Annotated in this window: 134 protein-coding genes, 1 pseudogene, 2 riboswitches and 1 other annotated feature (1 of these 138 cut by a window edge); of the genes and pseudogenes, 115 read left to right on the forward strand and 20 right to left on the reverse strand. The window is 40.3% G+C overall.

The window, feature by feature from the left end; all coding sequences use genetic code 11:
• The first annotated feature begins 313 nt into the window (after positions 1–313).
• The gene (locus DWZ33_RS16075) at positions 314–1,993 is read left to right on the forward strand and encodes an FMN-binding protein (RefSeq protein ID WP_118455885.1); all 1,680 of its coding nucleotides are present in this window, start codon (positions 314–316) and stop codon (positions 1,991–1,993) included.
• Between the two features lie 30 nt (positions 1,994–2,023).
• On the opposite strand, the gene DWZ33_RS16080 is transcribed toward DWZ33_RS16075, so the two are convergent.
• Positions 2,024–3,388 carry an MATE family efflux transporter gene (locus DWZ33_RS16080; protein ID WP_022939503.1) on the reverse strand — a complete coding sequence of 455 codons (1,365 nt, stop codon included), beginning with the start codon at positions 3,386–3,388 and terminating at the stop codon, positions 2,024–2,026.
• A 241-nt stretch (positions 3,389–3,629) separates the two neighbouring features.
• Here DWZ33_RS16080 and DWZ33_RS16085 point away from each other — a divergent pair, with 241 nt between their 5' ends.
• The 23 genes from DWZ33_RS16085 to leuS all read left to right on the forward strand — a co-directional run bounded on the left by DWZ33_RS16085 (position 3,630) and on the right by leuS (position 27,997).
• Positions 3,630–5,138, forward strand: coding sequence for a DUF1538 domain-containing protein (locus DWZ33_RS16085; protein ID WP_118455887.1), 1,509 nt, complete (start codon positions 3,630–3,632; stop codon positions 5,136–5,138).
• A complete protein-coding gene (locus tag DWZ33_RS16090; RefSeq protein ID WP_022939505.1) occupies positions 5,135–5,797 on the forward strand; it encodes a hypothetical protein in 663 nt (220 codons plus the stop codon). The genes DWZ33_RS16085 and DWZ33_RS16090 overlap by 4 nt, the downstream gene beginning before the upstream one ends.
• Positions 5,798–5,830: 33 nt before the next feature.
• Positions 5,831–5,902, forward strand: a riboswitch (Fluoride riboswitch).
• Positions 5,903–5,944: 42 nt separating this feature from the next.
• Positions 5,945–7,123, forward strand: coding sequence for a cation:proton antiporter (locus tag DWZ33_RS16095; protein ID WP_118455889.1), 1,179 nt, complete (start codon positions 5,945–5,947; stop codon positions 7,121–7,123).
• 66 nt (positions 7,124–7,189) lie between these two features.
• A complete protein-coding gene (locus DWZ33_RS16100; protein ID WP_118455891.1) occupies positions 7,190–8,059 on the forward strand; it encodes an HAD family hydrolase in 870 nt (289 codons plus the stop codon).
• A gap of 132 nt (positions 8,060–8,191) precedes the next feature.
• The gene (locus DWZ33_RS16105; RefSeq protein WP_118455893.1) at positions 8,192–8,809 is read left to right on the forward strand and encodes a helix-turn-helix domain-containing protein; all 618 of its coding nucleotides are present in this window, start codon (positions 8,192–8,194) and stop codon (positions 8,807–8,809) included.
• Between the two features lie 225 nt (positions 8,810–9,034).
• Positions 9,035–10,933, forward strand: a complete 1,899-nt coding sequence (locus DWZ33_RS16110) for a BglG family transcription antiterminator (RefSeq protein ID WP_182425795.1) — start codon at positions 9,035–9,037, stop codon at positions 10,931–10,933.
• A 3-nt stretch (positions 10,934–10,936) separates the two neighbouring features.
• Positions 10,937–12,073 carry an amidohydrolase/deacetylase family metallohydrolase gene (locus tag DWZ33_RS16115; protein ID WP_118455897.1) on the forward strand — a complete coding sequence of 379 codons (1,137 nt, stop codon included), beginning with the start codon at positions 10,937–10,939 and terminating at the stop codon, positions 12,071–12,073.
• The gene (locus tag DWZ33_RS16120; protein WP_161650567.1) at positions 12,042–12,419 is read left to right on the forward strand and encodes a PRD domain-containing protein; all 378 of its coding nucleotides are present in this window, start codon (positions 12,042–12,044) and stop codon (positions 12,417–12,419) included. Before DWZ33_RS16115 ends, DWZ33_RS16120 begins: the two co-directional genes overlap by 32 nt.
• The gene (locus DWZ33_RS16125; protein WP_022939512.1) at positions 12,412–12,777 is read left to right on the forward strand and encodes an SFCGS family glycine-rich protein; all 366 of its coding nucleotides are present in this window, start codon (positions 12,412–12,414) and stop codon (positions 12,775–12,777) included. The genes DWZ33_RS16120 and DWZ33_RS16125 overlap by 8 nt, the downstream gene beginning before the upstream one ends.
• A gap of 2 nt (positions 12,778–12,779) precedes the next feature.
• A complete protein-coding gene (locus DWZ33_RS16130) occupies positions 12,780–13,079 on the forward strand; it encodes a DUF4312 family protein (RefSeq protein ID WP_022939513.1) in 300 nt (99 codons plus the stop codon).
• The gene (locus DWZ33_RS16135) at positions 13,080–13,799 is read left to right on the forward strand and encodes a DUF4311 domain-containing protein (protein WP_022939514.1); all 720 of its coding nucleotides are present in this window, start codon (positions 13,080–13,082) and stop codon (positions 13,797–13,799) included.
• Between the two features lie 12 nt (positions 13,800–13,811).
• Positions 13,812–14,459: a DUF4310 family protein gene (locus tag DWZ33_RS16140; RefSeq protein ID WP_022939515.1), complete on the forward strand. Its 648-nt coding sequence runs from the start codon at positions 13,812–13,814 to the stop codon at positions 14,457–14,459.
• An 11-nt stretch (positions 14,460–14,470) separates the two neighbouring features.
• Positions 14,471–15,577: a DgaE family pyridoxal phosphate-dependent ammonia lyase gene (locus tag DWZ33_RS16145; protein WP_118455898.1), complete on the forward strand. Its 1,107-nt coding sequence runs from the start codon at positions 14,471–14,473 to the stop codon at positions 15,575–15,577.
• 1 nt (position 15,578) lies between these two features.
• Positions 15,579–16,313: a 2-dehydro-3-deoxy-phosphogluconate aldolase gene (gene dagF / locus DWZ33_RS16150; RefSeq protein ID WP_118455900.1), complete on the forward strand. Its 735-nt coding sequence runs from the start codon at positions 15,579–15,581 to the stop codon at positions 16,311–16,313.
• Positions 16,314–16,367: 54 nt separating this feature from the next.
• On the forward strand, positions 16,368–17,480 hold the full coding sequence (locus DWZ33_RS16155; protein ID WP_118455902.1) for a DgaE family pyridoxal phosphate-dependent ammonia lyase: 1,113 nt from the start codon (positions 16,368–16,370) through the stop codon (positions 17,478–17,480).
• A gap of 57 nt (positions 17,481–17,537) precedes the next feature.
• A complete protein-coding gene (locus tag DWZ33_RS16160) occupies positions 17,538–18,716 on the forward strand; it encodes an iron-containing alcohol dehydrogenase (RefSeq protein WP_118455904.1) in 1,179 nt (392 codons plus the stop codon).
• A gap of 214 nt (positions 18,717–18,930) precedes the next feature.
• A complete protein-coding gene (locus DWZ33_RS16165; RefSeq protein ID WP_022939520.1) occupies positions 18,931–19,953 on the forward strand; it encodes an aldose epimerase family protein in 1,023 nt (340 codons plus the stop codon).
• Between the two features lies 1 nt (position 19,954).
• Complete coding sequence (locus DWZ33_RS16170) at positions 19,955–21,241, forward strand: galactokinase (RefSeq protein ID WP_118455906.1); 1,287 nt, start codon at positions 19,955–19,957, stop codon at positions 21,239–21,241.
• A gap of 79 nt (positions 21,242–21,320) precedes the next feature.
• Positions 21,321–22,295 (forward strand): substrate-binding domain-containing protein, encoded by a 975-nt coding sequence (locus tag DWZ33_RS16175; RefSeq protein ID WP_118455908.1) that lies wholly within the window; start codon positions 21,321–21,323, stop codon positions 22,293–22,295.
• Positions 22,296–22,393: 98 nt separating this feature from the next.
• Positions 22,394–22,696: a YciI family protein gene (locus DWZ33_RS16180; RefSeq protein ID WP_118455910.1), complete on the forward strand. Its 303-nt coding sequence runs from the start codon at positions 22,394–22,396 to the stop codon at positions 22,694–22,696.
• A gap of 229 nt (positions 22,697–22,925) precedes the next feature.
• Positions 22,926–24,224, forward strand: a complete 1,299-nt coding sequence (locus DWZ33_RS16185; RefSeq protein WP_118455912.1) for an MFS transporter — start codon at positions 22,926–22,928, stop codon at positions 24,222–24,224.
• Between the two features lie 24 nt (positions 24,225–24,248).
• Complete coding sequence (locus tag DWZ33_RS16190; RefSeq protein ID WP_182425797.1) at positions 24,249–25,298, forward strand: GNAT family N-acetyltransferase; 1,050 nt, start codon at positions 24,249–24,251, stop codon at positions 25,296–25,298.
• 83 nt (positions 25,299–25,381) lie between these two features.
• Positions 25,382–25,566 (forward strand) — a binding site (T-box leader).
• A gap of 37 nt (positions 25,567–25,603) precedes the next feature.
• The gene (gene leuS, locus DWZ33_RS16195; RefSeq protein ID WP_118455916.1) at positions 25,604–27,997 is read left to right on the forward strand and encodes a leucine--tRNA ligase; all 2,394 of its coding nucleotides are present in this window, start codon (positions 25,604–25,606) and stop codon (positions 27,995–27,997) included.
• Between the two features lie 52 nt (positions 27,998–28,049).
• On the opposite strand, the gene DWZ33_RS16200 is transcribed toward leuS, so the two are convergent.
• Positions 28,050–28,904, reverse strand: a complete 855-nt coding sequence (locus DWZ33_RS16200; RefSeq protein ID WP_182425799.1) for a metallophosphoesterase — start codon at positions 28,902–28,904, stop codon at positions 28,050–28,052.
• Between the two features lie 108 nt (positions 28,905–29,012).
• Here DWZ33_RS16200 and DWZ33_RS16205 point away from each other — a divergent pair, with 108 nt between their 5' ends.
• Positions 29,013–29,531: a transcription repressor NadR gene (locus DWZ33_RS16205; RefSeq protein WP_118455920.1), complete on the forward strand. Its 519-nt coding sequence runs from the start codon at positions 29,013–29,015 to the stop codon at positions 29,529–29,531.
• A gap of 83 nt (positions 29,532–29,614) precedes the next feature.
• Complete coding sequence (locus DWZ33_RS16210) at positions 29,615–30,619, forward strand: PTS sugar transporter subunit IIC (RefSeq protein ID WP_118455922.1); 1,005 nt, start codon at positions 29,615–29,617, stop codon at positions 30,617–30,619.
• 73 nt (positions 30,620–30,692) lie between these two features.
• On the opposite strand, the gene DWZ33_RS16215 is transcribed toward DWZ33_RS16210, so the two are convergent.
• Entirely contained in the window at positions 30,693–31,523 is an 831-nt protein-coding gene (locus DWZ33_RS16215) for a class I SAM-dependent methyltransferase (protein ID WP_118455924.1), read from the reverse strand.
• Between the two features lie 477 nt (positions 31,524–32,000).
• Here DWZ33_RS16215 and DWZ33_RS16220 point away from each other — a divergent pair, with 477 nt between their 5' ends.
• The gene (locus DWZ33_RS16220; RefSeq protein ID WP_118455925.1) at positions 32,001–35,471 is read left to right on the forward strand and encodes a hypothetical protein; all 3,471 of its coding nucleotides are present in this window, start codon (positions 32,001–32,003) and stop codon (positions 35,469–35,471) included.
• A gap of 66 nt (positions 35,472–35,537) precedes the next feature.
• Here the strand turns inward: DWZ33_RS16220 and rnjA are convergent, their stop codons facing one another.
• Positions 35,538–37,370, reverse strand: coding sequence for a ribonuclease J1 (gene rnjA, locus DWZ33_RS16225; RefSeq protein ID WP_118455927.1), 1,833 nt, complete (start codon positions 37,368–37,370; stop codon positions 35,538–35,540).
• A gap of 126 nt (positions 37,371–37,496) precedes the next feature.
• Complete coding sequence (gene def, locus DWZ33_RS16230) at positions 37,497–38,054, reverse strand: peptide deformylase (protein ID WP_022939534.1); 558 nt, start codon at positions 38,052–38,054, stop codon at positions 37,497–37,499.
• A 196-nt stretch (positions 38,055–38,250) separates the two neighbouring features.
• On the opposite strand from def, the gene DWZ33_RS16235 reads away from it, so the two are divergent.
• The 4 genes from DWZ33_RS16235 (at position 38,251) to DWZ33_RS16250 (ending at position 41,237) form a co-directional block, all read left to right on the forward strand.
• A complete protein-coding gene (locus DWZ33_RS16235; protein ID WP_034457516.1) occupies positions 38,251–39,435 on the forward strand; it encodes an FtsW/RodA/SpoVE family cell cycle protein in 1,185 nt (394 codons plus the stop codon).
• 73 nt (positions 39,436–39,508) lie between these two features.
• The gene (gene rsmD / locus DWZ33_RS16240) at positions 39,509–40,069 is read left to right on the forward strand and encodes a 16S rRNA (guanine(966)-N(2))-methyltransferase RsmD (protein ID WP_118455929.1); all 561 of its coding nucleotides are present in this window, start codon (positions 39,509–39,511) and stop codon (positions 40,067–40,069) included.
• A complete protein-coding gene (coaD, locus tag DWZ33_RS16245) occupies positions 40,066–40,545 on the forward strand; it encodes a pantetheine-phosphate adenylyltransferase (protein WP_022939537.1) in 480 nt (159 codons plus the stop codon). The genes rsmD and coaD overlap by 4 nt, the downstream gene beginning before the upstream one ends.
• 8 nt (positions 40,546–40,553) lie before the next feature.
• Entirely contained in the window at positions 40,554–41,237 is a 684-nt protein-coding gene (locus DWZ33_RS16250; protein ID WP_022939538.1) for a YjjG family noncanonical pyrimidine nucleotidase, read from the forward strand.
• A 71-nt stretch (positions 41,238–41,308) separates the two neighbouring features.
• Here DWZ33_RS16250 and DWZ33_RS16255 read toward each other — a convergent pair whose 3' ends face one another.
• Complete coding sequence (locus DWZ33_RS16255; protein WP_118455933.1) at positions 41,309–41,809, reverse strand: HD domain-containing protein; 501 nt, start codon at positions 41,807–41,809, stop codon at positions 41,309–41,311.
• 130 nt (positions 41,810–41,939) lie between these two features.
• Here DWZ33_RS16255 and yfcE point away from each other — a divergent pair, with 130 nt between their 5' ends.
• From yfcE to DWZ33_RS16285, 6 genes are all read left to right on the forward strand, one after another.
• Entirely contained in the window at positions 41,940–42,485 is a 546-nt protein-coding gene (yfcE, locus tag DWZ33_RS16260; protein WP_022939540.1) for a phosphodiesterase, read from the forward strand.
• 53 nt (positions 42,486–42,538) lie between these two features.
• Complete coding sequence (locus tag DWZ33_RS16265; RefSeq protein WP_022939541.1) at positions 42,539–42,904, forward strand: CvfD/Ygs/GSP13 family RNA-binding post-transcriptional regulator; 366 nt, start codon at positions 42,539–42,541, stop codon at positions 42,902–42,904.
• The gene (locus DWZ33_RS16270; RefSeq protein ID WP_118455935.1) at positions 42,904–44,178 is read left to right on the forward strand and encodes a glucose-6-phosphate isomerase; all 1,275 of its coding nucleotides are present in this window, start codon (positions 42,904–42,906) and stop codon (positions 44,176–44,178) included. The genes DWZ33_RS16265 and DWZ33_RS16270 overlap by 1 nt, the downstream gene beginning before the upstream one ends.
• A gap of 107 nt (positions 44,179–44,285) precedes the next feature.
• Positions 44,286–45,017, forward strand: a complete 732-nt coding sequence (locus tag DWZ33_RS16275) for a hypothetical protein (RefSeq protein ID WP_118455937.1) — start codon at positions 44,286–44,288, stop codon at positions 45,015–45,017.
• Positions 45,018–45,273: 256 nt separating this feature from the next.
• Positions 45,274–45,744, forward strand: a complete 471-nt coding sequence (locus DWZ33_RS16280) for a helix-turn-helix domain-containing protein (protein ID WP_118455938.1) — start codon at positions 45,274–45,276, stop codon at positions 45,742–45,744.
• Positions 45,745–46,231: 487 nt separating this feature from the next.
• Positions 46,232–46,888, forward strand: coding sequence for a hypothetical protein (locus tag DWZ33_RS16285; RefSeq protein ID WP_118455940.1), 657 nt, complete (start codon positions 46,232–46,234; stop codon positions 46,886–46,888).
• 364 nt (positions 46,889–47,252) lie between these two features.
• Here DWZ33_RS16285 and tatC read toward each other — a convergent pair whose 3' ends face one another.
• The gene (tatC, locus tag DWZ33_RS16290; protein ID WP_022939545.1) at positions 47,253–47,993 is read right to left on the reverse strand and encodes a twin-arginine translocase subunit TatC; all 741 of its coding nucleotides are present in this window, start codon (positions 47,991–47,993) and stop codon (positions 47,253–47,255) included.
• A 25-nt stretch (positions 47,994–48,018) separates the two neighbouring features.
• The gene (tatA, locus tag DWZ33_RS16295; RefSeq protein ID WP_022939546.1) at positions 48,019–48,207 is read right to left on the reverse strand and encodes a twin-arginine translocase TatA/TatE family subunit; all 189 of its coding nucleotides are present in this window, start codon (positions 48,205–48,207) and stop codon (positions 48,019–48,021) included.
• 336 nt (positions 48,208–48,543) lie between these two features.
• Between tatA and DWZ33_RS16300 the strand changes: the two genes are divergently transcribed.
• The 12 genes from DWZ33_RS16300 to DWZ33_RS16355 all read left to right on the forward strand — a co-directional run bounded on the left by DWZ33_RS16300 (position 48,544) and on the right by DWZ33_RS16355 (position 59,478).
• Positions 48,544–49,203 (forward strand): ferredoxin-like protein, encoded by a 660-nt coding sequence (locus DWZ33_RS16300; RefSeq protein WP_022939547.1) that lies wholly within the window; start codon positions 48,544–48,546, stop codon positions 49,201–49,203.
• 17 nt (positions 49,204–49,220) lie between these two features.
• Positions 49,221–51,344 carry an aldehyde ferredoxin oxidoreductase gene (locus DWZ33_RS16305; protein ID WP_022939548.1) on the forward strand — a complete coding sequence of 708 codons (2,124 nt, stop codon included), beginning with the start codon at positions 49,221–49,223 and terminating at the stop codon, positions 51,342–51,344.
• 24 nt (positions 51,345–51,368) lie between these two features.
• Positions 51,369–52,109, forward strand: coding sequence for a hypothetical protein (locus tag DWZ33_RS16310; RefSeq protein ID WP_022939549.1), 741 nt, complete (start codon positions 51,369–51,371; stop codon positions 52,107–52,109).
• 9 nt (positions 52,110–52,118) lie between these two features.
• A riboswitch (molybdenum cofactor riboswitch) is annotated at positions 52,119–52,248 on the forward strand.
• A gap of 121 nt (positions 52,249–52,369) precedes the next feature.
• The gene (locus DWZ33_RS16315) at positions 52,370–53,386 is read left to right on the forward strand and encodes a molybdopterin-binding protein (protein ID WP_118456080.1); all 1,017 of its coding nucleotides are present in this window, start codon (positions 52,370–52,372) and stop codon (positions 53,384–53,386) included.
• A 1-nt stretch (position 53,387) separates the two neighbouring features.
• Positions 53,388–54,596, forward strand: a complete 1,209-nt coding sequence (locus tag DWZ33_RS16320) for a molybdopterin molybdotransferase MoeA (RefSeq protein ID WP_118455942.1) — start codon at positions 53,388–53,390, stop codon at positions 54,594–54,596.
• A complete protein-coding gene (moaC, locus tag DWZ33_RS16325) occupies positions 54,589–55,092 on the forward strand; it encodes a cyclic pyranopterin monophosphate synthase MoaC (protein ID WP_022939552.1) in 504 nt (167 codons plus the stop codon). Before DWZ33_RS16320 ends, moaC begins: the two co-directional genes overlap by 8 nt.
• Positions 55,085–56,062 carry a GTP 3',8-cyclase MoaA gene (gene moaA / locus DWZ33_RS16330; RefSeq protein ID WP_118455944.1) on the forward strand — a complete coding sequence of 326 codons (978 nt, stop codon included), beginning with the start codon at positions 55,085–55,087 and terminating at the stop codon, positions 56,060–56,062. Before moaC ends, moaA begins: the two co-directional genes overlap by 8 nt.
• Before the next feature lie 11 nt (positions 56,063–56,073).
• Complete coding sequence (locus tag DWZ33_RS16335; RefSeq protein WP_022939554.1) at positions 56,074–56,511, forward strand: MOSC domain-containing protein; 438 nt, start codon at positions 56,074–56,076, stop codon at positions 56,509–56,511.
• Positions 56,493–56,987 (forward strand): MogA/MoaB family molybdenum cofactor biosynthesis protein, encoded by a 495-nt coding sequence (locus tag DWZ33_RS16340; protein ID WP_022939555.1) that lies wholly within the window; start codon positions 56,493–56,495, stop codon positions 56,985–56,987. Before DWZ33_RS16335 ends, DWZ33_RS16340 begins: the two co-directional genes overlap by 19 nt.
• Before the next feature lie 3 nt (positions 56,988–56,990).
• The gene (gene modA / locus DWZ33_RS16345) at positions 56,991–57,785 is read left to right on the forward strand and encodes a molybdate ABC transporter substrate-binding protein (RefSeq protein WP_118455946.1); all 795 of its coding nucleotides are present in this window, start codon (positions 56,991–56,993) and stop codon (positions 57,783–57,785) included.
• Complete coding sequence (modB, locus tag DWZ33_RS16350; RefSeq protein ID WP_118455948.1) at positions 57,785–58,459, forward strand: molybdate ABC transporter permease subunit; 675 nt, start codon at positions 57,785–57,787, stop codon at positions 58,457–58,459. The genes modA and modB overlap by 1 nt, the downstream gene beginning before the upstream one ends.
• Entirely contained in the window at positions 58,456–59,478 is a 1,023-nt protein-coding gene (locus DWZ33_RS16355) for a sulfate/molybdate ABC transporter ATP-binding protein (protein ID WP_022939558.1), read from the forward strand. The genes modB and DWZ33_RS16355 overlap by 4 nt, the downstream gene beginning before the upstream one ends.
• A gap of 66 nt (positions 59,479–59,544) precedes the next feature.
• On the opposite strand, the gene DWZ33_RS16360 is transcribed toward DWZ33_RS16355, so the two are convergent.
• Positions 59,545–60,666, reverse strand: a complete 1,122-nt coding sequence (locus tag DWZ33_RS16360; RefSeq protein WP_118455950.1) for an FAD:protein FMN transferase — start codon at positions 60,664–60,666, stop codon at positions 59,545–59,547.
• 333 nt (positions 60,667–60,999) lie between these two features.
• Here DWZ33_RS16360 and DWZ33_RS16365 point away from each other — a divergent pair, with 333 nt between their 5' ends.
• The 15 genes and pseudogenes from DWZ33_RS16365 (at position 61,000) to DWZ33_RS16425 (ending at position 72,997) form a co-directional block, all read left to right on the forward strand.
• Positions 61,000–62,298 (forward strand): RnfABCDGE type electron transport complex subunit C, encoded by a 1,299-nt coding sequence (locus DWZ33_RS16365; protein WP_118455952.1) that lies wholly within the window; start codon positions 61,000–61,002, stop codon positions 62,296–62,298.
• A 12-nt stretch (positions 62,299–62,310) separates the two neighbouring features.
• Positions 62,311–64,170 (forward strand): RnfABCDGE type electron transport complex subunit D, encoded by a 1,860-nt coding sequence (locus tag DWZ33_RS16370; RefSeq protein WP_022939561.1) that lies wholly within the window; start codon positions 62,311–62,313, stop codon positions 64,168–64,170.
• An 11-nt stretch (positions 64,171–64,181) separates the two neighbouring features.
• Positions 64,182–64,682 carry an RnfABCDGE type electron transport complex subunit G gene (locus DWZ33_RS16375; protein WP_022939562.1) on the forward strand — a complete coding sequence of 167 codons (501 nt, stop codon included), beginning with the start codon at positions 64,182–64,184 and terminating at the stop codon, positions 64,680–64,682.
• Positions 64,683–64,693: 11 nt separating this feature from the next.
• Positions 64,694–65,323 (forward strand): annotated as a pseudogene (gene rsxE / locus DWZ33_RS18365) (electron transport complex subunit RsxE); the annotation flags it as partial.
• A gap of 84 nt (positions 65,324–65,407) precedes the next feature.
• The gene (locus DWZ33_RS18370; RefSeq protein WP_235696051.1) at positions 65,408–65,794 is read left to right on the forward strand and encodes an FMN-binding protein; all 387 of its coding nucleotides are present in this window, start codon (positions 65,408–65,410) and stop codon (positions 65,792–65,794) included.
• A 13-nt stretch (positions 65,795–65,807) separates the two neighbouring features.
• Positions 65,808–66,383: an electron transport complex protein RnfA gene (locus DWZ33_RS16385; protein ID WP_022939564.1), complete on the forward strand. Its 576-nt coding sequence runs from the start codon at positions 65,808–65,810 to the stop codon at positions 66,381–66,383.
• Position 66,384: 1 nt separating this feature from the next.
• Entirely contained in the window at positions 66,385–66,549 is a 165-nt protein-coding gene (locus tag DWZ33_RS18055; RefSeq protein WP_022939565.1) for a hypothetical protein, read from the forward strand.
• A gap of 15 nt (positions 66,550–66,564) precedes the next feature.
• A complete protein-coding gene (locus tag DWZ33_RS16390) occupies positions 66,565–66,873 on the forward strand; it encodes a (Fe-S)-binding protein (RefSeq protein WP_022939566.1) in 309 nt (102 codons plus the stop codon).
• 122 nt (positions 66,874–66,995) lie between these two features.
• On the forward strand, positions 66,996–67,703 hold the full coding sequence (locus tag DWZ33_RS16395) for an ABC transporter ATP-binding protein (RefSeq protein ID WP_118455954.1): 708 nt from the start codon (positions 66,996–66,998) through the stop codon (positions 67,701–67,703).
• A complete protein-coding gene (locus tag DWZ33_RS16400; RefSeq protein WP_118455956.1) occupies positions 67,687–69,222 on the forward strand; it encodes a putative ABC exporter domain-containing protein in 1,536 nt (511 codons plus the stop codon). The genes DWZ33_RS16395 and DWZ33_RS16400 overlap by 17 nt, the downstream gene beginning before the upstream one ends.
• A 69-nt stretch (positions 69,223–69,291) precedes the next feature.
• Positions 69,292–69,657, forward strand: a complete 366-nt coding sequence (locus tag DWZ33_RS16405) for a hypothetical protein (RefSeq protein WP_118455958.1) — start codon at positions 69,292–69,294, stop codon at positions 69,655–69,657.
• Complete coding sequence (locus DWZ33_RS16410; protein ID WP_022939570.1) at positions 69,654–70,370, forward strand: RcpC/CpaB family pilus assembly protein; 717 nt, start codon at positions 69,654–69,656, stop codon at positions 70,368–70,370. Before DWZ33_RS16405 ends, DWZ33_RS16410 begins: the two co-directional genes overlap by 4 nt.
• On the forward strand, positions 70,363–71,385 hold the full coding sequence (locus DWZ33_RS16415) for a CpaF/VirB11 family protein (RefSeq protein ID WP_118455960.1): 1,023 nt from the start codon (positions 70,363–70,365) through the stop codon (positions 71,383–71,385). The genes DWZ33_RS16410 and DWZ33_RS16415 overlap by 8 nt, the downstream gene beginning before the upstream one ends.
• Positions 71,382–72,257 (forward strand): hypothetical protein, encoded by an 876-nt coding sequence (locus tag DWZ33_RS16420; RefSeq protein WP_118455961.1) that lies wholly within the window; start codon positions 71,382–71,384, stop codon positions 72,255–72,257. Before DWZ33_RS16415 ends, DWZ33_RS16420 begins: the two co-directional genes overlap by 4 nt.
• Positions 72,236–72,997: a hypothetical protein gene (locus DWZ33_RS16425; RefSeq protein ID WP_118455963.1), complete on the forward strand. Its 762-nt coding sequence runs from the start codon at positions 72,236–72,238 to the stop codon at positions 72,995–72,997. The genes DWZ33_RS16420 and DWZ33_RS16425 overlap by 22 nt, the downstream gene beginning before the upstream one ends.
• Here DWZ33_RS16425 and DWZ33_RS16430 read toward each other — a convergent pair.
• A complete protein-coding gene (locus DWZ33_RS16430; protein WP_118455965.1) occupies positions 72,966–74,522 on the reverse strand; it encodes a recombinase family protein in 1,557 nt (518 codons plus the stop codon). The genes DWZ33_RS16425 and DWZ33_RS16430 overlap by 32 nt on opposite strands.
• Before the next feature lie 121 nt (positions 74,523–74,643).
• Between DWZ33_RS16430 and DWZ33_RS18060 the strand changes: the two genes are divergently transcribed.
• Positions 74,644–74,805 carry a hypothetical protein gene (locus DWZ33_RS18060; RefSeq protein ID WP_182425801.1) on the forward strand — a complete coding sequence of 54 codons (162 nt, stop codon included), beginning with the start codon at positions 74,644–74,646 and terminating at the stop codon, positions 74,803–74,805.
• A 14-nt stretch (positions 74,806–74,819) separates the two neighbouring features.
• Here the strand turns inward: DWZ33_RS18060 and DWZ33_RS16435 are convergent, their stop codons facing one another.
• A complete protein-coding gene (locus tag DWZ33_RS16435) occupies positions 74,820–75,455 on the reverse strand; it encodes a LexA family transcriptional regulator (protein ID WP_182425803.1) in 636 nt (211 codons plus the stop codon).
• Between the two features lie 191 nt (positions 75,456–75,646).
• Here DWZ33_RS16435 and DWZ33_RS16440 point away from each other — a divergent pair, with 191 nt between their 5' ends.
• Positions 75,647–75,835, forward strand: coding sequence for a helix-turn-helix domain-containing protein (locus tag DWZ33_RS16440; RefSeq protein WP_118455969.1), 189 nt, complete (start codon positions 75,647–75,649; stop codon positions 75,833–75,835).
• Positions 75,836–75,847: 12 nt separating this feature from the next.
• Positions 75,848–76,015 carry a hypothetical protein gene (locus tag DWZ33_RS18065; RefSeq protein ID WP_182425805.1) on the forward strand — a complete coding sequence of 56 codons (168 nt, stop codon included), beginning with the start codon at positions 75,848–75,850 and terminating at the stop codon, positions 76,013–76,015.
• A 196-nt stretch (positions 76,016–76,211) separates the two neighbouring features.
• Here DWZ33_RS18065 and DWZ33_RS16445 read toward each other — a convergent pair whose 3' ends face one another.
• On the reverse strand, positions 76,212–76,994 hold the full coding sequence (locus tag DWZ33_RS16445; RefSeq protein ID WP_118455971.1) for a DUF4393 domain-containing protein: 783 nt from the start codon (positions 76,992–76,994) through the stop codon (positions 76,212–76,214).
• 250 nt (positions 76,995–77,244) lie between these two features.
• Between DWZ33_RS16445 and DWZ33_RS18070 the strand changes: the two genes are divergently transcribed.
• The 42 genes from DWZ33_RS18070 (at position 77,245) to DWZ33_RS16645 (ending at position 105,146) form a co-directional block, all read left to right on the forward strand.
• The gene (locus DWZ33_RS18070; protein WP_182425807.1) at positions 77,245–77,415 is read left to right on the forward strand and encodes a hypothetical protein; all 171 of its coding nucleotides are present in this window, start codon (positions 77,245–77,247) and stop codon (positions 77,413–77,415) included.
• The gene (locus DWZ33_RS18375; RefSeq protein ID WP_118455973.1) at positions 77,408–77,944 is read left to right on the forward strand and encodes a 3D domain-containing protein; all 537 of its coding nucleotides are present in this window, start codon (positions 77,408–77,410) and stop codon (positions 77,942–77,944) included. Before DWZ33_RS18070 ends, DWZ33_RS18375 begins: the two co-directional genes overlap by 8 nt.
• A complete protein-coding gene (locus DWZ33_RS16455; RefSeq protein WP_118455974.1) occupies positions 77,934–78,293 on the forward strand; it encodes a hypothetical protein in 360 nt (119 codons plus the stop codon). Before DWZ33_RS18375 ends, DWZ33_RS16455 begins: the two co-directional genes overlap by 11 nt.
• Entirely contained in the window at positions 78,286–78,492 is a 207-nt protein-coding gene (locus tag DWZ33_RS18075; protein WP_182425809.1) for a hypothetical protein, read from the forward strand. The genes DWZ33_RS16455 and DWZ33_RS18075 overlap by 8 nt, the downstream gene beginning before the upstream one ends.
• Positions 78,485–79,396 carry a phage replisome organizer N-terminal domain-containing protein gene (locus tag DWZ33_RS16460; RefSeq protein WP_182425811.1) on the forward strand — a complete coding sequence of 304 codons (912 nt, stop codon included), beginning with the start codon at positions 78,485–78,487 and terminating at the stop codon, positions 79,394–79,396. The genes DWZ33_RS18075 and DWZ33_RS16460 overlap by 8 nt, the downstream gene beginning before the upstream one ends.
• Positions 79,397–79,398: 2 nt before the next feature.
• Entirely contained in the window at positions 79,399–79,602 is a 204-nt protein-coding gene (locus DWZ33_RS16465; protein ID WP_118455978.1) for a hypothetical protein, read from the forward strand.
• On the forward strand, positions 79,599–81,206 hold the full coding sequence (locus tag DWZ33_RS16470) for a DNA cytosine methyltransferase (RefSeq protein ID WP_118455980.1): 1,608 nt from the start codon (positions 79,599–79,601) through the stop codon (positions 81,204–81,206). Before DWZ33_RS16465 ends, DWZ33_RS16470 begins: the two co-directional genes overlap by 4 nt.
• 32 nt (positions 81,207–81,238) lie before the next feature.
• Positions 81,239–81,442, forward strand: a complete 204-nt coding sequence (locus DWZ33_RS16475) for a hypothetical protein (protein ID WP_118455982.1) — start codon at positions 81,239–81,241, stop codon at positions 81,440–81,442.
• Positions 81,439–81,882: a single-stranded DNA-binding protein gene (ssb, locus tag DWZ33_RS16480; RefSeq protein ID WP_118455984.1), complete on the forward strand. Its 444-nt coding sequence runs from the start codon at positions 81,439–81,441 to the stop codon at positions 81,880–81,882. Before DWZ33_RS16475 ends, ssb begins: the two co-directional genes overlap by 4 nt.
• An 11-nt stretch (positions 81,883–81,893) precedes the next feature.
• A complete protein-coding gene (locus tag DWZ33_RS16485) occupies positions 81,894–82,274 on the forward strand; it encodes a beta-sandwich lipoprotein (protein WP_118455986.1) in 381 nt (126 codons plus the stop codon).
• 28 nt (positions 82,275–82,302) lie between these two features.
• Positions 82,303–83,142 (forward strand): tyrosine-type recombinase/integrase, encoded by an 840-nt coding sequence (locus DWZ33_RS16490; protein WP_118455988.1) that lies wholly within the window; start codon positions 82,303–82,305, stop codon positions 83,140–83,142.
• 205 nt (positions 83,143–83,347) lie between these two features.
• A complete protein-coding gene (locus tag DWZ33_RS16495) occupies positions 83,348–84,034 on the forward strand; it encodes a hypothetical protein (RefSeq protein WP_118455990.1) in 687 nt (228 codons plus the stop codon).
• Positions 84,031–84,441 (forward strand): DUF3310 domain-containing protein, encoded by a 411-nt coding sequence (locus tag DWZ33_RS16500; RefSeq protein WP_118455992.1) that lies wholly within the window; start codon positions 84,031–84,033, stop codon positions 84,439–84,441. The genes DWZ33_RS16495 and DWZ33_RS16500 overlap by 4 nt, the downstream gene beginning before the upstream one ends.
• Entirely contained in the window at positions 84,434–84,919 is a 486-nt protein-coding gene (locus DWZ33_RS16505; RefSeq protein WP_182425813.1) for a hypothetical protein, read from the forward strand. The genes DWZ33_RS16500 and DWZ33_RS16505 overlap by 8 nt, the downstream gene beginning before the upstream one ends.
• 18 nt (positions 84,920–84,937) lie before the next feature.
• The gene (locus tag DWZ33_RS16510) at positions 84,938–85,180 is read left to right on the forward strand and encodes a hypothetical protein (RefSeq protein WP_220452461.1); all 243 of its coding nucleotides are present in this window, start codon (positions 84,938–84,940) and stop codon (positions 85,178–85,180) included.
• Positions 85,181–85,356: 176 nt separating this feature from the next.
• Entirely contained in the window at positions 85,357–85,773 is a 417-nt protein-coding gene (locus DWZ33_RS16515) for a hypothetical protein (protein ID WP_118455994.1), read from the forward strand.
• A gap of 123 nt (positions 85,774–85,896) precedes the next feature.
• Positions 85,897–86,109, forward strand: coding sequence for a hypothetical protein (locus DWZ33_RS16520; protein WP_118455996.1), 213 nt, complete (start codon positions 85,897–85,899; stop codon positions 86,107–86,109).
• Between the two features lie 180 nt (positions 86,110–86,289).
• Positions 86,290–86,616, forward strand: a complete 327-nt coding sequence (locus tag DWZ33_RS16525) for an HNH endonuclease (protein ID WP_118455998.1) — start codon at positions 86,290–86,292, stop codon at positions 86,614–86,616.
• Between the two features lie 74 nt (positions 86,617–86,690).
• On the forward strand, positions 86,691–87,113 hold the full coding sequence (locus DWZ33_RS16530) for a hypothetical protein (protein ID WP_118456000.1): 423 nt from the start codon (positions 86,691–86,693) through the stop codon (positions 87,111–87,113).
• Positions 87,110–88,756, forward strand: coding sequence for a terminase large subunit (locus DWZ33_RS16535; RefSeq protein ID WP_118456002.1), 1,647 nt, complete (start codon positions 87,110–87,112; stop codon positions 88,754–88,756). Before DWZ33_RS16530 ends, DWZ33_RS16535 begins: the two co-directional genes overlap by 4 nt.
• Before the next feature lie 15 nt (positions 88,757–88,771).
• Positions 88,772–89,956 (forward strand): phage portal protein, encoded by a 1,185-nt coding sequence (locus DWZ33_RS16540; RefSeq protein ID WP_118456011.1) that lies wholly within the window; start codon positions 88,772–88,774, stop codon positions 89,954–89,956.
• Entirely contained in the window at positions 89,940–90,524 is a 585-nt protein-coding gene (locus DWZ33_RS16545) for an HK97 family phage prohead protease (RefSeq protein ID WP_182425815.1), read from the forward strand. Before DWZ33_RS16540 ends, DWZ33_RS16545 begins: the two co-directional genes overlap by 17 nt.
• Before the next feature lie 14 nt (positions 90,525–90,538).
• The gene (locus DWZ33_RS16550) at positions 90,539–91,663 is read left to right on the forward strand and encodes a phage major capsid protein (RefSeq protein WP_118456014.1); all 1,125 of its coding nucleotides are present in this window, start codon (positions 90,539–90,541) and stop codon (positions 91,661–91,663) included.
• Positions 91,664–91,665: 2 nt separating this feature from the next.
• Positions 91,666–91,959 (forward strand): phage head-tail connector protein, encoded by a 294-nt coding sequence (locus tag DWZ33_RS16555; RefSeq protein WP_118456016.1) that lies wholly within the window; start codon positions 91,666–91,668, stop codon positions 91,957–91,959.
• Positions 91,946–92,257, forward strand: a complete 312-nt coding sequence (locus DWZ33_RS16560; protein ID WP_118456018.1) for a phage head-tail adapter protein — start codon at positions 91,946–91,948, stop codon at positions 92,255–92,257. The genes DWZ33_RS16555 and DWZ33_RS16560 overlap by 14 nt, the downstream gene beginning before the upstream one ends.
• On the forward strand, positions 92,241–92,615 hold the full coding sequence (locus tag DWZ33_RS16565) for an HK97 gp10 family phage protein (RefSeq protein WP_118456020.1): 375 nt from the start codon (positions 92,241–92,243) through the stop codon (positions 92,613–92,615). Before DWZ33_RS16560 ends, DWZ33_RS16565 begins: the two co-directional genes overlap by 17 nt.
• Positions 92,612–92,935 (forward strand): hypothetical protein, encoded by a 324-nt coding sequence (locus DWZ33_RS16570; RefSeq protein WP_118456021.1) that lies wholly within the window; start codon positions 92,612–92,614, stop codon positions 92,933–92,935. Before DWZ33_RS16565 ends, DWZ33_RS16570 begins: the two co-directional genes overlap by 4 nt.
• A gap of 11 nt (positions 92,936–92,946) precedes the next feature.
• On the forward strand, positions 92,947–93,501 hold the full coding sequence (locus tag DWZ33_RS16575; RefSeq protein ID WP_118456023.1) for a hypothetical protein: 555 nt from the start codon (positions 92,947–92,949) through the stop codon (positions 93,499–93,501).
• Positions 93,501–93,803 (forward strand): hypothetical protein, encoded by a 303-nt coding sequence (locus tag DWZ33_RS16580; RefSeq protein WP_118456025.1) that lies wholly within the window; start codon positions 93,501–93,503, stop codon positions 93,801–93,803. Before DWZ33_RS16575 ends, DWZ33_RS16580 begins: the two co-directional genes overlap by 1 nt.
• 11 nt (positions 93,804–93,814) lie before the next feature.
• Positions 93,815–94,084, forward strand: coding sequence for a hypothetical protein (locus tag DWZ33_RS16585; protein WP_118456027.1), 270 nt, complete (start codon positions 93,815–93,817; stop codon positions 94,082–94,084).
• Positions 94,077–96,956 carry a phage tail tape measure protein gene (locus DWZ33_RS16590; protein ID WP_118456029.1) on the forward strand — a complete coding sequence of 960 codons (2,880 nt, stop codon included), beginning with the start codon at positions 94,077–94,079 and terminating at the stop codon, positions 96,954–96,956. Before DWZ33_RS16585 ends, DWZ33_RS16590 begins: the two co-directional genes overlap by 8 nt.
• A 3-nt stretch (positions 96,957–96,959) precedes the next feature.
• Positions 96,960–97,796 carry a phage distal tail protein gene (locus DWZ33_RS16595; RefSeq protein ID WP_118456031.1) on the forward strand — a complete coding sequence of 279 codons (837 nt, stop codon included), beginning with the start codon at positions 96,960–96,962 and terminating at the stop codon, positions 97,794–97,796.
• A 26-nt stretch (positions 97,797–97,822) separates the two neighbouring features.
• Positions 97,823–98,776, forward strand: coding sequence for a Gp37-like protein (locus tag DWZ33_RS16600; protein WP_182425817.1), 954 nt, complete (start codon positions 97,823–97,825; stop codon positions 98,774–98,776).
• A gap of 4 nt (positions 98,777–98,780) precedes the next feature.
• Complete coding sequence (locus DWZ33_RS16605; protein WP_118456034.1) at positions 98,781–99,746, forward strand: hypothetical protein; 966 nt, start codon at positions 98,781–98,783, stop codon at positions 99,744–99,746.
• Complete coding sequence (locus DWZ33_RS16610) at positions 99,733–101,079, forward strand: hypothetical protein (protein WP_118456036.1); 1,347 nt, start codon at positions 99,733–99,735, stop codon at positions 101,077–101,079. Before DWZ33_RS16605 ends, DWZ33_RS16610 begins: the two co-directional genes overlap by 14 nt.
• An 8-nt stretch (positions 101,080–101,087) precedes the next feature.
• A complete protein-coding gene (locus DWZ33_RS16615; protein WP_118456038.1) occupies positions 101,088–101,360 on the forward strand; it encodes a hypothetical protein in 273 nt (90 codons plus the stop codon).
• Positions 101,361–101,384: 24 nt separating this feature from the next.
• Positions 101,385–102,953 (forward strand): hypothetical protein, encoded by a 1,569-nt coding sequence (locus DWZ33_RS16620; protein WP_118456040.1) that lies wholly within the window; start codon positions 101,385–101,387, stop codon positions 102,951–102,953.
• Between the two features lie 13 nt (positions 102,954–102,966).
• Positions 102,967–103,341: a hypothetical protein gene (locus DWZ33_RS16625; RefSeq protein ID WP_118456042.1), complete on the forward strand. Its 375-nt coding sequence runs from the start codon at positions 102,967–102,969 to the stop codon at positions 103,339–103,341.
• A 19-nt stretch (positions 103,342–103,360) separates the two neighbouring features.
• Positions 103,361–103,525, forward strand: coding sequence for a hypothetical protein (locus DWZ33_RS18080; protein ID WP_182425819.1), 165 nt, complete (start codon positions 103,361–103,363; stop codon positions 103,523–103,525).
• A gap of 245 nt (positions 103,526–103,770) precedes the next feature.
• Positions 103,771–104,118 (forward strand): phage holin, LLH family, encoded by a 348-nt coding sequence (locus DWZ33_RS16635; RefSeq protein WP_220452462.1) that lies wholly within the window; start codon positions 103,771–103,773, stop codon positions 104,116–104,118.
• Positions 104,119–104,259: 141 nt separating this feature from the next.
• Positions 104,260–104,415 carry a hypothetical protein gene (locus DWZ33_RS18185; RefSeq protein WP_220452463.1) on the forward strand — a complete coding sequence of 52 codons (156 nt, stop codon included), beginning with the start codon at positions 104,260–104,262 and terminating at the stop codon, positions 104,413–104,415.
• 8 nt (positions 104,416–104,423) lie between these two features.
• Entirely contained in the window at positions 104,424–105,146 is a 723-nt protein-coding gene (locus DWZ33_RS16645) for a C40 family peptidase (RefSeq protein WP_118456048.1), read from the forward strand.
• Positions 105,147–105,185: 39 nt separating this feature from the next.
• On the opposite strand, the gene DWZ33_RS16650 is transcribed toward DWZ33_RS16645, so the two are convergent.
• From DWZ33_RS16650 to DWZ33_RS18470, 3 genes are all read right to left on the reverse strand, one after another.
• Entirely contained in the window at positions 105,186–105,413 is a 228-nt protein-coding gene (locus tag DWZ33_RS16650; protein WP_118456050.1) for a hypothetical protein, read from the reverse strand.
• 38 nt (positions 105,414–105,451) lie between these two features.
• Entirely contained in the window at positions 105,452–105,655 is a 204-nt protein-coding gene (locus DWZ33_RS16655; RefSeq protein WP_118456052.1) for a hypothetical protein, read from the reverse strand.
• A 211-nt stretch (positions 105,656–105,866) separates the two neighbouring features.
• Positions 105,867–105,989, reverse strand: a complete 123-nt coding sequence (locus DWZ33_RS18470; protein WP_276330541.1) for a hypothetical protein — start codon at positions 105,987–105,989, stop codon at positions 105,867–105,869.
• 119 nt (positions 105,990–106,108) lie between these two features.
• On the opposite strand from DWZ33_RS18470, the gene DWZ33_RS16660 reads away from it, so the two are divergent.
• On the forward strand, positions 106,109–106,561 hold the full coding sequence (locus DWZ33_RS16660) for an ImmA/IrrE family metallo-endopeptidase (protein WP_118456054.1): 453 nt from the start codon (positions 106,109–106,111) through the stop codon (positions 106,559–106,561).
• 17 nt (positions 106,562–106,578) lie between these two features.
• Here DWZ33_RS16660 and DWZ33_RS16665 read toward each other — a convergent pair whose 3' ends face one another.
• On the reverse strand, positions 106,579–106,824 hold the full coding sequence (locus tag DWZ33_RS16665; RefSeq protein WP_118456056.1) for a helix-turn-helix domain-containing protein: 246 nt from the start codon (positions 106,822–106,824) through the stop codon (positions 106,579–106,581).
• 111 nt (positions 106,825–106,935) lie between these two features.
• On the opposite strand from DWZ33_RS16665, the gene DWZ33_RS16670 reads away from it, so the two are divergent.
• On the forward strand, positions 106,936–107,151 hold the full coding sequence (locus DWZ33_RS16670) for a hypothetical protein (RefSeq protein ID WP_118456058.1): 216 nt from the start codon (positions 106,936–106,938) through the stop codon (positions 107,149–107,151).
• Positions 107,152–107,235: 84 nt separating this feature from the next.
• Here the strand turns inward: DWZ33_RS16670 and DWZ33_RS16675 are convergent, their stop codons facing one another.
• From DWZ33_RS16675 to DWZ33_RS16685, 3 genes are read right to left on the reverse strand one after another with little or no spacing between them, the layout of a single operon-like run.
• Complete coding sequence (locus DWZ33_RS16675; protein ID WP_118456060.1) at positions 107,236–107,517, reverse strand: hypothetical protein; 282 nt, start codon at positions 107,515–107,517, stop codon at positions 107,236–107,238.
• Positions 107,504–107,902, reverse strand: a complete 399-nt coding sequence (locus DWZ33_RS16680; RefSeq protein ID WP_118456061.1) for a helix-turn-helix domain-containing protein — start codon at positions 107,900–107,902, stop codon at positions 107,504–107,506. Before DWZ33_RS16680 ends, DWZ33_RS16675 begins: the two co-directional genes overlap by 14 nt.
• 1 nt (position 107,903) lies before the next feature.
• Positions 107,904–108,116, reverse strand: a complete 213-nt coding sequence (locus DWZ33_RS16685; protein WP_118456063.1) for a hypothetical protein — start codon at positions 108,114–108,116, stop codon at positions 107,904–107,906.
• 343 nt (positions 108,117–108,459) lie between these two features.
• On the opposite strand from DWZ33_RS16685, the gene DWZ33_RS18085 reads away from it, so the two are divergent.
• Positions 108,460–108,624 (forward strand): hypothetical protein, encoded by a 165-nt coding sequence (locus DWZ33_RS18085; protein ID WP_182425821.1) that lies wholly within the window; start codon positions 108,460–108,462, stop codon positions 108,622–108,624.
• A gap of 748 nt (positions 108,625–109,372) precedes the next feature.
• Complete coding sequence (locus tag DWZ33_RS16695; RefSeq protein WP_118456067.1) at positions 109,373–109,702, forward strand: hypothetical protein; 330 nt, start codon at positions 109,373–109,375, stop codon at positions 109,700–109,702.
• A 14-nt stretch (positions 109,703–109,716) separates the two neighbouring features.
• Here the strand turns inward: DWZ33_RS16695 and DWZ33_RS16700 are convergent, their stop codons facing one another.
• On the reverse strand, positions 109,717–111,189 hold the full coding sequence (locus DWZ33_RS16700; protein WP_118456068.1) for a BglG family transcription antiterminator: 1,473 nt from the start codon (positions 111,187–111,189) through the stop codon (positions 109,717–109,719).
• A gap of 132 nt (positions 111,190–111,321) precedes the next feature.
• Here DWZ33_RS16700 and DWZ33_RS16705 point away from each other — a divergent pair, with 132 nt between their 5' ends.
• Entirely contained in the window at positions 111,322–112,782 is a 1,461-nt protein-coding gene (locus DWZ33_RS16705) for a glycoside hydrolase family 1 protein (protein ID WP_022938908.1), read from the forward strand.
• An 18-nt stretch (positions 112,783–112,800) separates the two neighbouring features.
• On the forward strand, positions 112,801–112,855 hold the 5' portion of the coding sequence (locus DWZ33_RS16710; RefSeq protein ID WP_118456070.1) for a PTS transporter subunit EIIC. The gene runs 1,343 nt beyond the window's last position; 55 of the gene's 1,398 nt are visible here — the first part of the coding sequence; the start codon lies at positions 112,801–112,803; the stop codon falls past the right edge of the window.

Raw genomic sequence — 112,855 nt, forward strand, 5'->3', positions numbered from 1 at the left:
CTGTTTACTTGATGGAAATCATTGAACTGATAAAAAGAGCTCCTGTATGGATTTGCTCGAGTGCGACTCCAATACCGATAGATAGAAGGAGAGAGACATTGAAATACAGGAAGGAACAGCGTCGCGAGAAAGGCAGCTGGGTGTCATCTTTAATGGCATGATTTCCTGAAGGATTGAAGGAAATCATTTTCTTGGTAGATTATAGTTTCTGCTTGTTTGTGAAAATTTTCTTGACTGTATATTAGCTATATAGTGGAAAATAAAGACGAGGTTAAACGCTTACATAACACAAAGTGATGAAAAGGAGAAAGTTATGAAAAAAGTGGTAGGATTATTGCTGTGTGGTGTGCTGGCCGTAAGTGCGGCTGCCTGTTCGCCGAAGAAGGAAGTTAAAACGCTGACAGGTACCGGCAAGGGCTTTGGCGGTGAAATTACCGTAACGGTAACAACTGAGGATGGAAAAATCACCAAAGTAGAAGCAGTCGGTGAAAAAGAGACGCAGGGGATTGGATCAAATGCGATTGAACAGCTGCCGGCGAAAATCGTTGAGGCAGGTAATACAGATGTGGATACCATCGCAGGTGCGACCGTTTCCAGTAAGGGAATCCTTTATGCGGTAAATAACGCGTTAGATCCTGAGGCATATCCATGGCCGATTGAAGAGAGTAAGAAGGATGTCAATGAGGTTGTGGCTTCTGATGCCGATATGGGCTTTGGTGTTGCCAGCTCAGGCCGTGTAGGTCCGGGCAAGGATGATCAGGAAGTCCAGGTTTACAGCTTTAATCAGGTCTATGCAAGTGCGATTTTTGACAAAGAAGGAAAAATCTTAGAATTGCATATTGATCAGCTGGAAGTGGCGACACCGAATTATGACGGTGAAACGATGCCGCATTTCAGCGGTTATCCAGGCCAGACCGGCTATAATATCGATGAAAATCACGACGGCAAGGTTGATGGTGTTACTGAGAATACTGAAGACTTGTTTATGTCTGAAATTGATGGCTGGAAGACTAAGCGCGAACGCGGTGACGGTTATGTGATGGGTACCGGTTATTGGTATCAGCAGATGGATAAATATGAATCAATTTTTGTCGGCATGAGCGTTGATGAGGTTGAGGAATGGTTTGCGAAATACTGCTCAGATCTAAACGGACGTCCATTGCAGGCTAATGCTTCCAAGGATGAAGACGTAAAGAAATATGAAGCGTTAAGTCAGGAAGAAAAGGATATGCTTGCCGATGTGACATCTTCTGCGACGATGAGTCTGCAGGATGGTCATGGCGATATCTTAAAAGCAATCAAAAAGGCTTATGAGAACCGCCGTCCTTTAACGATTGAAGGCGCGAAGGGATTAGGCTTTGGTGTCGCTAACTCAGGCCGTGTAGGTCCGGGCAAGGATGATCAGGAAGTACAGGTTTACAGCTTTAATGATGTATTTGTAACTACGTTATTTGATGAGAATGATAAGATTGCCGCGATGATGATTGATCAGCTGGAAGTGGCAACACCAAATTATGATGGTGAAACAATGCCGCATTTCAGCGGTTATCCGGGTCAAAGCTATAATATCGATGAGAACCATGACGGCAAGGTTGATGGTGTTACTGAGAATACTGAAGACTTGTTTATGTCTGAAATTGATGGCTGGAAGACTAAGCGCGAACGCGGTGACGGTTATGTGATGGGTACCGGTTATTGGTATCAGCAGATGGATAAATATGAATCAATTTTTGTCGGCATGAGCGTTGATGAGGTTGAGGAATGGTTTGCGAAATACTGCTCAGATCTAAACGGACGTCCATTGCAGGCTAATGCTTCCAAGGATGAAGACGTAAAGAAATATGAAGCGTTAAGTCAGGAAGAAAAGGATATGCTTGCCGATGTGACATCTTCTGCGACGATGAGTCTGCAGGATGGTCATGGCGATATCTTAAAAGCGATCCGCAAGAGCTTGGAAAATAAACATGCGATTGATTTAAAGATTGGACAATAGTAAAAGAAGGACCCTTGATGGGTCCTTTGCTTATTCAATGATACCAGCTTTTAATTTACGGCGTTTCAGCCAGCCGCCCTGCAGATAATAGAGGATAAAGAAAATAGAAGTCACGATCCAGGTTATAGGATAACATTGCAGAATCTTATCCAGTAATACGTTTTGCGGCATATAATATGCTATCCAAGCAATTCTTAAGCCGCAGATACCCAAGGCAGTCATCACCATCGGTACAAAGGATTCACCGCAGCCGCGCATGGCGCCTGAAAGCAGCTCAATGCATACATAACAGACATAAAAGGGGCCTAAAATCCATAGTATCTGCATACCGATTTCAATGACCTGAGCATCATTGGTAAAGAGGCGATAGATGAATTGACCGGTACTTAAGAAGAGGCATGAAATCGCGATGGCGGTTATCGAGGCCATAAGTATCGATATTTTTACACTCTTATGCACACGATCAAGCTTGCGGGCGCCAAAGTTTTGACCGACAAAGGTAGTGATAGCTACGCCAAAAGCACCCATCACCATCCAGAATAAGCCGTCAATTTTACCATAAGCCGTCCAAGCGGCAATCGAATTTGTACCATAAGCATTAATGCTTGACTGAATGATAACATTAGAAATCGCGTACATGACCGACTGCAGACCTGCCGGCAGACCGATAATGATAATTTCTTTTAAAATGGTTGGGTTTAAGCGGATTTCGCGCGGATGCAGCTGATAAAGCGTATCAGAACGGATCAGCGTATAGGAGACAAGGATTGCGCTCACCAGCTGAGAAAGGATGGTTGCGACGGCAACCCCCATGACTTCCCAGCGAAAGATTACAACGAATAATAAATCCAGAACGATATTGACACCGCAGGCAGCAATCAGATAATACAGCGGCCGTTTGGCATCACCGACAGCCCGTAAAAGCCCGGAACCCATATTATAAATCATCTGCGGAATGACACCGATAAAATATATCCGCAGATAGGTTAAGGAATAAGCCATGATTTCCTCAGGTGTCTGCATCATCCGCATGGCACTTTCCGCCCCGAAGATGCCGATAACCATCAATATAGCACCGCCCAATATTCCCAACGCGATAGAAGTATGAACTGAGCGATGAATGTTTTCACGATCCTGAGCACCGAAGTATTGCGCTAAAACAACACCGGCACCTGAGGAGAGACCAACGAAAAAGCCAACCGTTAGGTTAATCAGTGTACCGGTCGTACCGCCCACAGACGCAAGGGCTTCCTTGCCGACAAAATTACCGACGATAATCGCATCGACCGTATTGTAAAGCTGTTGGAAAAAGGTACCTAAGACGATAGGGAAAAAGAAAATCAGCAGCTGTTTCCAAATGACCCCTTCCGTAATCCCATTAACGGTATTTTTCATAAACATCCCTCCTAAAAATATAAAATGTACCCATAAAACTATGAGTACATGTTCACCCTGAACAAGTAAGATTTATTCAAAAAACCTTCATGCAGATAAGTTTACATGAAGCAGATTTGCCTGTCAATATTTGTTGGTTACTTTATCATTAAGAATGACATTTTTAATCATTATTTACAGAAAGAAATGAAAAATATGTTATAATTAACTTAAACTAACATAGTATGGAAAGAGGTGACGAATGAGAAAGTTAAAACAGAAAATTAATGAAGCATTGGCTTCGGTAATTCCGATTACCTTGATTGTCTTTATATTAAGTATTACCATCGCACCGCTGCCGCTTGGCATGATGCTGATGTTTTTGGCAGGGGCTTTACTGCTGGTTGCCGGCATGGGTTTCTTTGCGCTGGGAGCGGAGCTGTCGATGATGCCGATTGGTGAAGGGGCAGGCAGTGAATTGGTAAAAAGCCGATGCTTGCCGATCATGATTCTTGTGACCTTTGCGATGGGTGTGATTATTACGGCCGCTGAACCGGATTTAACCGTATTAGCACATCAAGTGCCGGCCGTTCCGGATCGTATTTTGATTTGGACTGTGGCCGCAGGTGTAGGCATTTTTCTCGTTTTGGCATTGCTGAGAACCATCTTTAAGCTCAAACTGAAATATATGCTGCTGATTTTATATGCGGCAGTCTTCATTTTGGCTTATTTTACGCCTGACAGCTTTTTAGCTGTTGCTTTTGACAGCGGCGGTGTGACTACCGGCCCAATTACCGTACCCTTTATCATGGCATTGGGTATCGGACTGGCTCGCTTCAATGATGAAGCCCATTCACAGGAAGAAAGCTTTGGTTTAGTCGCGCTGTGTTCCATCGGTCCTATTTTGGCGGTGCTGATATTAGGCATTCTTTATCATCCTGAGGGGGTCAGTTATACGCCCTTTGAGATGGTTCATGTTGAGACGACACAGGATGTCTTTAAAACCTTTATGGCAGAAATACCGCATACAATTTTTGAAGTAGGTAAAGCGCTGGGGCCGATTTTAATCTTCTTCTGCCTGTTTCAGTGCGTGACCCGCTGTTTCTTAAAACGTCAGTTAATCAAAATTATCATTGGTACAATTTATACATTTATTGGTCTTGTTTTATTTCTATGCGGCGTAAATGTCGGTTTTATGCCGGCGGGCAGTTATCTGGGCGCCCAAATTGTCACACTGTCTTATGCGTGGATTTTGATACCGATCGGTATGATCATCGGCTATTTTATCGTAAAGGCTGAACCGGCGGTTCATGTGCTCAAGGAACAGGTGGCTGAAATTTCAGCGGGAACGATCTCTGCACGGGCGATGGAGCTTTCTCTGTCAATTGGTGTAGCTTTATCCTTAGGCATTGCGATGCTGAGAATTTTAAGCGGGATCAATATCATGTTTTTTCTGCTCCCCGGCTATGCGCTGTCTTTGCTTTTGAGTTTTTATGTACCGGAAATTTTTACGGCTATTGCTTTTGACAGCGGCGGGGTTGCCAGCGGTCCGATGACGGCGACATTTCTGCTGCCTTTTGCGATGGGGGCCTGTGAAGCGATTGGCGGTAATGTTTTAACCGATGCGTTTGGTATCGTTGCCCTTGTAGCGATGACACCGCTGCTGACGATTCAGCTTTTGGGATTGATTATGAAGCTGAAACAGCGTGAGCTTAAGCTTGATTTAGAGGGTGATGACCAGATTATTAATTTTGAGGAGGCTGAACTATGAGCAAAGCGACAGTAAAATGTATGGTACTGATCGTTAATCGTGATCAGGGCAATCGAATCGGCAGTATCTGCCATCAGCATCAGCTGTACTTCTCTTATGCGTGTATGGCATCAGGCACCGCCAGCAGTGAGTATTTGAATTATCTCGGTCTGGGAGAAACGGAAAAAGAGCTGGTATTTACTTTTGCGCCTGCCCATGTTCTTGCATCACTTCAAAAGGCAATCGCGGCGGCAATTCATATTGAAAAACCAAACAGCGGGATTATTTTTACCATGCCGCTGAGCAGTATCAGCAGTTTATTTTTAAAAAATATCATGCTTAATCATGGCGAGGAGACAGTGTCTATGGAAGAAGGTAAATATGCTTTAATTTGTGCAGTTGTAAACAAGGGCTGTCAGGAGTTAGTAATGGCAGAAGCTAGAAAGGCCGGGGCTAAGGGCGGCACCTTGCTGCATGCTCGCTCATTAGACAGTGAAGCCAGTCAGTCATTCATGGGACTGACGGTTCAAGCGGAAAAGGATGTGATTTTGATTCTGAGTACGGCGGATAAGAAGCAGGCTATTATGGAAGCAGTCAATCAGACCTGCGGCTTGAAGAGTGAGGCCGGCGGCTGTTTGTTTGCGCTGCCGGTTGATAGTGTGCTGGGCTGTAACTGCTGATAAGGCTTGCTTGATTTAGCTGCTTATGCTATGATAATAACAGGGAATGAAGTTCTCCCTCGGAATAAACCGAAACCGCGTAAAGCTGATGACTTCTGCAACTTTTTTGTTGTGGATCATCAGCTTTTTTTTGAAAGGGGATTAATTATGTTAACAAGCTTAGCCTTACTATTTATTGTGGGATTATTTGCAGGCTCAGCAGCTGAAAAGCTGCATCTGCCTCCGTTATTTGGCATGCTTCTGGCAGGAATATTGTTGGGGCCCTTTGGCCTGCGTCTGCTCAGTGATTCACTGCTGTCCATCTCTGCTGATTTAAGACAGCTCGCATTGGTAATCATTTTGCTGAGAGCGGGTCTGTCATTAGATATTAATGATTTAAAAAGGGTGGGCCGGCCGGCGTTTCTGATGTGTTTTCTGCCTGCCTGCTTTGAAATTGCCGCCATGGTGCTGATCGCGCCGCGCATCTTCAATATTACGGTCATTGAAGCAGCCTTGCTGGGCAGTGTTATCGGCGCTGTTTCACCCGCAGTCATTGTGCCTAAAATGCTGAAGCTTATGGAAAGTGGCTATGGCAGTGAGAAGAGTATTCCGCAGCTGATTTTGGCTGGTGCTTCGGTTGATGATGTGTTTGTGATCGTATTGTTTTCCATTTTCACATCCTTAGCGGCTGGCGGTACCGTGACGCTGCTCAGCTTTGCCGATATTCCCGTCTCTATTCTTTTAGGCGCGCTGATCGGCTGTCTGAGCGGCTGGCTGCTACAACGGCTTTTAAAATGGGTGAAGTCTGAGCCCTATCAAGTCTTGCTTGTCCTGAGCGCGGCATTGCTGCTGTGTGGATTGGAAAATAGCTTAAAGGGCCGGGTGGCGCTTTCGGGCTTATTAGCGGTGATGAGTATGGGAATCACTCTTCAAAAATGCTCGCCGCATCATGCCAAAACACTGCCGCCCATCTTCTCAACATTATGGAAAGGCGGAGAAATCATGCTGTTTGTCTTAGTCGGCGCTGCTGTAAATATCAATTATGCTGCAGCGGCTGGCTTACCTGCCGTCTTCCTGATATTCTGTGTGCTGGCAATTCGCATGCTGGGCGTGGCCTGCTGTCTGTTTAAGAGTGATCTAAGCGGCCGTGAGCGTCTTTTCTGTATGATTGCCTATACGCCAAAAGCTACTGTTCAGGCAGCGATTGGCTCAATTCCGCTGGCGATGGGTTTGCCATGCGGAGAGCTGATTCTGACTATCGCGGTATTATCGATTCTGATTACAGCCCCTTTAGGCGCCTTTATGATTGATTTAACTTATCCTAAATTGCTTCAGCATACTTCCTGATCTGGATAAATTATTTGCATGTCCCTTCACTTTGCTGATACAATAAGGACTGAAAGGCGTGATTAAATGATTAAATGGATCGTAACCGATATGGATGGAACCTTACTGAACAGTCAGGATCAAATCAGCAGCCGCAATAAGGCGGTATTAATGAAATGTCAGCAGCAGGGAATCAAGCTGATTCTGGCCAGCGGCCGCAGTCAGTACCGGCTTTATCCTTATGCGCAAGCTTTGGATATGAAAAAATATGATGGCTATTTTATCGAGGTCAACGGGATGGCATACCGTCATCTGCAAAGCAATGAACGGGTTTTATTTAAGCGATTAAATCATGAACAGATCGTTGCTGTTTTTAATGAACTGAAAAAATATGGCGGTGAGATTCAGTGTTATCTTGATGATACGATCTATATGGCTATGACGCCTTGGGTCTTTGCGCAAAAGCAGAAGGAACGGAAAGAACTGCAGCTGCCGGATGATTATCCATGGACGGGCGGCGCCTGGGGCTGGCTAGGCGATACCCGTAACGGTTATCCGTATATTCATTGGGTTTATTCAGCAGCCCAGCTGCCAAGGGAATTAAATAAAATAACTTTTATGCGTGAGCCAGAATATGTCACTTCCATCATGGCGGAGCTGAGTGAGCGCTTTGCGGATTGTGAATTAGTGCGCCCGGTTCCCAGAGCCATCGAATTTTCACCAAAGGGAATTACGAAAGGCAGCTGTCTTGAAAAACTGATGAAGGATGAAAACATCGGTGTTGATGAAGTGCTGGTAATAGGTGATGGTGAAAATGATATCGATATGTTTTCTAAAGTAAAATATTCAGTAGCCATGGGTAACGCGGAAGCTTATGTTAAAGAGCGGGCGTATGATCTGACCTTAAGCAATGATGAGGATGGTGTAGCGGCCGCTATTGAAAAATACTGCTTTTAAATAGCTGATTTTAACGAAATAAGGCTTTTGGCAGGCATTCGCAACCACTGGTTGACAACTTTCAAGACGCGGTTGGTGTTCATGACAGCAGCATTCTTGATAAGATGAGCTTGTCAGGAAAGGAGTTTTATTATGAATCTATCCGATCGAATTCAGCAGTTAAGAAAGCAGCGGGGCATCTCACAGGAGGGCTTGGCGGATCAGCTCGGCGTTTCAAGGCAGGCAGTATCAAAATGGGAAAGTGAACAGAGCATTCCCGATTTAGATAAGATTATCCTGCTGAGTGAATATTTTGGAGTTACGACAGATTATCTACTCAAGGGCATCGAGGAAGCTGACAATGGCAAGCAGCTGCCCAATGCCAATATCTTTGTGATCACAGCAACGGTACTTAATTTTATCGGCTTGATTATGTCGGCGGCGGTTTGGTATGAAGAACAGCTTGCGACCTCAATTGTCATTGGTTTAGTTATTATGGCAGTTGGCTGCATGGTTTATGGAATTGGCATGTTTACCGCTTCAGAAGCTACAAAAGCTGGTGCCAGCTGCAATTTCTGGATGATTAATATCTGGCTGCTGACGCTGATTCCATTTTCATTTATCTATAATATACTCTTGATTGGCTATGCCGCCCCGTATCCGCAGCTTGTACAGCCATTGATCGCATATCCGCTTTTTTGGTTTGTCTACATCGCGGTAGGGTTATGTGTCACGATGGTTATGGTAAAAAGACGCCGTGCAAGTAAATGAAAGATCATTGAAAAGCTATGCATTAAATCTATAAATTGCACCAATCAATGATGATCCGACATCTCACTGTCGGATTTTTTCTTTCATCAGATTATTTCTGCAATTTTAAACAATTCAAAATTGCAGTTACTTTACATGTTTTTGCAATTTGTTAGAATTAAAACAAAATAAATCCCTGTTAAAATGAAAATGTAACAGGAGCAATTGAAAGAAGGGATGACTGACGTGAAGCTTCAATTAAAAAACCGCCAGATCGAAATATTAAAAAATCTGATTGCTGCTGGCACACCGATGGATATAACGGTATTGATGAATCGCTTTGGCAAAAGTGAGCGAACGATTCGCTATGATTTGAATGAGATTCGTGAAGCGCTTGAAAAGCAGGGGATTGATGTACGGACAAAGGCTAAAAAGGGGTTTTATATCCCCGCTGAACAAAAGCCCAAGGCCAGCCGTGTCATTGCTGAGAATGGTCAGCAGGAGGAGCCGTCATTGCTGGATGATTCCGATGAAACAAGGAATAATTCAATGCTGCTTTATCTGATGCTGCAAAGCAAGCCGATCAGCGCTGATGAGATTGCCGATACCTTCTATATCTCACGTTCAACTGCAATCCGTATTCTGAATAACTTAGAAGCGGCTTTCAGCGGTATCCGCGTCAATTCACAAAAGGCCTATGGCTATCAGTTAGAGGCAGAGGAGTTCATGCTGCGCAAGATTGTGACACAGCTATTGGTAAGCGCATTTAAAGGCAGCTATACACCGGAAGATTGGTATTTGCTGCTGCCGCGTATCCTTAAGGAAGAGATTTCAATGCTGACCATCAGCGATGTCTCACAGGCAATCAAAAAGGTGAACACACATTATAATGTCTGGCTCTCCAATACAGCTTTTATCAATCTGCTGAGCTATTGTCTGATCCGCGATCTGCGGCTGCGCAAGGGTTTTACACAAAATAACCAAAAGGCAGCGGGCAGTGATTATACAATGGCGCTGCTTCAGGAGCTTGGCAACCGCGGTATCAATACGCTGGAAGTTCAATGGATGAATACGATTTTAAATTCTAATGGTATCTTTGTAAATCAAAGCTGTTTGGATCTGAATGAATTGGATCACGCGCTTGATGAGATGCTTGAGCTGCTGAAAGCAGATAAGCATCATCTGCCTTATGTCTTTGATACGATTACCTTATATGATGATCTGTATGAGCATCTTCAGCATACGATCAACAAAGAATATCTGCATCTTGAAAATGATGAGAATCCTTTAATTGATGAATTGAAAGAAAATTACGCAGATTTTTATTTATTAGCTAATGATTTTGCAGACATCTTTGAAAAGCATTTTCTGATGAAGCTCTCTGAGAATGAAATCAGCTATCTGGCAATTTATCTTTATAAGAATCTGATCAATCAGACAGCAAGCAACAAAAAGGTTTTGGTTGTCTGTGCGACCGGCAAGGGGTTAAGCAACCTGCTGACAACGCGTATCCGCAATGTGTTCCAGAATCTGACAATTGTTGGTTCGGTATCGCCTTATCAGCTTGACAACATCAATTTGTGGAAGGATATCGATTTTGTGATATCAACGATTCCAATTGCACATTCGGCTTATCCGGTCATTAAGATTTCCCGAATCTTATCGATGGAGGATATTCAGCGGATACAGGAATTTCTGCATTATGGGAAATTCATTGATTCTATTCCGATGGATCACAGTAATTCAGCTTCCTTTAATGCTAAGAATGATCCTTTTGATTTATACAAGGATGAGCTAGATCCCAGCAAGACTGATTTGGCAGCGGCTTCAACCTTATACAGTAAGCTGCAGCTGACCTTGCTTGAATATATCAGCAAGCTGCCGCCTGAGGTTTCGATGGGTCAGGACGCGGTACTCGGTATGCTGATTCATATGAGTATGGCAGTGCCACGCTGGTTTTCTCAGCAGAATGAAGAAGATGAGGAAGAAATTATTGAGGCTTATTATAAATACCGCGATGAACAGAGTAATGTGTTTGATTTAATGGAAAAATTCTTCGCTCTTGTTGAGGAAAGCTTATTGATTACAATTCCGATTCATGAGCGGTACGCGTTTTTCCTCTATATATTCAACAAGGAGGTTTGACACATGTTGGAACTACTGATTAAGAATGGCAGTCTGCTGAGTCCGGTCAATGGTTATCATCAGGAAGTGATGGATATCCTGCTGAAAAATGGCCGGATTGAAAAAATCGCACCGCACATTGAAGCGGCAAACGCAGAGGTGATTGATGCTTCCGGCTGTTTAGTAACACCAGGTCTGATTGATATTCATGTGCATTGTTTCCCGCAATGTTCACTGGGTATTGAACCGGATGTATTGGGTATCAAACGCGGGGCAACGACGATCTTTGATGCCGGCAGCAGCGGCGCTTTGAATTATGAGACTTTCCGCAGTGAGTATATTGACCGCAGCAAAACAAAGGTCTTCACCTTACTGAATGTCTCTAAGCTGGGGCTGGCTGAACCGCATGAGCTTGATGATCTGAATAAAATTGATCGGCAAGCGCTGAAGGCGGCGGCTGCTAAGTATCCGGATAACATTGTGGGTTTGAAGGCCAGAGCCAGTGCCAGTGTGGTTGGCGCCATGGGGTTTGAACCGATTCGTCTGGCGGCTGAAATCGCTCATGAGGTTAAGCTGCCGCTGATGGTTCATGTCGGCAATTACCCGCCGGCTTTAAAAGATGTGCTGAATGTACTTGAAGCCGGTGATATCGTGACTCATGCTTATCATGGCAAAAAGGGCGGTATCTTAAATGCTGACGGTACAATTATTGAGGAAGCGCTGAACGCGCGCAAACGCGGGGTTCTCTTCGATATTGGACATGGGGTGGCAAGCTTCAGCTTTAAAACCTTTAAACAGGCGATGACGCAGAGCTTTGACTGTGATTTGATTTCAACCGATCTGCATGTGGAGAATTATCAAGGCCCGGTATACAATCTGGCGGCGGTACTTTCAAAACTGCTGAATTGCGGTGAATCGCTTGAAGATGTTATCAGTAAGGCAACCAGTGTTCCGGCTAGACATTATCAGCTGAAGGGACTGGGAGAATTGAAAGAAGGCTTTATCGGTGATCTATCCGTGATGAAGCTGAGTGACTGTGATGAAGCGGTTGTGGATTCGATTGGTGATTCATTAACGCTGAAGCAGCGGCTGACTTTAGTCAATACGATTTATAGCAGGGGGGATGAAATTGAAGTATTTAGACACGATACTGAACAATAGTGATGTCAGTGCGGAAGTAAGCGAAGAAATCGTACGCTGCATGAAGCAGGTCGATGAGAAGCTTAAGCAGTTAAAGATTGAATTCAGTGATGAGAATGCGGAAATGGTGTTTACGAATCATTTAGTAGCACTTACGAAACGTATTTTGAGTAAGGAATTTATTCCGGATCTTGATGATTCACTGATGGAAGGAGTTTCTTTACAGGCGATGCAGCTTTCAGAAGAATTGGTAAAGGATTTGTTTGAAAGCCATGGCTGTGAAGTAAATAAATCAGAGTTATTTTTAGTAGCTACTCATATTCAATTATATCTCGAAAACAGAAAGGATGGGAAAAACAATGAGTAAGGAAATTTTAGTAGTAATCGGTCATCGTATGGGTAAAGGTCAGGCGGTAGCCAGAGGTGTTGAAAAGGCAGGCGGTAAGGCAATCGTTATTCCAGGCATGGCAGCGGATATGAAATTAGGCGATGTGATGCATGAAAATAATGCCGATTTAGGGATCAGCTTCTGCGGCAGCGGCGGTGCCGGCGCATTGACAGCTCAAAATAAATATGGCTATAAGGCTAAATCTGAGCTGCGTTCAATTGAAGCCGCCTGTACAGCTGTTGAAGATGGCTGTAAGGTAGTCGGACTGGGCTTCATGGATGTGGAAGACTTAGGTCAAAGACTTGTGGAAACATACCGTAAAGTACACGGAGAGTAGTCATGAGCGAGCAGCTGCTGAAGGAGATGGATCATACTGTTACGGTGACAATGAGCGGTGACGGTATGGTTGATACGGTGGGGAAGATTTTTAATATGATGCGCAAGCAAGTATTCCAGGATATCAACAAGCCGATCATCCAGATGGATACTCAGGAAGTCTATTTTGACAAGGTGGATGTCACAGAAAAGAAGGAAGCTTTCCTGTTTATCTTCATGCCAAGAGTACGCCGTTATTACACGGTAACTGCCCGCATTGTATTAAAGGTTAAGTATTTAGATGTCCAAGAGGAGGATAAGTAAATGAATGTCGAGGTTATACTTTATTCAGTAATTATTGGTGTTATCGGCGGCGGCTGTATCGCGGCCGGTGCTGCCAGAATGTTCCATGCACCTGAGATTCAGGCGATGGGCGCATTCAGAACATTGGGAGAATTTAACGCATGTAACGGAGACCCGGTTGCCCATTTCTCATTCGGGTTAGGGTTCTTCTTCTCAGCAGCGGCTTCTGCGTTAGGTGCCGGTGCTTTATCAGGGGATGTATTCCATCGTATTGTACCAAACTGGGCGGCTGCGTCATTGCTGGTTAAAAACCGTAATGTTGAAGAAACGATCCAGAATCCGCGCAAAATGATGATGGCTGGTTCAGTAATCGGCGCCTTAATTGTTACCTTCCTTAATACGATGGCGACAATTATTCCAGAAAAGCTTTCTTTGATTGCGAATAACGTATTGACACCAGCTACCGGTTGGATGCTGAATCCGGTCATGCCTGCTATTTTCTGGCTGGCAGCGATTGACGCGGGCCGTTACACAGGTATGTGGGGTACGATTTTAGGCGGTATTTCCGCATTAGTATCAGGCAATGCGGTGCCAGGTATCGTATTAGGTATCCTGATTGGTAAATCAGCTGAAGAAAATGGTTATAAGAGCGGCATCGTTAAGGTTCTGATTGCAATTGTTGTGGTAATGTTCATTGCCATCGCATACTTCAGAGGCTTCTTTGCTAAGCTTGGTCTGTAGGAGGAACAATCAATGGAAAAGAAAACATTTGCACAAAAGGTTGATGCCTTTTTAATGAAAGATGAAACGTTTATTTTATTGATTATGGGAGCTGCGGCGGCAATCTTCGCAGGTACCTTTATGTATATTAAATTCGGCACGGGTGCATTTAATGATATCGCGATTGTACAAATGCTCAGAGATGGTCTTGACGGCGGTGATTTCGCGGCAGCGGCAGGCTTTGCGGCTGGCTTCTTGATTGCCCGTGTACTGGAAGGACCATTAGTAGGTATTCTTGATATCGGCGGTTCTTTGATGACAGGTGTTGGTATCGGTATTCCGGCATTATTATTATCGATGGGTGTTACAATGCCATTTGACAATATTCTGTTCGCATTAGTAACCGGCGCAGTGATCGGTCTTGTCTTAGGTGCGGTAATCATCGGTATTCGTAAGCTGGTTCCGGATGGTGTTGCGGTTGGCGGTACTAGTATCATGATGGGTGCTGGTAATGCGACCGGCCGTTATTTGGGCCCGATGATTATTGTAGCTGCTTGTCAGTATAATGTTTGGGCTGGTATCGGTTCAATTATCGGCGGTGCGATTTTCTACAAATTAGGTAAAGAAATGACCGGCGGCGCGATCCTTGGCGCTATGATTCTCGGCGCATTCTTCCTATAGGATCAATTGCTATGAGCATTTATTCAACGATCGGACTGCCAAGAGTGATTAATGCGGCCGGCCGAATGACAGCACTTGGTGTTTCTACCCTTAGTGATGAGGTTGCCAGGGCAGTTGTCGAAGGCGGTCAGTCTTATGTGGTTATCGATGAATTAATGGATAAAGCCGGCGAAATTATCGCTGCCTATACAAAAGCAGAAGCCAGTCTGGTAACATCCAGTGCTTCAGCGGGAATCTGCATGAGTGTGGCCGGTGTTATTTCTAAAGGCAAGAAATCAATTGTTGAAAGACTTCCTGATTCGAGCGGCTTGGCGAATGAGATTTTGCTGATGAAGGGGCATGTCGTTCAGTTCGGCGCGCCGATTACCTCACTGATCCGCCTGGGCGGCGGTCAGCCTGTTGAGGTTGGCATGGCTAATGATGTCAGTGAAACCGATATGATTGAGGCAATCAGCGATAAAACAGCGGCATTGCTTTATGTCAAAAGTCATCACTGTATTCAGAAGGGAATGCTCAGTCTTGAGAAAATGATTGTAATTGCGCATGCTCATAATCTGCCGCTGATTGTTGACGCGGCAGCCGAAGAGGATATGTGCAAATATGTTGCGATGGGTGCTGATCTTGTTATTTACAGCGGTGCTAAAGCACTTGAAGCGCCGACTTCCGGTTTTGTAACCGGCAAAAAGCAGTATATAAATTATGCCAGAAAGCAGTATAATGGTATTGCCAGACCGATGAAAATCGGTAAGGAAGGCATCATGGGACTGTTAAAGGCAATGGAGCTTTATTTTAATAAAGATCATGCTGCCGAGGTTAAGCTGAATCTTGAAAGTGTTGCTTATCTGAATGAGCAGATCAATCAGATCAAAGGCTTAACGGCAATACAGGTTCAGGATGAGGCCGGCCGTGAGATTTATCGTTCTCAGGTCAGTGTTGATGAATCACTGACTCATAAGTCAGCTTTAACCATCGATGCTGAGCTGCGTTCAGGGAATCCAGCGATTCACTGCCGCAAGCATTTGCTGAGTATGGGAATCTTATCCTTTGATACCCGACCTTTGGGTAAGGGGGATAAGGAAATCATCGCTGCGCGTCTAAAAGAAATTGTGGAGGGTTAATATGTCAAATATCAATTATTATAACGATCGTGTATGTCTGAATGTACTGGCAGGTAATTTGGAAAACGCGAAGGAAATCTATGCGGCTGCCGAAAAGCATGTAGTTGTCGGTGTGCTGTCAGCGAATTATCCTGATGTGCCAAGTGCTGTCGAGGATATGAAGAAATACAATGAAGCTCTGGAAGGCAATCTTTCTGTAGGGCTTGGCGGCGGCAACCCGAATCAGTGGCGGGCCGTTGCTGAAATCGCTAAGGAAATCAAGGCTAATCATTTCAATCAGGTTTTCTCAGCCGTAGGCTGGACACGGGCGAATGTCGGTGACGACTGCTCACATATCAATGCGCTGGTATCACCTACCGGCACACCGGGTTTAGTTAAAATTTCTACCGGGCCGTTAAGCAAGGACGCTGAGCCGGCATTGGTACCGGTTGCTACAGCTATTGCGATGATTAAGGAAATGGGCGGCAATTCCGTGAAATTCTTCCCAATGGGCGGTTTAAAGTGTAAAGATGAGCTGATTGCGGTAGCAAAGGCTTGTGCACAGGCTGACTTCATTCTTGAGCCAACCGGCGGTATCGATTTGGATAACTTTAAGGAAATCCTTCAAATCATTTTAGATGCTGGTGTCAAGCAGACCATTCCGCATGTTTATACATCAATTATTGATAAGGAAAGCGGCTGCACCCGGATCGAAGATGTAAAAACTTTAATGAGCATTGTGAAAGAACTTGCTTAAATAAATCAAAGAGGCAATTCTGCCTCTTTCTTACTTTAGAAATGAGGGAAACGAATGAATATCTATACAGAGAATGGTTTACATGGCGTTATCAATGCTTCTGGCAGAATGACTAAGCTAGGTGTTTCAACTGTCAGTGAAGAGGTCGGCAAAACATTGGTTGAGGCGGCTGGCAATTATGTAGTCATTGATGAATTGCTTGAATGGGCTGGCAAACGTATCGGCGAGCTGATCGGCTGTGAAGATGCCTGTGTTACTTCCAGTGCCTCCAGCGGCATTGCATTGAGTGTGGCCTCGCTGATCTGCGGTGATGATCTGCAGAAGGTGCATCGTTTTAGTGAAACGGTGTTGAATACAAAAAAGCGTGAGGTTATCTTGTTAAAGGGACATAATGTTGATTTTGGCGCGCCGATTGATTCAATGATTGAAATCGGCGGCGGCAAGGTTGTGGAAGTCGGTTATGCCAATGGTTCGAAAATTGAAGATATTACGCATGCCGTTAATGAGAATACGTGTGCGATTTTCTTTGTGAAGAGTCATCACTGTGTTCAAAAGGATATGGTTGATGTGCAGACGGTTATTAAAGCTGCCAATCAGCTTAATATTCCATGTATTGTCGACGCGGCGGCGGAAGAGGATCTGTCTAAGTATGTACAGATGGGCGCTGATTTTGTCTGCTATTCAGGTGCTAAAGCATTATCCGGACCGACCAGCGGCTTTGTCGCCTGCGCGCACAGTAAAGATGCGGCGAATATGCGGCTTCAATACAAGGGTATTGGCCGGGTTATGAAAATCGGCAAGGAAAATACGATGGGCTTGGTGAAGGCGATTGAAATCTATCAGCGCAATCACGGTTATGTGCCAACGGTTACTTATGAAGATTTAAAAGCATTCACGGAAAGCTGCAATACCATTAAGGGAATCACAGCTTCGATTATTCAAGATGAAGCAGGACGCGCTATTTATCGCAGTAAGATCAATGTCAGCGAGGCTGAATACGGCATGAATGCCAAAGCGCTGGTGAAACAGCTGCAGGCTCATGATCCGGCAATCTATACCCGCGATTATCAGGCTAATATCGGTTCAATCGCGATTGATCCGCGGCCTTTGAAAAATAAAGGCGAGCTGGATACGATTTTTGAAGTATTAAAGAAATTAGGTAAATAAGTTTGCCCCGGGATATTTCTCGGGGTATACTGTTTCTGTAAGCAAAGGAGGCAATTTATGGATAATTTTGTATTCTATAACCCAGCTAAAATCATTTTTGGCAAGGATCAGGAAAAAACAGCAGGCGAATGGATCAGAAAATATGATGGACATAAGGTATTGCTGCATTACGGCGGCGGTTCAATTAAGAAAAACGGTGTCTATGATACGATTATCGCTTCTTTGAAAGCGAATGATCTGCCTTTTGTTGAGCTTGGCGGGGTGGTGCCGAATCCGCGTTATTCACTCATTCAGGAAGGCATCGCATTATGTAAGCGTGAAGGTGTCGATTTTATTTTAGCTGTCGGCGGCGGCAGTGTCATCGATTCTGCGAAAGGCATTGCGGCAGGTGTATTGCTAAATGAAGATGAAGATTTATGGGAAGATTATTATATGTTTAAACGCGGCCCTGAAAAAGCGCTGCCGCTAGGTACGGTATTAACAATTCCGGCTACCGGTTCAGAAAGCTCGCGCAGCTCGGTAGTAACTAATGAAGCCACTCATTTTAAGCGTTCCATGGCTGCTGACTGCATGATCCCTAAGTTTTCAATCATCAATCCAAAGACGCATTATTCACTGCCGCCTTATCAGATTGCCTGCGGCTGTGCTGATATTCTGGCTCATCTGATGGAGCGTTATTTCACACCCACTGAAAATGTTGATTTCACTGATCGGATGCTGGAGGCAAGCATGAAAACGGTAATCAACTACGCGCCGCTGGCTATCAAGTATCCAACTGATTATAATATCCGGGCTGAAATAGCGTGGGTGGGAACCATCGCCCATAATGGCTTATTAAATACCGGCCGCCTTGGTGATTGGGCAAGTCATGATCTGGAACATGAATTAGGTGCCATTTATGATATCTATCATGGCGAGGGATTAGCGATTACTTTCCCGGCATGGATGAAATATGTTTATAAACAGAATCCAAAACGCTTTGTGCAATTTGCGCAGCGGGTATGGGATGTAGAATTTTCAGCGGAACAGGAGGAAAGAATCATTCTTGAAGGCATTCATCGTCTTGAGCGCTTCTTTACTGAATTAGGTTTGCCGATCCGCTGTTCACAGCTGCATATCGATCATTCAAGATTTAGAGAAATGGCTCAGAAAATCATGGTTAACCGCGATCATGAGGGTGAATTCATGAAGCTCTATGAAGAGGACTGCTATCAGATTTACTGTTTGTCTGAATAATTGTTTAGTTTTGATATAAAATCTCATCAACATCATAAAATTTAATTAAAAATATGGATAATCTATTCAAAATATAGATTATCTTTATTTATTATATGGAAATTCTATGGTTATCAAAGATTTTTGATAATTGGCTCTCTTTAAAAGCAGGGGCTGTAATGGTATACTTGTACTATATGAAAACGCTTTAATAGTGTTTTAGACGGAGGTGTTTATGAGCGAAATAAAGATTGAAGATTTTAGTTCGCCCCAGCATGAAGCGAAGCTGTTTATTCTGAAAAATGATGAGTTGTGTGTCAAAATCACCAACTACGGCGCCGCTATTACAGCGATCTTAATGAAGGATCGCCAGGGGAAGGTTGATGATATCGTTTTAGGTTTTGATGATTTGGATGGTTATCTGAAGGACAAGGGCAATATTTATTACGGTGCAACCGTTGGCCGCTGTGCAAACCGCATAGCAAAAGGTAAGTTTACAATCAACGGCGTCGATTATCAGACAGCCATTAATAACGGGCCTAATCATCTGCATGGCGGTATTGATAATTTTTCATCGAAGTTTTTTGATGCCGCGATTGAAAATGACAGTCTGTGTTTGACCTATGTTTCCAAAGATATGGAAGAGGGATATCCAGGCAATCTGACGCTGAAGGTAATCTATACATTAAGCGGCAGTCAGCTGAAAATCGTATACCGCGCAATCAGTGACAAGGATACGGTTTGCAACATCACTAATCACACTTATTATAATCTGTGCGGTGAGGGCAGCGGCGATATCGGCGCCCATCTGCTGCAGATTAAGGCAGACCGTTTTGTAGGCTGTGACAGTGATGGCTTGGGCGGTGAAATCCTTGATGTCAGCGGGACACCCTTTGATTTCAGAATGCCGCATCCAATCGGGGAGCGGATCTATGATGAGGATATCCAGCTGAAAAATGGCTGTGGCTATGACCATCACTTCATTTTTAATGATGATCACGATCAGGTCTTACTTCGGGAAGAGCATTCCGGCCGGCAGATCACTTTTTCTTCAACCCAGAACGGCGCGCAGATTTATACAGCTAACTGGTTTAATGAAGAACACGGCAAAGGCGATTCAATTTATAATTACCGCGGCGGTGTGGCAATTGAATGCCAGCAGATGCCGGATGCAATCAATCGTGAGGGTCAGCCTTCATTGTTAAGAGCGAATGAAGAATATTATCAGGAAACAACATGTACATTTGAGGTGAAATAAAATGAAAAAAATCAGCGTATTAAAAAATGAAATTTTAAATGGAATGCATGATGAGCGTTTAAGAGAAATTTATCTTTGTGATGATGCGGGACTGACAAATCAAAAGCAGCGTTATGTGCAGCTGCTCCATCGTTATGAGACTTTATATGGCGATGAAGAAGCGGCAATCTATTCAGCACCGGGCAGAAGTGAGGTCAGCGGCAATCATACGGATCATCAGTTTGGTAAAGTGCTGGCGGCTTCCATTAATCTGGATGCAATCGCAGTTGTGTCAAAGCGCGATGATGATGTGATTCAAGTTTATTCATCAGGCTTCGAGATTGCCCCGGTGGATCTTAAGGTACTGGCGGTACAGCCAAATGAGGCTGGCCGATCAGAAAGCTTGATCCGCGGCGTGGCAGCTCGTTTAAAGGCGTTGAACTATCAAATCGGCGGTTTTAATGCAGTCATGACTTCCAATGTTTTAAGCGGTTCAGGTTTATCCTCCTCAGCGGCATTTGAGGTATTGATGGGAACCATTCTCTCCTATTTATATAATGAGGGAGCTATTGATCCAGTATTGATTGCTCAGACTGCGCAGTATGCGGAGAATAATTATTTTATGAAACCATGTGGTTTAATGGATCAGTGTGCATGTTCAGTCGGTGGTTTTATCGCCATTGATTTCTTTGATAATCAGCATCCGATCGTAGAAAAACTGGATTTTGATTTTTCTAAGACGGGTTATAATTTGTGTATTACGGATACGCGCGGTGATCATGCGAATCTGACCGATGAATATGCGGCTGTGCCGGCGGAAATGAAGGCTGTGGCAAAAGCGATGGGTCATGAAGTGTTAAGTCAGTGCTCTGAGGATGAATTTTATGCGGCCCTGCCTGAATTGCGGAAGCAGCTTGGCGACCGTCCAATTCTGAGAGCGATTCACCTGTTTGCGGAAAATAAACGGGTTGATGAACTGAAAAAGGCACTGCATGCGGGTGATATTAATGCCTTTATTGATTTGATTAAGGCAAGCGGCCGCAGCTCAGCGATGTATCTGCAGAATATTTATGCGAATTTTGAGGCTAATAATCAGCCGGTATCCGTGGCGCTTGCGGTTTCTGATCATCTGCTTGAGGGTAAGGGCGCATGGCGTGTTCACGGCGGCGGTTTTGCCGGTACGATTCAGGCCTTTGTTAAGAATGAAGATGTAGAGACCTATTATAATGCGATGGAGCATCTGTTTGGTGAAGGCAGCTGCTATATCTTAAAGGTAAGAAATATCGGCGGCTGTCAGGTGCTTGATTAAAGACAGACCCTCATGTCCCAATGACTCAAGAAAATGGTATAATAGTCATGCTGATGCGAGTCATTAAGAGGAGGACATCATGAAAAAGTTAGAAAAAGCACTGTTGGCCTTGCTGCTGCTGGCCGGCATGGGCGGCTGTACCAAGAAGGAAGCGCCAAGTCAAGAAACAGTGAAGAATAAAACTAAGGTATGCGCTTCAATCAATCGTGAGGATGCTAAGGCAGAAACTTTGGTCGAGATTGAACTGAAAGCTGCGTTTGCTGAATTGGCTGACACTTTGCCAACGGAATTGAGCTTCTATAATGTCAGCAAGGATCAGGCGGCTCAGAATACGGCGGTTGATACGATGCTGAAAGAGAGCTGTGCTGCGGTTATCATTGAGCTTGTTGATATTGCTGCCGCGCAGCCGATTATGGAAAAGCTTCAGGCGGCTGGCTTGCCGTTAATTTATATTGAAAACGATCCGGGTGATGAAATACTCAACGCCTATGCGGATAAATCAACGTATATCGGCCCGGATATTCAGAAAAACTATGTGCTGCAGGGTGAGATCGTCGCATCGCTGCCTAATACCGGCAACATCAACGGTGATGATCAGGTTTCAGCGGCCATTCTTTCAGTCAGTGAATTAAGCATTGAGAATCAAAATGCCATGCTGAGCGCGGTGGCTGCTAAAGGGGTGCGGGCCGAAATCCTTGAAGCTGCGGTGAGTGAAAACGATCGTGAAAAAGGCAAGGAAGCCGCTGCTCGTTTATTGAAGCGCTATGGTGATGGCTTAGATGTGGTTTTTGCTGAAAGTGAAGCATTGGCTTTAGGTGCTGCTGACGCGATTTCAGCGGCCGGCCGTGAAAATGGCATAAATATTTATTTGATCAGCGGGGAAGACAGTCAGGCTGTCCGCAATTTCATCAATGATACATTGATTGAAGGATCGTTATGGGATGATGTTGAAGCCCGCGCAAAGGCAGCTGCCGAGAGTGTTAAAAAAGCGCTTAAAGGTGAAAGTCTTGGACTTAAAACATTAATAACCAATAAGCTGGCAATGAAAGGGTAAAAGCGCGTTATCGCGCTTTTCTTTTGGGCGCTTTAGTGGCTTGACATATGGTTCTGTGATAAAATAAGAGCATCGTGATAGAAGCCGGAGGAATGAAAATGAAATATTTCTTGGTAGAAGGAATCGTAACGCATCCAGAAAAAATGACGGATTCGCTGATGCAGGCACATCAAGCTTATACGGAAACATTAATGAAAGCAGGGCAAGTTCTTTTTTCTTCTTTAAAGAGTGATATGAGCGCTTCAGTAACCGTAGTGAAAGCTGAAACATTACAAGCGGTTCAGACATTTTACCATCAGGAACCCTTTTATAAAAATGATGTGCTTACTTATTCAATTACTGAATTAGCTGTTCATTATCATGCATCTGATACAGAGCATTGGTTTCAAGCAGCGGACTAAATCAAAAACAAGGTGTGCGTTTCGCATGCTTTTATTTTGTTTACTTACTAACAAGCTGCCTGTATAATAAAGCTATCATACAATTTGAGGAAAGGATCATTTTATGAAACTAACTATTGCAGCTGCTCCGTGCATCGCCTAAATGCGGATATCAATGCATGGAGAGTATAAATTAAGTATCCGCTAGGGGCTTTGCACTTTAATCATTATTAAAAAGGAGCAAAGTCAAATGAAAAACTTTAAACAAATTATAAAACAATTACACATATTTCTTTTATTATGGAGTACGCAGTCATTTTCATCATTAGGCAGTTCAATGACTGGATTTGCGCTTATTTTGTGGTCATATGAACAGCATGGCAGTGCCTTGCTGACTTCTTTCTTATCAGTCTGTACTTACGCGCCCTATGTGCTGCTTAGTATTTTTGCCGGGACATTAAGCGATAAATGGAATAAAAAGGTTACCATGCTTTTATGTGATGGAATGGCAGCATTAACAACAATTGTTGTCTTATACTTATTAAATACCCATCAGTTACAGCTGTGGCATCTGTATGTTGTCAATTCTGTCAATGGCATCATGAATGCGCTGCAGCAGCCAGCCAGTGATGTGACAATTACCTTGCTGACACCGCGTGAATTGTATCAGCAAGTAAGCAGTCTGCGCAGCTTTTCTGATTCGTTGATTACGGTTCTGGTGCCGGTAATTGCTTCTAGTCTTTATGCGTTTTTAGGATTGCGGGCAGTGATTGCTTTCGATCTGATTACCTTTATGACGGCTTGGCTTACCTTGATCTTTTTGATCCAAATACCAGCCTTAGAATCAACAAAGCATGAAGCGGCTGAAACTTTTTGGCAGAGTACGAAGCAGGGTCTGCTTTTTCTGAAAACGCATCGGGGTATCTTAGATTTGATTTTATTTCTGGCAATGATCAATCTGGCTGCATCGATGTATCAAGCGGCGCTGCCTGCTTTGCTGCTGTCAAGAAAGGGCGGCGGTGAAACTGTTTTGGGTTTGGTGAATGCTTGCTGCGGCTTGGCGAATCTGGCTGGCAGTGTATATTTGTTATTTAGTAAACCGCCGAAAAGCCGGATTGCTGTCATCTGCAATACATTGCTGTTTTCAATGATGAGTGAAAATCTGATTTTGGCGCTGGGAACTGAACCGTGGATGTGGTGTTTGGGAGCAATCTTAGGCTGGATCTGCATTCCTATCATGAACACCAATCTCGATGTTGTGCTGCGCTCATCCATTCCCGCCGCGATTCAAGGCCGAGTATATTCAGCCCGCAATACGCTTCAGTTCTTTACGATACCGTTAGGTTATTTTCTGGGTGGTTATCTGGTAGATTGGGTATTTGAACCATTTATGGCCGCACAGTCAGAGGGGCTTTTGGTTCAGCTGTTTGGCAGCGGCAAGGGCAGCGGCGCGGCACTTTTGTTTTTGATAATAGCTATTTTAGGCATTGTTACCTGTTTGATTTTCCGTCATGACCGGTATATCTGGCAGCTGGAAAAAACGGAATAAAGCAATCCGATGGGAGGAATAATTTTGATTACAATCAGAATGATGGCAGGCGATGAAGTAAAGCCAGCTTTAAAGTTAGCAAGAAAAGCGTTTGCCGGTATTGAGTGTTTATTTATCAGCAAGCCCAAAACGGGAATCGTGGCATTGATTGATAATCAGATCGTCGGCGGTGTTTTTGTGAAACAGATTTCGATTCAAAACGGCAGTCTTGGCTATCTTGATACTGTTTTTGTTGATCCGGCCTATCAGGGACAGGGCATTGGCCGGCAGCTTGTAGCCGCCGCCAGCGATTATCTCTTACAGCAGGGCTGTCAAGTGCTCAGCGGTATTGTAAAGGATGATAATGTCGGCTCATGGCAGTCTTTTCTGGACAGCGGTTATAAAAGGGTAAGCTTAAAGAAGGCAGCACATCATTTAGGCATGGATGGAATGCTTAAGCAATATTTTGTCACTCCCTTATTTGCCTGCAACGGCATGGAATTATATCTGAATGTGAAAACAGCCCCGCTTGATGCAAAGAAGGTACATTCTCTGCCGCAGATTATCGCTTATTTAGGTCTTAATGCGGTTTTAATGCTGGCTGCTTATTTCAATCATCAGCCCTTTAATCTGTTCTTATGCATCTATCTGCTTTTACTGGCCGGCGGTGTGCTGTTTGGCTGGCTGGGCAGCTGTCTGACAAAAAGAGAATGGTATTTCCGTCTCAACAGCGGCGGCGCAGTGCTTGTTGCTTTCATTAATTTTGTCGGCGGTTTATATCCGATGATAGGCAGCTGGTACCCAAAACAATATGAAAATACACCGGCTTTCAGAAAAGCTATGGGCATCACAGCGCTGTGTGAATGGTGTTTCTATCTGGCTATTACCCTGCTGGCTTTTCTGATGGCAAACCAAGCTTCAATTTTTAAGCTGACCGCATCTTTAGGAAGTGTTTTCCTGCTATATCGGATAATAGCGGTATATCCCTTTGAATCCTATGGCGGCAAGCGGGTCTATCAGTGGCATAAAGCTGTTTTTCTGCTGATGGCAGGCTTATCGCTTGGCTTAATTCTGATGGTCAACGGGCTGCTTTAAGCATGATTATCAAACATGGATGATTATCCTTAAATTGTCCTTAATCCGTTGACTTAAAGGCTTAAAACTGCTATTATAGTTAAGGAATGGCGATGAATTAGAGTAGTAATGGAAGACAGCATTAAAGAGAGCTGATGGCAGGTGTGAATCAGTATGCGAAATCTGTGAACTCGCTAAGGAGCCTTGGCTGATCCGGCGTTATCGGATAAATGAGGGCATGCCTTTAGGCATGAACTAAGGTGGTACCGCGTAATTTAACGTCCTTAGAACAGGACGTTTTTTTATTGGAAAGGAAGGAAAATAAAATGGGATTTAACCACAAGGAAATTGAAAAGAAGTGGCAGAAGTATTGGCTTGAAAATAAGACTTTTGCCTGTGATACATATGATTTCAGCAAGCCGAAATACTATGTGCTGGATATGTTTCCATATCCAAGCGGCAATGGTCTGCATGTCGGACATCCGGAGGGCTATACAGCTACCGATATCATTGCCCGTATGAAACGGATGCAGGGTTACAATGTTCTGCACCCAATGGGATGGGATGCTTTTGGTCTGCCGGCTGAACAGTTTGCCATCAATACCGGTCATCATCCGGCGGCTTTCACGAAGAAGAATATTGATCATTTCCGTGAACAGATTCAAAGCCTCGGTTTTTCTTATGACTGGGATCGTGAAATTTCAACGACGGATCCTGATTACTACAAATGGACACAGTGGATTTTTACTAAGCTATATGAAAAAGGCTTAGCCTATGTTGATGAAATTCCTGTTAACTGGTGCCCAGAATTAGGAACGGTGCTGGCTAATGAAGAGGTAATCGATGGTAAGAGTGAACGCGGCGGCTTCCCGGTATATCGCCGGCCGATGCGTCAATGGGTATTGAAGATTACGGAATATGCAGAACGTCTGCTTGAGGATTTGGATCTTTGTGATTGGCCGCAGTCAACCAAGGAGATGCAGATCAATTGGATCGGTAAATCAACCGGTGCGAATGTAATCTTTAAAATCAAAGATACTGATAAAGAATTTACTGTCTTTACAACTCGCTGTGATACTTTATTTGGAGCTACTTACTGTGTGCTTTCACCGGAGCATCCTTATGTCGATGAAATTACCAGTGCCAAGCAAAAAGCGGAAATTGACGCTTATAAAAAAGCCTGCGCCACGAAATCAGATTTAGAGCGTACAGAGTTAAATAAAGAAAAAACCGGTGTATTTACCGGTGCTTATGCGATCAATCCGGTTAATGGCAAGGAAGTGCCAATCTGGATTTCGGATTATGTATTGGCAAGCTATGGAACAGGAGCTATCATGGCGGTTCCGGCTCATGATACGCGTGACTATGAATTTGCCAAGAAATTTGGCTTGGATATCATTCCGGTGCTTGAGGGCGGCAATATTGAGGAAGCGGCATGGACAGAAGACGGTCTGCATATCAATTCTGAATTCTTAAATGGCATGAATAAGGAAGATGCGATTAATACAATGCTGAAATGGCTTGAGGAGCATCATTGCGGTAATGCCAAAACAACCTATAAATTACGTGACTGGCTGTTTTCACGTCAGCGTTATTGGGGGGAACCAATTCCTATCGTATTAATGGAAGACGGCACTAAGCGCACGGTTGATATCAGTGAGCTGCCGCTGGAACTGCCGGAAACGACAAACTTTAAACCAAATGAAAGCGGTGAGTCACCATTAAGTCACTGTGAAGATTGGCTGAATGTGGAAATTGACGGTGTAAAAGGCAAACGTGAAACAAATACGATGCCGCAGTGGGCTGGCAGCTGCTGGTACTATCTGCGTTATATCGATCCAAAGAATAATGATGCTTTGGCTGATCCGAAGCTGCTGGAGCATTGGCTGCCGGTAGATTTGTATGTCGGCGGTGCTGAGCATGCGGTTCTGCATCTGCTTTATGCCCGTTTCTGGCACAAGGTGCTTTATGACTGCGGTGTAGTGCCTACTAAGGAACCATTCCAAAAACTGTTCCATCAGGGCATGATTCTTGGTGAAAACAATGAGAAAATGTCTAAATCAAGAGGGAATGTTATCAATCCTGATGAAATTGTCGAAGCATTGGGTGCCGATTCATTGCGTGTTTATGAAATGTTTATGGGACCTTTGGAAGCGGCGCTGCCTTGGAGTACAAAGGGACTTGACGGTGCGCGTAAATGGCTGGATCGTGTTTATCGTCTTTATACTGAATCAAATAAGATTGTGGATACGAATGACGGCAGTCTCGATAAGGTCTATCATGCGACCGTTAAGAAGGTAACGAATGATATTGAAACATTGAATCTGAATACAGCTATCTCTCAGATGATGATCTTTATCAATGAATGTTATAAAGCAGAAACGATTTACCGTGAATATGCTGAAGGCTTTGTGAAAATGCTTGCCTGCTTTGCACCGCATCTTGGTGAAGAATTATGGCAGTATTTAGGACATGAAGGAACCATTGCTTATGTGGCTTGGCCAGTCTATGATGAAAGCAAGCTGATTGAAGATGTGATTGAAATCGTCGTTCAGGTTAATGGTAAAATGCGTGGTAAATTCAGCTGCCCGGCTGATGCTGATGAAGCGTACATCAAAGAGGAAGCATTGAAATTAAAACCGGTGCTTGCTCAGATTGAGGGTAAGGAAGTCAGAAAAATTATTGTAATCAAGGGCAAAGTTGTTAATATTGTAGCTTAAAATAAAAGCGAGAATGCTTTATCATCATGTGATGAAGGTTCTCGCTTTTGCTTTATTTATTTGTCAGTCTGATCATGATACACTGCGGCGGGGCAAATAAACGAATATCAAAATCAGTTGTCCCCAAACCATTGCCGACAATGATGACTGTATTATTCACGGTTGTAGTGCCATGCGTATATTTTCTGGCGCCATCCTTGCGGAACAGCGGCCCAAACATCGGCAAAGCAATCTGACCGCCGTGAGAGTGTCCGGCAACCACCAGATCAATGTTGTTTAACGGCAGACTGCCCGCAAGGTCGGGCGCGTGGGTCAGTACAATCGTAAAGTTATTTGTATCAATGTTTTCCATCGCCTTATTGATGTCGGGTTTGCCGCCGATCTGTGAATCAATGCCAATCAGGTTGATTGAATGTGTGGAATCTTTATGTAACAGCACACTGGCATTGTTTAATAATTCAAAATCCGCATAATAGAAGATATTCTGCATACCTTCCTCTAATTGCCTTGAAGCATGGTCGCTTTCACCAAGCACCGCAAATTTACCATAAGGCGCTTCCAGCGTTTTAAGCAGCTGAATCAATTCTTCACGAACGGAATCATTTACGGGTACCTGATCGGGTTTATCGAATAGATCACCGGCAAATAAAATGATGTCAGGACTGGCTTGATTGATTTTTTCAATCATGGCACTCAGCCGTTCTTTATCCATGAAGGAATTATAATGAATGTCTGAAATCAGCGCGATTTTAAGATTGTTGCATTCATCAGGTATTTTATTGGAAATTACTGTCTGATTGACGATATTCACACGCTTCACGGAAACAAATGTACCGTAGAAGATCATTCCGGCAAAGATACAAGCCGCTATCAGCATAACAGATAAAATTTTTATAATTTTTTTCAAGTTGATCATCCTCATTCCTGTCTATTTTAACATAACCGCATGGATATTAAAAGTTGTAAATCAAGGTGTGAGTATGCTACACTAGAAGATGCGAAAAGAGGTAATTTTATGAATGCGAATGAACGCCGTCAGAAAATAATTGAATGCCTGAAACAAAGCCGTCAGGCTGTCAGTGCGTCTTCTCTTGCCAGTCAGCTTGATGTCAGCCGTCAGATCATTGTTGGTGATATTGCACTGCTTCGAGCTGAGGGAATCAAGATTGAAGCGACACCTAGAGGTTATCGAATGGAAGTTATCGCTGAAAGGCCCCGCCGCTGTTTTGCCTGTGTGCATGAGATTGATGATATGGCAGAGGAGCTGTACTGCATCGTTGATAATGGCGGTTATGTGGTAGATGTGATTGTGGAACATCCGATTTATGGGCAGATAATAGGTTCGCTGAGACTTGCTTCACGTTATGATGTTGATCAATTCATGCAGAAGGTAAGGGAAGCGAATGCAAGTATTCTGTCACAGCTGACAGGCGGAATTCATCTTCATACTGTTGAAGCTGAGGATGCGGCATGCTTTGAAAGAATTGAAGCGGCACTTGCTGAACAGGGATATTTAGTAAGAAAAGAACATTGACTTTCATTTTTGGAAGTGTATAATATTAGTCATGTCATGTGTCAAGACACATTGATGTGACTTTTTTTGAAAAGGGGATCTATATGAAACAAATGAGGAAATATATTGATCGATATCTGATTCAGGCAATGTCTTCAATGGCGCTTGGTTTATTTAGTTCATTGATAATTGGCTTGATCTTGTCACAGCTTGCGAAAATTAACTTCTTAAGCTTTCTGCAGCCGTTCGCGGATGTTGCGAATGCTTCTTCACCAGTCATCGGTTCAGCGATTGGTGTCGCTATTGCCTATGGGCTGAAAGTAAAGCCGCTGGTTTTATTTTCAATGTGTATAGCCGGTGCTTTTGGTTATACGGCAGGCGGACCGGTAGGGGCATATGTAGCGGCGGTCATCGGCAGTGAGATCGGTATGCTTGCGGCGGGCAAAACCAGCGTCGATATTATTGTTACACCGATTGTCAGCATTGTATCCGGTTGTCTGGCTGGTCAGCTGATTGGCCCAGCGGTATCGGCATTAATGGCTTCATTAGGAACGATTATTAATAATGCAACGCTGATGTCACCGATTCCAATGGGAATATTGATTGCGGTCGTGGTTGGGATGGTTTTGACAGCACCGATATCCTCCGCTGCTTTATGTATTATGTTAGGCCTTGATGGCTTGGCGGCCGGGGCGGCTGTGGTTGGCTGCAGCGCGCAAATGATTGGCTTCGCAGTGATGAGCTATAAGGAAAACGGCTTCGGCGGATTTATTTCCGTAGGCATCGGAACCAGTATGCTTCAATTTGCCAATATAATTCGTCATCCGCAAATTTGGATTGCGCCAACCTTGGCATCAGCTATTCTTGGCCCGATATCTACAGCGGTTTTGAAAATGAGTAATACAGCGGTGGGCGCAGGAATGGGTACCAGTGGGTTAGTCGGCCAATTTTCAGCCTTTGCGGCAGTGCCTGATGGCGGTGCAACTTTGTTGATTCAAGTCGTGCTGATGCATTTCATCCTGCCGGCGATTCTGACGCTGATCATTCATGAAATTACGATTAAGCTCGGTTGGGTAAAATCAGAATATTTAAAACTTGAAGACTTATAGCAGCGTCTGTTTAAGCTGTGATTAAAGGTTCAATGAAACTTCGTTTTAGAATTAAGACGAGGTTTTTTTAGTTTTATTTTTTTGCTAATACACAAATTGTATCACAATTATCATTATAACTATCTCCAGCCACACTGCTGAAAAAATGAATGTTTCTAAACCCAATACTTTTTAGATTATCATTTAATTCATTCAGTGTAAAAGTATGTTCCCAGACATTATAATAGGAAAATTCATTCTTGGTAGCAACTATATATTGATTTAAAAATGTATTATCTTCTTCATAACGATAAAAAGCATGTAATAATAAATATAAATCTTGATGCCAGAATCCATCCTCACATATTTCCCAATCTTTTCTTTCTTTTTCTTTGGCATATTTTAATGGAGTAAAAACATCAAATAAAAAGATTCCGCCAGGAAGAAGTGAATTATACACATCAACGGTAAGCTTCGTTCTTGCTTCATTGGATAAAACTCCAAAATCGCAAAATATCATAGTGATTAGGTGATATTTATTATTTATGTTAAGCTTAGTGTAATCGCCTTGAATATAATTGATTTTAAGGTGTTTCATACGAGCAGAGTTTCTAGCATATGTGATTGAAAGCTTAGATAAATCAATACCGGTTACGTTATATCCTTTTTTACAAAACAGTTCTGCATAGATACCCGGCCCGCAGCCTAAGTCTAACAGGGCAGGATATTTATTAGGCGGAGTAATTTCACAAATCCAATTAACTGATTTTTCTACAAAACTTAATTTTCGTGTTGCTGAATCTAGGTTTTCATCTAAATGAGCATTAAGCATATTTTTAGATATATAGGGGGTGTTCCAAATATTTTGTGGACTTGCTTCAAATAATCTAGGTTTATTTTCTAATACTTCAAATATTTTTTTCATGTGTTTTGTCCTTTCATTATAAATGACGGTAACTGCTTAAATTAAAAAAAACTGTGGGATTTCCACAGTTAAAATAAAATATATTAACATGGAAATCTAAAATAATCAGTTAAGCATAACAATAACATCTGTATAAGTGACAGATATTTTAGTTCTATGCAATTTTGATTAAATTATTTTTTCCACGTTTCACTTATGTTACTGATTATGCAACATCAAATGCGCCGGACAAAACCAACTCCTTTAAAGTTACCGCAGATAAATTATATAATAAGTAAAAATATAATGCAATGAATGCTTTATCTTTCCTTCGCTTCATAAAGTAAACGAATCATGATTCCATAAATTAACAATATCTTCATATATTTTACTTAAATCAAATTTAAAACCTATATAGTAATGAATAATTTTCTATGTTACAATAGGTACAGACTTGGGAGCATTTAATTCTAAAACATAATAAGGAGAGTTCAAAAAATGAAAAGAATTAGGAGAATTATATGTTCTTCATTTTTATGCGCGGCACTTGTAGGTTCAACATGCATTGTCAGCGCAGAAAAAGGATTTGAAGAGTCTACGGCAGTAAAAGAAATAATTAGTTTTGTAGGTTATGAAGCAGATGCAGGTCAGCCTTATCAGATTATTAGATTAAAAGAAAAAATCGCAGAAGCTGAAATTGCATTTCCACAGACACTCACAGTAAACCTAGCAGGAAAAACAGAACCTGAAACACTTGCTGTAAGCTGGCAGACTGCCGAAGACTATGCAAACTCAACGTATGATACATACATTTTTACACCTGTGTGGGATACGAGTGAATATGAGTTGGCATTTGAGAATGATATGTCCCCATTTATTGAAGTGCAGATAACACAGGGGATCGAAGAGAATTTGACAAACACAATTAATAATACATATAGTAATGTGATCACTTTAGGGACAGGAGGAACTTATGCTAATTTTAGTGCGCTGTTTGATGAACCCTCTATCCAAGGAGATGTGGTTGTTTCACTGACAAGTGATATTAATGAGACTAAAACTGCTACACCATTAATCATTCCTGAAAGGTTTACCAGTTTGACAATACAATCTAATAGCAGCGGCACACAAAGAGCGTTTAATATTAATGAAAAAAATGAATTTAGTTCGGAGGAAATGAATTCATTGTATGCGAATGGCTGTTCATTGATTATTAGTAAGGATATAGTTTTTGGTTCACCAGTTAATGAATGGAAATATAATAATGCGTCGATTTATGGCGGCGGTTACAAGGAAAATGTAACAGGTAATACTAATATTGAATTTAATGGTGTTCTTAAACAAGGTAATATTTTTGGCGGTGGATTTAACAGTAATGTAGATGGTAATACGAAGGCAACTATCGGTGGGGAAGTTTATGGTATTGTTGCTGGCGGTGGATATGCAGAAGCCGGTGAAAATGATAAAACAGCATTAACTTTGAACGCGAATGTATCTGGTTCAGCAACGATTGATATTACAAATGCCAGTCAGTATGTAAAGTATGTTCGCGGTGGTGGTGTAGCTTATCAGGCTAATGCCCAAAATGTTATGGGCAAGCATGTATTAAATGCTAATGTAGATAAGGGTGTAACAATTACGATAAATGGTGTTATCAGTAATGAAGATTTTGCAATTATTGGTGGTGGTTATGCTGAGTGCGAGCCCTTATATGAATTTCAAGCTGAGTTAAAAGCAAATGTAAGTGGCGTTATAAAACTCAATTTTGAAGACAATGCACAGGGATATAGCTACGATGACTGGGATTTTTATAATTATGGTGTCTATGGTGGTGGCTATGCTGAAAGTGTTGCAGATCAAAGCTCAAAATCAAGAAGCGTAAATGCACAAGCTATGGTAACAGGAAGCATTGAAATAATAGCAGTGAAGGATTCAATTAACCTTGATTATCAAGATGACCACCAGACTTTCCGTTGTCTCTATGGTGGTGGGTATGCATCCGGATTGGGTTCAGATGCAACTGTTACAGGGAATACAAAAATTACTACTGCAAGACCTGTTTGGGAATCAGATAGTGGTGTTTTTGGCGGTGGCTATGCAGTAAAAAGTGGCACTGCTGATGTAATTGGAACGACACATATAACAATACAAAAAATTAACGGACAATATGATTATGAAAATGCAAATGGTGTTTTTGGAGGCGGACATGCAGTTGGAAATTATGATCCAGTCATTTCAAATGAGACATTCAAACCAAGTCAGGCTAATGTAGGGAGTACAGAAATAACTATTAAAAAGGGCGCAACAATGGTTTATGGTAATACAAAACCTGGTGTAAGTATTGCAGGAGGTGGTCTTGTTGACGGCAGCGAACAGAGATTTAATAATGAATGCCCAGCAACAGCAAAAGTATTAGGTGATGTAAAAATTACAATTGAAGACAATGTTGCTCTTGCAAGCGGATTTATTGGCGGTGGCGCAGTCATAATACAGGGAAATGCGAGTGTAAGTGGTGCAGTTAATATTATACTTGGGAATAACTGCAAGATTGTAACATATGAAAACAGAAATTACATTGGTGGCGGTTATGCCTATAATTCAAACAATGGAAATTCAAATGCGATTGCCAATGTTGAAGGTGATTTAATAGCATCATTTGGCAATAATGTAATGTTTATGAAATCATTCTTTGCAGGTGGCTATTTTGAAATTGATTCTGCTAGTGGACAAGCCGATGTTAATGGTAATATTACATACATATTTGGTGGCAGTGCAAGTGTTAGCCAAAATTATACTGGCAATGGCACTATAAAATTAGAAGCCGGTAAATCATTAAGCATCGGCGGTACTGCTGCTGGTACAACTCAATTGGAAATTCAAGGTAGTCCTGCCAAAGATCAAGTATATGTTACCGTCGCAAACGGCGGCAGCGCAGAATTCATATATACTGGCAGTAATTTTAATTTAGAGAAAGAAGTATCAGGGAATACACATACATGGAAGCTTGTTGAAGCAGAAATTCCAGTAAATTCAATCAGCGGCATAACTGAGGGAAAAGAATATTTCAAAGGAGATACTTTAGCTTTTATAGCCTTGGGCAATGGTATGGAAAATAACACACCGTCTTTGAATAATAAACGCTGGCTGCCTTCAAAATGTCTTATCGATACAATAGAAATAAATTTAGATTCTGCTTATTCAGGTACGATTAACACTACCAATTTATCAACCGGCGCACATAAGCTTTCAATTACCTTTACTGAACAGCGCTATGATGGAAGTAATTGGAGCAATACAGGCCGTGATGATATCAAAGAAGTAACTTTTACATTGAAAGAAAAGAGCAGTACCCCTTCATCAGGCGGCGGCAGTTATGCACCATCAACAAAAAAAGAGGGCTTTGTAGAGAACAGCGGTAAAACTTACTATTATATTAATGGCAAACCTGCTGATAATGGTTTTATTCTCTTGGATAAGGATCAGCAGCTGGTGCAGGCGTTAAGTCCTGATCAATTCATCCAAAAGCCAACTACAGCTGATGCCGTTTATTACATTAAAGAGGATCGCACGATAGCTAAAAATGAATGGGTGGTATTAGATCAAAATGGTAATTTTGTCGATACGATGCCGCTTAATGAATTTAAAGATGCATATGGCGAGGAATACAAGCTTTATGCGGCCCGTGAAGATGGGCAGTTAGTACAGTCATGGCTGGAAGTTAACGGTGTATGGTTTTATTTCTTAGAAGATTATTCTGCCCGATATCAATATTGGCAGGCGCATTGGAATGATTGGTATTTATTTGAACATTATACTTATGTAACGAATCGCTGGCAGCCAACTTCGGAAGGCCGTTGGTATTATTTAGACAGCGAGGGAAGAATGGTCAGAAATCATTGGATTGATGGCTGCTGGATTGATGAATATGGTATTTATTGGAGTCCGATATATACACCAGAAAATGATTAATTAAATACTTAATTAAAATAAAACGATGGTCAATGAAAGCCATCGTTTTTCTTAAAAAAAGCCAGCCTATTTCTGCGGCTGACTTTCTGTATGTTTAACTTTTTTAATTGGCTGATGCTGAGCCTTAGCGGTGCGCATCTGGGCCATTTGCGCCATCGCTTCCTTTGAATTCAGGATAACCGGAATAACAATTGGATTGCGGTGCGTCTTGTTATAGAGGAATGGCTCTAACGATGAGCGAATCGTATTTTTAATTTCACCAAAGGTTGTTTTAGTTGCCATGCGTTCACGCAGTGCCGTATATACAACATTCTCCGCTTCTTTTAATAAAGTCTGCGAATCCTTAATGAAGACAAAACCTCTTGATACAATGACAGGACGGCACATAATCTTATTCACTCTTGAATCAATGCAGACAATGACTGAAACCAATCCATTATCCGCTAAGATTTTACGATCCTTCAATACCGCTGTTGATACGCCTGAAATATCATTGCCGTCAACATAGATGTCATCAGCCTGAATACGAATGCTTGATTGATATACCTGCTCATTTCTAAGCAGTAAAACATCACCGTTGGCACAAGTAAAGATATTTTCTTTAGGAATTCCAGTTTCAATCGCTGTATCCATGTGCTGTTTCAGCATTTTATATTCACCATGCACCGGCATGAAGAATTTTGGCTTAATCAGCTGAAGCATCAGCTTCTGCTCCTCCTGTGAGGCATGCCCAGTCGTATGCAGGTTATTTAAAATCGAATTTGTCAGTACATTTGCACCGGCTCTGAAGAGCTTATTAACAACCTGATTTACACTGGCACCATTGCCGGGAATCGGACTTGATGAGAAAACAACAGTATCACCGGGAATCAACTTAATATAACGATGAGTTCCTTGCGCGATGCGGCTCAAGGCGGCCAATGGCTCACCCTGACTGCCGGTACATACGATACATACCTTATCTGCCGGCATCCGATTTAATTGCTCCGGATTTAAAAAGCTGCTCTCTGAAATATTGATCGTACCAAGCTTGCGTCCGATGGTTACAATATTCTCCATAGAACGGCCAAAGATACAGACCTTACGTCCGCAGGCTACAGCGGATTCAAGAATCTGCTGAACACGATGAACGTTGCTCGCAAATGTAGCAACAATCAAACGTCCCTGAGTTTTACGGGTAATTTCTAAAATAGCCTTTGAAACAACCTTTTCTGAAATAGAGAAATCCTCAACGCCAGAGTTGGTTGAATCACTCATCAGCAGGGTAACATTACTTGCTCCCAGATAAGCCATTTTCTGATAATCGGCGTTAGTACCTACCGGCGTTAAGTCAAACTTAAAGTCACCGGTGGTTACGATACGTCCATTTGGCGTATTAATTACAACTCCCAATGAATCAGGAATTGAGTGAGTCGTATTAAAGAAACCGCAGCGGAAATGCTTCGTCACTACTGAGCTGTCCTCATTGATTTCACGAATCTTTACCTGCTTCAGCATTTTTCTTTCTTCAAGTTTACGGTTGATCAATGATACGGCAAAACGGCTTGCATAAATACAATCGATATCTACCGATTTCAGCAAGAACGGAATACCGCCGATATGATCCTCATGTCCGTGTGTAATAATTAACGTTTTTTTCTTTTGCTTATTTCTGACTAAATAATTATAATCAGGGATTACATAATCTACACCCAGAAGATTTTCCTCAGGAAAACGAACACCCGCATCGATAATCACGATGTCATCCTCGTGTTCAATACAATACATATTTTTGCCGACTTCGCCCAAGCCACCTAGCGCATACACTAAGGTGTCATTTTTTTTCGGGGCCAGTTTATTATATGGTGTTGATTGTTTTTCTGGTACTCTTCGAGGTGTCTTTATTTGCTTCTTATCCATTATAGTTAAACTCCTTTCAAAACAAAAAGACACTCTTTGCTTTTATTATTATAACATAGATTCATGAAAATAAAACTCAATTAACCAAAAAAAGACCGCTTAACTTCATAAGCAGTCCTAAATATTCTATTCAATTACTTCTGCGTCTTCAATTTCCTGCCAAGGATTTTCCTGATTGATTCGATCATAGAAGAGAACACCTTCAAAATGATCCATTTCATGCTGAAGCACGATTGCCGCGTAGCCGCTGGCTCTTAATTCAATCTCCTGATCCTGTAAAACATCATAGGCACGAACCTTGATGCGGGCATGACGCGGTACATAGCCTTCATGAACTTCTTCTACTGAAAGACAGCCTTCACCGCCTTTTAAATAAGAATCCTGTACGGAATGAGAAACAATTCTCGGATTGACAAGGCAGAAAACCTCATCCTCATCTTCTTCATAGGGAATGACGATACCTAAGATTCGTTTATGCACACCTACTTGAACAGCGGCAATACCAACAGCCGGCCGCAGTCCTTCTTTTTCACTGATTTCAGGGTCCTGGGACCGTTTTACATATTCAACAAGCGCCAGTGCCAGTTCACGATCTTCATCGCTCAGCGGCAACTGTACTTTTTCACTTTTTTGTCTGACTGAAGGATCTGTATCCTTCACAATGTCTTTTGCTTCTAATCTCATTTTATCCCTGCTTTCTTCCATATTATTTTACGTTATAATTAAAAATGACGCAAGTATTACCGCTTGTATAATCGGATTTATTCAGCCTGATCATGGTTTTTATGCTTCTTATCCTATGATTTATGATGCTTTTTGCTTGGTTGCTTTATAGGCTTAAATTGTGTAAAATGGATACGGAGGCGATTGCGTGAATTTTATGAGAATGCGTCTTACCTTTAAGATGCCTAAAAAATATGATCTTTTCATTCATATCAGTGTTATCGCCTTAATCGTAATAGGCACGCTGATGATTACATCAACCAGTGTCGGTGAAACATATAATAATGATACAGTCGTTATCAAAACCTTTATCAAACAGTTGGGATTTGTGATTTTAAGCTATCTTGCCATGGTTTTTATGGCAAATAATTTTACGATGTCAAGAGCAAAGTGGTGGTCACAGACAATTGGTGTTTTATTGCTTGGGATGCTGCTTGCTTGTTTGATGTTTGATCCCAGCGGCGGTTCAAGAGCGTGGCTGCGTTTGTCATTGCCGATGATCGGTGAGGTTACGCTGCAGCCTTCAGAGTTCTTTAAAGTATTCATGATTGTTTTAATGGCAGTGACCGTGGAAACAACACGGCGTAAGGAAAATTATTCTTGCTGGACAATTATTAAAGTGCCGGTAATTTTTATGCTCTTAGGTGTATTTTTTATCGGCTTGCAGAATGATGCCGGTTCAATCATGGTACTGGCGGTAATCTGCGGCGTCTGTTTCTTGATTCCGACGCACAAAAGTCTGCGCAAGCTTCAGCATATCTTGATGGTGCTGATTTTAATCGGCGGTATCGCATCCTTGTTTTTGCTGACCCCAGCAGGCTTAAAGGTTGTATCTAAATTGCCTTTTCTGCAGGAACATCAGCTGAGCCGTTTTATCATCGCGGACAATCCATTCAGTGATCCATTTGTGGATGGTTATCAGCTGATCAATTCACTCTATGCTTTCGCGACAGGTAAATGGACAGGTCTTGGTTTGGGTCAGTCAATTCAGAAGATGCTGTATCTGCCGGAAGCAAAAACAGATTATATTCTGGCTATCACCGTTGAAGAATTAGGCATCGGCGGTTTCCTGTATATTTTATTCTTTTATGTAATTATCATGTATCGTTTATTTTATTATGCATTTAAAGCTAAAAGCGAAGGCTATAAAATTTTGCTTGTCGGTACGGCAATTTATATGTTTGTGCATTTCCTGTTTAATGTCGGCGGCGTTACCGGTCTGCTGCCATTAACGGGTGTTCCGCTGCTCTTTATTTCGTCAGGTTCAAGCAGTCTGCTTTCAATCTGCTGTGCGGTGGGTATTTCACAGGCCGTCATAGCAAAAATGCGCAATGGCAATTAAGTTGCTGCGCATTCATGCTGACGGATAAGAAGGAAAGTGAGATAGTATAATCTATGCTGGGAGGGGAGTATTTATGCGTGTAGTTGCAGGAACACTGCGTTCAAGAAAAATAGAGGCGGTGGAGGGAATGGATACCCGGCCAACGGCTGATAAAGTGAAAGAAGCTGTATTTTCACGGATTGGGCCATATTTCCAGGGCGGTGAAATGCTTGATGTTTACAGCGGCAGCGGTAATATCGGAATTGAAGCTATCTCCCGCGGGATGGATCATGCTTGGCTGAATGATATGAGTCCGGCGGCAGCTAAAACGATTAAGCGCAATGTTGTGAATTTAAAAATTGAAGAACAGACGAAGATCACTCAGCTGTCGGCAGAGGCGCTGCTGAAGGCATGCGCGCAGGCTAATAAACAATTTGATCTGATCTATCTTGATCCGCCTTATGCTAAACAGCAGAATGAAGCGCTGATCAATCAGATATGTGCTTTATCATTAATTAAACCTGATGGTTTAATCATTATTGAAAGCCGTAAGGAAGATGAATTTGCAGAGCAGATCAGTGACATGCAGCTTGAAAAAATGGCATATTATGGCATAACTAAAATAAGCTATTATCGAAGGGAAACAATAAAATGAATCGAAAAGCAGTTTATCCGGGAACATTTGATCCCATGACGCGCGGCCATTTGAATATTATTGAAAGAGCCAGCGCAATGTATGATGAAGTCATTGTACTGATTATGTATAATGGAGTTAAGAAATGTACGTTTACCGAGCTTGAACGCAAGGAAATGATCGAAAGAGAAACTACGCATTTAAACAATGTAAAGGTTCATATCGGTCAGGGACTGACGGTTCATACAGCTTCGGCTTTAGGGGCTGAAGTGATGATCCGCGGTATCCGCGCAACCAGCGATTATGAATATGAATTACAGATTGCGACTGCGAATATGATGCTTGATCCTAAGGTAGAAACAGTCTTTTTAATGAGCCGGCCGGAGTATTCTTTTGTATCCTCTACCACGGTTAAGGAGATTGCGATGTTTCATGGTGAACTCAGCAATTTTGTTACCCCTTATGTCAGACAATGTCTGATGCAGAAATATCAATAGGAGATTCTATGAATTACGATAAATTATTATTTGACGCTGATGCGACGCTTTATGATTTTAAGGCGGCTGAAAAGCAGGCTTTTATGCTGACTATGGAAAATCATGGCTTTGATTGTTCTTTGGGCAGCTATGAGCTTTATTCTAAAATTAATGATGATATGTGGAAACGGCTGGAACGTAAAGAAATCGGGAAGGCTGAATTAAGGGTTGAACGTTTTGCGTCATATGCCGCCGCAACTCATCAGCTGATGGATGCTGAACAGATCAGTATGGAATATACAAATAATCTGGCTGAAATGGGCATCTTATTTGATGACGCGATGGCGGTGATTCAAACGGTTTCCCAAAAGATTGAATGCTCGATTGCCAGCAACGGTATTGGTTATGTACAGCGCCGCCGGTTTGCGAAATCGGGAATTGAACCTTATTTTAAACATTTATTTATCTCAGAGGAGCTGCAGGCCGAAAAACCGGACCCTAAATTCTTTAAGCGTGTTGAAGAGGTCTTAGAAATTCATGATCCGAAACGAATTTTATTTGTTGGTGATTCCTTGAGTGCGGATATTAAGGGCGGTGTGATGGCCGGCTGGACAACGGTCTGGTACAATCCTGATCACCTAAAGAATCTGAGTGAATATCAGCCGGACTATGAGATTGACAGCCTTTCTCAAGTCATTGATTTATTAAATTAAACCATGGGTTAACAGTTTCATCACTGTTAGCCTTTTTAAATAAAATCCCTGCAATTGAGTGCAGGGATTGATTAATAATTTCTTAAAAACAGATTATCCAAATATTTTAATCCGGTCTTGGTCTTGAAATAACGTTCACGATGATCGACGATTGTCTCATAGGAATAGCTTTTTTCAAACATGTTGACAAGCAGATCCGCTTCGACAAGAATTTGCAGGTCGATGTCATTGATGCGGTCATATGTATGATGATGAGCGATCAGGTAGCAGACACGGTCGATAAAATCAGCCTCATAGCCACGGTTCTTTAAGATTTTCCGGGCGATTGCCGGGCCTTCGATTTCTTGAAAGGTACCCGCTGTACTATTATATTTGTTGATACTTTCCTTAACACCGATATCGTGAAGAACGGCTGCTGCTTCAATGATTTGAAGCGTTTCTGCATTGACGTTTTCATTTTCCGCAATCGCCAGTGCAAAGCTGTATACTTTCATTGCGTGGTTGATCCGCCGCTGACTTTCTCTTTCATAGAGTATCATATCTTCTATCAATAGTCCGATTTTATGTTTCATGAAAATATCCTCCTTTTTCATTACCTTAATTATACCATCTTAAGGATGAAAAGACATCTTTTTGAATGGTCTTTTCAATGACAGTGAAGCGGCTGTCTGATATAATGGTAAAGAAAATGGAGGATTCATTATGAGATTATTAATTGCATCAGATATTCATGGCAGCGCTAAGACGTGTCAGCATCTGCTGGAGCGTTTTGAAGAACTGCAGGCAGATCAGCTGCTTTTGCTGGGTGATATGCTTTATCATGGCCCGCGCAATGAACTGCCTGATGGTTATGATCCCAAATTAACTGCTCAGCTGCTGAATGCATATAAAGATAAAATCATCGCAGTGAGAGGGAATTGTGACGGTGAAGTTGATCAGATGGTGCTGGCTTTTCCTATAACCGCTGATTATAACGTGCTTTTAATGGACGGGTATCGCATTTTTGCCAGTCACGGGCATGTTTATTCACCAGATCATCTGCCGGCATTAAAAGCGGGTGACTGCTTTCTGTTCGGTCATATTCATATCCCAACCATTAAAAGGGATAATGGCATCATGCTTTTAAATCCGGGCTCCATTACGCTGCCTAAAGGCGGCAATCCCGCTACCTATGCGGTTTTGGAAAATGATGTCTTTACGATCTATACGATGAGTGATGAAATTTTTGATCAAGTTACCCTTAAATAAAGGTACAGAAAGTTTGTTTTGTGATATAATTGTTTGGGAAATGAGGTGGATAGATGCATTATTTAGTTGGACAGGTTGTAGAAGGTGTTATCACCGGCATCCAGCCCTATGGTGCTTTTGTTTATCTGGACTCAGATCATAAAGGCCTGATTCATATCTCAGAAATATCGAGGGGATATGTTAAGGATGTGACGAAATTTCTGACGGTGGGCGAAAAAGTCCGGGTTAAAGTCATTGATATTGATACGTCAACAAATCAGTGTAAACTGTCGCTGAAGGCAGTGAACCGCAATATGGCTCGTCAGAAGCAGAAAGTACACCGTGTACAAAAGGTGCCGAAAATGGTGATCGGCTTTCAGGTATTGGCTGATCATTTGGATGAATGGATTGAAAATCAGATCAAGCGGGAGGAAAAATGATGATCAAGTTAGAAACTAAAAACGCATTTTTAAATGAGAATTTCGCAGATTATCAAGACAGCGTAACGCATTGTCATGAGCTGCTGATGACTAAAAAAGGCAAAGGGAACGACTATACCGGTTGGGTAGAATGGCCTTTTGACTATGATAAAGAGGAATTTGCCCGTATTTTAGACGCGGCTGAGCGAATCCGCAATAACTGTGATGTATTCTTGGTATGCGGTATCGGCGGTTCATATTTAGGGGCACGTGCGGTCATTGAGATGGTGAATGGGCTGTATGCTCAGAAAAAACCTGAAATTATCTTTATCGGCAATACCTTCTCATCAACGTATATCGCTCAGGTTTTAGATTATATCAAGGATAAGGAAGTATGCCTGAATGTTATTTCTAAGTCTGGCACAACTACGGAGACAGCGTTGGCTTTCCGTCTGTTTAAACAGGCGTTAGAAGCTAAGTATGGTGTTGAAGAAGCTGCTAAACGTATCTTTGCGACAACTGACCGCAACCGCGGCACACTGAAATCATTAGCTGATAAGGCTGGTTATGAAGAATTTGCGATTCCTGATGATATCGGCGGCCGTTTCTCTGTTATTACGGCTGTAGGTCTATTGCCGATTGCGGTTGCCGGCATTGATATCAACGCGCTGCTTGAAGGCTGCCGCAAGGCTTATAAGGATCTGGATACTGCTGATCTGGATAAGAACCCAGCTTATCGTTATGCTGTTGCACGCCGTATGCTGCAAAATCAAGGCAAGAATGCGGAAATGCTTGTTTCATATGAAACTCAGATGAGTATGGTTGCTGAATGGTGGAAACAGCTGTTTGGTGAATCAGAAGGTAAAAACGGCAAGGGAATTCTGCCTTGCTCAGTTAATTTCTCTACGGATCTGCATTCTATGGGTCAATTCATTCAAGATGGCAATAAAGTATTGTTTGAAACATTGATTAAGGTTGAAAAACCAACTCTGGATCTTACTTTCCCAGCCGATGAAGAAAATTTAGACGGTATGAATTATCTTGCCGGTAAATCTGTGGATTGGGTAAATAAGATGGCTTGTCAGGGTACTTTGGAGGCACATGTTGAAACAGGTCATGTTCCTAATATCGAAATCACAATTCCTGATATGAGTGTTGAAAGCTTTGGTTATATGGCTTATTTCTTCTTCAGAGCGATTGCAATGACAACTTATCTGATTGATGAAAATCCATTTGATCAGCCAGGTGTAGAAGTATATAAAAAGAATATGTTCCGCCTGTTAGGCAAGAATTAAGTTCCGAAAGCTGACGTTTGTCAGCTTTTTATTGTAATTTATGACACGTTTCAATTTTTTTGTGATAAAATAGATTTGTCAATATATACAAGGAGAGATAGGGTAATATGAAATTTAAAGCATTAGGTGTATTAAGCATGGCAGCATTGCTCTGCGCTTGTTCCTCTGGCAGTAAGTTTGAAAGTGTAGATATCGTTTATCTAAATCCAAATCATGATAAAGTAATGTCAGAAGTATTACAGTCAAAGCCAATTGCCAAGACTGAAGCACAGAAGGTATTCAGTGATCCGAATACGACCATCGAGGTTTATTATGATGATCCGGTTAATGATGAGTATAGAATTCAGGTAGTGAATCTGTCCGATTATTATTTCACTGGTCATGTGGATTTCCCTGAATGTGAAAAGAGTATCAATGTTAAGGCATTGCCTCCAATGAGCGGTGATTTCGCAACCATCGTTTGTCCGGCATTTGACGCGGATGCTGATTTTGAATATGATGGTGATCTGTATGAACGTACAGAAGAAGCTGCATTCAATGTTCCGATGGAAATCTATTATTTTGAGGAAGACGATACAGTTTATGATTATGTACTTGACAGTGACAGCATTGATGCGGAAATGATTCGTTCTTTAGCTGATTATCTGTATACTGAATCAGTATTGGCAAATCTTGAAGGAACATATAATATGTATGTATTTGCTAAATCTGACTATGATGCCAACAATTTTGGCGATGATGCAATCAAAGCGGTTATCTGGCTGGATCAGGTCAATGATATGGCTGAAATCTATGCTAATGACGGTTCATTAGTTGAAAGAATCAACTATCGCAGTTAATCACATATTAGGCCTGCAGCTGCAGGCTTTTTATTTAGATATTTTTGGGTATAAATCTAAAAAAATAGAATCATGACATTTCCGGCTCATCGTTTCAGATTGACGTATATATTATGCATAGTAAGACCCATACTTTTTCCTAGGCTGATAAAGTTTGGTGTATTGATAGCTGAAAGACGGATTCTACCTATTGTCTACCATAAGTGGATGGCTATTTTCACACTTCTAAGGTAAAATAATTCCATGGAGGTGCTTTATGGAACTGCAGCAAATTGGAAAATATATAGCCGCTAAACGAAAAGCGGAGGGCTTAACGCAGGAAGCGCTGGCACAGCTTTTAGGCGTGACAAATAAAGCTGTATCTAAATGGGAAAACGGCAAATGTCTGCCTGATCTATCTCATTATGAGGCACTTTGTGAAATTTTGCATATCTCTGTTAATGAGTTGATGGCAGGAAAAGATATTGAAGAGACAGAATTGAAAAAAGTCAGCGAGCAGAGCTTAAAAGAGGTGTTGAGAAGCAATGCTGATCTGTCAGCGATGAAACATATCTGCATTGGCTTGCTGCTGCTATTGGTGGGGCGCTGCCTGCCGCTTGTCCAGCTGCAGGATGCTGCCTCAGAGGCCACCCAATTCATCTTTGGTGTTTCAGAAGGTATGTCCATAGGAATTACGTGTATTGGTATCGGCTGGCTGATTATGGGGCTTGTGAAATTCAGTAAATAAATGCTTAAGCGGCGGATGCCGCTTTTTTCTAAAAAATTTACATGAACATTATGCATAGAAAATAATGATATAAAAAATATCTGTTTTTTGTTACTTATGCTTAATTTAAAAAAACTGACCATTAATCTCAAATTTCTAGGAGGTACCATGAATAGAAAAGATTTTAGCCATAGATTAGCAGATATATATGAGCGAGATTATGAAATAAATAAAGAATTAAAGCTTATGATAGTAACAATAATTTATGAACGCTAAAGATAGATTAAGTTATGAGAAAAAGTGCTAAGTAATAAAAATAATACAATTTATTATTAAATAATGAACCTTTTATAGAAGATTAGAGTTTAAAAAATAATCAAATGTAGAGTTGAATTCGTATATGGGTTATAAAAATTTAGCAGGCAAAGGTTATTTTATTATTCAAAAAGTGGGATATAAGATTGTACATCATTGTTAATGTAAAAAAACATATAGGAGGAAATAGTTTATGGAGAAAAATATTATAAAATTATTACATGATTGGTTACCAATTATTATTGCAGCTTTATCTTTAATAATAAGTATAATAACGAATAAAAAAAATAATAAACAGAATAACGAATATAAAAGAAGAATGCAAGATTTTGAAATTCAAAAAGAAATAATACGTCAGCAAGAAAGAAATACAGATGAAATATTTATGAGGTTAAATAGTCGTTCTAATTTAATTCCGCATTTTCATTTGATTTTGGATAATACTAAAATTGAAAAATTAACTAATAATAATTCAGAACATATGAAATTAGTAATAGGGTTAATTAATATTGGAAAAGAATCCGCATCAAACATAACGCTATATCCTTTTCGCGAAGGGCTAGCGGATTTCTTGAAAGTATTATATGAACAAGAAAATAGTTATTTTATTTATGAGTATCTTAATCAATATTATGCTTTACCTAAAGAACGCGTATCATTCAGTATAGTAAAAGAAATTCCAAAAAAAGATAATGGAAGAATTTCAGACTTTATAGAGTTCAAAATAAGATTTAGAGATTTGTTAGGTAATTTATATGAGCAAAGATTTGAATTTGGTTATGATAATTATATTGTAAAGGGATTTAATTTAAAGAGTTCTTCTGGTATACCTCGTTTCATAGAAGAATAAAGCATAATTTTATATAGTTTAACTTTTTGCAATTTAATTTATAAATTTTATATGATTAGTAAGCTCAGAAATTAAAAAGGATTTGTACATGATGTCAGTTGATTCCTCTATGCTTACAATTATTTGGTATTTTTTGTAAGTAGGTATGAGGTGAGTAAATAACAAGTCTTTATTTTCTAATTAGACATAAAGGGTGAAAATATTATTTTTACATAGTAAAGCGTCATTTTATAAGATATGAAATAAAAAGTATCGATATCACATAAGATAAATTGAACAAGAAACAATAAGACAATTAATTTCAATTATGAAGTTAATTGTCTATTTAAATATAAAAAAAGCACCGCTTTTCATCGGCACTTGATTATAACGCTTTGACAGCATTCATTTTTTTAGTATTAAATTTATCAACCGTCCGACAGATCCACATGCTTATTTCAAGCAGCAGGCACATCGGTATGCCTAAAAGCATCTGCGACATAATATCCGGCGGTGTGATGATTGCGGCAACAATGAAGATCAAAACATAAAGGAAACCACGCTTTTCATTAAAGAACGCTGGTTTTAAGATACCAAGCTTACTTAACAAAAAGGAAAGAATCGGCATTTCGAATACGATTCCAAAGCACAGCAGCATTTGATTGCAGAAAGACATAAATTGTTCAATGGAAATCATTGCGGCAATATCACTGATGGATATTCTGACAAAATAACTTAAGGTAATTGGTAAGACAACAAAATAACAGAAAATAACACCGATGATAAAAAAAGCGAGTCCCAGTGTCAGCGAAATCAGCATATATACTTTTTCATTGCTGTAAAGCCCTTTAGAAACAAAGGCCCATATCTGATAAAGGGTAATCGGTGAACATAAGACGATGGCACACAGCAGCGATACTTTGATGTACACCATGAACAGTTCTGACGGTCCGACATAGATCAGTTCCATGCCCGGATTCAGATTCAGCAGATATTGAATCAGAATATCGATGTACTGATAACAGATAAACATGGCAATCAAATTGATAACGATTACCAGAGTCAGACGTTTACGGAGTTCATCAAGATGCTCGACAAATGTACCCTGCTTCGAGTTAGAACTCACGGCTGTACATCCTTTCTACTTGTAACTATTTTTCGTCACTTGCTGGATCAGTCAGATCCTTGATTTCCTTTTCTACGGATTGGGTTCCTTTTCTGAATTCTTTAATAGCTTCACCCATTGATTTTCCAATCTGCGGCAATTTGCTGGGACCAAAAATAACCAGAACGATGATCAAAATGATTATTAATTCTCCGGCACCAATTCTTCCAAACATAATTTCACCCCTTTAAAGGATAGTTTTTCATATCCACACACATGAATTATAGTTTATCCTATTAGAAATTGCAAGGTGCAGGGAAGTGAATTGAACAATCTGTGAAAACTTTCTCAATAGATTATTCAGCGAGAAGTATGTGAAAAAATTATTGAAGTGAATTGCATTAAGGGTTATAATACAATTAGTTTTAAGGGGAGCTTTTTAGGGCATGTGGGGTTATACGGGAAAACTTTCACAAACTTGTTAAGCCTTCTTACAAACAGCGGTTACTGCTGCTTTTTTATTGTGAAAATATCGCACAGTGACTTTTGACAAATGAACGGGGTTGAAAAAATGTCAGAAAAAATGTCAGAACAGATTGAGGAGAAAATCTCCAAAGCACTCGACACCGAAATGACAAGAAGACAGTTCATGAAGATTTCAGGAAAAGGGTTAATGGGTTTAACTGTTTCCGCTTCATTGCTTTCTTTGTTCGGGTGCACTCAGCAACAGATCGATAACGGTGAAGTTGCTACATGGGCTATGCCGCAGGGACTGCTGGTTGTCAATGCTGCCAAGTGTGTAGGCTGTCAGCGTTGTGAAATCAACTGTACGCTGGTAAATGATGGTGTGGCTTCTACGTATATTTCTCGTGTTAAGGTTCAGCGCAATATTACATTGAACGGTGAACATGGTCTTTACGGCAATAAAGACTGGGTTTATTTCCCTGATACTTGCCGTCAGTGTAAGGACCCAGCTTGCGGAAATGCTTGTCCGCAGGGGGCTATTTATGCCAATGACAACGGTATCCGTGTTGTAGATCAGGAAAAATGTATTGGCTGCGGTGCATGTGTTCAGGCATGTCCATGGCATATGCCGACCGTGAATCCTGAAACGCACAAGTCAAGCAAGTGTATTGCCTGCGGTGCATGTGTACAAGGCTGTCCTGCCGGTGCGCTGTCAATCATTCCTTGGGATGAGGTAACAGCTGCTGCTCAGGAAGTACACAAATAGAAAGGGAGGATTAATTCATGTCTGCAAACTATGGATGGGCTGGAAAAATCCTGCGTGTCAACCTGACAACGGGTTCGATCACTACGGAGGATACAGCAAAATATCAGGATTATATCGGTGGTATGGGACTTGCATACAAGATCATGTATGATGAAGTACCTTTAACTACAAAGGCTTATGATGAAGCCAATAAAATTATTTTTGGCGTCGGACCGTTAACGGCTTCCGGTGTGCCATGCTCAGGACGTATGAATGTTACGACGCTATCTGCATGGACTAAGGGCTATTCAATTCTTGATGGTCATATGGGCGGTCATATCGCGCATAACTTCAAGTATGCCGGTTATGATGCATTGGTCATTGAAGGTAAGGCTGCCGGCCATGTCTATATCAAGATCGATGATGATAAAGTAACCATTGAATCAGCTGAACATACATGGGGTATGGGAACCTTTGATACTAACAGAATCATGATTGAAGAAAATGGTTCTGATTTCGATGTTGTATCAATTGGTCAGGCTGGTGAAAATCTAGTCAATTACTCTTGTATGCTGACTTCTTCCTGTGATTCTGCGGGTGCTGGTACAGCCGCTGTATTAGGCAGTAAGAATGTTAAGTCAGTGGTAGTCAGAGGTACTGGCAATGTGAAGATTGCTAATCCTGCTGAATTTAAAGAATTATGTGATTACATGCTGCGCGAGCTGATCGGCGGCAACAATAACCACAATGTACCGGCAGTTCCGCAAAGCTGGGCAGAATATTCTGCACCAAGCGGCAATAACCGCTGGGCTGGTGCGCCTGGCCGTGTTTGGGGATTAGCTGAAGGCGGCCCGATCGATATGGGTGAGCAGCCTTATGATGATATCAATAAGATTGCATACCGCTGTATGAAGGGTCAGTTTGACTTTGGCGATATTGCCCAGAAGTACATGGTTAAGGTTGGCGGCTGTTCTTCATGTCCGGTACGCTGCTATGCTGAATATGAAATGGCTCCGTTGGCTGAATATGAACTGCCGACACGTGTATCCAATACATGTATGCCAATCATCTACAACACTACATGGTATCCTGAGGGTGTCAAAGATTTCGTCGATGAAGGCGATGCTTCCATCATCATCAACGGTGCCGGTGAGCGTGCGTTAGATAACTTTGGTGTTTGGGAAAACTATGGCAACCTGCTTCGTGAATTCAACTGGTGCTATAAGCACGGCGTATTTGAAAGAGTATTGCCGAAGGAAGAATATGATGCTGTACCTTGGGATTTAATGAAGGAAGGCAATCCGAAGTGGATGTGGTGGATCATTGAACAGATCGCTACTAAGAAAGGTGAAATCTCTCACTTAGGTGATGGAACTTACCTGCTTGCGGAAAGATGGAATCTCGGTCAGGAATTCTGGGATGACAACTATATGCAGACGATTTCTTACAATGGTTATCCTCGTCACCATGGTTCTGAAGATGTATACCAGGTTGGTGTGCTTTACAGCATCATGTATAACCGTGACTGCATGATCCATCATATGATCAATATCGTTGGTTCCGGCTGTCCTTATGAAGTTTATAAAAAGACATTAGAAGATGAATTCGGTGAAGGCTGTGTCGATATGCCTAAGAAATATACGCCAATGAACCGTTCAAAAGCAAGACTTGCGAAATGGGCGTTTATCGGTAAGCAATGGCATGATTCAGCAACTGTCTGCAACTGGATGTGGCCGATGACACAATCACCTGCCAAGTCTCGTAATTATAAGGGTGACCATGATTTGGATGCGAAATTCATGAGTGCGGTTACCGGTGAAAAGTGGACACGTGCAGACGTTGATTTAGCAAGTGAGCGTATTTCTAATATGCTGCGTGTTATGACTGCCATTTCATTTAATATTAATGAAGGCAGTACGAATCTGCGTGAAGATCATGATACGATCTGTAACTGGGTATTTGATAAAGAGCCTGAATTTAAGGCATTTGAAGAAGGTACGGTCAAGCTGGACCGCGCTGATATGGAACTTGCGAAGGATATGTTCTATGAGGAAATGGGATGGGATGTCAAGACTGGTATTCCAACCAGAGCAACCCTTGAACGTGTAGGTCTTGGCTATATGGCTGATGATCTGGCGGCTCGCGGTCTGCTTCCTGCATAGGCTGAATAGAAAGGTTGGGTAGTTATGTTATTTGGTCGTCGTAAACCTGGATTTGTTAAAGAAGAGGAAAATCCAGAGTTAGTTTCTGAATACAATGAAGATCGCATGATCGCAAAACAGCAGGCAGAGGCTGAAGAGAAACCAGATCTGATGGAATATCTTGAATCATTGCCGGAGGTGGAAGATCCATACGCGGAAGCGATGGCGGCCGCCGCTGCTATGCCGCAGCCTGAGATGAAGGAAAAAACGAAGGCTGAATTACTTGCTGATTTTATCCGTGAACGTTCTGCCGGCGCGATGCTGACCGCATATGCGGCTTTGGCTGCCGAGGAAGAGGCGCTTGAGACGCTGCTTCAGGAAATGCGTGAAACAGAATCATGTGCGGATATTGTATCCATTAAAGGTGATAAAGATGTGTATTATTATTCCAATGCCAATATGAGTGATAACTATGCCCGTATAGCGATGCTTGTAGAGGAAAAGAATCTGCCGAAAACGATTGCCGAGATGGTGCGTTTCAGCTGTAAGACATATCCGTCACCGACACCGCTGGATTACTTTACGCTGCATCCGTATTTCTATACGATGCCGCAGATCAAACGTGCGGTTGAGCAGTTTGAAAAGCATGAGGAATATGCGGATATGGCAACGGTTGTTACCGGAAATAACATTACTTACCTGTATTCCAAAGACATTATGTCTGAAAAATATGCCAAGGCACTTGCGGAAGGTGCTGAATATGGTGAATATGGCTATCGCCGCTAGTTTTAAAATTTAATAATTGATCTCCGAGCCATTCAATCCTAAAGACCCCCACGGATGTCTGGCCTAAGCATCAGCTTAAGGGCTTTGCTGGAAACAGCAAAACCTTCCATCTTTGAAAAGGAGCAGTCATTTTAAAGACGTCTGGTAATCAGATGATGCTTAAGGCTGCTTTGCGCTCAAAATGCGTAAAACAGCCTTTTTTAAATATAATTGATGAAATCACAGTGCTGACAGCTGTGAACTTTATAGGAGAAGAAAATATGAAATTAATCAAAACGAGTGAGGCGGTTGGTCATGTTTTATGCCATGATATTACCCGAATCGTTAAGGATGTAGAAAAGGGTGCGGCTTTTAGAAAAGGGCACATCGTTACGGAAGAAGATATCCCCGTACTTCTTTCAATTGGTAAGGAACATCTTTATGTCTGGGAAAAGGAAGCTGGTATGCTTCATGAAAATGAGGCGGCAGAGATCCTTTGTAAGCTCTGCATCAATGAGCATATGGAACGCAGTGAAGTAAGAGAAGGCAAAATTGAAATCATTGCTGCCTGTGACGGTTTGTTTCAGGTTGATTCTAAGCGTTTAATGGCAGTGAATAGTGTGAATGAGGTAATGATAGCTGCACGGCATGGCAATACAGCGGTGAAAAAGGGTGATAAACTGGCGGGTACGCGGGTGATTCCTTTAGTCATTGCCCAAAGTCAGATGGCGGACGCAGAAAATGCCGCCGGTGCTGAGCCGCTTTTATCTTTAGTACCTTTTAAGCCGCTCAAGGCTGGTATTATTACTACCGGCAGTGAGGTGTTTAAGGGCAGAATCAAGGATACTTTTACGCCGGTAATTATTGAAAAGCTAAAAGCGTATGGTATTGAAGTCAGTGAGCATTGTATTGTCGATGATGATAAGGAAGCAATTGTAAAGGCGATTGCGGACATGCGCCCTAAGGTGGATCTGATCTGCTGTACGGGCGGTATGAGTGTGGACCCGGATGATCAGACACCCGGTGCTATCAAGGCAAGCGGTGCAGCGATGGTTACCTATGGTGCGCCGGTGTTGCCGGGTGCGATGTTTGCTTTAGGTTATTTTGATGATGATAAACCAATCATGGGTCTGCCGGGCTGTGTCATGTATGCCAAGGCAACAATTTTTGATTTAGTTCTGCCAAGAATTGCTGCTGGTGTGAAGCTGAATAAAATGGATTTTGTAGCTTATGGCGAGGGCGGCCTGTGTCTGAATTGTCCGGTATGTACATACCCTAACTGCGGCTTTGGTAAATAAGATGGAAAAGAATATTGAATTAGAACACGCTGTTGAATTGATTCGCAAACATGCAAAGCCAGTGTCAAGAATCAAACGCTTGCCGATCACAGAAGCACTTAATTATCGGCTTGCGGAAGATCTTATTGCGCCCATTGACAATCCGCCTTTTAACCGTTCACCGCTTGATGGCTTTACCTTTAACCACGCTGGCAGTGAAGCGGGAAAAAAGCTGAAAATCATCGGCTGTGTCTATGCCGGTGAAGCGTTTGAGGGATATGTTAAGGAAGGGGAAGCGGTTCGCATCATGACCGGTGCGCCGATTCCTGAGGGCTGTGACTGTGTAATCCGGCTTGAGGATTGTACATGGGATGACCAGGAGATAATGCTTCCTAAAGCGATGAAAGCTTATGAAAATTATTGCTTCAAGGGTGAAGATTATACGGCCCAAACGGTAATGATTCATAAGGGTGAGCGATTGGGACCGGTACATTTAGGCATCATCGCCTCAATGGGTATTGATCAAATCATGGTATATGATGCAGTGCGGGTAGGGCTCTTGGTGAGCGGCAGTGAAATTGTTCAGCCGGGCAGCGCGCTTGGACCGGGTAAAATTTATGATACGAATCTGACATTGCTGACAAGTGTGCTTGCCTCACTGGGGATGAAACCGGTGCTTGCGGATTTTGTCTGTGATGAGGCTGAAGCGGTCAGCGCGAAAATCAAAGCGATGATGAAGGAGTGTGACTGTATCATTACAACCGGCGGTGTTTCCGTAGGTGATAAGGATATCTTTCACGAAGTGGTACAGCTGCTTGATGCTGAACAGCTGTTTTGGCGGGTTAAGCTAAAACCTGGCACCCCGGCGATGTTTTCAATGGTTGAGGGCTGCCCTTTGTTATCACTGTCCGGCAATCCGTTTGCGGCTTTAGTTACCTTTGATCTGATGGGCCGTGAATTGCTGGCGGTCATGAGCGGCAATGAAGCGCTTGTACCTAAACGTCAAACGGCAATTTTAAAACAGCCGTTTCAAAAGCGCAGCGGCAATCGGCGGTTTATCCGCGCTCAAGCGGTTAAGGGTGAAGTCATGATAAACAGTGATAAACATTCGTCAGGCATGCTGGCGAGTATGCTTGGCTGTAACTGTCTGATTGATATTGCGGCAGGCAGCGAAGGCTTAAAAGCGGGGGAAACCGTGAAGATCGTCATGCTGGAGGAAAATTATGAATGAAAAATTAACGCACTTTGATGGTGCCGGCAATGCCGTCATGGTCGATGTGACAGAAAAGAATATCACACAGCGCTGCGCGGTTGCGCAAGGGTTGATTTATGTCAATGAAGCGGTGATGCAGGCCGTTGTTGAGGGCAGCGCCGCTAAGGGTGATGTGCTGGGGGTTGCCAGAGTGGCAGGAATCATGGCTGTCAAAAAGACTTCTGAGCTGATTCCAATGTGTCATCCGTTAGCGATTACTAAATGTGGGATTGATTTTGAAATCAATCAGGAAGCCGGCTATATCAAGGCTGTCTGCACTGCCCAGCTGGCCGGCAAGACAGGGGTTGAGATGGAGGCGCTGACCGGTGTGAGCGTAGCCCTTTTAACAATCTATGATATGACTAAAGCCATTGATAAAACGATGAAGCTGTCTGAAATCTGTCTGGTTGAAAAAACCGGCGGCAAGAGCGGCCATTTCATCAATACGGCACTGTTGGGTGATGAAGATGCTTGATGAATATTCAAGAACCATTGATTATCTGCGGATTTCAATTACTGACCGCTGTAATCTGCGCTGCATCTACTGCATGCCGGAAGAGGGAGTCTGCCAGCTGTCACATGATGAGATTTTAAGCTATGAACAGATTCTGCATCTTTGTAAATTATTTGCCCAATTGGGTGTACATAAAATCAAGATAACCGGCGGTGAACCGTTAGTGCGCCGTGACTGCACGGCATTGATTAAAGCCATTAATCAGATTGAAGGTATCGATAACATCACGCTGACCACCAATGGCTTATTGCTGAGTGAGAAGCTGGATGAGCTGATTGATGCCGGTATCAGTTCTGTCAATGTGTCATTAGATACGACCAATGAAGAAGCTTATAAAAAAATCACGCGTTTTCAAGGTGCGGATCAAGTGATAGAGGCGCTGCGCAAAGCGGCGGATACTTCATTAAATGTGAAAATCAATGCGGTGCCGCTGGCCGACAGCAGTGATGAAGACTTTTATTCATTGATTGAACTGGCCAAGGATAAAAATATTCATGTGCGCTTTATTGAGCTGATGCCAATCGGGTTGGGACAATCGTTAAAGGGTCTCTCTCAGGCGGCGCTGACAGCGCGTATAGAAGCTAAGTATGGGGCTTTGAAGCCTTATGATAAGCAATTGGGCAATGGGCCGTGTGTGTATTATACATTGGCTGGCTTTAAGGGCAAAATCGGCTTTATTGCCGCTTTGTCACATAAATTCTGTTCACAGTGCAACCGTGTGCGGCTGACAGCTGACGGCATGCTTAAGACATGTCTGCAATATGATGCCGGCTGCAATCTGAAAGCGATGCTTGATGCCGGATGCAGCGATGAGGAAATGCTTGCGGCGATTCGTCAAACCATTCTTCAAAAACCGCTGAGTCATCATTTTGAAAGCAGTGCGAAGGACAGTAAAAAAGAAACGCGTATGATGTCGCAGATTGGCGGCTAGAAAGGGATAAAATGGGAAAAGTAATTGCAGTTTGTACAAGTGATGTACGAGGTATACAAAAACACAACATTCATGAGGCTAAGCTGGTGGAGGGCTTTGGTATTGAAGCCGATGCCCACGGCGGCAATTGGCACCGTCAGGTAAGCTTGTTATCTTATGACCGAATCAAGGAATTTAACGCCAAGGGAGCCGATGTTAAGGATGGCGCTTTTGGTGAAAATATCGTTGTTGAGGGTTATGATTTTAAATCATTGCCGATCGGCACGCTGTTTCGCTGCAACGATGTGATTCTTGAATTGACTCAGATCGGTAAGGAGTGCCATTCACATTGTGAGATTTTTAAGAAGATGGGTGACTGCATCATGCCAAGAGAGGGTGTTTTTACCCGTGTTCTGCATGGTGGGGTAATCAAAGAGGGGGATGAAATGACATGCTATCTGCCGCAATAATCACTTCCTCCGATTCCGGCTATCGCGGCGAGCGTGAGGATTTAAGCGGACCGGTAATCAGCGAGATGCTGAAAGCGGCGGGGTATGAGGTTAAAACAATGCTGCTGCTTCCAGATGAGCGTCAGATGCTGGCCGATACAATGAAAAAAATCTGTGATGAGCATCAGGCTGATTTGATTTTAACTACCGGCGGTACTGGTTTTTCGATGCGTGACTGCATGCCGGAGGCAACCCGTGATGTAATTGAACGGGAAGTGCCGGGAATTCCGGAAGCGATGCGCGCGTTTAGTATGCAAATCACCAAAAGAGCTATGCTGAGCCGTTCAGCGGCAGGTATCCGTCAGTCGACGCTGATCGTTAATCTGCCCGGCAGTCCTAAAGCGGTGCGGGAGTGTCTTGAGGTCATTCTGCCGGAATTAAAGCATGGTCTTGAAATTCTTAAAGGTGACGCGGTTAACTGCGCGAGAAAGGACTAACTGATGAAGAAGCTATGGATGGGTTTATTAGCTGGTATGTTATGCTTGAGTGCCTGCACGGCCAACCCGGCACCTAATGAGGATGAAAACAATGCTGTAAAACCCGCAGAGCTGTTGATTTCAGCGGCTGCCAGCATGACGGATTGTTTAACTGAATTGGCGGAATTATATAAGGTTGAGGCACCCAATGTAACCTTGACGTTTACCTTTGGTTCAAGCGGCTCTCTGCAGAGTCAAATTGAAGAGGGAGCGCCTGCCGATGTGTTTATCAGCGCCGCGCAGAAACAGATGAATGCCCTCGATGAAAAGGATTTGATCGATAAGGATACAAGAAAAGATTTATTAGTGAATGAGGTTGTATTAATTACGCCCAAAGGCAATCCGCTTGGCTTAAGTTCGTTTACTGATGTTACTAAGGATGAGGTTGCCAAGATTGCTTTAGGTGAATTGGGTTCGGTACCGGTAGGCCAGTATTCAGAAGAAATCTTCAAGCATTATGAAATCATGGACGCGGTAAGTGCTAAAGCGGTATATGGCAGTGATGTGCGCACCGTATTGACATGGATTGAAAACGGTGAAGCCGACTGCGGTGTGGTTTATGCGACCGATGCGGCTATTTCTGATGCGGTTGATGTTGCAGCTGTGGCGCCGGCTGAATCTCACAAGGAAGTTGTTTATCCGATTGCGATGATCAAGGACAGCAAGCAGTCAGAGGCCGCTAAAGCCTTTATTGATTATTGCTTCAGTGAAGAAGCGGCAGCAATATTTACTAAATATGGCTTTGCCCTGGCAAAATAATGGATTTATCACCGTTATTTATATCGATTAAAACAGCGCTGTTCGCAACGGCCTTCGCTTTTGTGCTGGGCATTTTGGCGGCTTATTTCGTCTTAAAACGTCAGCGCTTTAAAAGCTTAGCCGACGCTGTTTTTACGCTGCCGATGGTCTTGCCGCCCACTGTAGTAGGCTTCTTTCTGCTGTTGGCTTTTGGTAAAAATTCATGGATTGGTCAGCTGCTTGAAACGATGAATCTCTCCGTGATTTTTTCATGGGGAGGAACTGTCATTGCGTCAACGGTTGTGGCTTTTCCCTTGATGTATCGTACCGCATTAGGCGCTTTTGAACAGGTGGATGAGAATCTATTTGCGGCGGCGCGGACGCTGGGTATCAGTGAAACCGCCATATTTATGAAAATTCTTTTACCTAATAGTCTGCCGGGTATCGTTGCTGGAACGATTTTGTCATTTGCCAGAGCAATGGGCGAATTCGGTGCAACGATTATGGTTGCCGGCAATATTCCGGGCCGTACTCAAACGATGGCGCTGGCGGTTTATTCAGCAACCCAAAGCGGCAATCGGGAACTGGCTTTTAAATGGGTTCTTGTCATTGTTGCTCTCTCATTTACCGCCATTTTATCTGTCAATGCATGGAACAGCTGGCTGAGCCGGAAGAAAGCGGGGAATCTGCAATGAGTTTGTGGGTTGATATTGAAAAACAAGTCGGGAATTTTACTTTAAAGGTTAAATTTCATGATCAGGATCATATTTTGGGTCTGCTGGGAGCCAGCGGCTGCGGGAAAACGATGACTTTGAAATGTATTGCGGGCATTATTAAGCCTGACCGCGGTAAAATTATTCTTAATGACCGTGTACTGTTTGATTCAGAACGTAGGATCAATTTAAAACCGCAGGCGCGCCGTGTCGGTTATCTTTTCCAAAATTATGCGCTGTTTCCGAATATGACAATATATGAAAATCTGAAAATGGCATATCATGGCCCAAAGGAAGCCGCTCAGTCTCGGATTGAGGCTTTGCTTGACAGCTTCTATATCCGTGCATTAGCTGATCACTATCCCCATCAGTGTTCAGGCGGTCAGCAGCAGCGCGCAGCCTTGGCCCGCATGCTGATCAGCGATCCGGAAATTATCTTACTGGATGAGCCCTTTTCCGCATTAGATGAATATTTGAAATGGCAGTGTGAACAGGAACTGATGAGGCTTTTTAAGGTTTTTAAAAGAGATGTGCTTTTAGTTTCACATAATCGTTCAGAGATTTATCGGCTCTGTAATTCAATTGTTGTCATGAATCAGGGCGATGTAGAATCAATGAATACTAAGGATGAATTATTTAAAGATCCCAAAACGCTTTCGGCATGTCTGCTGACAGGCTGTAAGAATATATCAAGAGTGGAGGCGGGAGTTGCTGTGGACTGGCAGCTGCCTTTTACCATGAAACAGCCATGTGCTTATATCGGGGTCAGAGCGCATACGATCCGCATCAGGGAGGCTGAGCATTCAATTCCATGCCGTATTGAAGCAGTCATCGATGATGTTTTTTCAAGGATTTATCTGGTTCATCCGATTCATGTGCATCATGAAAATGAATATACGACGCTGCGTCTTGAATTCAATAAGGGAAAATACAGCCATCAGGTCGGCGATGTGATACCGATTTTGATTGATGAGCAGGAATTAATTTACTTAAAGCAATGATCAGGAGCTTACCATGTGTAGGTTCCTTTTCTATATAAAAAAAGCCGGTCAAATTTGACCGGACATTTATTTGGAAACCGTGAAGATGTCTTCAATATCATCACTTGTTACTATGATGTAATCAAGATACTTAAATTCTTTTTTGCCTTCAGGGATTTCATCATCGCTGTTATAAACCCAAACTACACTTAATGAATAACCTAAATCACGGATTTTCTCTATCATTTCATTGGCTTCTTGATAATCCATCGTATAAAGCAATGTCGAACAAATATCGGCAACTCCTGAATTATCCGTGACTACACTTAAAGCGCGTGAATGACGGGCAGGGAAAAGTGTATCAGGATCAATGATGTGATGCATCAATTCACCATTTGATAAATAATAGCGCTGATAGTCACCGGAAGTAACTAATGATTGTTTGCCGGAAAGCGGCAGAACACCTAAAGTACCGTTGATGCCATTCAGATCTGGAACTTGAATCCCCGCATTCCATGCGCTGCCGTCAGGTTTGCTGCCAATCACCCGCACATTGCCGCCGGCGTTAAGGATGCCGCTGGTTAAACCTCTCGCTTCAAGCTCTTGGGCAACCTTTTCAGCCGTGAAGCCCTTGGCTACTGAACCGACATCAAGGCTTGCGCATGCTTGATTCAGATAAACGGTGCTTTCCGCTTCGTTAATTTCAACGTTATTCCAGCCGACACAAGCTTTGGCCTGCTGTAATTCTTCCATTGACGGAACCGGCGCATCCTGTCCCTCAGTATTCAGGCTGATGTCTGCCTCACGGTATTCATGCCAAATTTCAAGTACAGGGCCCATCGTAATATCAAACTTGTTATTGGATAATTCAGAGAACTGTTTCGATAATTCAAGCATTTCCAGAATATCATCATCAACCTTTACCGGCTGAATACCCGCGTTGTCATTGATTGTTTTGATGTTATTTACACCTTCATAATCATTGTACTTATCAAACAGGGCATTGTAGCGTTTAAACTCAGAACGCACCAGATCAAAATATTCATTAAACTGTGATTCATCATCGGCATAAGCAATTAATGAGATTACAGTATCAAATCCGGCATCCAATGTCTGATTGTTATAACGGCTCTGTTCCTTAACCGGTTCTTGTTCAGCACTGCAGCCGATAAGCAGCAGGCTCATCAGCAGGATTAAACTTTTTTTCATTTTTTATCACCGTTGTTTATTATATCATAATTGCGGCTGACAACACAAAATAGTTGCATCAAAACAAGGGTGTCTTTGTGCCATTTTATTTGTGAAAAAATTACTAAATTGTTTTTCTGATTTTGATTCATCAAGTCATTCATGATTGTAAGCGCTGAACTCGATGAAAATTGTAAAATATCCCATTATTGAAATGTTTTTTTAATGAGTTTTTTTAGAAACAGTTGAGAATTTATTAATTTTCCATTTTCATGAATTTAATTTGTGTTATAATATTAAGGGTGCGAATTTTTAAAAAATTCACATAGTAAAAATGAGAGGAAAGGTGAAAATATGTCTTTGTTTAAGGGGCCAATGCGCGAGCATATCAATGGTCACAAAGATTTAACAGAAGCATCAGAACTGTTTGTTGTCGATCCAGGTAAAACAGTGAGTATTCCTTTGTTTGCCGGGGCCGCACAAAACCCGAAAGTGCTGGTTGCCGAGGGGGATAAAGTAGCTGTCGGAACAAAGATCGCTGTCTTTGATGAACGCAATGTCGTTCCTATTTTTTCAAGTGTCAGCGGCACAGTAAAGGGCATCGAGAAAAAGATGCATCAGAGTTTAAAGCAAATTGATCACATCGTAATTGAGAATGATGGTTTGTATACGGAATGTCAGCCGTTTGGTACGATTGACTGGCAGAGCGCATCAAGAGAAGAGCTTATCGACTTTATGATGAATGCTGGTATTATTGGCTGCGGCGGCGCTGGTTTCCCAGCTTATATCAAATATAAATTTGCCAAGGATGTTCAGATTTTGATTATTAATGCGGTTGAATGTGAACCGTTCATCACTTCTGACTATTACTTGACAGAGCATGAATTTGATTTAATGCTGACAGGTATTTTGGCGATGAAAAAGATGGCTGAAGCGAAGGAAGTTGCAATTGCTATCAAGAAATCACATCCAGAGCTGATTTCTTTTGTTCAGTCTAAATTAAAGGGTGTTGAAGGCGTTGCGGTACGTGAAGTTCCTGATGTTTATCCAATGGGATGGGAACGTACTTTAGTGCGCGAGATTACCGGTAAAGATTATGACCGTCTGCCAGGTGAGGTAGGCGCGGTTGTCAATAATGCGACAACGGCTTATATGTTTGGTAAAGCCATGGTTAAGGGTGAACCAATCGTATCCCGTGTAATGACGATTTCCGGTGACGGCGTTAAGAAACCGACGAATGCGTTAGTTCGTATGGGTACATCCATGCATGAAGTTGTTGAACAGGCAGCCGGCGGTTATGCTGGTGAAGATATTCTGCTGTCGGTGGGCGGCCCAATGATGGGTGCTACCATGACTACGGATGCGGTTTCGGTTGAACGTCAGAACAATGCATTAACTGTACAGCTTAATAAGCCTGCTCAGGAAATTGCCTGTCTGCGCTGCGGACGCTGTTCGGATCATTGTCCGTCAGGCTTGCAGCCAGTGCGGATTTCTCAGGCGATGAAATCTAAAGACATGGAAAGAATCGGCTTGCTGCAGATCACATCATGCATTGAATGCGGTATGTGTACGTATGTATGCCCTTCTAAGATTGCTGTTACAGAAACAATGCGCAGAGCTAAGCGTGCCTATATGGCATTTAGCAAGAAGTAGGAGGAGTCAATTATGAAATTTACTTTTAATCCGGCACCTAACTATAAATGCAAGCTTTCAACTCAGCAAATCATGCGTGAACTGGCCATCGGTCTGCTGGTTGTCTATGCGTTCTCACTGTTCTATTATGGAACTCAGTATGGCGGCGCATATGTGACGCAGGCACTGCTGATCATGCTTGTATCTTTAGTTTCGGCATGTGCCGTTGAAGTGCTTTGGGCTTTAGCTACAAAGCAGAATGTATTGAATTTTATTAAAACATCTTTCCCATTCATCACAGCAATGATTTTTGCTTTGATGCTGCCAATCAGTACATCATTATATGCAGTTGCTATTTCAAGTGCGATGGCAATTTTATTTGGTAAACTGGTATTCGGCGGTTTTGGTCAGAATATCTTTAATCCGGCAGCCGTTGGACGCGCAATTATTTTTGCTGCTTTCACAGCTTCTACAACGGACATCGTTACTTCTGTGACACCGACTACGCTGATGGCAGGTCAGTATCACTGGTTAGTGACCGATGCTTCATTAGCAAATCAGCTGCTTGATTCAGTAGGCGGTTTGGGCAATCTGTTTATCGGTATGTACCCAGGGGCTCTTGGTGAAACAAGCGCGTTGCTGATTGGTCTTGTCGGTATCGTATTAGCATACCGCAAGGTAATCGATTGGCGTGTACCAACAGTTTATATCTCAACGGTGTTTGTACTGACAGCCTGCATCGCATTATTTACTGGTGCTGGTATCTGGTATCCGTTCTATCATATTTTAAGCGGCGGTTTATTCTTCGGTGCTGTATTTATGGCAACTGATCCGGTAACATCACCGACTTCAGCGGCTGGACGCTGTATCTTCGCGTTAGGCTGCGGTATCCTGACGGTGCTGATCCGTGTAAAAGCGAATCTTCCTGAAGGCGTTTTATATTCAATTCTGATTATGAACTCATTGTCACCGATGATTGAACGTGCATTAGACGGCGAACAACGCAAGACAATGAAAAAAGCGATTAAAATGTTTGCCTCTACGGCAGTCGTTGGTCTGGCAGCTTGTCTGCTGGCAATCAGCGTTGTTGAACCGGCCAGTGCATCAGCGGATACAAATGTTCCAAGTGCACCTGAAGCGGCAGTTAAGATCAATGGTATTTCTGATCCGTATGTCGCAACCTTAATGGCTGAAGTAACTGATACTCAGACTAATGGCAGTGAAACTACTTATACTGTTCAGGCTGATGGCTTTGCCATTATGAATGGCGGCGAAAAGGCCAATATCTTCAAGGTTACCTTAAATGACAGCAATGAGGTTGTAAAGGTTGAGGCTGTTGAAGTAAATGATACACCGACGATCGGTGATAAGATTAATGATGATGCGTTCTTTGCACAATTTGCAGGCGTTAATGCGGCAGATTTTACAGTGGATGCAGTGTCTGGTGCGACTTATTCATCAAAGTCAGCGGTGCGCGCGGTTTTAGCGGCTATGGAAGCTCATGGCATGGATGCCGGTTTCAGCGCTAAACAGGAAGTGAGTATCGCCGATGACGAATTAGTGAAAAAGATTGAAGCAAGTGTGAAAGATAGCAAGGATAATGGCGACGGTACAACGACTTATACCGTAGATGCTCAGGGCTTCGCGGCAATCAACGGCGGCAGTGATCTCAATGAGTTCACGGTTGTGGTTGATGCAAATAAAGCGGTTGTCAGTGTTGAATGCAGTAAGTTTGTTGATACGGCATCCATCGGCGATCAGGCAACTACGGCTGATTATTTAGGTAAGTTTGCAGGAGCAACCGCTGACACAATGGTTAGTGATGTCGTATCCGGAGCTACTTATACTTCAAAATCAGTAATCAAGGCTGTACTTACAGCGCTTGCTGAATAGGAGGGAATCATATGAAAAAAATTCTTCATTTAACCGTATTCCTAGCATTGATTTCAGCAATCGCCGGCGGTGCTTTGGCAGCTGTTAACGCGGTTACAGCACCGATTATTGAGGAGAGTGCGATTGCCAGTGAAAAGGCAAATCTTGAATTGATTTATCCGGGTGCTGATTTCAAAGCAGTTGAATTAAGCGGTGATACCGGCAGCATTATCGGTGCTTATGAAGCAGCTGGCAAAGGCATGATTTATAAAGTATCCGTTACCGGCTTCAAGGATAGCTTGATCTATCTTGTCGCTATCGGTGAAAATGGTAACTTTGATGGTTACAAAGTATTGCAAAATAACGATACTAGCGGTTTTGGCAGCCGTGTTTCTGATGCTGAATTCTATGATCAGTTTGTCGGCAAGCCAATTGATACTAAGATCGATACATTGTCTGGTGCTACGGTTTCTTCTACGGCAACAGTTAATGGTCTTAAAGAAGTTGTAGAATACTACAACGCTACGAAATAGGGGGCAAAACAATGGAACGTTTAGAGAATTTTAAAGCGGGTTTCATTCGTGAAAACCCAATCTTCGGTTTATATCTCGGCTGTTGTTCGGCACTGGCTATTTCTACTACCCTGAACAATGCCATTGGTATGGGGGTTGCCGTTATTCTGGTAACCATTATGTCAAATGTAATCATTTCCGCGATCCGCAAGATCACTCCGGATGAAATCCGTATTCCGGTTTATATTGTCGTTATCGCAACCTTAGTTAAAATTATTCAAATGCTGGTACAGGCTTATGCGACAGATCTGTATACAGCATTAGGCATCTTCCTGCCGCTGATCGTTGTTAACTGCATCATCTTAGGCCGTGCTGAAGCGTTTGCCAGCAAGAATGGTCTGCTTGATTCAGCTTTAGATGGTCTGGGCATGGGACTTGGCTATACTTTTGGTTTATTGGCAATGTCTACGATCCGTCAGCTGCTGGCTACGGGTATGCTGTCATTCGCAAATCCATTTAATCCAACACAAATTTTCTTCCAGGCAGAATTCTTCCCGGCAGAATATACAATCTCTTTATTCAAAGATCCAATCGGCGCATTTATTACCTTTGCGTGTCTGGCAGCTGCTTTAAATGCTTACAAAGCCAGCAAGAATAAAAAGAATTGGGGTATTGGTTTAGGTGTTGTTGTTTTAGCGTTAGTTGCGGTAATCGCAGTACGCGGTGAATTCAATGTCAATACGGCTGTGGAAGCTGAAACACCGGTTGAACCAGATAATTCTGAACCGGTTAACGGCGGTGAAACAGCTACTGGCATCCTGTCAGAAAGCAGTGAAAACGGCGAAACGACCTATATCGTATCTGCACCTGGCTTTACTGCTACAACCGGCGGTGCTGAAAATACCTTCAAGATCGTTGTTGATGAAGCTTCAGGCTCAGTTAAGAGCGTTGAAATTGATACTTTCGCAGATACTCCGGGTATCGGCGATGCAATCAACAATGTAGAATTCTTTAATCAGTTTGAAGGTTTAGCTTCTTCTGATTTTGAAGTTGATGTACAAAGCGGCGCAACATTCTCCAGTGATTCAGTAACTAAAGCAGTTAAAACTGTGCTTGAATCACTAGGAAAGTAGAAAGGAGATCAATATGGGAGAATTATTTACATTATTTATTGGTTCAGTATTGATCAATAACATTATTTTAAACAAATTCCTGGGTATCTGTCCTTTCATGGGTGTTTCCAAGAAAACCAGCAGTGCGCTTGGAATGGGTGCAGCTGTAACCTTCGTTATCTTTGCATCTTCGATCTTTACTTATGCGATTTATCATTTAGTTCTGGTGAAATTCAGTATTGAATATATGGATTTGATCACTTTCATTCTGGTAATTGCCGCTTTCGTGCAGTTAGTTGAAATGGTGATCAAGAAATATTCACCGACACTGTATAAATCATTAGGTATTTATCTGCCGTTGATTACTACTAACTGTGCAGTATTAGGTGTAGCTTTAGAGAATATTTCAAATGGTTTTACCTTCTCACAGATGATTGTTTATTCATTAGGTGTTCCTATTGGCTTCACTTTGGTAATTTTCATCTTCTCAACAATTCGTGAACGTCTTGAAAGTGCAAAGACACCGGCACCGTTTGTCGGTAATCCGATTGCCTTGATCGTTGCTGGTTTAATGGCGCTGGCATTCAGCGGATTAGCGGGTCTGGTTTAAGATGTTAAGTGCGGTTTTGCTTTTTGCGGCTTTAGGCGCAATCTATGCGCTGCTCTATTATTTGAACCATAAGACACCGGTTCCAAAGGGCTGCGAGGATTTGAAAGTCAGCTGCAAGGGCTGTAAGGATGTTTCCTGCGGGAATAATCCAGTTCACGAAAGTTAAGAAAGGAAAAACATTATGTTACAAGCTGTATTAACAATGCTGATTCTTGGCGCACTCCTTGGTCTTGGACTGGGTGTTGCTGATAAGTTTTTAAAGGTTGAAGTTGATGCTCGTCAGGAAACGGTAACTTCAATGCTGCCTGGTTATAATTGCGGCGGCTGCGGTTTTGCCGGCTGTTCAGGTCTGGCGGAAGCATTGGTGAATGGGGAAGTGAAGACAGTAAGTCTTTGCAAACCAAGCAAACCGGATGCTAAGCAGAAAATTGTTGATTATTTAAAAGAAACACCAGGACCTGATGGTTCAACTCTGGATGTGGCTTTATAAAATTTGAAGGATGCGGTACACTAAGCGGTACCGCTTTTTTCTTGTTTTATCGATGTATTACAATAGTGTAAGCTTAGATTTCATGATCTATGATATAATCTAAGGGAATCGGAGGTACTATTATGATTGAATGCCATGATTTAACAAAGGAATACGGCTCTTTTAAAGCCGTTGATAATATTGATCTTGAAGCGGCAAGCGGAGAGATTACCGTATTGCTGGGGCCCAATGGGGCAGGTAAATCGACAACGATTAAAAGTATTGTCGGCCTGCTGCAGTTTGAGGGGAAAATTAAAATCTGCGGTTATGCCAATAAAACGGAAAATGCCAAGCGCAGCTTTGGTTATATACCGGAAGCGCCGGTGCTTTATGATATGCTGAGTGTGGATGAGCATGTGGAATTTATTGCGGCAGCTTATCAGATTAAGGACTATCGGCCGCTGGCGGAGAAATATTATGAGCTTTTTGATTTAAGCGAGAAGAAGAAAACGATTGTCAAGAATCTGTCAAAGGGAATGAAGCAAAAAGTATCAATGCTGCTGGCTTTGGTACTGTCACCGAAGGTACTGCTGGTTGATGAACCGATGGTCGGACTTGATCCGGCAAGCATTGAAGAGGTATTAAAGCTGCTGGTTGAATTGAAAAACAAGGGTGTTGCGGTGCTGATCAGTACGCATATCATTGATGTAATCGATGATATCTGGGACAAGGCTTATATCATGAATAAAGGAAAGATCGTGCGGACAGTGCGCCGTGATGATCTGCATGAGGAATCTTTGAAAGAGATATTCTTTGCCTGTACGGGTGAACAGCATGAGCATCATCTGTAAGCTTCAGTGGATCAAGCTGAAGGCAACGATCCGCCATCTGTTTTCTAAGCCCAGTTCAGCAATTCTGACGATTTTGCTTTCATCTTTTTATATTTTATTAATTTATATGTCAGTGAGTTTAAAAACTAATGCTCAGCCTGCAGATCCTAATGTTTCCGCGATGATTGTGGTGGGAATGTCTGCCTTTCTCATCATCAGTCAGCTAGCCAGCAAACGGCAGCTGCTGATGAAGGAAACCGATGCTTATATGATGTTTACCGGGCCCTTCACAAAACGTCAGATCATGAGCTTTATCGCCATGACAACCCTTCTTCAGTCATTGATGCTGGCACTTTATCCGATGTATTTCTTAGTTGCTTTTATCATGAATACAACCCTGCCGTTTTTGTTGTTTACATATCTGTATTGTTTCGTATTCTTTATGTTTTTTATGCTTTTGGTTGATATATTACATATTTTAGAAATTCGCAGCGCAAAGAATAAATGGATTCGAAAATTCATTCTGACAGCCTTCATAGCTTTTCTGGTTCTTTTATATTTGGTTAATCTTTTTGAGGTCGGCTTTGATTTCGGCAGAGCGATGACAACCTTTATCCGCAATCCGCTGATTCATTTTGTACCGCTGTTTGGCTGGATGAAATTAGCATTAACTTCCTTTTTAACCGGCAATATGACCTTTGTTTTACTGGCATTCCTGCTGACTCTGGCATGTATGCTGATCGCCTTTATTTATTTTATTAATATCAAGGATGATTTCTGTGAGAAGGCATATGATGAAGCGGTGAATTTCACACAGAACTATGCGCGTCTGAAAAGGGGCGAGCGAATTGTCGATAAGGTTAAGATCAATGATGATCAGCCTGCTCATTTCCGGCCAGGCGCTTTTGCGATTCTCTCAAAGAATCTGCTGATCATGAAGCGGTCAAAGAATTTATTCCCGCTTCAGTCGGTGATCATGGTGCTGATTTTCTTTGTCATGTCCTTGTTTATGGGAATGGGTTCTGCTTATTTTCTGTCGATGTCATTTATGTGTGTATTCTTTATCATGAATGATTTCTCATTGGAAGCGGAGATTAAGAATTATCAGATTTATCTGATTCCTGATTCAAGCTTTAAAAAGGGGATTGCCTGTGCCTTGCCTTATTTAGTTAAAGCATTAATGATTATCCTTTTGATTATGCTGTTTTGTCTGTTTGGCTTTAAAATGAAGCTGCTTGAGATCATGCCGGTAGCTCTAAATCTTTTGGGTGTCAGTCTCACGATGATTTCCGGCACGATGATTTCTTACCGCATCATGAAAAGCCGCAATAACGCGGCGGTGGAACAAATGCTGAGAATGCTTTTACTGCTGATGATGTTGATTCCAAGCGGTATTCTTGCCGGTATTGCCGCCTTTGCATTTGACTTTAATCTGGTGTTGATTACGGTACTGCCTTTTGTATTTAATCTAGTTTTTGCCTTATTGCTGCTTAAATCAGCTTCTTCAATCTTTAATGGGACTGATTTGCTTTCTGATTAAGTATAAGGATTCTGCGGGTTTTTTAGGAAACCCGCTTTTTTTTGCGTATATAGGAGTAGGAGGGATAAGATGAAATCATGGTACTGGACGTTCATGATAATCTTCATGACTTTCACGCTTGTGCTGGGAATGAGCTGGTATGTGGAGTATGATCATACCAAGAATACGATTGAAATGGCTGCTAAGCGGGCTTTGATGTCAACAATGGCAGCCTATGTCGATGAATGGGATTTTGAAATCTATGATGTCCTTCAGCATTTTGAGGCTGATTTCAAGGATCTGGCGCTGCGGGATCTTGAGTATCAGATTGCCTTGACCGGCTTCATTAAAGAACCGCTTTTTATGCAGGTGGAAATCATGGCGGTCAATAAGAGTAAGCTGAGAGGATTGATGATTCATGTGCAGGAAGCCATGATTGAGGAGCTGAAAGAATGAAAAATCGTAAAAATCTTGCCGCGGCAGGAGGAATCAGCCTGCTGCTTGTGAATGGTCTTTTATTTAAAGTGATTTTGGATAAGACGATTGATTTAAAGAAAGTTCCGGTCGCGGCTGTAACCATTGAACCGCGCACTCAGATTAATAAGGAGATGATTGCTTATAAGGAAATACCCAGTATTTTTACTGATGATTCATGTGCGATGAGTGAGGAGGAGATTCTTGATAAAATAACGGAAATTGAAGGGAAGATACCAAAGGGTTCCTTGTTTTATAAGCAGATGCTTTTTGATGAGACGGAACTGCCGGATTATCCGTCCTTGAAGCTGAAGGCGGGGCAAAGCTCGTTTTCATTAGGCACTGATTTATTAAAAAGCTCAGGCAATTCATTGACTGCCAATCAAAAGGTTGATTTGTATGTGACTATCGAAATGAAGAAAGAAAAGCCGGTAACTGATCTGCTGATCTCATCAATTCGTATTTTGAGCGTAAAGGATCGCAAAGGAAATCTGATGGGCAGCAAGAACAGCAGCAATGTGCCTTATGTGATTAATCTTGCGGTAGCAAATGAATATGTGGAGCTGCTGAAGATTGCCAGCAAGGTGGGTACAATTGATCTGTATGCGGTTGCTGATGATCGGGAGAGTGAGGAATGCGTGTTCAACGAGGAATCAAAGGTATTAGATTTATTAGTGGAGGCAAGTGATGAGTGAGTTTAACTTTGGGCCGCTGACACCTTATGTAGAGGATGAAAACATTACTGATATTAACTATAACGGTCATCAGCTGTGGATTGATCATCTGCATAAGGGACGTTATTGTGAGCCTTTTGATGAAGAAGAGTTCATTCAGCAGTTCTGTTACAAGATTGCCAACTATGTGAATTGTTCTTTTAATTTCTCATCACCGCTGGTAGAAGCTGAAACGTGTGATCTGCGTATCAGTATTGTTCATGACTCAATCGCCCGCAGCGGCCACAGCATATCGATTCGTAAGACACCGGCAATTATGCGGCTGAGTGAAAAGCAGATGCTTAAGGAGAAGTATACGACAGCGAGTGTTTTGGCGTTTTTAGAGCGGGCAATTAAGGCACATTGCAATATTATGATTGCCGGACTGCCCGGTGTCGGCAAAACTGAATTGGTTAAGTATCTGACTTCATTCATTCCTGCTTGGGAACGGGTGATTACGATTGAGGATACCCTTGAGCTGCGTTATCATGACATCCATCCCAATAAGGATTGTGTGGCTTTTAAAATCAATGCCGGCTTTACTTATGTCGATGCGATTAAGGCAAGTCTGCGGCAGCGTCCTAATTGGATTTTAGTTTCGGAGGTGAGAAGCCATGAGGTTGTTCATTTATTAGAGAGTATATCGACAGGCACTAATTTAATTTCAACGATTCATGCAGATGACGCGGCCAAGATTCCTAAGCGTATTTTACATATGTTTCCCAATGTAGAAATTTATAACGAGGTACTGCTGAACAGTATTCATGAAGCGCTGGATCTTGGCATCTATATTGAATCGCGGATTTCTGAGCAGGGTGTTGTCAGAACTCTGAAGCAGATTGTGGCCTTTGACAGCATCAATAATCAAGCAATGACAACGGAGCTGTATCATGTGGACGGTGAGCTTGCGGATGAAACGCTTTATCCCCCTAAATTGATTCGTAAGTTTAAGAGTCTCAAGCCGCAGCCGGTGCGGAAAAGGAGGATAGCCAAATGAGCGTGCTGATCATAATGGCAGTATTGCTGCTGCTTTTAGTGAATACCCGCAAAGGCAAGGCACTGTTTACGTTTTGTATGTTTCGCAGAAACGGGTATGCGGCGCTGAAGCAGACGATTTTATCTTATGGCTACAATTATTCATTTAAACAGCATATGGTCTTGCTGAGTCTGATGGCGGCGGGCATTCTTTTTATCGGCGTACAATTTGAGGTGCGAGTTGAATCGATGATCCTGCTGGTGTTTATTTCTTCCATGGTACTGCCGACGATTTATATATGGCTGGCTTATAATTCTTACCAGGAGCATTTATTTAATGATTTCACAATGTTTCTTCAGAATTTTATCGCCCTGTTTAAGCTCAATCCAAAAACCTATCGAATCTTATGCGAATGTGAAAAAATCTGTGAGGGTGAAATGAAGCAGGTTGTCAGTTCAATGATTGAGCGGCTTTCTGAGGGCGGTGATGTGAAGGCTTGCTTTCAGCTGCTGATTGATTATCAGCCCCACTTCATCGTGTATAATCTGGCTTCTTTGGTAATGACAATTGAAATGCATGGCGGCGATCAGTTTCTTGATGGCTTGGACTTGATTCAGGATGATATTGATGATTGGATTGAAGATACTTATATGTTTAAACGGCTGCAGCTTCAGGCTAAAAATCGAATGATTGGCTTATGCGGCTTATCAGCGTTAATTGCGATGTTCGCGAAAAATATGCTGAAGGAGATTCAATTTAATACGACTTCAATTGTCTATCAGTCAGCGATCTTATTTTTTTTCACAACAGTGCTGATTACCTTGTTAATGGCACATAAGACAATCAGTGAAGGGTGGGTGGAAAAAGAAGAATGCATATCTACGAGAGCTTGATTTGTTTTGCTGCCTGTCTGCTGCTAGTCGTGCTGAATAAAAGTATTGATGGTTTTTTGCTTGATTTGCTGATCGAAGGCGATTTGCATGAGCTGGTTCATGATGATCCTTTCAAGCTGGCGGCTAAGCGGCTGAAAAAGGCTAAACCGGTTTTGCTGCTAATTACTTTATGGCCGCAGTTTGGTTACAGTATTTTTTGGCTTGGCGGTGTCGGCGGCTTGTTTATGCTTGTTTATAAACAAGCGTATCTGGCGTTAAAGCGGGTGCAGAAGCAGCGGGTGAATCAGCTGAAGTTTCAGTTTCCAATCTGGCTGCGGCAGCTTCAGATTCTGATTCAGACCAATACTGTGGTGACCTCATTGATTCTCAGTACGCAGACAGCCCCTCAGCTGATTCAGGAGGATTTATCAATTCTGATTGCGGAAATTGAGGAAGACGCGATTCATCTGACGCCGTATATGAATTTTTTAAAGGCCTACCGATTATCAGAGATTGAGCGGGCGATGAAGCTTTTATACCGCTATAATACGGTGGGCAAGGAAGATGCTTACGTTCAGTTTAACCGCATGATTCAAACAACCACAAAGTGGCTGAGAAGTGAGCGCAGCAGCCGTGCCGAGAGTAAGCTGATGTTTTTTCAATGGTGGGGAATGCTGCCGCTGCTTGGCGTGACAGTGCTGTTTATGGCAATCATGTTTGAAATTATTATCAATTTATTTGGAGAGGGGGTGAAGCTGTGAAGGCCTTTTTCGAGGAATATGGACTAGCATTATCAATGTTGCAAATAATTTTTTCAGTCTTAGAGAAAAGGTTATAAATAAGCGTTATTTCAAATGTTTCATCATCTATTGTTACACTATCTAAAAATGTGTCTATCAGCATTTTTTTATATTTAAAGCTGTCATCCATATTTTTTATAAAATTATTGACGATTTTTTTTACTTCTTTTTTCGATATAACAGGTCTGTCAATAGTAATCAAATTTAATTCATGTTCTAACGATTTAACCCTGCAATCTAATTCATTTTTCTTATCGCAATACTTTTCTTGCGAAATGTTATCATCAATATAAAGCTCAACTAATCTGTCTAATTTTTTAGTACAGGATTTAATTTCTTTGTTTATGGCTTCGATTTTATCATCATTATTAATGTCAGTATTTAATAATTTGATACAATCGTTAATATACTGATCTAAAGATTCAGACTCAAAAAACTTTTCCTTAATAAAATCAATGACAATAGTTTCAAGCATGTCTGCGTTTATTATCTTGGCATCACATTTCTTTCTGTTATGTCTTGAGCATGTGTAGAATCTATATACATGGTCATTATAAGGCGCTGATGATGAGCCTATATAATTGGCCCCGCATTTCTTACATTTTGCATATCCAACTAGTAAATATTCATGCTTTTTACCGCCTTTAGGTTTATTCATTGTTCTTCTCCTTTTTGCTGCTTCCCAAATTTCAGCATCTATTATAACTGGGTAAGTTTCTTCTTGTTTCCAATCTTTATTTTTAATAACTTTTTGTCTTCTACCATTTTTAATAACTTTTGTTTTACCATGAAAGTATGTGCCTTTATATTTTTCATTTTTTAACAGCTTGCCTATTGTGTCAGCAGTCCATATGTTTCCACGTTTAGTTTTTAGTCCACGTTCGTTAAGTTTGTTTGCTATCGTTACATAACCATTATTTTCAAGATAAAGAGAATATATTTCACGTACAATTGCTGCTTCATTCTCATCAATTTCAACAAAATGTGTCTCATTATTTACATTTACCTTATACCCATAAGGTAAAAAACCGCCATTATATATACCTTTTTCGACATTACGATACATTCCTTTTTTTACTTCTCGTGAAAGATTTTTGCTATAGTATTCACTCATTCCTTCTAGCACTGACAACAGAATTATATCTTCTGGTGAATCATCATTAACTCGTTCTAGCACTGATAATAGTTTAACACCGTGGTCAGCCAGTCTTTTACGCACAATGACACTGTCATATCGATTACGTGCGAAGCGATCTAGCTTATGCACAATTACATAATCTACACCGCCTTTATCGGCATCATCAAGCATATTTTGAAACTGCTCGCGATTATCATTAGTACCTGACAATCCTCTATCAGCATAAAAAGCTATCAAGCTTATATTGTTTTGTTTACAAAAATTGCGAATAGCAATTTCTTGCGCTTCGATTGATTCTTCACGCTGCCGATCAGTGCTGAACCTACCATATCCATACGCTGTTTTCATACATAAACCTCCGCACTGGAATTAAATACCAGTTTAAAATTACCAATATTTGCCTTACAATATAATCGTGATCACACACCCAACAAATTTCATAATAACCGCCATATATAGGGAGGATATTATGGAAGCAGAAGTGAATTATATTGTATCTTGCAAGAATCAGATTATTGTATATCTCGATATTCAAAAGGTAATCGTTTATACAGATAGAACGATTAATGGCGAATTAAAAAGATATATTCAAAGTAGACTGCCCGGCATAACTTTAATCGAGAAGCACTAAGCTTCTCTTTTTTGTTAGAATAAAGAACGTCTTATTTCAACTACTCTACCAATAATACGCACCGGTTTAGTTTCAATTTCTTCAGCTGAATAATACAGTGGTATGAACTCAGGATTTTGACCTACTAACATTATGCCGCCGTCTCTTATAACCACTTTTTTGCAAGTAGCTTCGTCGCCGTTTACCATAACTATACCTATTTGACCTGATTCAATGGTATCCTGTTTTCTGACTATTACGACATCATCTTCCATAATCATGGGATACATGGAGCTTCCTTTTATTTTTAGCCCGAAGTATTCACCTTTTTTTGCTGTATCTTCGTCAATTTCCTCATAATCTATAACGTCTTCGATAGCTTCTAAAGGTATTCCAGCAGGCACAGAGCCTAAAACTGGTACTTTAGTTGCTTTTTTTCTTATTACATCAAGTACAGCAGCTTTTGCTGCTTTTCTTGTAGTTGTTGTTCCCAATAAATAATCTAAATCAACATCAAAATAATCTGCAATCTTTTGTAATTTTTCGTTTTTTGGGGTGTATATTCCTTGTTTCCATGATGTTAAAGTGGCAGTTGATACACCTGTATCTTTAGATACTTTGTATGCCGTTAATCCTTTTTCATTTAATAATTTCTCAAATATTTCATACATGCTGATCAGCTCCTTGCACATTTAAAATATTTCAGATATCTTTGCTTTTGCTGTTGACTAACTTAGAAAACTATGCTATTCTGTATATAGCTTAGAAAGCTAAGTCAATAATAAAGATTTCTGAAACACTTATTTACCTATATATAGTATATAAGAAATCTTAACTATTGTCAAATGAAAGGAGGGATTTTGTGAGCTATGCAAACTTCGAAAAATTATTAGCAGAGAATAACGTGACAGCTTATCGAGTGGCAAAAGACACAGGAATATCTACAGCAACTTTGTCTCAATGGAAGCACAACCAGTCAAAGCCTAAACTAGATAAATTGAAGATTCTTGCTGATTATTTCAAAGTTCAGATTGATTATTTTTTAGAATAAGGAGGTAAGCGCATGAAAGAACAAAGAAAGGCAATTTGTAAAATTGGTACTAAGTCAAGAGACATCGAACCATTTATTCGCTTTCTGGCTGATTTAGTCTTAGAACAAATGAAAAGAGATACTGCCGCCGACCAAAGCACAGTATCTCACAACGATAATTCGCAAAAATTATCAACTTAAGTATATCAATTGATGTTTTAAAAAGCAAGGAGGCAAAATGATAACAATAGAAAGTTTGATTTGTAGTGCAATAATATCTTATTTAATTTGTACAACAATCTGTAAGTATTATCTTACTAAGCTTAACAACGATTGGATAAAAGGATTAGATGAATTGAAACTGTTTACTATCGAACAATTCGAAAGTATCAAAAAATCATAAGCATATTTTCACAAAATCGTTTCCTAAAGGAGTTAGTTCAACAACACCGCTTTTTGCAGTAAAGCCTGTAAATTGATTTCCTATCAATTGATTTAATTCTTTGAAATTCTCTTTCATATCTTCAAAGAATGGGTCATTTTTAACAAAATCCAAATATGGATCATTTATCAAATATCTTATATAGTCAGTTGAGATAATTCCTAAGCGAACTAAATTTGTAATTGAACTGCAATAGCATTCTCTTTCTGAATAATCGTGATTAATAAAAAAAACATTCTTTAAGAAGGATGATGTACCACCTTTAGCGGTAGCTACATAGTCATAAATTGATTGCTTACTTTTATACCGAAATGTTTTTAAAACTTTGGCATCCTTCGCATCTAGTTGTTTTATTATTTCGGTAAAAGACGGATGAATGTAATTGCTTTTAGAGCTATCACAAGCTGATGCTAACAGTTTAGCAAACATTTCGCGGAAATGAGATTCTTCAAAATAAAATTTAGATGATTCTAATGCAGGCCCTACAATTGACATTTTAGGTTCTTGGATATTTTCTTCTTTAATTGAACTCATATTCTTCTGAATTTGCTCTTTATAAAGCAGTAGATTGTATTCTTGCTCTATTGATTTCTTTTTATACCAAGTATTTATGCCTATAAATGTGCCATCCCACAGATTACTTAGTGTTGATCCGATTGATGAGGCTAGTGGTTTAAAAGCTTCATTAACAATCTGTGGAAATTCGAATTTGATTACTTTGTTTTGACTATCAGTCACGAAAATCACCTCAAAGTGATTTTAACATAAATGTCTTAAAAGGCAAGGAGAGGAATGAAATGAGAGATAAATCAAAAAAAATCTATGGCAAATACATAGAATCTAAGTTAGCGCTTATCATTTCAATAATTACATTATCAATTGTATTGACTAAAGATTTTCTGTTTTAAAAGAATTGAGCTAAGTAATTGTCATGAAAGCTTATGAAATTTTTATTATGAATCCTTAAGGCAAGGAGGAAAGGAATACTATGGAACAGTTAAATACTGAAAAAATATTAAAAGACATGGAGGCCATTAAACGCACACTATCTTTAATGGCTAAACGCGTGGATTCGATTACACTGGATCGCGCTGTTGATAAACTAAATGATGCGATTGAGCTTGTAAGCATCTACACAGAGGATAAGGATAATGATTGAGTTTAAACGTAAACCAATCGTCAAGAATTGGATTATTTTTGGGCTTGCTATCTATTCATTAGGCACTACCGTGATAGTCGCATCTTGTAACCAAACTATTGAAACGCAGACATCACAAATCAGTTACTTACATAATCAGAATATGCAGCTGGCGCAGGAGCTCGATCAGCTGAAGCATGCTGGGGAAATAATCGTGCCAGCAGATCAGCCTGCGTTTGCAGAGCCACAGAAACGGCTTGTGTCGCTCGGCATGTTTGAAGTGACCGCTTATTGCCATTGCTCAATCTGCTGCGGCAGAGAGGGGCAACCAACAGCCTCAGGCACATGGCCGGAAGCAGGGCGCACGATAGGGGTTGATCCTGAGTTGCTGCCTTATGGCACCGAAGTTATCATTAACGGACATACATACATTGCCGAGGATACCGGCGGCGCTATGCAAGGTAATCACATTGACATTTTTATGGACAGCCACGAGGAAGCAATGCAATTTGGTAGACAAGAGCAAGAGGTGTTTGTCTATGCCGACTAAAAAAAAGATTTTTTATAACCCAAGTGAACAGGCAATAATCAGCGCTTTGGGATATGGTAAACAAAATGCGGTAAGCCGTAATAAATTAGCTATCTTAACTAATAAATCAGATAGAGCGATGCGAACCACTATTGAAAAATTACGGACTGAAAAAGGTCTTGTCATCGCTTCACTTCCAAACAAAAAAGGGTATTATTTTGCAGCCACTTATGAAGAGCTAGAAGCATATAGAAATCTTTGCTTAAGTCGTGAAAGAGCCGAGAAAAAGAAGCGTGTAGCAGCTGAAAAAGAGATGCGAAAATGGAAATCACAACAGCTTTTTGACTTCTCAGGAGATTGCCATGAATAAATTTAAAGATCAATGTGAGTGCTGCGGTAAATACAAAAAGTGTTCAGGAATTGACCGAAAACTCTTGTGCGATGACTGCAAGGCAATCTATATCCATAGCAACACTAAAGATAATGAAAAAATCATTATTGATAAATTCACTGGAAACAAATATGAACAGTCGTCTTTATTTGGTATTGGAGGACTGCTTAATGAATGATGTGAAATGGATTAAGCTTACCATCAATGTTTTCGACGATGAAAAAATCAAATTTATAGAAACTATGCCTAATGGTGATACGCTCATTGTGATTTGGTTTAAGCTGCTTTGCTTGGCTGGTAAATGCAATTCTAGCGGGTACATCATGATGACAGATAAGATTGCATATACAGATGAGATGCTATCTAGCATCTTTAACCGGGATATCAAAGTTATTCAGCTTGCGTTAAGTACCTTCAAAATGTTGGAAATGATCGAAATTGTCGAAAATAAATATTTTGTATCAAACTGGAACAAGCATCAGTCACTTGACAAGCTCGAAGCCAAAAAAGCATATGATCGTGAGTATCAAAAAAAGATGCGTGAAGCAAAAAAATTAGAATTAGATAATCGTACGACTGTCGTACGACGGTCAAACGACAATCGTTCACTAGAATTAGATATAGATATAGATATAGAAAATAATAAAGAAGAAGAACCGCGTGCGCGCGTGAGTGATTTATTTGATTTGTATGAAGCAGAAATGCAACGGCCAATTACGCAGAAGGAATTTCAGCTATTGTCAGATTGGCAGCAGGAGTTTCCAAGTGATGTCTTGGAGCTGGCAATGACAGAAGCCGTTAAAAGTAATGCGCGTAATTTTAGATACATTGAAGCTATACTGAATAATTGGAGACAAGCAGGAGTCAAAACACATGCCGATGCCTTGACTAAAATTGCCGAATTTGAAACTGCTAAAAAGCCAAAGCCAAAAAAGAAACAGGCGCATGATGTGCCTCTTCCTGATTGGTATGTTAAGCAAAAACAAGGAATAGAAAGCGACGATGAAGAAAAAGAATTAACGCCCGAAGAAGTTGAAAAGCTTAAGGATGAATTAAGGGATATGTGGAGCAAAGGAGCGTGAGAATGATGCTGATGCGTAAAGAGACAAGGGCTGCCATTATAACAATAGAGTTTGGCGATTTTTATTCAATGGTTCGCAAAGAGCAAAAATCGAAGCGTACCGGCAAAGTGAATTTAACGACCGCATCACTTAGTGCTTATGCTCAAAGTTCAACAGGATATCGGCACCAATTGGAGCTGCAAGGTTTTGAGGTGATTGGACATTGAACCAGCTTGATATATTCGGTCAATTATACCAGCCATTCAAGTTCGCTAAAAAAGTTCGATTGATTGAATTGTTCGCTGGTGTTGGCAGCCAGGCAATGGCACTTAGGGATTTAGGTGTTGACTTCGACTATCACCTGATGTCTGAATGGAACTATCATGCGATTTTATCATATAAAAATATTCATTTTGCAAATGACAATAAAGACTATTCATCATGTTTATCTACCGATGCGATATGTAAAAAACTATACAACATGGGTATATCAGCTGACGGCAAAAAAGCAATGAGCCGATCACAAATTATGCGCTTAAATTCAAAAATGAGAGACATATATAATGCGATAATATCTATTTCTTGTCATCCAAATATATGCACGCTAACAAGCAATCACTTGAATATCAAAGACAAAGAACATTATCAGTATGTACTGTCTTATTCGTACCCTTGTCAAAGCGTGAGTAAAGCTGGAAAACAAGAAGGAATGAGAAAAGGCAGCGGCACTCAATCTAGTTTACTGTGGGAAGTGGAACGAATAATTGGCGAATGCTATCGTGATAAGTGTTTGCCAGACGTACTGCTGATGGAGAATGTGCCTGAGGTTATCGGAACTAAAAACATAAAAGACTTTATGCAATGGCAAGCGGCACTGGAAGCATGTGGGTACCAAAACTACATAAAGATCATTAATGCAAAGGATCAAGGTATACCGCAAAATCGTGAGCGTTGCTTTATGGTTTCAATTCTTGGAGATTATAGTTATGAATTTCCTCAGAGTGTGCCGCTTAAATTAAGATTAAGAGATATGTTGGAGTTAGAAGTCGATGAGAAATATTACTTATCTGAAAAGATGGTTAATTTTTTTGCTAAACATAACGAAGAACACAAGAAACGAGGAAATGGATTTATTTGGCAACCTCGAAAACTTGACGGAGTTGCTTCAACAATAAGGGCAAATTCTTCATTAGCCGCTACGGATAATACAGTAATTCAAATTGGAAATTGCATGCCTTCAGCAACTAGGGACAACCCCAATCAAGGAAGAGTTTACGATCAAGAAGGAATTAGTCCTGCACTTGGATGTATGCAAGGTGGTAATCGTCAGCCGATGGTGTTAACAAGGGGTGCGCTAATTATCCCTGAAGCAACTAAAAGAGGTTATGCTGAAGCCCATGAAGGTGACAGTATCAATCTTGAGCAGCCTAACAGTAAAACAAGAAGAGGAAGAGTAGGTAAAGGCGTAGCACAGACATTGACTACATCATGCAATCAAGCAGTAATTGAGCCTATCATTTGTGCTAGTCGTGGGAGAAATCCTAACAATCCAAAGTCAAGAGTGCCCGACGAGCCTACCGAGCAAATGCTTGAGGTTAATCAAAGCGGATGCAGCAATACGCTGACCACAGTACAGAAGGATAACTATGTATTAGAGACTACTCAACGGATACGCAAGCTGACGCCGCTTGAGTGTTGGAGATTAATGGGGTTTAGTGATGATGACTTCTTTCGGGCCGCTAAGGTTAATAGCAATAGTCAGCTTTATAAACAAGCGGGAAACAGTATCGTTAAACAAGTTTTAATGGCTATATTTAAACAAATGATGTAACGTAGCTGAAGTTGTACTAAGAAGATAAAAAAATGATACGAAAAATAATTATAAAAATGAATGATAAAAGTGATATTGATGTGTATTCTAAAGATAAATTTTCGGCCTATGAATCAATGTGTCTAGCTGCTACGTTTGTAATCAATGCTGCAAAAATAGAAAACGTTGAAGTTGATGAAATGCAAAAAATAATGAGTGACTATTTAAAAATTATCAATGCAGGGTTAAAGCAATGATCAATCGTGTTGTATTAGTGGGCCGTATTACTAAAGATCCAGAATTAAGAAAGACTCAATCAGGACTTTCAACCATAGCATTTCTACTAGCTTGCAATCGCAGGGTATCTAAAGATAGTCATCCGCAAGCTGATTTCATCAACTGTGTCGCATGGCGGCAGACGGCTGACTATATGGCTAACTATGTGAAAAAAGGTGCATTGTTGGGTGTTGAAGGAAGAATACAGACCCGAAATTATCAAGATAGAGATGGTAAAAAGGTATATGTCACCGAGATTATCTGTGATAGTGTGCAGACGCTTGCTAGAGCCACAGAAAAAAGCGCTGGCGCCAGTTATGGTACAGCACAAACAAATACCTATCAAGCGCCAACAAGTGAGCAATACGCCGATTATGACGGTGTACCATTAGATATATCGCCTGACGATTTACCATTTTAGAGGAGGAACAAATGAAAAGAAATCTAATTGTTTTATTAATTTTAAGTTTATTGAGCGGATGTGCGAGTGATGCATCTGTTGTAACTGAGAATATAAAAAAAGATGCAGAGCAATTCAAAGTTATTAGGAGAATTATTTTTATAAATAACATTACAGGTGAATATCTCTTTCAAGCCGAAGGGAATTGCTCAGTAGAAACAAATAACGCAGCATCACGCTTAGAATTGACTTGTAAAGTGGGCGAAGATAAATACAAAGTTCATTACTATGGTTTGTCAGATAACACAAGCTATATCGTTGAGCAAATGGATTGGCAAGAAGTGAACAAGTATAGATATGAAATCATTTTTAAACCGGAAAGCATAATTCCAATTGAATTTGATGTTGAATAAATATGTATTTAAATAAAGGCAGGTGAATATGAAAAAGCAAGATTTTGAAAATGGTATTGCTGAATTTTTGTTGGACCAGAAGTACAGTGAGAAATCAGCAAACACACTTAAAAAGTATGAGCATGGTGTGCGCCGGTTTGTTGATGCAATACCTGCAGATTGCGAGATTACTAAAGAACACACATTGGCATACAAGGAAACGTTGCTAAACAGCGGATACAAGCCGTCAACAATCAGCTCATATATCATCGTTATGAATAAGTATCTAAAGTGGCTTGGCGTGCCCGATTTGCGCGTCAAGCAGCTTAAGGTACAACGTAAAAGCAGTTTATCTGATGTATTAACGCCGGACGAATATAAGCGCCTTTTGCGTAAAGCAAGAGCCTATGGTCAGCAGGATACTTATTTAATTATGAAAGTGCTGGCAAATACAGGTATCCGCATTGGAGAACTAAAGTATTTCACTGTTGAAAATCTTAAATGTAATTACCTTCAGATTGACAACAAGGGTAAAATTCGTACTGTACCGATCCGCCAAGACTTAGCGCGGGAGCTGCGTAAATACTGTCGTGATAAAAAAATCAGAGCCGGCACTATCTTTCCCGGAAAGCATAAAGGCAAACAGCTGACAGTGTCAACGATTTGGCGCAGACTGCAAAAGCTGGCTAGTGAGTTGAAGATAAAGAAAAGCAAGATCCATCCACACAGCTTCAGACACTTATTTGCCAAGCAGTTTTTAAAAGAAAACACTAATGGGCTCGCTGAGTTGGCAGACATCTTAGGGCATGAGTCGCTGGAGACTACGAGAATCTATTTGGTATCGACAGATGCCGAGAAAAAGAAGAAGTTGGAGGGCTTGAAATACTGAAAAAAACAACCTTGTTTTTGTAAAAAGTATTAAGCATTGAAAAAGTACAGATAAGCCCTAAATCATGGGGTGAAAGTTAAAAATTGATGATGCAATATAATTATGAGGTTATTTTGCATGCTGTCTGGGTTTGAAAATGTGTCAAAATTAGCAGTTATGTCACATTGATCAATAGCACTGTAAAGTGCAGAAAGGTAAATAGATTATGGCAGGTTATGGCATTGATACAATAAAGAGATGGTTCAAGAACCATGTAGCAGAATTAAAAATTCTAAATGATGAAACGCAAGTGCTGATATGGAAGCAACCGGATACTAGAGTGTATGAGATCGATTTCGTGTTTTTCAAAAATATGGTCTATATCACAGGTGATATGAGAGACGCAGTATTCAATACAACATGGCATACATCATGGAATTGCAACAAAGGATGGCGCATTGATCTTAGTTATTTTGCAAGTAAATTATCATGTGCTACATACGGAAAATACGCATGGGATTCAAGGAAGGCAGTTGAGTATCTAGTAGAAGAATATAGGGATTGTTTTGACGGTGACGATTATGAATACCTCGATGCAATTGCATACATTGCAGATCAATATATAGAAGATGAGTATGATTTAGAGGTAATTGAAATTCCATACAAAGAGAGCTTCAATGATGAACGATCATTATTACAGATGTGCTTAACAATCAATTATGCACTCACATCTTCATCAACAGAAGAATTTGAAAATAGTCTTAAATCATGTTCCGATTTCGAAGACTTCAATGATTTCTGGGAGTGGGGCTATTGCTGCGGTAAGGTTATAAATCCTGATATTGAGGTTTATTTGGTAGCTTTACAAATGGCATATGATCAACTATCTAGTAAAGTGAGGCAAAATTTATGAAATATAAAATAGGTGATAAAGTGAAGCTTGCAAACAATTCTGAAGTTAATCAAGAATGGCGAAGTACAAATGTAACGATTACAGATGTATACAAATCAATTTGCGATTCAAGCGAATGTGGACACTACTTAATCAAAGAAGATGGAGGCGTTCGTTTGTGGGGTGATAATGACATTGAAGGTCTTGTTTTAAGTGATGAAGAAGTATCACATCCAACACATTATCAAGGCGCTATTGAGCCGATTGAGTTAATCGAGGCTCAAGGATTGTCTTTCAGCCGCGGCAACGTGGTTAAGTATGTTTGCCGTGCGGGCAGAAAAGGCAGCGAACTTGAAGATTTGCGTAAAGCCGAGTTTTACTTAAAGCGTGAAATTGATTGCTTGGAAAGAGGAAAAGTAAATGATTGATTTTCTGAAAAGATTAATGGTTGATTTTAAAGAATCATATATTAATTGTAATTTTGAGTTGATTTTAATACCTAAAACGAATACTTACTTTAGCTTAATGAATTGTAAAAATGAACTTGATATAAAGTGTAAATTGCTAGAATGGTGTTCAAGGACAATTAGCAAAGGGCAACCGTATCAATTGGAAAGGAAAAACATTGAATATCGAAAAGAAAACTTAAAACGCTTTAATCAAGTGTTAGGTACATCTTTTAATGAGGATGAAATTGATCTCATTTATTGTGAACTAGGTAATGCCATCAATCATCAATTAACAATAAAATTTGTTGAAAGCGGATATGATTTATCATTGCTTATTAATGATTATTCTGTATTTCAGTTAAGCTTAAATCCGATTAAGTGGCAACGTGATATTGCAATCGCACAGCTTAAAGACTTAGGCTATGCTTTCGGACAAAAAAAAACAATCCACCGCTAGAGTTTGAGGAGGATGATGATGACTAAACAAGGTGACTATGTTAACGGCCACATAGTTAAAAAGGTTGAAATGGAGACTGATATGAAACGTAAGTGCAGTATGTGCGGAGAATACAAAGATACTTCGCAGTTTAGATACATGAACACGTTGAAGCGATTCAATTGTTATTGTAAAGACTGTGAGAAATGGTATATGAAGCAGTATAGTCGAATTCGATATGAACGAGAAAAAGCGAGGCGATTAGCAAATGCTAAGAATTAAACAAGGTGATTATGTTAATGGTAGATTGGTTGAGGACGTAGCGATGATTAGTCAAGAGAAACATTATCTAGTTACATACTTTTGCACTAAGCATAACAAACCGCAGATCATATGGCTGCCAGAACATAAGGTTATGACTCATGTATCAGCCTAGGTGTTTAAGGGAGTTAACAAAAATGTTGACAGAAAAAGACAAAATCGAACAATTTAAACGTGATTTGCGTAGCTACACGTATCATCAAAAAAAGGCAATGGAGATTGATGAGAAACTAGAGGAGCTGGAAGTGAAGCTACTCGGCGTTTCTTCACCTTCAGCAAAAGAAATTGTTTTAGAAAACAGCGGCAATCCATATGGTGATAATAAAGTACAACTCATGATGGAAGAAGAAGAATTAGAAAAAGAAATAAATCATCATTTGAATGAAATTATTAAGGTAGATACAATATTATCGAAAGCAAAGGAATCTGACAGAAATATGCTTATCGACGTTTATGTGAAACATTTAAGACATGTAAATGTAGCTGATAAATATGGTTATACAAGGATAGCAATGTATAAAAGAATTGATAAGATATTGAGAAAATTATTGTAATTGGATACATTGTAACCAAAAAAACGTGTTAATATGGTAATGTAGATTTAAAGGAAAGAGCCGTAATTGTATTACGTCTCTTTTTTTGTTATACCGGCAACCCCGGCGAAAGGTAAAACAACTATGATAGATAAAAATTTTGTTGAAGAAGTAAGGGCACGCACAGGCGAACCAGTCTCAATGATATGGAGTACGGTCAGTATGATCTATAACATGTCAGCAAAGACTTGCTACGGAATTGACTTTATTTATAGCGAGATATTGGCAATGCTTGATGATCGTGTTTGCTGGTCATCAAGACAAGCCGCTAAGCTGCTGCTATCGGATAATGGATAAAGATGTACCTTGCTATAAATGCGATCATAGGCACATTGGCTGTCATGGACAATGCCGGCAATACAAGATGTATCACGCTGAAAGATTGAAGATATTAAAGCAGCAGCAAAATCAGGCAGCAGCGGATCACGAGGTATCGAGCAATTGGTGCTATGACAGCAGGAGCAGAAGGATATCTTAATGGCTCAACAATTTGCTAAACGATTTTATAAAAGTAAACGCTGGCAACGTGTTCGTGACTATGTGTATAGCCGTGATAACGGACTATGCCAAGACTGTTTAAAAGCCGGAAGGATAACGCCGGGACTAGAGGTGCATCACTTAATTACATTGACTGCATCTAACATTGATGATGCGGACATCGCATTGAATCCGGATAAGCTAATCACTCTGTGCTATGAGTGCCACAAAAAAAGACACTGGCATGATAGGAGCGCGTTAACTGCCGGCTACAAGTTCGATGCTGACGGTAACATTATAGAGGATACTCCCCCCATTAACAGCTAGTGGGGGTACTTTATGGAGACCGTAGAGAGGACGACTGTGTAACCGCAACTGAATATGTGAAAGGGGGTGTCAAAATGCAAAGCATCGGAGAACCTGCATTAGATGATATAATCAAACTTAAAGAAAAAAAGATTAAAGCAGAGATGCGGGAATTTAATAAGATTATCAAAGATTTACCTGAAGAAAAGACGATTTTATGCAAAGGATTGATTGAAAACACATGCTTTATGAAAGTTGAACTTGAATATTTAAAATCTAAAATATTGCTGAAAGGTTATTCTGAAGGATATAGGAATGGCGACAATCAGTATGGAAATAAGCAAACTCCGGAAAGTCAGATGTACAGCACGATGATTAAAAATTACAATGCAGCCATCAAGACACTGTCATGCATCTTGGGTTTTGATGAAAAAACATTAAAGGTACGGTCGCCAACAGAAACAGGGGAGTTCAATGGCTTTTTGGCATATGCAGAGGCAGTCAAGAATAAGCAATGAATTATGTAGAAGAATATCGCAATAAGATCACAGAAGGAACGATCATTGTACCTAAAAAAATTAAGCGAATGCTTGATATTTTAGAAAAGCAGGAACATGACGAAAACTTCCCCTATTATTTTGATCCTGATGTTGGTGAACTGCCTATCTTATTTATCGAATATTACTGTAAGACTGCCGTTGGTAAATTAGGCGGAGATTTAAAACTTGAATTATTTCAAAAGGTTGCCATCCAGCTTACTTTTGGCTGGCTGAATAAAGAGACTAAGTTCAGAAGATTTAGACAGCTTTTTTTAATGGTTGCGAGAAAAAACGGTAAAACGACATTATTGGCTGCAATAGCGCTCTACATGCTGATTGCTGATGGAGAAGGCAGTGCAGAGATATTCTCGGTAGCAACAAAAAAAGATCAAGCAAAATTAGCCTTTAATGCATCATGCAAAATGTTGACAATGATGAAAAAAAAGTTTCCTGAGTTTCGCAAACTTGTTAAAAAGAGGAAAACGGATCTATATGTTGAATCTACTTTTTCATCATTCATGCCATTATCAAGCGACAGTGATACACTCGATGGACTCAACTCGCATCTAGTAATCATTGATGAACTTCACGCAATAAAAAAGCGTGCGCTTTACGAAGTCATGTACGAATCGCTGGCAGCACGGGATCAACCACTGTTGGTTATGATCACCACAAACGGAACTCAGCGTGAGAATATATTCGACCAAATCTATGATTATGCTTCAAATGTAGTTGCTGAAACATTTGAAGATTATGAGTTTTTAGCTTTGATTTACGAACTTGACGACATAAGCGAATGGAAGATACCAGAGTGTTGGATGAAAGCCAATCCAGGATTAGGTACAATTAAAAAATTATCCTATCTAAAGAGCAAAGTCAGAAGTGCAATGAATGATCCAAATAACCTACCGGGTGTTTTGGTAAAAGAATTTGATATGAAGGCAAATTCATCGGATAGCTGGCTGTCGATGGAAACGGTCATGTGTGACAAAACGTTCAGTTTAGAAAATTTAGACTGCTATGCTTTTGGCGGTGTCGATTTATCAGCTACAACTGACTTAACGTGTGCAACTGTCTTATTCAAAACATCGGAAAATAGTGATATACATGTTATTCAGCAATATTTCATTCCGAAAGATGTAGCAGAGCTAAACGAAGAACGCGATCGTGTGCCATACAGGATATGGCATGATAAAGGATGGGTCACGTTCACCGAAGGCAGTCGCGTTAATTTTTCTGAAATTACTGACTGGTTTAAAAAGATGCGGGATGAATATAACTTTACTTTTTACAGCATCGGCTATGATCCGTGGTGTGCCACATACTTTGTTGAAGAAATGACAAGAGAAGGTTTTCCGATGAGTAAAGTAATTCAAGGTCCGATTACAATGTCTCAGCCAATGAAAGATTTAAAAGCTGACTTGATGGATAAGAAAATCAATTACAACCAGAATCCTGTTTTGAAATGGTGTTTGTTGAACACGAAAATTGAAGAAGATAAAAACGATAACATCAGACCGGTAAAAAAGGCAAAAATACAGCGCATTGATGGCGCTGTTAGTTTGATCAACGCTTATGTAGTCTATACCAGAGATATGAATAACTATAACGCATCAATATAGGAAGGAGGTGAATCAATGGGTTTATTAGATAGATTTTTCAAATATAAAGCGCCCAATGTTTTTTATTACGAAACTCCGACACTTTACTTGAATAACTCATCATTGTATGACTTGGACTTAACACGTGCAATCATCAATAGCTTTGCGACACATATATCAAAACTAAATGCAGTGGTCAAAGGATCAAGTGCGAAAAATGCCAAACTGGATTATTTGCTGAATATGAAAGCAAATGATTATATGACTGGATCGCAATTCTTGTATAAATTGGCTACCTACTATGCGGCAGAAAACAACGCTTACATCGTGCCTTTGCTTGATAGATATGAGAATCTGATCGGTATATATCCAATCGGCACAAGTAATTCAGAGATCGTTGAAAGTGATGGTGTCAAGTACCTTAGATTTCGTATGGAGTATGACAAGACCTACGCGATTGAACTATCAAAGGTAGGACATTTAAAAAATCACTATTACAATTATGAGTTAAAGGGTTCTGATAACTCACCGTTGGATGATGTGCTTCAATCGCTGAAATATCAGCAAACGCGGCTTAAAAATGGAGTCAAGAACGGTAATGGTGTGCGAATGATTGCTAAAACCACGACGCCAAAAAAGGAAAAAGCACTTAAAGAATTGAGAGAGCAATTTGTAAAAGATAACTTCGAGGATAATCCAGGAGGGATGATCATCGTTGATAATACCTACGAATCTGTAACGCCGGTAGACAATAAGCCTTTTTTGATTAACGATTCTCAAATCGGATATATCAAAAATACACTTTATGTTTATTTTGGAACAAATGAACATATCCTGATGAATCAGTATACAGAAGATGAATGGAATGCTTACTACGAAAGTAAAATAGAGCCATTCGCAATACAGATTTCTCAAGTGATGTCAGCGATGTTTTATTCTGAAAAAGAAATTTCATACAACAATGAAATCGTATTTGAATCGAACAAGATGCAATATTTATCTAATCAAAGCAAGCTTAACACAGTGACGCAGCTCTTTGATAGAGGCTTTATCACACATGATGACGGATGTGACATATTTAATCTGGCTCACACAGGAGCGGGTGATGGTGATAAATATTATATCCGCCGTGAATATGTTGATGTGGAAAAACTTGATAAAGTAGAATTGACCGGCGATGACATGCTGAAAGGAGGTGGAAAGAGTGAAAAGAAATCTTGATTTTGAGATTAGAAGCAAGTCAGGAGGAGAAGGCGAGACATGTATAGTTGAAGGTTATGCTGCCAAGTTTAACACTGAGACAGTGCTGTTTGAATACAATTCTTACTCGCGAGGAAAAGTTGAATATCGTGAGAAGATAGATCAAAATGCTTTTGACGAGTGCGATATGAAAGATGTTGTCATGCTGTATGATCACGAGGGAAGGGTGCTGGCCCGAACATCCAACAACACGCTCACTTTGACTATTGATGATGTCGGATTAAAAGTGAGGGCAGATTTATCAGGTACACAATTAGGCAGAGACGTTTTTGCAGAAATCCGAGATGGATACGTGACAAAGATGTCTTTTTCTTTTACGATCGATGAAGAAAAAAACGAGCAGGCAACTACCTATGATTTAAGAACGATAACAAAGGTTAAACGGCTGCATGATGTTTCTGCCGTCAGTATACCCGCTTATGATGATACATCGATCAATGCCAGAAGCTTGGAAGAGGCAGAAAAAGCAGCCGCAAGCAAAGCAGAAAAAGAATTAAAAAGACGTAGATTGCTAATTAGACTTTCATAAAGGAGGAGACAATTATGAACCGATTAGAAGAAATCAATAACAGAAAAAAAGAATTAAGAAATTTAGCAAAGGAAGATAGCGCGGACTTGGATGCTATCGAAAAAGAATTGAATGATTTAGAAGCGGAAGAACGTACAATTCAAGATAAAGCTGAAAAAAGAGCAAAATTATTAGGCCGCATCGTTGAAGGCGAAGGTACACCAGTTGATGAATCACGTAAAGTAGAAAATGATTTAGAAAAACGTGGTGCTACAATTAAAGAAAAAAGAGCTGTCACATTAGTATCAAGCGGTGCGGTTTTAGAAAACAAATATTCAAGAGACATCCAAAACAGTTTTGATAAGATGTCTACTCTTGCGGATTTAGTGTTTTCAGAAGATTTAGAGGGCGGAGAATCATATACCATTCCATATGAAAAACCATCGACTAATGAAGCCGACTATACCGAAGAAGGAGCAGCGTATAGTGAAGGAGATAAAAAGTTCGGGTTTGTCGAAATCAAGAAAACCAAACTTACACAGTTGATCAAATTGACTGAGGAACTCTTGAAGCTGCCAAATGCTAAATATGCTGAACGAATTATTTCAGAAGTTCGTAAATCATTCAAACGCAAGTTAAATAATGAAATACTGAATGGTAATGGTGCCGCAGGACATATTACAGGAATTTTTAATTCTGATGTTTTATCAGAGAGTGATGATGTTGAGATTAGTACGATTAATGAAAATACTTTGGATGATATCATTTTTGCTTACGGAAGTGATGAAGAAGTCGAGACAGAGCAGGTGCTTATTTTAAATAAACAAGATGTAAGAGCTTTTAAATCCGTTAAAGATAAGCAGGGAAGACCTTATTATAAAGTTGAGATGAATGGCAATACTGGCTACATTGATACAGTACCATTCGTTATCAATTCCAAAGCAAAAGCATTATCTAAAGCATCTGCCGGTGATTTTACGATGGCTTACGGATCTCTTTCTGACTATGAGTTAACTAATTTCTCTGGCATTGATGTAAAAATGTCAGAAGACGAAGAATTCTCAAAAGGAATCAATGTATATCGTGGCAGCCTGTTTGTAGGTGGGAACGTAAGACGGCCGGGCGCTTTCGTCCGAGTTAAGAAAGCGGCTGCTGAATAGTTATGAATCAACTGATCGATGATGTAAGGAAAGCTCTCCCCCTTACATCAAAGTCATTTGATGACGAAATACAGAATTTGATTGATGCGGCGTGTTATGAATTAAATGATGTCGGCATAATCATCATTACAACCCCTAAAAACAGGCAGGAAGAGAAACGAGCTGCATTACAAAAAGCTTCAATCATAGCGTACGTAAAGGCACATTTTGGTGAGAATAAAGATTCAGAGAAATATATGAAGTCATTTGAAATCATGAAATTAAAGCTGAGGGATATTAAAAATGAAATATTGTGATTTATTTTTGATACAGCGAACGGCATCCGGAACAGATGCTATTGGCAATCAAATACATAGCGAGCAGAAATCACATGTGTTAGCCATAGAAAAGTCAATACAAAGCAATGAATTTTTCAAAGCTGCTACTAATGATTTGAAAGCTTTGAAGATGTTTGAAATCTATGTGGCTGATTACAATAAGCAGCGGCAAGTGGAGGATGAAGAAGGTAATCGTTTTGATGTGTATCGTACTTATATCAAAGATGGCAAAATAGAATTATATTGCTCAGAGGCAAAGAATGAGCAATATAATTGATATTGAAAATCTATCAGCGGCATTAATGCAGAGATTTAGCGAATATACGGATGATAGATGTGAAAAAGCTACGGAGATTACCAAGCAAACAGGTAAAGAGATGGTGAAGGCTGTCAAGGATGATTCGCCAGTTCTTACCGGTAAGTATCGTGATGGTTGGGTAGCTGAAGTTCAGCAAGGCAATGGTTACACAAAGATCATCGGTAAGAATAAGAAAAAGCCAAAACTTACACATTTGTTGCAGAACGGTCATGCTAAAGTTAATGGTGGCCGCGTTCCGGGAGTAGATCACGTTGATAAAAATGAAAATAAGTACAATGAATTGTTGTTAGAAAGGGTTGAGGACGTCTTTAAATGAAACCTGAAGAATTATTAAATGAATTAAAAGCAATCGGTATTCCGGTTGCTTTTTCGCATTTCAAAGAAAAGCAAAACGGTGATTATATTATCTATACGTTTAAACGTTCAGCAAGTGGCAGCGACCACACAAACGAACTAGAAGAATATGATTATCGAATTGAATTGTATACGGCGATCAAGAACGTTGAACTTGAAGATAAAGTCACAAGCTTTCTTGACGAACTAGGTACAGATTATGAGATTTATGAATCAGTATATATAGAGGATGAAGATGTGTTAATGACCGTCATTTCATTCTCTTTTTTAATACGAAAATAAAGGAGGAAAGTATGTCAGAAGTAAAGAAATATAACGATCCAATCGTTCTGGGCAGTGGCAGAATTTATGTAGATGTATATGATGGAACAACTATTCCGAATGTCACAGATATTGAAAAAGATGAAAAAGAATTAGGTAATATTTCTGGCGGCGCAACACTGGAAGCTGCAGAAACCTTTTATACCGCTAAAGATGATTTAGATAGGATAAGACGCAAAAAAATGACTGGGGATGAATATACCTTATCAACAGGTATCATGACAATCAATGCAAGTGTTCTTGAAAAAACTCTATCAACAGCGCAAGTGTCGGAAAATGCAGAACGCGGCACGAAAGAAATAAAATTAGGCGGTGTTTCGCACTACAAAGAACAACGATATATCTTCCTTTTTGTTAACGAAGATAAAGATGTTCGTATCATGCTTTTGGGATCTAATGAAGCCGGGCTGACGCTGCAATTTATGAAAGACAAGGAAACGGTAATTAATCAAAAAATTGTAGGCGAGCCTTTCCCTGATGGTCATAAAGCAATCATTGAACTAGGCATTCCGAAGGCGGCAGCGTAATGAAAAGCAGTATTGATTTCACTCAGATTCACAAGCAAACATATGAGATCGTTGAAAAAGGCGGTAAGAAAGTAAACATCTTACCGCCAACTATTTCTATGTTGGCTGATATTGAACTGTTAAGAAAAGAACAGCCATTAGATACGGTGGTTGAAATTTTTGGAAAGATATTAAGTCACAACCAACAGCACATAGCGTTTAATGGTAATTATGTACGTGATAATTACAGTATCATAGATATTAAAGCAGTAATCAATGAATACAACCTGTTTGCTGCCGAGGTGATGAGTGACCCAAACTAAAGCCCCCGGTCATGCCGAGCGATTCTGATGAGGATGATCCGGGGATTTATGCTGAAACAATTAATTTTTACTTGGTATCAAAGTATACAGGGTTGAATTTTAATGAAATAAGAGAATTGCAAATTGATGATTTTTTACAGTATCAGCGCGATGCCTTTATTATGAATAAGATGCAGTCACCTGGAGGTTTACAGTATTTGAAAGAGTACACTGCACTACATAACAAAAGAACGGATAAGAAAGCGTTAGAGAAATTAGTAGGAGGTGGAACAGATGGCTAAGAAATTGGAAGGACTGACCGTACAACTAGGTTTGGATACGGCGCCCATCACCTCTGCCTTATCTGGCTTAAACAAAGATTTCAATGACAGTCAAAAGGAATTAAGGGAAGTAAATCGATTATTAAAGTTCGATCCTTCAAATACGACTCTATTAGCTCAAAAACAAGAACTTTTAAGTGATTCGATTTCAGCTTGCAGTGATAAGCTGAAGATTTTAAAAGAGGTTGAAGCACAGGTACAAGAACAATTTGAAAAAGGTGATATTAAAGAAGAACAGTATCGCGAATTTCAGCGTGAAGTTGTAGCTACCGAAAACAAATTAAAATCTTTAAAAAGTCAAGTTGATACAACGAATAAAACATTAGCAGACATGGGATCAGTAGCAAAAGCAGCGGGCGAAAAGATGCAGTCAGCTGGTGATAAGTTACTACCAGTAACCGCCGCATTAACCGGCATCGCTGCCGCTGCTGTTACAGCGATGAACAACGTTGACGACGGCATTGATAGCATTGCAACGGCCACAGGAGCTACCGATGAAAAATTAAAAGCGATGACAGACATTTATTATGATGTCATTACTAAAATGCCGGTTGAGTTTGAGACTGCGGGCGCCGCCATCGGTGAGATCAATACACGATTTGGATACTTAGGAGATCAACTTGCCGATTGCACCGAGGACTTTTTGAAGTTTGCGAAAGTCAATAACATGGATGCTACTGAGTCCGTGCGTTTAGTATCCCGCGCAATGGGAGATGCCGGAATCGATGCGTCTGAATATAAACGTGTCTTAGACTTAATGACGAAAGCGGCGCAGGACAGTGGCATCAGTGTAAGCAAGCTTGCTGAGAGTGTTACGTCGTTTGGCGCACCAATGCGAGCACTGGGCTTTGATATGGATGAATCTATTGCCTTGTTTGCTTCATGGGAAAAGGCGGGAGTGAATGCAGAAACCGCATTCTCAGGATTGAAAAAATCAATCAGTACATGGGCGTCCGAAGGCAAAGACGCGCGTGAAGAATTTAAGAAGACCCTTGACGAGATAAAAGCTACACCGGACATTGCGGAAGCAACCACAAAAGCAATCGAAGTGTTTGGTACAAAAGCAGGACCCGATCTCGCAGATGCTATCAAAGGCGGTAGATTTGAATACGAGGAATTTTTAAATACATTGCAAGGCTCAACCGATGTGGTAGACAGTACATACGGTGCGATCGTTGATGATGTAGACGCTACGCAAGTGGCAATACAAACGGCGCAAGTAGCCCTACATGACATCGGCGAAACGATCATGGTCACAGTCGGGCCAATACTGAAAGATTTATCCAATGGTTTAAGAGATGTGACACAACACTTTAATGCTCTTGACGACGGCACCAAAAAAGCCATTATCACAGCTGGCGGTATGGCAATTGCTGCAGGTCCTGTATTAAAGGCTACTGGCGGTATTACTACCGGTATTGGCAATATTATGACTGGGTTATCAAAATTGAAGCCTTTGATCAAAAGCACAGAAGCAGTATCGACAGCTGCCGGTGTTGCTAGTGCTTCTGCCGCTGCCTTACCGATGGCTCCATTATTGGCAACGGTTGGCGCTATCACTGCGGTCACGGCTGGTATCAGCTTGCTGATCATTGCCGTACAAGACCAGAAATCGGAAGAACGCGAGCTGATAGATACGGTAAATGAAGAAGCTGAAGCGTGGCAGAATCTCAAAGAGACGCAGGAACAGCGAATCGAAAAAGGTTTAGAAGAACTGTCTTATACAGAAACGATGATTGCAAAGCTTGAAGAAATGACGGACAGTGAAGGCAACCTTACCGGTAGCCGTGAACAAGCATTGTTTTATATAGAAGAAATCAATAAAGTCATGCCTGATGCGATCAAACTCAATGAAGATAACACTATATCTATCAACGAGGGAAAACAAGCACTTGATGATTTGATTAAATCTAAGCAAGCACAGATTTATCTAGAAGCAATGGAACCTGCATATAAAGAAGCCATCGTAAATTATCAGAAAAAAATCATCGAACAAGGAAAATTGGCTGCACAAATCAATGAGCTGGAAACGGAAACGCTGCGCTTGAAGGCACAAGCTGAAGAAGATGGCACAGAAAAAAGTGCTATTGCATATGGTAATAAGATGGGCCTTTTAGCTGAGATGAAAAGTGCTCTTGAAGAAAACACGAATACAACCGTTGATATGTATAAAACAATTCAGGATTATGAGGGAATGACGTTAGCTGTACAGTCGGGCAATTATGATGAACTTAAAAAATTAATTGATGATTATAATCAAGCGCAGCTGCATGGTGCTGAATTGGCTAATCAGAATGCATTAGAACAAGCTCAAACGCGTTATGATGATGCTGTCGCAGCTTATGAAGGATTGATTTCTTTAGCTGAAGAAAAAGGTATGGAAATTACTGATGCTGAGATTGATGCAGCTAAAAAAGCAGTCAATGATGCCCAGAGTGAGTTAAACTCGATAGGCAATAATATGATGACTGGTATTGCTACCGGGGTAGCTGCCGGCACATCTTTTGCGGTCGGAGCCGTGTCAACAGTCATGAATCGTATGATCGAGGAAGCACGCAGAAAGGCGGCGGAATTGGATGCGGCGATGAATGGTGACGAATATGACGGAAGCCATCGAAATGGCCTAAATTATGTGCCGTTTGATGGATACCGCGCTATTTTGCACGAAGGTGAAAAAGTTTTGACAAAGAGCGAAGCGGCAGCTGAACGCAATGAAGACAGTAAGACTGAAATAAATGTAACGCAAAATATATACGCAAAATCTGTTAATCCATCTGCGCAGCAGCGAGAAGCAGCTAGGGCATTAAAAAAGATGGCGCTGGAGGTGAATTAGTTAGTGCTATACGATGAAAAATTGATCTATACGAATGAACAAGGAGTAAGCGTTGAAATGTCATGGTTTGCTATGCTGAATGTTGTTAATTATGATGATAGCTTGCCGGTAAACTACTACACAAACAAAAATGCGGGCCAGGATGGCGAAACGCTATCCTCTCAGTCCTTTGATGTACGCAGTTTAACGATTGATTGTGTTTATCAGGTACAAGATGATATAGGCTCGTATGAGCGTAATTTAAAGCGTATCTTTAACCCAAGATTAAAGGGTACAGTGAAGCATATTGGCAAAGATTTCGAAAGAGAGATCAGTGTTAAATTAAATGAGATACCTACTATCAAACATTCAGACGGAAAGGGTACATTGATGCTTGATTTTGTGGCGCATGCACCTTTTTGGCAGGATGTACCGCGCACTGAATATCTGGCTTTTGTTGAGGCAACTTTATCTTTTCCAATCACTTTTATTGGTGGCATGAGTTTTGGGTTACGTCGTAACTCACTGGTCAGTAACATTGACAACATCGGTGATGTTGACTGTGGATTTAAAGTAACCTTTAAGGCATCTGGCGGTACCGTCAGCAACCCTTATATCAAAAAGGGTGATAAGTATATCCGCCTTAACTATGAGATGGCAAAAGGTGACTTAATCACTGTTGACATGCTTGGGCAATCACCGGTTATTTATCTAAACGAGCAAAAAGACAGCACTATATTAAAACGTAAGGAAACCGAGTTTTATAACCTTGATGTTGGATTAAATGAAGTTGAATACAATGCAGAAAGGAACGTTACGAACCTTGATGTAATCGTAACGTACAGACCACTTTACTTATGATGTACTTATATAGAAATTTTAAGCTTGTGGAGATTATTGCGGCTTATTTGTCGCTTGAATATGTACTGAAGCATCGCGGTGCCGGCACATTCACGTTAACGCTTAATGATGGTGATGTGGCAAGGTCTTTTTTTCAAAATGACATTTTAATGATTGATGATGATGCTTTCATTGTTGAAAATATTCATGTATTTAGCGATGATGGCGCTAACACCTACGAGATATCAGGATTGCATATAAATTCATTATTAAGCAGGCGTGTAATTAGTTCCTTTACCTTTGATGTTAATGAAACTTATGAAATGCAGATTGAAAAGCTGCTTAACGAAAACTTTATAACCCCTTCTGATACAGACAGAAAAATAGATGGTTTTGTATTTAGCACACAAGGCATAGAAACAGCCCCAACAGTAGAATATACATTGGAGAACCTGGAAGTAGCTGAGGCGGTCAATACGGCTTTATCAAGGGCAGAACTAGGCTACACCATTGATTATTTTCCAGAAGATGAGCATTACAGCTTTAGGCTGATGCAAGGTGCCGATAAAACCGATGATGTTATTTTTAGTGATAAAAACAACAACATCGCCAACAAAGATGTTTATCAACAGCAGCAGGATTGTAAGAACGTAGGGTACCTCAATAATGAGGGCGTGCTAACAAGTAAAGGCGCTGCTGCCGGCATTAATCGACGTGAGTTTATCCTTGATGGATCAGAAGAAACCGCGCTTGATGAGCAGCTTGCAGACAGCAAACCGTTAATAAGCGCAGAGTTTGAGGTTATTGACAACGAACTGTATCAGTATGGACGTGACTATAAGTTAGGTGACATAGTTACGTTTGAAGACTACGATAGTAACTTGACGGCACAGCGACCTTTGCTTGAGGTTGCTTTTTATTGTACGGATACAATTACTCGGACAACAACGTTCGGCGATTCTATTCCTACGATTTTTGATAAACTGAAGAAAGGAAGGTGATGATATGGAAAAATATTTTCCGTTTGACGGGCAATTAGTAGAAGGAAAGTCAGACAGAACTTACTATTCTGATGACTTTGCTAATTATTTTAAACCACTCATAAGCAATGGCATATTTGCTGGTCAAGGCGATGGGCTTATGGTGCTGTCACTTGATGATAATATGTTTATATCTATTGCTGAAGGTTATTCGTACATCGAAGGTAGAGGGTATCAAAATGACAACAAAGATGGCATTAAAAAGATGCGTGTTGCCAACTCTGACATAGCACAAGATCGCATTGATATTGTAGTCAATCGGCTAAATAAGATTACGCGCATGATAACTACTATCATCATACAAGGTGAGTTATCAGACACGCCGACACCGCCTGAAATCGTGCGTAACGATGATTACTATGACTTAAAATTGGCAGAGATTTACGTGCGTTCAGGGGTTGATAAAATCCAGCAAGCAGATATTACAGACACTAGGTTTGATGACGCGGTATGTGGCTGGGTAACAGGGTTAATTGAGAGTATCGATGCGACCGCTTTTTTCAAGCAGTATCAGATTGCGTATGACGCATTTGTGCAGCAAACATATGCTCGTGCTGAGGATCTATTTAATGATATTCGTAACTTGCTTGATACAGATCAAGCTACTTACTTATTGGGATTAATCAATGAATTAAAAACATATCCCAAAATTGAACCCTATGTTTTAAAAGCTGAAAAGTGGCTCGAAACAGAAAATGGATATGCTTATACTATTTACGACAGCAGATATTCATTTCAGGGTGCATATTGGGAGTTGATTGCAGAACCAGACATGGACAAAGCTGAACAGAAATTGCTTACAAACGCAAGAATTTCAAGCATTGACGACAAACAAGATGGAAAGATAGTCATTAAAGCTTCAGGTATTAAACCAATAGATGATATTCATATTAGCATAAAGATTGAGAGGTTAAATTATGTTGCAGGGTAAAAATGTATTTGATTTTGAATCAGCTGGATATCCTGGAGATGTCGTTATGAGCTGCGAAGACTTAACGATTGAACATCCTGAATATTTAAAAATTGATGGTGCAACTCTTAAAAGAAGTGATTATCCATCCATTGAAAAAAAGTTTACCAGTCTGTATGTAAAACCAACATACGGAGCAATACGCCTGTGTGAATTAGCGGTCGATCATTACAGTACAGATTATAAAAGTTCGTTGGTAGTTGCTAGTTATAAAAACGATTTAGCTATTATAGGTATAAAGCGAAATGCTAGTTATAATTCTGATATCACTACATATATATCGCATGATGGAGGCTTAACTTTTGAAACTAACACATGTAAAAAGGTAAGTACACAATATGATTATTATGGTAAAACACCGGTTATTATGGGAGATTGCATAATCGTTTTCCATACAAGTACAACAACTTATAACAGCAGCGGTTATGTAGGATACATATGTTCTACTGATGGAGGAAAGACTTGGTCATCCAATAGCATTGATCATCCTAAAAATACTTCATACAGCAAGATGACACTGAAGGCTTTTTCATTCGGTGGTCGATTTATGTTGTATTTTAATTGTGGAACACCTACTTTATTAACAAAAGACCCTACAAACACAGAGCAAAGCATGCGAAACTGGGATGAAATAGATATAAGCAACTTAGCTAACACTTCAGTTATCTCAGAAATTAAGAATGGTAATAAGTTTATGATTGGCGGCATGTTTAATGGAATGTATAGAATATTAAATGATGATTATACCTATGTTGATGGTAACGAAATCGGTTTAACTAGCAGTCATTTTAGTCAAGATAAAATTTTTTATAATGACAATACGCAGGAATACGTTTGTATTAAGACTTCAGGAACTCAAACTGAAAGCTATGTTAGTAAAAGTAAAGATTTGTTTAATTGGACAGAAGAAATTATGGAAGCACCAAAAGTTGGAACTGAAAGTTCGGACTATGGATATTACTTCGATATAATTCATGGTTCACATTTGTTCCAGAATACTAAACAAGGAGGTAGTGTGCTATGTCGTGATTTTAATAATTATTCCAAAGTAGGAGCGGTTGGATCAGGTGGTTCATTTAATTTTGGCATATATTATGAGCCCGAAACAAATCTGCCATATTTTATTTATTTAGATTCTGCGTCGAATGATACGAAAATTGAGTACAGAGTTAACAAAATATATCTTTATGATGTTGAACAGTATTTCACACTTCCTTCATGTAAAAAAATTGATTCTATAATCGGAGGCGGCAGTTATACAGAAGCCCAATATCCATTCATCCGCACAGAATAGGAGGAAACATGATCTATATATCAGAAGTAAACGGAATTGCAATGTTTACGGCATATCAACCGAATGGTGATTATTTTATGATCGATCGATATCCGGATTGCCCGTATCAGCATGATTCAAACCATATTGTAACGTGGAAGTGTGACATAAAAAATAAAAAATTATGGTATGAGGTCGAAGATATTCAGCAGCCAACGCAACTTGACCGAATAGAAGAAATGGTGATCGAAACGAATATTGAAGTGCAGTATTTGTCAGCCTTGCAGGAGCTTGGCGTATAATAGGAAAGGAGAAAATATCACAGAATGATTAAAAATAGTTTGAATATTTCGGGGGGGGGGGGGTATAATAGTACATCATTAATTAGTGATTTTGTATCCCCGTGGTATCTATTGGCACAAGCTGGCAATCTGCGTCCATTTAAAGATCTGGAAAACGAGAATGTTGTTGAACCATATTTCACAGGTTTATATACTTGTGTCTATACAAAAAATTATTTTGTATTTTTACAGCAAGCAAGTGACGATGTATATATTTACATCGAAATATATAAGCTTGAAACATGGGAAACCGTATTAAAAAGGAAAATGTTTACTGAATACTCAAACAAATCGGTATTAGGAAGTTGCGTTGCCTTAAACATGACGTATGAGGATGATATTTATTTGATTGCTAGTGATTTTTCGTCGATCTTGAATATAAGGATTGATGAGACTCAAGCAAACAAATATGTATTTAATCTGATTACGCTGCCAAGAAAAATGACTGATTATGTGTCGATTTGTACGCTTGGTAATACTGCGTATATGTTTGGATTTAGGACAGACGGAGGTACATCATCAAGCGCAAACACTACCTACACAAGCGTTATTAAATTTGATGCTCAGTCAAAAGCTGTTACAGTATTAGGCGTAAATACAAGCGACATGGGTTTCAATGTAGGTGGCCAAAATTCAAGTAATGCGCAAACATCGTCCGGGGTTTACGGATGTTTCCCTTATGGTGATAACGAAATCATGATTTTTGGTAAGCACGCAGACACCGAATTAAAGACGACGCGCATGGTCTTATATAATACCTTAACAGGTGAAAACAAAAATGTTACTGACGATCCTGAATATACTTATCTAAAAAAATTAAACACATTCAGCACTTTATTCGGTAGTTCGACAAGCAATATTAAAAGCGCAAGAAATCCTGTATCTGCAAATGGTTTGATTTTATATTTAACTTCAAACTCTATAACAATTCCAACAGGTAGCGGTAATTCAAACAATAACAACTGGTATTTGGATAATAAAAATTCCGCCCATATTACCTTGCGATTACATATTGTCGTTGATACTAAAGATAAAAAATTGTTTAGTACATGGATTCCGGATATGACACCGTCTTCTGTGTACATAAGTGGCTCTTACAGCAGCGGCAGATATGGACTTTCTTACAAATGGTTAAGTGCTGATGGATCATTTAGACAGGTGCCTTCAGGAGCTAATACAACCGGTATTGATATTCGGCGAGCGCTTGTATATGATTTAAATCGTAAATCAATCAAGGCGTTTTCGATGGATACAACTGATACAAAGTTGAGGTCTGTTGGTGCAATGATGATAGACTTTGTGGTGGTTGTAAAAAAAGGAGTACAGGTTAAACCATTTTCCGAGATACCGTCACCAATGCAAGTAAGGTTTCTTAGAACTTCTAACTTATCTATTATTGATTATGAGCCAGACGCGGAAGGTTATTACGATGTACAAGAAGAATGCTATTTATATATGGCAATCGAAAATGACAGGGTCATTAAGCCGTCAACATATCCTCTAGATGGGTATCCATATATTGATGAGCAGCCATTTAAAATTTTGGTACGATAAGGAGGTACTTGAAATGTTAGAAAAATTAGATGGCTATGATGTAACGGCGGCCGAGTTGGCTGTTTTTCTTGCTGACTTGACAATTCCTGATTTTAACGTAGACGTGCTAAAGAACGGAGATTTATACGAAGTGTACTGCAACGGTACGCTTTTATATTTTTCAGAATTAGAAATTTACATTGATGAAGAGCGGCAACGGCTTGAGGATAACTGGCTAATTGAGCAGGCACAGATCCATTTTGCAGATAAAAAGATTGTGCCGGTAAAACAACCGGAACGCTTACCAGAATTAACAGATGGGGAGTTATTAAGACAAACCTATGAATTGATTTTAGAATCGAATATCAACAGCGAATATATCGCAAGCCTCATTGAATTAGGAATATAAAGAAAGGAAAATAGAAAAAATGACAACGTATGAATTATTGGAAAGAACAATTAATAATAAAAAAGCATCTGGAACGTTAACAGCGGTTTACATCGCAAGCACTAAGAAAAAGATGGATGTGTTTTTGGTGGCTGACCGTTTATCTGAAGACGAATATAACGCATTGCTGCAACTGATGGAGTAACCTAATGCCATTGCACTATGTACCGGGTAAAAAAATTCAGACAAGTAAGTTAATTACTTGCTTCCTTCTTTCGATTTGGACAGTTACATGGATTTATGGACTGATCCAAACAGAAAAAGACATAAATATGTTACCGTCGCTTTATGAGTATGTGCAGGGCTGCTTGGTAGCCGTTTTGCCATATTTCTTTTTATCAGCAACGGATCGAATGGTATACATCGCACAAGCAAAATATGGAGGTAAAAATGATGGAATATCTAATTAATAATTGGTTTATGTTTGTAGCACTCTTAGCAGTGCTTTTTATTTGCTTTTTAGCTATCAGAAAGTGGCTAGGTAAGCCATCCGCCGAACAGATAGCCAACGTTAAGGAATGGCTGTTATTGGCGGTCACAGAGGCAGAGAAACAACTAGGAGGCGGCACAGGGCAGCTTAAACTAAGATTTGTTTATGATTGGGCCGTTGAGCGATTCTCATGGGTTTCCGTGATTCCATTTGACACATTCGCTGGCTGGGTAGACGAAGCACTGGCCGAAATGAAAAAGCAACTTGAAGTTAACAATGCAGTGAAAGCGTATGTAGAGGGTGAATAAACAATGAAAGATTTTTTAATGACAACGTACACGATTGTGCTACCGGTCCTGATGGGGTATATCGTATGGCTCTTAAAAGAACAAAAAAGGACTAGAGACGCTAATAGCGCTGGCACCCTATGCCTTTTGAGAGACAAGTTGATGTACTACCACGACAAATACGTCGAAAAAAAATCTATCCCACCGTATGCGTTTGAGAATTGGGAAAAGATGTATAAGGCTTATAAAGACTTGGGCGGCAATGGTATGATCGTCGGTATGGATACTGAGATTAGAAAATTACCGATTGAATATTAGGAGGGAAAATGAAGACATCAAAAGATTTAGTTGAATATGTAAAAAAGAAAGCCGCTGAACCTAAGACTATCTATGTCTTGGGTTCTTTCGGCCAAATTTTAACAACAGCATTTTTAAATCAAAAATGCCGGCAACTTGCTTGGAACGAGCAGAACAGGCATATTCTTCAGCAATATGTTGATCAGGGCTATCAGGCATTTGACTGCTGCGGACTTATCAAGGCTTTCTTATGGGATGATAATCCTGCAAAGTACAATGTCGCAGAGGATGAAAACGAGGCTACTATGCTTGCTAGGGCAAAGGTTAAGGGTAAGATTGAAACTATGCGTGAACGTGCCGGCATCCTTGTTTTCATGCCAGGACACGTTGGTGTATATATCGGTGCCGGCGAGGTAGTCGAATGTACGCCGTCTGAAGCACTAGGCGGATGGGGTGTACTAACCACTAAGCTACATGGCCGGGGCTGGACGGATTGGGCGGAATATGCCCGCATCAGCTACGATAAGCCGGCTGGCTGGCAGCAAGTTGAAGGCTGCTGGTTTTACTATTTAGATGGCGCAATGCTTAAGGGCTGGCGCTGGCTGCCTGTGTCAAACGGCTCTGATGTTTGGGGTTGGTTTTATTTCAACCCTGCTAACGGCATCATGCAGGCAAATAAATGGGTACGCTTCACAGATGGAAAAGAATATGAATTAGGAAAGAATGGTAAATGGACTGGCAATCATAAATAATTAAAGGCTTACTCTCAATTAAGAGGGTAAGCCGTTTTTTTATTCTGCTTCAACTATGTTATCTTCAATCATGATATCGATTTCTTTATCATTCATTTCTTCAATTTCTTCAACATTATTGTAAATGTTTACAATGTAAATGGCATTATCATTATAATCGTATCCAACAGCATATTCTCCATCAGATTTAGCGATTCTAACGTTTTCCATTTTTTCCATGCGATACAATACTCTTTCCATTGCTTCATCTATACGTTTGTTTGTCATTTTCTTTCCTCCTGTGTCATTGCACTTGTTTCTGATTTTCATTCTTTATTATCTGGTGATATAGGGCGTTGCATAAGTACATTTATTATGCGCTCACAGGCGTTTGAACCTAATCTGCGATCTTCTCCTGCCATAAAAGCGTAGTAGTTGGATGAACTTATTTCCATATCACGCAGCAACTCTTTCATGGCCACATATGCCGATAATCTTTTTAATTCATTACGATATTCTTCTTTGGTCATTTTTTTACCTCATACTTTTTAGTGTTATTATATTAATGACGATAGCTAGTAAAGCAATAATACTGGTGGCAACACCAAGCGCGGATGATCGATTAGCTGAAGCCAAAATGATGATACATACAATTGTTGTGATAATAATAATGTTTTTGTTTGTTTTCATAGCGTTCATTTATGGTATAATATAAATACCCCCCAAGAGGGGTAAGAGGAATTACTTCCTCTTCTTACGCTTTTTGCGTTTTTTCTTTTCCTTGTTTGATTTATAACTTAATATTGCTGTGGCCAAACAGATGATTGAAGTTACAATATCAAGCAAGGTTTTTATATTATCCATTGCCTTTCCTCCTTTACATTTATATTATACACCCAAAAGGGTGTACTGTCAACTGTAAATAGGCATTTTTTCACATTGACATAAAGTTTTTTAAACATATAATTAAAACAGGTGATTTTATGAACGAAACAATGGTATTAATAAAAGGGTTATCTGATTTATTAGGAATAAAAGCGCCAACTGTAAGTTATGATGAAAGCAAGTTTCTCACTAAGACACAACTTGCAGGCGTTGATTTGGATAAAAATATACTATATATAAAAGCAAAATATGATGTTAAATTTGATGGATATTTCGCCATTTGTCACGAACTAAGACATATTTGGCAATATAAAAATGTGTTATGGCAAAAGGAACTCAACACTAGAAGAAGAAACGATCAAACAGATATTGAATATTATAATAACCAAATATCAGAGTTAGATGCCAACGCTTTTGCAACTTTCTTTATGATGTACCAATTTAGAGTCAAGCCGTTGTTTAAAAATCTTGATCCAAAAACAAAAGAAAAAATTTTAAAACGTGCAAAAGAAATCGAAACAGAATATAAAAAAAGAGGCTCACTCTCTTAATTGAGAGCGAGCCATATTTATTTGTCTTTTGCTGGCGGAATGAACTCTAGTATGTCACTGATTTGACAGTCAAGGACTGTGCATAATCTAGCCAAGACATCTGCATCAAACCTTGTCACATTATTATCTAAATACGCTTTTAGTTGTGAGCGTTGCATCTGAGCAGCAAATGCAAGCTGCCGGTTACTGATACCTCTTGCATCTACAATGTCTTTTAGTTTAATCTTAATTGATCCATATTGTACATTAAAAAAGTCATCCATAACCGCAACCTCCATTTGATTAAGTAAATTGTACTATTAGTATGGTTGACAAAATAGAGATAATAAGCGAGTATTAATAGTAAGAATAACTAATTACTCATGGAGGGACTTATGCAGTATTTTAAAGATTTATCTAAAGAGGGCAAGTTTGAGCGATTAACGCAGGTAATGAATATGGTGGATGTACCCGATGATTTTAATTATCTATATGAATATTATAAATGCTATGATCAAAACGAACTATTTCTATACGATATGCGCGAAATGCTGCTCTGCAGCTGGCGTTGGGTTAATTTGCCGGCACAGGTTAAGTTTTTACTCTTATAGCTTTCGATAAATAAAAAAGGCTCACTCTCTTAATTAGAGTAAGCCGTTTTTTGTTGATTTTAAATAAGTTGGTAAACCACTGTTTTAAAAATCTGTCATACCAAAAAGGCGATAAAGATCAATCATTTCTTGGTCATAATCATCAATATCCTCTTCACGCAAGAAATCATTGCCGTATCCATGCTGACCAAGCCACTGATTTCCTTCGTACTTGTTAAGAGCATCAGCAGCAGCTTGTGCGTCTTCTTTATTGTCCCAATAATAAAATGCGCAGATTCCATCGTTCGTTATATATGCACCATACCCTTCGTCGTACTGCCCAATCGTATAGCGCTCATCTTGTTTTATTACTTTATAATTTTTCATGTTTTTCTCCTTTTTGTTTTCGATCGTAGGCATCTTGTTTCACATCCTTATTTAACATCTCTAAAAACAGAGCATAGCTAAATAGTACCTTTGTGTACATGGATGGTTCTCTCTCTTTGCTTTCCCATTTTTCATACGTTCTCTTGCTTATTCCATATTTGATTTCTAAATTTGATACTGATAATCCTGTTAATTTTCTTAGTTCGGAAAAGTTCATGTTTGCTATTCGAAACGTAGTTGATAATATATCTAGTATTTGATTGTCTGTATAATCTTTCATCCACCATTCTTGATACCAAAGTTCAGCAATGTATAGTTCTGCATCATTGTGATCCAATGCTTCTTTATATAATGATAGGAAAGTTGAATAAGGAACATAAAGCATTTTAGTTCACCCCTAACTGAAGTGCTTCTTCAACAGCCTTACGACCTGCTAACTTGATTGCTTCAGTTTTAGTCATAAGTTCTCTTTCACGAAAATCGTATTCTTCAGTTCTAAGCCATCTTTGCGCTTTTTCATTATCATTAAATACATATACAACATGTTTCCAAGCGCCAAACCCATACTTACTGCTGACACCATAAATGTTTCTTTTCATGAGATTTCCTCCTATCTCTTTACACCTATATTATATACCCTTATGGGGTATAATTCAACATAATATTTATTGTTTTCTTAAATAATTGCAAGGTAGAAAACATAAATTTAATACTGAAACACTTGCAAAATATATTTAATATGATATTATTTGGATAGAGATTAAGTCTCCGCCGAAGTTGGAAGGCTTTGTGGATTGAAATAATTACTTTGTTAAAGAATTATTTTAGTATAAAAAGACATCAGAAATGATGTTTTTTTATGTTCTAAAATTATATCATTTGTGGTATTCGACATTTAATTATTGATTACAATGCTATACTAAATAAAAAGGGTGGGATACTATGAATAAGGATATTTTTGATTTTTTGGAAATATGTGAATTGGAATTGGTAAATCAACTTTGCAAAAATTGCAAAGAATTAACACTAGAGCAAATCGAATGTATCGCTGAAGAATATAGAAACGAAGTAGATAAACAACTAAAAGAAAGAGGTATGATAGTTTGATAACATTCATAGACTTTATGGATAAGCAAAAGTTGTATTATAATAAGACTCTGTTTTCATCAGATCAAATGTATCGCTGCAAGATCATTAATCAGCATTTAAGAAAATTTAAAGTATATTGCAACAGATATCCTCAAATGCCAAATGATATAAAAAGATATGAGGATGAAGTATGGGAATATGAATATAAGAATGGTATAAAGAAGAGCTGAATACTCATTTATGCTGGAAGATTAATTGTTATCACATAAAATTATCGTTAAATCTGTTTTGGATGCGTGATTTCAAATTTACATAAAATACCAATTTTATATTTCATACAAAGTATTTTATGTTTATTGCTATCTTTGATAATGAAAAAGTTCTTATCTAATTATAATATAGCTTATGGTTACGAGGTAATTGTATATTTAACGCTATATTCTTAATTATAAAAATGGTAAATTATGTAAATAAAAAATGTATCAAATGTGTTACAATTGATATGTAAAAGGTTATTATGAGATTAAAGTTGGGTGCTTAAAAGAACGAGATTTCATTAGTCTCGTTTTTTCTTTCCCCATTGTAAATAATCGCTCCTTTTGTAAACCCTTTTTATTTGCAACATTGAATACGCACTTGTCCTGATTGTTACGATCATCGCTACGGGAATGATTGCATTTGCTGGAACATTCCGCAATACGATGCAGGATACAATTACGGAGCAATGGGATAATATGACCGGTATCTATGAAACAGGAGATTAACGATGAAAGGCGCCTTTGAATTTGGATTTATCATGTTATTTTCCTTGCCGATGATTGTCTTTGGTATAGGCTTTGTGGAAATTATGATGAACTACAACCAAGCCCGCTATCTGCAGAATTATACGATAATGCAGATTGAACATCAGAATCGCTTAGATGATTCTGTATACGCGCTGATTGAAGAGGGCAAGCGGTATTGTGATCAATGCGATGTGCGGATCATAAATATCAATGAGCGCTATCGGGTAACCGTCACTTTTCCCATTCGTTTGCCGATTATCAATTATGAAGCAAAGGGAATGACATCTACTTTAACACAAATTATAAAATGAGAGGGGACACCCTCTCATTTTGATTCAATACACCTTGAGGAAGGCACATGGTTCCTGATATAAGCGAAGATTTTCATAGTATCATCCATCGTTAATACAGGACTGATATGAAGTATGTCATAGCCTTGCAGAGAAGCTTCTCTTGAAGTGGCTAATATTAAATCAATCTGATCATGATTCGTTGCTGCCGCTGCTCTGTAAAGCGGATAAATACCCGATATCGTTAAAAGCTGTCCAAAATATAAATTTAATTCAGTTTTTAACAGTTCAGTCAAGCTGGTACTGAGATCAGTCAAAATAATTATATTTAATTTTTTTATATTACCGTCAAGGATAACTGACAGCCGGGCGGTTAATGAGTTTAATTCATTTTCTGTAAGCAGTTTGTCAGTGTATTTTTTGATAATTGGATTCATCAAGGAAGCAACCTGATAAGCAAAGGGATGAGTTAATTTCAAATTGATCAAGTCATTAAATTCAGAATGGGTAACCGTTGTATGATAATAAATCATCGCCGATAAATGCTCAGTTAATGGCTGCTGCTGATGCAGCTGTAAACCAAAGCTTAAAAGAGCGGCTTCATAAAACTCATCAATAATTTTATTTGTCAGCACATCGATTGCTTCTTCGTTTGTATTTATTGCATTATATCTTCTTTTTTTAGCAACCAGTTGATTTAGATATTGCTTATCATATTCGGAAAATTTTAATTTTAAGAGTCTTTCAATATCATCAAAAGGCAGATCGATGCTTGCTGAAGAATCCACGGCTGCTTCAATGTTTTTTTGCTGAATCCTGTTTCGATATGCGCTGATCAATAATTCATTGGTTATAATCATGAGACTCTTATTGGTCAGCATGATTTTTATTTGCGTCAAATAGGACATGAGAATCTGGTAAAGCGTTTCAAAATTATGCAGCTCATCATAATTCTCAACAATATACCGATTAATATAAGTGCCTTCCAATTCATAAAAAAGGAGAATGATTGAAGAATATAAGTTTCTTTTAGCATATTCAGAACCAAGAATCTGCAATCCTTTCTTTGCTGATATCGATAGCTGCAACCCTTTTGATGCCATAACAATTTCTTCTATATGCTTAATAGTATTTGAAATGGTCGTCTTTGAAACAAAGAATAAATCAGCCAATAAACCCATACTCGTATATTCGTAATCATGCTCTAAAAGATAAAAACAAATCGCAATTTCTCTTTGATTCTGATTGGCAGGAATCAAATCATTCTTTGATTCTTTAATATAATTAATAAATGCTGTCTTATCATTCTCTTCAATCCAATAGCCCTTGCTTGGGTTTGAGTAAATCTGTAAATTTTCTTGATGAAAAAATGTATTGATCGTTGCAATATCCTGCCGCAGAGTTCTGGTAGTTGTATTGATGCGCTGAGAAATCTCTGAACCATGCAGCGGTTTTGAATGACTTAACAAGAGCTGAATAAGGCTTTTTTGACGCTGATTAATTTGCATTGGCACACCTCGGTATAATATAAATGACTATTAACTTTTATGCCTCAAGAAGAGGAAAAGGATTGAATGGACTGAAATAATTATACCATTTATACTTTAATCGTGGAACAAGAAACCATTAGGAGGTATTGTATGAAGGAATTTCCAAAAGATTTTTTATGGGGCGGTGCTACGGCTGCCTGTCAGTGCGAGGGAGCATGGAATGAAGGCGGAAAAGGCTTAACATTAGGGGATATGAAGCCTTACAGACCTTTTTTAAAGCGAACGGATCTGCATGAGCAAAGAACGGTAAGTATGGAAATGCTAAGGGAAGCGCATGCGGAAAAGGGGACTGGACTATACCCAAAACGTTACGGCATTGACTTCTATCATCGCTATAAGGAAGATATCAAACTATTTGCTGAACTTGGATTGAAAAGCTTCCGCATGTCAATCTCTTGGCCGCGGATCTTCCCGCGGGGTATTGAGGAAGTGCCAAATGAAGAGGGTTTGAAATTTTATGATGATGTATTCAGTGAATTAGAAAAATATGGCATTGAGCCAATGGTGACAATGAATCATTATGATACACCACTTTATTTGATTGAACATAAGGATGGCTGGAAAACACCGGAAATCTTGATTTATTGGGAACGCTATGTGCGCACTATTTTAAAAAGATATAAGGGCAGAGTAAAATACTGGCTGCCATTTAATGAAATAAATGCAACCATTTTTATCCCTTATATGGGGGCTGGCTTATTCCCGGATGTTGAAAAAGAAAATTTTAAACAAAGCTGTTATCAATGTGTTCATTATCAATTAGTCGCTAATGCGATAGCTAAAAAATGTGCCAAGGAAATCGATCCAAATGCGCAGATCGGCTGTATGATTGCCCGCTTTACCACTTATCCTGCTACTTGTAAGCCAGAGGATGTCATGCAGACAGTGCTGGATGAGAATTATGAAAATTATTATTATACAGATACATTGCTGTTAGGTAAAATACCAGCTTATATGGATCGCTTTTATGAGGAAAATAATCTTAATATTAAAATATCTGATGAGGATAGAAAAATATTAAGTGAAAATACCAGTGATTGGGTTGCATACAGCTATTATATGTCATTGGTAACGAGTGCCAACACAGATGAATTAGAAAAGACAAATTCTAATCTGATCATTGCCGGTAAAAATCCATATCTGGAAGCCAGTGAATGGGGCTGGCAGAAAGATCCGATTGGTCTGCGTTATTCGCTGAATCAGATGTGGGATCGTTATCATAAGCCGATCTTTATTTTGGAAAATGGTTTGGGAGCAGTTGATAAACTGGAAGCTGATCATTCCATTCACGATCCTTATCGCATTGATTATTTAAAATCGCATATTCAGCAAATGCTGGAAGCTGTTAAAGACGGTGTAGATGTAAAGGGATATTATATCTGGGGCATTATTGATTTGATTTCATCTGGAACCCATGAAATGAGCAAACGATATGGCGTGATTTATGTGGATCAGGATGATTATGGAAAAGGCACATTGGCTAGATATAAAAAAGATTCTTTTGCTTGGTATCAAAAATGTATTGCATCGAATGGCATGGATTTGGAATAGAATCAGGAGGTACTCAGCATGAGTTCAAATAAAAAATTAGCAGAACAAATATTAAAAAATGTTGGCGGAAAAG

The sequence above is a fragment of the Dielma fastidiosa genome, assembly GCF_003475485.1.
Lineage (GTDB): Bacteria > Bacillota_I > Bacilli_A > Erysipelotrichales > Erysipelotrichaceae > Dielma > Dielma fastidiosa.

Excerpts from the sequence above, each read along its gene's own strand:
- DWZ33_RS16300 (WP_022939547.1), top strand. The coding sequence starts at position 48,544 with ATGTCAGAAAAAATGTCAGAACAGATTGAGGAGAAAATCTCCAAAGCA.
- modA (WP_118455946.1), top strand. The coding sequence starts at position 56,991 with ATGAAGAAGCTATGGATGGGTTTATTAGCTGGTATGTTATGCTTGAGT.
- DWZ33_RS16175 (WP_118455908.1), top strand. The coding sequence starts at position 21,321 with ATGAAAAAGTTAGAAAAAGCACTGTTGGCCTTGCTGCTGCTGGCCGGC.
- rnjA (WP_118455927.1), bottom strand. The coding sequence starts at position 37,370 with ATGGATAAGAAGCAAATAAAGACACCTCGAAGAGTACCAGAAAAACAA.
- DWZ33_RS16340 (WP_022939555.1), top strand. The coding sequence starts at position 56,493 with ATGCTATCTGCCGCAATAATCACTTCCTCCGATTCCGGCTATCGCGGC.
- DWZ33_RS18185 (WP_220452463.1), top strand. The coding sequence starts at position 104,260 with ATGTACTACCACGACAAATACGTCGAAAAAAAATCTATCCCACCGTAT.
- tatA (WP_022939546.1), bottom strand. The coding sequence starts at position 48,207 with ATGTTTGGAAGAATTGGTGCCGGAGAATTAATAATCATTTTGATCATC.
- DWZ33_RS16660 (WP_118456054.1), top strand. The coding sequence starts at position 106,109 with ATGAACGAAACAATGGTATTAATAAAAGGGTTATCTGATTTATTAGGA.
- DWZ33_RS16270 (WP_118455935.1), top strand. The coding sequence starts at position 42,904 with ATGATCAAGTTAGAAACTAAAAACGCATTTTTAAATGAGAATTTCGCA.
- DWZ33_RS16430 (WP_118455965.1), bottom strand. The coding sequence starts at position 74,522 with ATGAAAACAGCGTATGGATATGGTAGGTTCAGCACTGATCGGCAGCGT.
- DWZ33_RS16620 (WP_118456040.1), top strand. The coding sequence starts at position 101,385 with ATGATTAAAAATAGTTTGAATATTTCGGGGGGGGGGGGGTATAATAGT.
- DWZ33_RS16170 (WP_118455906.1), top strand. The coding sequence starts at position 19,955 with ATGAAAAAAATCAGCGTATTAAAAAATGAAATTTTAAATGGAATGCAT.
- DWZ33_RS16475 (WP_118455982.1), top strand. The coding sequence starts at position 81,239 with ATGATACGAAAAATAATTATAAAAATGAATGATAAAAGTGATATTGAT.
- DWZ33_RS16425 (WP_118455963.1), top strand. The coding sequence starts at position 72,236 with ATGCATATCTACGAGAGCTTGATTTGTTTTGCTGCCTGTCTGCTGCTA.
- DWZ33_RS16530 (WP_118456000.1), top strand. The coding sequence starts at position 86,691 with ATGCAAAGCATCGGAGAACCTGCATTAGATGATATAATCAAACTTAAA.
- DWZ33_RS16090 (WP_022939505.1), top strand. The coding sequence starts at position 5,135 with ATGAGCAAAGCGACAGTAAAATGTATGGTACTGATCGTTAATCGTGAT.
- DWZ33_RS16305 (WP_022939548.1), top strand. The coding sequence starts at position 49,221 with ATGTCTGCAAACTATGGATGGGCTGGAAAAATCCTGCGTGTCAACCTG.
- DWZ33_RS16500 (WP_118455992.1), top strand. The coding sequence starts at position 84,031 with ATGAAATATAAAATAGGTGATAAAGTGAAGCTTGCAAACAATTCTGAA.
- DWZ33_RS16675 (WP_118456060.1), bottom strand. The coding sequence starts at position 107,517 with ATGAAAAATTATAAAGTAATAAAACAAGATGAGCGCTATACGATTGGG.
- DWZ33_RS16535 (WP_118456002.1), top strand. The coding sequence starts at position 87,110 with ATGAATTATGTAGAAGAATATCGCAATAAGATCACAGAAGGAACGATC.
- DWZ33_RS16605 (WP_118456034.1), top strand. The coding sequence starts at position 98,781 with ATGGAAAAATATTTTCCGTTTGACGGGCAATTAGTAGAAGGAAAGTCA.
- DWZ33_RS16390 (WP_022939566.1), top strand. The coding sequence starts at position 66,565 with ATGTTACAAGCTGTATTAACAATGCTGATTCTTGGCGCACTCCTTGGT.
- DWZ33_RS16215 (WP_118455924.1), bottom strand. The coding sequence starts at position 31,523 with ATGAAAAAAATATTTGAAGTATTAGAAAATAAACCTAGATTATTTGAA.
- DWZ33_RS16315 (WP_118456080.1), top strand. The coding sequence starts at position 52,370 with ATGAAATTAATCAAAACGAGTGAGGCGGTTGGTCATGTTTTATGCCAT.
- DWZ33_RS16130 (WP_022939513.1), top strand. The coding sequence starts at position 12,780 with ATGAGCGAGCAGCTGCTGAAGGAGATGGATCATACTGTTACGGTGACA.
- DWZ33_RS16415 (WP_118455960.1), top strand. The coding sequence starts at position 70,363 with ATGAGTGAGTTTAACTTTGGGCCGCTGACACCTTATGTAGAGGATGAA.
- DWZ33_RS16510 (WP_220452461.1), top strand. The coding sequence starts at position 84,938 with ATGACTAAACAAGGTGACTATGTTAACGGCCACATAGTTAAAAAGGTT.
- DWZ33_RS16685 (WP_118456063.1), bottom strand. The coding sequence starts at position 108,116 with ATGAAAAGAAACATTTATGGTGTCAGCAGTAAGTATGGGTTTGGCGCT.
- DWZ33_RS16695 (WP_118456067.1), top strand. The coding sequence starts at position 109,373 with ATGAAAGGCGCCTTTGAATTTGGATTTATCATGTTATTTTCCTTGCCG.
- DWZ33_RS18060 (WP_182425801.1), top strand. The coding sequence starts at position 74,644 with ATGGAAGCAGAAGTGAATTATATTGTATCTTGCAAGAATCAGATTATT.
- coaD (WP_022939537.1), top strand. The coding sequence starts at position 40,066 with ATGAATCGAAAAGCAGTTTATCCGGGAACATTTGATCCCATGACGCGC.
- dagF (WP_118455900.1), top strand. The coding sequence starts at position 15,579 with ATGTCAAATATCAATTATTATAACGATCGTGTATGTCTGAATGTACTG.
- DWZ33_RS16575 (WP_118456023.1), top strand. The coding sequence starts at position 92,947 with ATGTCAGAAGTAAAGAAATATAACGATCCAATCGTTCTGGGCAGTGGC.
- DWZ33_RS16670 (WP_118456058.1), top strand. The coding sequence starts at position 106,936 with ATGCAGTATTTTAAAGATTTATCTAAAGAGGGCAAGTTTGAGCGATTA.
- DWZ33_RS16335 (WP_022939554.1), top strand. The coding sequence starts at position 56,074 with ATGGGAAAAGTAATTGCAGTTTGTACAAGTGATGTACGAGGTATACAA.
- leuS (WP_118455916.1), top strand. The coding sequence starts at position 25,604 with ATGGGATTTAACCACAAGGAAATTGAAAAGAAGTGGCAGAAGTATTGG.
- DWZ33_RS16310 (WP_022939549.1), top strand. The coding sequence starts at position 51,369 with ATGTTATTTGGTCGTCGTAAACCTGGATTTGTTAAAGAAGAGGAAAAT.
- DWZ33_RS16490 (WP_118455988.1), top strand. The coding sequence starts at position 82,303 with ATGAAAAAGCAAGATTTTGAAAATGGTATTGCTGAATTTTTGTTGGAC.
- DWZ33_RS16355 (WP_022939558.1), top strand. The coding sequence starts at position 58,456 with ATGAGTTTGTGGGTTGATATTGAAAAACAAGTCGGGAATTTTACTTTA.
- DWZ33_RS16250 (WP_022939538.1), top strand. The coding sequence starts at position 40,554 with ATGAATTACGATAAATTATTATTTGACGCTGATGCGACGCTTTATGAT.
- DWZ33_RS18075 (WP_182425809.1), top strand. The coding sequence starts at position 78,286 with ATGAATAAATTTAAAGATCAATGTGAGTGCTGCGGTAAATACAAAAAG.
- DWZ33_RS16400 (WP_118455956.1), top strand. The coding sequence starts at position 67,687 with ATGAGCATCATCTGTAAGCTTCAGTGGATCAAGCTGAAGGCAACGATC.
- DWZ33_RS18470 (WP_276330541.1), bottom strand. The coding sequence starts at position 105,989 with ATGGATAATATAAAAACCTTGCTTGATATTGTAACTTCAATCATCTGT.
- DWZ33_RS16125 (WP_022939512.1), top strand. The coding sequence starts at position 12,412 with ATGAGTAAGGAAATTTTAGTAGTAATCGGTCATCGTATGGGTAAAGGT.
- DWZ33_RS16465 (WP_118455978.1), top strand. The coding sequence starts at position 79,399 with ATGATGCTGATGCGTAAAGAGACAAGGGCTGCCATTATAACAATAGAG.
- DWZ33_RS16220 (WP_118455925.1), top strand. The coding sequence starts at position 32,001 with ATGAAAAGAATTAGGAGAATTATATGTTCTTCATTTTTATGCGCGGCA.
- DWZ33_RS16560 (WP_118456018.1), top strand. The coding sequence starts at position 91,946 with ATGAAATATTGTGATTTATTTTTGATACAGCGAACGGCATCCGGAACA.
- DWZ33_RS16585 (WP_118456027.1), top strand. The coding sequence starts at position 93,815 with ATGCCGAGCGATTCTGATGAGGATGATCCGGGGATTTATGCTGAAACA.
- DWZ33_RS16525 (WP_118455998.1), top strand. The coding sequence starts at position 86,290 with ATGGCTCAACAATTTGCTAAACGATTTTATAAAAGTAAACGCTGGCAA.
- DWZ33_RS16100 (WP_118455891.1), top strand. The coding sequence starts at position 7,190 with ATGATTAAATGGATCGTAACCGATATGGATGGAACCTTACTGAACAGT.
- DWZ33_RS16140 (WP_022939515.1), top strand. The coding sequence starts at position 13,812 with ATGGAAAAGAAAACATTTGCACAAAAGGTTGATGCCTTTTTAATGAAA.
- DWZ33_RS16665 (WP_118456056.1), bottom strand. The coding sequence starts at position 106,824 with ATGGATGACTTTTTTAATGTACAATATGGATCAATTAAGATTAAACTA.
- DWZ33_RS16385 (WP_022939564.1), top strand. The coding sequence starts at position 65,808 with ATGGGAGAATTATTTACATTATTTATTGGTTCAGTATTGATCAATAAC.
- DWZ33_RS16365 (WP_118455952.1), top strand. The coding sequence starts at position 61,000 with ATGTCTTTGTTTAAGGGGCCAATGCGCGAGCATATCAATGGTCACAAA.
- DWZ33_RS16405 (WP_118455958.1), top strand. The coding sequence starts at position 69,292 with ATGAAATCATGGTACTGGACGTTCATGATAATCTTCATGACTTTCACG.
- DWZ33_RS16700 (WP_118456068.1), bottom strand. The coding sequence starts at position 111,189 with ATGCAAATTAATCAGCGTCAAAAAAGCCTTATTCAGCTCTTGTTAAGT.
- DWZ33_RS16085 (WP_118455887.1), top strand. The coding sequence starts at position 3,630 with ATGAGAAAGTTAAAACAGAAAATTAATGAAGCATTGGCTTCGGTAATT.
- DWZ33_RS16360 (WP_118455950.1), bottom strand. The coding sequence starts at position 60,666 with ATGAAAAAAAGTTTAATCCTGCTGATGAGCCTGCTGCTTATCGGCTGC.
- moaC (WP_022939552.1), top strand. The coding sequence starts at position 54,589 with ATGAATGAAAAATTAACGCACTTTGATGGTGCCGGCAATGCCGTCATG.
- DWZ33_RS16410 (WP_022939570.1), top strand. The coding sequence starts at position 69,654 with ATGAAAAATCGTAAAAATCTTGCCGCGGCAGGAGGAATCAGCCTGCTG.
- DWZ33_RS16515 (WP_118455994.1), top strand. The coding sequence starts at position 85,357 with ATGTTGACAGAAAAAGACAAAATCGAACAATTTAAACGTGATTTGCGT.
- def (WP_022939534.1), bottom strand. The coding sequence starts at position 38,054 with ATGAGATTAGAAGCAAAAGACATTGTGAAGGATACAGATCCTTCAGTC.
- DWZ33_RS16095 (WP_118455889.1), top strand. The coding sequence starts at position 5,945 with ATGTTAACAAGCTTAGCCTTACTATTTATTGTGGGATTATTTGCAGGC.
- DWZ33_RS16460 (WP_182425811.1), top strand. The coding sequence starts at position 78,485 with ATGAATGATGTGAAATGGATTAAGCTTACCATCAATGTTTTCGACGAT.
- DWZ33_RS16610 (WP_118456036.1), top strand. The coding sequence starts at position 99,733 with ATGTTGCAGGGTAAAAATGTATTTGATTTTGAATCAGCTGGATATCCT.
- DWZ33_RS18085 (WP_182425821.1), top strand. The coding sequence starts at position 108,460 with ATGAATAAGGATATTTTTGATTTTTTGGAAATATGTGAATTGGAATTG.
- DWZ33_RS16160 (WP_118455904.1), top strand. The coding sequence starts at position 17,538 with ATGGATAATTTTGTATTCTATAACCCAGCTAAAATCATTTTTGGCAAG.
- DWZ33_RS16420 (WP_118455961.1), top strand. The coding sequence starts at position 71,382 with ATGAGCGTGCTGATCATAATGGCAGTATTGCTGCTGCTTTTAGTGAAT.
- DWZ33_RS18065 (WP_182425805.1), top strand. The coding sequence starts at position 75,848 with ATGAAAGAACAAAGAAAGGCAATTTGTAAAATTGGTACTAAGTCAAGA.
- DWZ33_RS16285 (WP_118455940.1), top strand. The coding sequence starts at position 46,232 with ATGGAGAAAAATATTATAAAATTATTACATGATTGGTTACCAATTATT.
- DWZ33_RS16320 (WP_118455942.1), top strand. The coding sequence starts at position 53,388 with ATGGAAAAGAATATTGAATTAGAACACGCTGTTGAATTGATTCGCAAA.
- DWZ33_RS16265 (WP_022939541.1), top strand. The coding sequence starts at position 42,539 with ATGCATTATTTAGTTGGACAGGTTGTAGAAGGTGTTATCACCGGCATC.
- DWZ33_RS18070 (WP_182425807.1), top strand. The coding sequence starts at position 77,245 with ATGGAACAGTTAAATACTGAAAAAATATTAAAAGACATGGAGGCCATT.
- rsmD (WP_118455929.1), top strand. The coding sequence starts at position 39,509 with ATGCGTGTAGTTGCAGGAACACTGCGTTCAAGAAAAATAGAGGCGGTG.
- DWZ33_RS16655 (WP_118456052.1), bottom strand. The coding sequence starts at position 105,655 with ATGACCAAAGAAGAATATCGTAATGAATTAAAAAGATTATCGGCATAT.
- DWZ33_RS16105 (WP_118455893.1), top strand. The coding sequence starts at position 8,192 with ATGAATCTATCCGATCGAATTCAGCAGTTAAGAAAGCAGCGGGGCATC.
- DWZ33_RS16645 (WP_118456048.1), top strand. The coding sequence starts at position 104,424 with ATGAAGACATCAAAAGATTTAGTTGAATATGTAAAAAAGAAAGCCGCT.
- DWZ33_RS16370 (WP_022939561.1), top strand. The coding sequence starts at position 62,311 with ATGAAATTTACTTTTAATCCGGCACCTAACTATAAATGCAAGCTTTCA.
- DWZ33_RS16680 (WP_118456061.1), bottom strand. The coding sequence starts at position 107,902 with ATGCTTTATGTTCCTTATTCAACTTTCCTATCATTATATAAAGAAGCA.
- DWZ33_RS16145 (WP_118455898.1), top strand. The coding sequence starts at position 14,471 with ATGAGCATTTATTCAACGATCGGACTGCCAAGAGTGATTAATGCGGCC.
- yfcE (WP_022939540.1), top strand. The coding sequence starts at position 41,940 with ATGAGATTATTAATTGCATCAGATATTCATGGCAGCGCTAAGACGTGT.
- DWZ33_RS16485 (WP_118455986.1), top strand. The coding sequence starts at position 81,894 with ATGAAAAGAAATCTAATTGTTTTATTAATTTTAAGTTTATTGAGCGGA.
- DWZ33_RS16165 (WP_022939520.1), top strand. The coding sequence starts at position 18,931 with ATGAGCGAAATAAAGATTGAAGATTTTAGTTCGCCCCAGCATGAAGCG.
- DWZ33_RS16375 (WP_022939562.1), top strand. The coding sequence starts at position 64,182 with ATGAAAAAAATTCTTCATTTAACCGTATTCCTAGCATTGATTTCAGCA.
- DWZ33_RS16580 (WP_118456025.1), top strand. The coding sequence starts at position 93,501 with ATGAAAAGCAGTATTGATTTCACTCAGATTCACAAGCAAACATATGAG.
- DWZ33_RS16180 (WP_118455910.1), top strand. The coding sequence starts at position 22,394 with ATGAAATATTTCTTGGTAGAAGGAATCGTAACGCATCCAGAAAAAATG.
- DWZ33_RS16635 (WP_220452462.1), top strand. The coding sequence starts at position 103,771 with ATGATGGAATATCTAATTAATAATTGGTTTATGTTTGTAGCACTCTTA.
- DWZ33_RS16555 (WP_118456016.1), top strand. The coding sequence starts at position 91,666 with ATGAATCAACTGATCGATGATGTAAGGAAAGCTCTCCCCCTTACATCA.
- DWZ33_RS16590 (WP_118456029.1), top strand. The coding sequence starts at position 94,077 with ATGGCTAAGAAATTGGAAGGACTGACCGTACAACTAGGTTTGGATACG.
- DWZ33_RS16550 (WP_118456014.1), top strand. The coding sequence starts at position 90,539 with ATGAACCGATTAGAAGAAATCAATAACAGAAAAAAAGAATTAAGAAAT.
- DWZ33_RS16435 (WP_182425803.1), bottom strand. The coding sequence starts at position 75,455 with ATGTATGAAATATTTGAGAAATTATTAAATGAAAAAGGATTAACGGCA.
- DWZ33_RS16185 (WP_118455912.1), top strand. The coding sequence starts at position 22,926 with ATGAAAAACTTTAAACAAATTATAAAACAATTACACATATTTCTTTTA.
- DWZ33_RS16570 (WP_118456021.1), top strand. The coding sequence starts at position 92,612 with ATGAAACCTGAAGAATTATTAAATGAATTAAAAGCAATCGGTATTCCG.
- DWZ33_RS16625 (WP_118456042.1), top strand. The coding sequence starts at position 102,967 with ATGTTAGAAAAATTAGATGGCTATGATGTAACGGCGGCCGAGTTGGCT.
- DWZ33_RS16540 (WP_118456011.1), top strand. The coding sequence starts at position 88,772 with ATGGGTTTATTAGATAGATTTTTCAAATATAAAGCGCCCAATGTTTTT.
- DWZ33_RS16205 (WP_118455920.1), top strand. The coding sequence starts at position 29,013 with ATGAATGCGAATGAACGCCGTCAGAAAATAATTGAATGCCTGAAACAA.
- DWZ33_RS16495 (WP_118455990.1), top strand. The coding sequence starts at position 83,348 with ATGGCAGGTTATGGCATTGATACAATAAAGAGATGGTTCAAGAACCAT.
- DWZ33_RS16650 (WP_118456050.1), bottom strand. The coding sequence starts at position 105,413 with ATGACAAACAAACGTATAGATGAAGCAATGGAAAGAGTATTGTATCGC.
- DWZ33_RS16455 (WP_118455974.1), top strand. The coding sequence starts at position 77,934 with ATGCCGACTAAAAAAAAGATTTTTTATAACCCAAGTGAACAGGCAATA.
- ssb (WP_118455984.1), top strand. The coding sequence starts at position 81,439 with ATGATCAATCGTGTTGTATTAGTGGGCCGTATTACTAAAGATCCAGAA.
- modB (WP_118455948.1), top strand. The coding sequence starts at position 57,785 with ATGGATTTATCACCGTTATTTATATCGATTAAAACAGCGCTGTTCGCA.
- DWZ33_RS16565 (WP_118456020.1), top strand. The coding sequence starts at position 92,241 with ATGAGCAATATAATTGATATTGAAAATCTATCAGCGGCATTAATGCAG.
- DWZ33_RS16505 (WP_182425813.1), top strand. The coding sequence starts at position 84,434 with ATGATTGATTTTCTGAAAAGATTAATGGTTGATTTTAAAGAATCATAT.
- DWZ33_RS16280 (WP_118455938.1), top strand. The coding sequence starts at position 45,274 with ATGGAACTGCAGCAAATTGGAAAATATATAGCCGCTAAACGAAAAGCG.
- DWZ33_RS16275 (WP_118455937.1), top strand. The coding sequence starts at position 44,286 with ATGAAATTTAAAGCATTAGGTGTATTAAGCATGGCAGCATTGCTCTGC.
- DWZ33_RS16135 (WP_022939514.1), top strand. The coding sequence starts at position 13,080 with ATGAATGTCGAGGTTATACTTTATTCAGTAATTATTGGTGTTATCGGC.
- DWZ33_RS16395 (WP_118455954.1), top strand. The coding sequence starts at position 66,996 with ATGATTGAATGCCATGATTTAACAAAGGAATACGGCTCTTTTAAAGCC.
- DWZ33_RS16115 (WP_118455897.1), top strand. The coding sequence starts at position 10,937 with ATGTTGGAACTACTGATTAAGAATGGCAGTCTGCTGAGTCCGGTCAAT.
- DWZ33_RS16520 (WP_118455996.1), top strand. The coding sequence starts at position 85,897 with ATGATAGATAAAAATTTTGTTGAAGAAGTAAGGGCACGCACAGGCGAA.
- DWZ33_RS16155 (WP_118455902.1), top strand. The coding sequence starts at position 16,368 with ATGAATATCTATACAGAGAATGGTTTACATGGCGTTATCAATGCTTCT.
- DWZ33_RS18080 (WP_182425819.1), top strand. The coding sequence starts at position 103,361 with ATGACAACGTATGAATTATTGGAAAGAACAATTAATAATAAAAAAGCA.
- DWZ33_RS16235 (WP_034457516.1), top strand. The coding sequence starts at position 38,251 with ATGAGAATGCGTCTTACCTTTAAGATGCCTAAAAAATATGATCTTTTC.
- DWZ33_RS16075 (WP_118455885.1), top strand. The coding sequence starts at position 314 with ATGAAAAAAGTGGTAGGATTATTGCTGTGTGGTGTGCTGGCCGTAAGT.
- DWZ33_RS18375 (WP_118455973.1), top strand. The coding sequence starts at position 77,408 with ATGATTGAGTTTAAACGTAAACCAATCGTCAAGAATTGGATTATTTTT.
- moaA (WP_118455944.1), top strand. The coding sequence starts at position 55,085 with ATGCTTGATGAATATTCAAGAACCATTGATTATCTGCGGATTTCAATT.
- DWZ33_RS16080 (WP_022939503.1), bottom strand. The coding sequence starts at position 3,388 with ATGAAAAATACCGTTAATGGGATTACGGAAGGGGTCATTTGGAAACAG.
- DWZ33_RS16615 (WP_118456038.1), top strand. The coding sequence starts at position 101,088 with ATGATCTATATATCAGAAGTAAACGGAATTGCAATGTTTACGGCATAT.
- DWZ33_RS16255 (WP_118455933.1), bottom strand. The coding sequence starts at position 41,809 with ATGAAACATAAAATCGGACTATTGATAGAAGATATGATACTCTATGAA.
- DWZ33_RS18055 (WP_022939565.1), top strand. The coding sequence starts at position 66,385 with ATGTTAAGTGCGGTTTTGCTTTTTGCGGCTTTAGGCGCAATCTATGCG.
- DWZ33_RS16210 (WP_118455922.1), top strand. The coding sequence starts at position 29,615 with ATGAAACAAATGAGGAAATATATTGATCGATATCTGATTCAGGCAATG.
- DWZ33_RS16705 (WP_022938908.1), top strand. The coding sequence starts at position 111,322 with ATGAAGGAATTTCCAAAAGATTTTTTATGGGGCGGTGCTACGGCTGCC.